Source organism: Flavobacterium sp. (genome assembly GCF_024642105.1).
In the GTDB taxonomy this organism is placed as follows: Bacteria; Bacteroidota; Bacteroidia; order Flavobacteriales; family Flavobacteriaceae; genus Flavobacterium.
On record NZ_JAHEBT010000053.1, the window covers coordinates 1 to 115343 of the forward strand.

Annotated in this window: 96 protein-coding genes and 1 tRNA gene (1 of these 97 running past the window's edge); 63 read left to right on the top strand and 34 right to left on the bottom strand. The window is 34.7% G+C overall.

Going from position 1 to position 115343, the window contains the following annotated elements:
• Window positions 1-193 precede the first annotated feature (193 nt).
• Genes miaA through Q0L65_RS08345 form a run of 3 tightly spaced genes read left to right on the top strand, consistent with a single transcriptional unit; the run spans window position 194 to window position 2638 of the window.
• Entirely contained in the window at window positions 194-1123 is a 930-nt protein-coding gene (gene miaA / locus Q0L65_RS08335; protein WP_296685221.1) for a tRNA (adenosine(37)-N6)-dimethylallyltransferase MiaA, read from the top strand.
• A gap of 8 nt (window positions 1124-1131) precedes the next feature.
• Entirely contained in the window at window positions 1132-1872 is a 741-nt protein-coding gene (locus tag Q0L65_RS08340) for an acyl-ACP thioesterase domain-containing protein (RefSeq protein WP_296685223.1), read from the top strand.
• Window positions 1873-1897: 25 nt separating this feature from the next.
• Entirely contained in the window at window positions 1898-2638 is a 741-nt protein-coding gene (locus tag Q0L65_RS08345) for a TIGR00730 family Rossman fold protein (RefSeq protein ID WP_296685225.1), read from the top strand.
• Here Q0L65_RS08345 and Q0L65_RS08350 read toward each other — a convergent pair.
• Window positions 2631-4700 carry a PAS domain-containing hybrid sensor histidine kinase/response regulator gene (locus Q0L65_RS08350; RefSeq protein ID WP_296685227.1) on the bottom strand — a complete coding sequence of 690 codons (2070 nt, stop codon included), beginning with the start codon at window positions 4698-4700 and terminating at the stop codon, window positions 2631-2633. The genes Q0L65_RS08345 and Q0L65_RS08350 overlap by 8 nt on opposite strands.
• Before the next feature lie 72 nt (window positions 4701-4772).
• Window positions 4773-7679 carry a chemotaxis protein CheB gene (locus Q0L65_RS08355; protein WP_296685229.1) on the bottom strand — a complete coding sequence of 969 codons (2907 nt, stop codon included), beginning with the start codon at window positions 7677-7679 and terminating at the stop codon, window positions 4773-4775.
• A gap of 336 nt (window positions 7680-8015) precedes the next feature.
• On the opposite strand from Q0L65_RS08355, the gene Q0L65_RS08360 reads away from it, so the two are divergent.
• From Q0L65_RS08360 to Q0L65_RS08380, 5 genes are all read left to right on the top strand, one after another.
• The gene (locus tag Q0L65_RS08360; RefSeq protein WP_296685230.1) at window positions 8016-8471 is read left to right on the top strand and encodes a MarR family transcriptional regulator; all 456 of its coding nucleotides are present in this window, start codon (window positions 8016-8018) and stop codon (window positions 8469-8471) included.
• 15 nt (window positions 8472-8486) lie between these two features.
• Complete coding sequence (locus Q0L65_RS08365) at window positions 8487-9119, top strand: NAD(P)H-dependent oxidoreductase (RefSeq protein ID WP_296685232.1); 633 nt, start codon at window positions 8487-8489, stop codon at window positions 9117-9119.
• A gap of 28 nt (window positions 9120-9147) precedes the next feature.
• Window positions 9148-9714, top strand: coding sequence for a YceI family protein (locus Q0L65_RS08370; protein ID WP_296685234.1), 567 nt, complete (start codon window positions 9148-9150; stop codon window positions 9712-9714).
• A 136-nt stretch (window positions 9715-9850) separates the two neighbouring features.
• Entirely contained in the window at window positions 9851-10669 is an 819-nt protein-coding gene (gene kdsA, locus Q0L65_RS08375; RefSeq protein WP_296685237.1) for a 3-deoxy-8-phosphooctulonate synthase, read from the top strand.
• A gap of 17 nt (window positions 10670-10686) precedes the next feature.
• Window positions 10687-11526, top strand: a complete 840-nt coding sequence (locus Q0L65_RS08380) for a hypothetical protein (RefSeq protein WP_296685238.1) — start codon at window positions 10687-10689, stop codon at window positions 11524-11526.
• 43 nt (window positions 11527-11569) lie between these two features.
• Here Q0L65_RS08380 and Q0L65_RS08385 read toward each other — a convergent pair whose 3' ends face one another.
• The 5 genes from Q0L65_RS08385 to corA form a co-directional block, all read right to left on the bottom strand.
• Window positions 11570-12946, bottom strand: a complete 1377-nt coding sequence (locus tag Q0L65_RS08385) for a M20/M25/M40 family metallo-hydrolase (RefSeq protein ID WP_296685240.1) — start codon at window positions 12944-12946, stop codon at window positions 11570-11572.
• Between the two features lie 102 nt (window positions 12947-13048).
• Entirely contained in the window at window positions 13049-15148 is a 2100-nt protein-coding gene (locus tag Q0L65_RS08390; protein ID WP_296685241.1) for a glycoside hydrolase family 97 protein, read from the bottom strand.
• A 55-nt stretch (window positions 15149-15203) separates the two neighbouring features.
• Window positions 15204-16397: an acetate kinase gene (locus tag Q0L65_RS08395; protein WP_296685243.1), complete on the bottom strand. Its 1194-nt coding sequence runs from the start codon at window positions 16395-16397 to the stop codon at window positions 15204-15206.
• 22 nt (window positions 16398-16419) lie between these two features.
• Window positions 16420-18513: a phosphate acetyltransferase gene (pta, locus tag Q0L65_RS08400; RefSeq protein WP_296685245.1), complete on the bottom strand. Its 2094-nt coding sequence runs from the start codon at window positions 18511-18513 to the stop codon at window positions 16420-16422.
• A gap of 27 nt (window positions 18514-18540) precedes the next feature.
• Complete coding sequence (corA, locus tag Q0L65_RS08405; RefSeq protein ID WP_296685247.1) at window positions 18541-19611, bottom strand: magnesium/cobalt transporter CorA; 1071 nt, start codon at window positions 19609-19611, stop codon at window positions 18541-18543.
• A 273-nt stretch (window positions 19612-19884) separates the two neighbouring features.
• On the opposite strand from corA, the gene Q0L65_RS08410 reads away from it, so the two are divergent.
• Window positions 19885-22446 carry a zinc-dependent metalloprotease gene (locus Q0L65_RS08410; RefSeq protein WP_296685249.1) on the top strand — a complete coding sequence of 854 codons (2562 nt, stop codon included), beginning with the start codon at window positions 19885-19887 and terminating at the stop codon, window positions 22444-22446.
• 90 nt (window positions 22447-22536) lie between these two features.
• On the opposite strand, the gene dnaK is transcribed toward Q0L65_RS08410, so the two are convergent.
• Window positions 22537-24423, bottom strand: a complete 1887-nt coding sequence (gene dnaK / locus Q0L65_RS08415; protein ID WP_296685253.1) for a molecular chaperone DnaK — start codon at window positions 24421-24423, stop codon at window positions 22537-22539.
• A 285-nt stretch (window positions 24424-24708) separates the two neighbouring features.
• Here dnaK and Q0L65_RS08420 point away from each other — a divergent pair, with 285 nt between their 5' ends.
• Window positions 24709-25422, top strand: coding sequence for a hypothetical protein (locus Q0L65_RS08420; RefSeq protein WP_296685255.1), 714 nt, complete (start codon window positions 24709-24711; stop codon window positions 25420-25422).
• A gap of 345 nt (window positions 25423-25767) precedes the next feature.
• Entirely contained in the window at window positions 25768-26544 is a 777-nt protein-coding gene (locus Q0L65_RS08425; protein ID WP_296685257.1) for an NIPSNAP family protein, read from the top strand.
• Window positions 26545-26604: 60 nt separating this feature from the next.
• On the opposite strand, the gene rocD is transcribed toward Q0L65_RS08425, so the two are convergent.
• Window positions 26605-27888 carry an ornithine--oxo-acid transaminase gene (gene rocD / locus Q0L65_RS08430; RefSeq protein WP_296685258.1) on the bottom strand — a complete coding sequence of 428 codons (1284 nt, stop codon included), beginning with the start codon at window positions 27886-27888 and terminating at the stop codon, window positions 26605-26607.
• Window positions 27889-28035: 147 nt separating this feature from the next.
• Between rocD and Q0L65_RS08435 the strand changes: the two genes are divergently transcribed.
• Both Q0L65_RS08435 and Q0L65_RS08440 read left to right on the top strand, forming a co-directional pair.
• Entirely contained in the window at window positions 28036-28809 is a 774-nt protein-coding gene (locus Q0L65_RS08435; RefSeq protein ID WP_296685260.1) for a dienelactone hydrolase family protein, read from the top strand.
• Window positions 28810-28840: 31 nt separating this feature from the next.
• Window positions 28841-29857, top strand: a complete 1017-nt coding sequence (locus Q0L65_RS08440; protein ID WP_296685262.1) for a M28 family metallopeptidase — start codon at window positions 28841-28843, stop codon at window positions 29855-29857.
• Window positions 29858-30010: 153 nt separating this feature from the next.
• On the opposite strand, the gene Q0L65_RS08445 is transcribed toward Q0L65_RS08440, so the two are convergent.
• The gene (locus tag Q0L65_RS08445; protein WP_296685263.1) at window positions 30011-30850 is read right to left on the bottom strand and encodes a sulfurtransferase; all 840 of its coding nucleotides are present in this window, start codon (window positions 30848-30850) and stop codon (window positions 30011-30013) included.
• A gap of 262 nt (window positions 30851-31112) precedes the next feature.
• Between Q0L65_RS08445 and Q0L65_RS08450 the strand changes: the two genes are divergently transcribed.
• Together Q0L65_RS08450 and Q0L65_RS08455 are read left to right on the top strand one after the other, a co-directional pair.
• Window positions 31113-31643: a hypothetical protein gene (locus Q0L65_RS08450; RefSeq protein WP_296685265.1), complete on the top strand. Its 531-nt coding sequence runs from the start codon at window positions 31113-31115 to the stop codon at window positions 31641-31643.
• 38 nt (window positions 31644-31681) lie between these two features.
• Window positions 31682-32227, top strand: coding sequence for a hypothetical protein (locus tag Q0L65_RS08455; protein WP_296685266.1), 546 nt, complete (start codon window positions 31682-31684; stop codon window positions 32225-32227).
• Window positions 32228-32308: 81 nt separating this feature from the next.
• On the opposite strand, the gene Q0L65_RS08460 is transcribed toward Q0L65_RS08455, so the two are convergent.
• The 5 genes from Q0L65_RS08460 to tnpA all read right to left on the bottom strand — a co-directional run bounded on the left by Q0L65_RS08460 (window position 32309) and on the right by tnpA (window position 35502).
• Window positions 32309-32382, bottom strand: a tRNA-His gene (locus Q0L65_RS08460).
• Window positions 32383-32457: 75 nt separating this feature from the next.
• Entirely contained in the window at window positions 32458-33174 is a 717-nt protein-coding gene (bshB1, locus tag Q0L65_RS08465) for a bacillithiol biosynthesis deacetylase BshB1 (RefSeq protein WP_296685268.1), read from the bottom strand.
• 57 nt (window positions 33175-33231) lie between these two features.
• Window positions 33232-34278 carry a chorismate-binding protein gene (locus tag Q0L65_RS08470; protein ID WP_296685271.1) on the bottom strand — a complete coding sequence of 349 codons (1047 nt, stop codon included), beginning with the start codon at window positions 34276-34278 and terminating at the stop codon, window positions 33232-33234.
• A gap of 12 nt (window positions 34279-34290) precedes the next feature.
• Window positions 34291-34725 (bottom strand): PaaI family thioesterase, encoded by a 435-nt coding sequence (locus Q0L65_RS08475; RefSeq protein ID WP_296685272.1) that lies wholly within the window; start codon window positions 34723-34725, stop codon window positions 34291-34293.
• A gap of 315 nt (window positions 34726-35040) precedes the next feature.
• On the bottom strand, window positions 35041-35502 hold the full coding sequence (gene tnpA, locus Q0L65_RS08480) for an IS200/IS605 family transposase (protein ID WP_296685276.1): 462 nt from the start codon (window positions 35500-35502) through the stop codon (window positions 35041-35043).
• 94 nt (window positions 35503-35596) lie between these two features.
• Here tnpA and Q0L65_RS08485 point away from each other — a divergent pair, with 94 nt between their 5' ends.
• Window positions 35597-37099, top strand: a complete 1503-nt coding sequence (locus Q0L65_RS08485) for a right-handed parallel beta-helix repeat-containing protein (RefSeq protein ID WP_296685279.1) — start codon at window positions 35597-35599, stop codon at window positions 37097-37099.
• Window positions 37100-37183: 84 nt separating this feature from the next.
• Window positions 37184-40873, top strand: coding sequence for a phosphoribosylformylglycinamidine synthase (gene purL, locus Q0L65_RS08490; RefSeq protein WP_296685280.1), 3690 nt, complete (start codon window positions 37184-37186; stop codon window positions 40871-40873).
• Between the two features lie 39 nt (window positions 40874-40912).
• Here purL and Q0L65_RS08495 read toward each other — a convergent pair whose 3' ends face one another.
• Window positions 40913-42841, bottom strand: coding sequence for an alkaline phosphatase family protein (locus tag Q0L65_RS08495; RefSeq protein WP_296685282.1), 1929 nt, complete (start codon window positions 42839-42841; stop codon window positions 40913-40915).
• A gap of 117 nt (window positions 42842-42958) precedes the next feature.
• Between Q0L65_RS08495 and Q0L65_RS08500 the strand changes: the two genes are divergently transcribed.
• The 8 genes from Q0L65_RS08500 to Q0L65_RS08535 all read left to right on the top strand — a co-directional run bounded on the left by Q0L65_RS08500 (window position 42959) and on the right by Q0L65_RS08535 (window position 53260).
• Entirely contained in the window at window positions 42959-44731 is a 1773-nt protein-coding gene (locus tag Q0L65_RS08500; RefSeq protein WP_296685283.1) for a long-chain fatty acid--CoA ligase, read from the top strand.
• Between the two features lie 148 nt (window positions 44732-44879).
• Window positions 44880-45347 carry a MarR family transcriptional regulator gene (locus Q0L65_RS08505; protein ID WP_296685285.1) on the top strand — a complete coding sequence of 156 codons (468 nt, stop codon included), beginning with the start codon at window positions 44880-44882 and terminating at the stop codon, window positions 45345-45347.
• Window positions 45331-47721 carry a 3-hydroxyacyl-CoA dehydrogenase/enoyl-CoA hydratase family protein gene (locus tag Q0L65_RS08510; RefSeq protein ID WP_296685286.1) on the top strand — a complete coding sequence of 797 codons (2391 nt, stop codon included), beginning with the start codon at window positions 45331-45333 and terminating at the stop codon, window positions 47719-47721. The genes Q0L65_RS08505 and Q0L65_RS08510 overlap by 17 nt, the downstream gene beginning before the upstream one ends.
• A gap of 32 nt (window positions 47722-47753) precedes the next feature.
• Window positions 47754-48116 carry a four helix bundle protein gene (locus Q0L65_RS08515; protein WP_296685288.1) on the top strand — a complete coding sequence of 121 codons (363 nt, stop codon included), beginning with the start codon at window positions 47754-47756 and terminating at the stop codon, window positions 48114-48116.
• A 46-nt stretch (window positions 48117-48162) separates the two neighbouring features.
• On the top strand, window positions 48163-49344 hold the full coding sequence (locus tag Q0L65_RS08520) for an acetyl-CoA C-acyltransferase (protein ID WP_296685289.1): 1182 nt from the start codon (window positions 48163-48165) through the stop codon (window positions 49342-49344).
• A 136-nt stretch (window positions 49345-49480) separates the two neighbouring features.
• A complete protein-coding gene (locus tag Q0L65_RS08525; RefSeq protein WP_296685291.1) occupies window positions 49481-51271 on the top strand; it encodes an acyl-CoA dehydrogenase family protein in 1791 nt (596 codons plus the stop codon).
• 144 nt (window positions 51272-51415) lie between these two features.
• Window positions 51416-51940, top strand: a complete 525-nt coding sequence (locus tag Q0L65_RS08530; protein WP_296685292.1) for a superoxide dismutase family protein — start codon at window positions 51416-51418, stop codon at window positions 51938-51940.
• A gap of 117 nt (window positions 51941-52057) precedes the next feature.
• Window positions 52058-53260, top strand: a complete 1203-nt coding sequence (locus tag Q0L65_RS08535) for an LETM1-related biofilm-associated protein (RefSeq protein WP_296685294.1) — start codon at window positions 52058-52060, stop codon at window positions 53258-53260.
• 31 nt (window positions 53261-53291) lie between these two features.
• On the opposite strand, the gene can is transcribed toward Q0L65_RS08535, so the two are convergent.
• A complete protein-coding gene (can, locus tag Q0L65_RS08540; RefSeq protein WP_296685295.1) occupies window positions 53292-53930 on the bottom strand; it encodes a carbonate dehydratase in 639 nt (212 codons plus the stop codon).
• 108 nt (window positions 53931-54038) lie between these two features.
• A complete protein-coding gene (locus Q0L65_RS08545) occupies window positions 54039-54518 on the bottom strand; it encodes a Dps family protein (RefSeq protein ID WP_296685299.1) in 480 nt (159 codons plus the stop codon).
• Between the two features lie 116 nt (window positions 54519-54634).
• Between Q0L65_RS08545 and Q0L65_RS08550 the strand changes: the two genes are divergently transcribed.
• Complete coding sequence (locus tag Q0L65_RS08550) at window positions 54635-55576, top strand: LysR substrate-binding domain-containing protein (protein WP_296685300.1); 942 nt, start codon at window positions 54635-54637, stop codon at window positions 55574-55576.
• Between the two features lie 22 nt (window positions 55577-55598).
• On the opposite strand, the gene Q0L65_RS08555 is transcribed toward Q0L65_RS08550, so the two are convergent.
• A complete protein-coding gene (locus Q0L65_RS08555) occupies window positions 55599-55796 on the bottom strand; it encodes a hypothetical protein (protein WP_296685302.1) in 198 nt (65 codons plus the stop codon).
• A gap of 127 nt (window positions 55797-55923) precedes the next feature.
• Entirely contained in the window at window positions 55924-56586 is a 663-nt protein-coding gene (gene mnmD, locus Q0L65_RS08560) for a tRNA (5-methylaminomethyl-2-thiouridine)(34)-methyltransferase MnmD (RefSeq protein ID WP_296685304.1), read from the bottom strand.
• A gap of 299 nt (window positions 56587-56885) precedes the next feature.
• Here mnmD and Q0L65_RS08565 point away from each other — a divergent pair, with 299 nt between their 5' ends.
• Complete coding sequence (locus tag Q0L65_RS08565; protein WP_296685305.1) at window positions 56886-57953, top strand: branched-chain amino acid aminotransferase; 1068 nt, start codon at window positions 56886-56888, stop codon at window positions 57951-57953.
• Window positions 57954-58021: 68 nt separating this feature from the next.
• Here Q0L65_RS08565 and Q0L65_RS08570 read toward each other — a convergent pair whose 3' ends face one another.
• Window positions 58022-58408, bottom strand: coding sequence for a nucleoside triphosphate pyrophosphohydrolase family protein (locus tag Q0L65_RS08570; protein WP_296685307.1), 387 nt, complete (start codon window positions 58406-58408; stop codon window positions 58022-58024).
• Between the two features lie 80 nt (window positions 58409-58488).
• Here Q0L65_RS08570 and Q0L65_RS08575 point away from each other — a divergent pair, with 80 nt between their 5' ends.
• From Q0L65_RS08575 to Q0L65_RS08595, 5 genes are all read left to right on the top strand, one after another.
• On the top strand, window positions 58489-58677 hold the full coding sequence (locus tag Q0L65_RS08575) for a hypothetical protein (protein WP_296685310.1): 189 nt from the start codon (window positions 58489-58491) through the stop codon (window positions 58675-58677).
• A 74-nt stretch (window positions 58678-58751) separates the two neighbouring features.
• On the top strand, window positions 58752-59846 hold the full coding sequence (locus tag Q0L65_RS08580; RefSeq protein ID WP_296685312.1) for a transcriptional regulator: 1095 nt from the start codon (window positions 58752-58754) through the stop codon (window positions 59844-59846).
• 54 nt (window positions 59847-59900) lie between these two features.
• Complete coding sequence (locus tag Q0L65_RS08585) at window positions 59901-60443, top strand: sigma-70 family RNA polymerase sigma factor (protein WP_296685314.1); 543 nt, start codon at window positions 59901-59903, stop codon at window positions 60441-60443.
• Window positions 60444-60476: 33 nt separating this feature from the next.
• Entirely contained in the window at window positions 60477-60890 is a 414-nt protein-coding gene (locus tag Q0L65_RS08590) for a hypothetical protein (protein ID WP_296685317.1), read from the top strand.
• Window positions 60891-60911: 21 nt separating this feature from the next.
• The gene (locus Q0L65_RS08595; RefSeq protein ID WP_296685320.1) at window positions 60912-61370 is read left to right on the top strand and encodes a sensor of ECF-type sigma factor; all 459 of its coding nucleotides are present in this window, start codon (window positions 60912-60914) and stop codon (window positions 61368-61370) included.
• Window positions 61371-61412: 42 nt separating this feature from the next.
• Here Q0L65_RS08595 and Q0L65_RS08600 read toward each other — a convergent pair whose 3' ends face one another.
• A complete protein-coding gene (locus Q0L65_RS08600; RefSeq protein ID WP_296685321.1) occupies window positions 61413-62462 on the bottom strand; it encodes an oxidoreductase in 1050 nt (349 codons plus the stop codon).
• 116 nt (window positions 62463-62578) lie between these two features.
• On the opposite strand from Q0L65_RS08600, the gene Q0L65_RS08605 reads away from it, so the two are divergent.
• The 3 genes from Q0L65_RS08605 to Q0L65_RS08615 all read left to right on the top strand — a co-directional run bounded on the left by Q0L65_RS08605 (window position 62579) and on the right by Q0L65_RS08615 (window position 66927).
• Window positions 62579-63520, top strand: coding sequence for a hypothetical protein (locus tag Q0L65_RS08605; protein ID WP_296685323.1), 942 nt, complete (start codon window positions 62579-62581; stop codon window positions 63518-63520).
• Between the two features lie 111 nt (window positions 63521-63631).
• Complete coding sequence (locus tag Q0L65_RS08610; RefSeq protein WP_296685325.1) at window positions 63632-65593, top strand: KUP/HAK/KT family potassium transporter; 1962 nt, start codon at window positions 63632-63634, stop codon at window positions 65591-65593.
• Window positions 65594-65709: 116 nt separating this feature from the next.
• Complete coding sequence (locus Q0L65_RS08615; RefSeq protein ID WP_296685327.1) at window positions 65710-66927, top strand: methyltransferase domain-containing protein; 1218 nt, start codon at window positions 65710-65712, stop codon at window positions 66925-66927.
• A 66-nt stretch (window positions 66928-66993) separates the two neighbouring features.
• Here Q0L65_RS08615 and rho read toward each other — a convergent pair whose 3' ends face one another.
• Entirely contained in the window at window positions 66994-68697 is a 1704-nt protein-coding gene (gene rho, locus Q0L65_RS08620; RefSeq protein ID WP_296685330.1) for a transcription termination factor Rho, read from the bottom strand.
• A gap of 187 nt (window positions 68698-68884) precedes the next feature.
• Here rho and Q0L65_RS08625 point away from each other — a divergent pair, with 187 nt between their 5' ends.
• From Q0L65_RS08625 to Q0L65_RS08635, 3 genes are all read left to right on the top strand, one after another.
• A complete protein-coding gene (locus Q0L65_RS08625; protein WP_296685332.1) occupies window positions 68885-69298 on the top strand; it encodes a DUF4293 domain-containing protein in 414 nt (137 codons plus the stop codon).
• A 137-nt stretch (window positions 69299-69435) separates the two neighbouring features.
• The gene (locus Q0L65_RS08630) at window positions 69436-70098 is read left to right on the top strand and encodes a response regulator transcription factor (RefSeq protein WP_296685333.1); all 663 of its coding nucleotides are present in this window, start codon (window positions 69436-69438) and stop codon (window positions 70096-70098) included.
• Window positions 70099-70120: 22 nt separating this feature from the next.
• On the top strand, window positions 70121-71815 hold the full coding sequence (locus tag Q0L65_RS08635; protein WP_296685335.1) for an ATP-binding protein: 1695 nt from the start codon (window positions 70121-70123) through the stop codon (window positions 71813-71815).
• Here Q0L65_RS08635 and Q0L65_RS08640 read toward each other — a convergent pair whose 3' ends face one another.
• On the bottom strand, window positions 71816-72313 hold the full coding sequence (locus tag Q0L65_RS08640) for a metallophosphoesterase family protein (RefSeq protein WP_296685336.1): 498 nt from the start codon (window positions 72311-72313) through the stop codon (window positions 71816-71818).
• Window positions 72314-72445: 132 nt separating this feature from the next.
• Here Q0L65_RS08640 and truA point away from each other — a divergent pair, with 132 nt between their 5' ends.
• The 7 genes from truA to pepT all read left to right on the top strand — a co-directional run bounded on the left by truA (window position 72446) and on the right by pepT (window position 80713).
• Window positions 72446-73201, top strand: a complete 756-nt coding sequence (truA, locus tag Q0L65_RS08645; protein WP_296685338.1) for a tRNA pseudouridine(38-40) synthase TruA — start codon at window positions 72446-72448, stop codon at window positions 73199-73201.
• A gap of 11 nt (window positions 73202-73212) precedes the next feature.
• Window positions 73213-74967 (top strand): ABC transporter ATP-binding protein, encoded by a 1755-nt coding sequence (locus Q0L65_RS08650; RefSeq protein ID WP_296685340.1) that lies wholly within the window; start codon window positions 73213-73215, stop codon window positions 74965-74967.
• 134 nt (window positions 74968-75101) lie between these two features.
• Window positions 75102-76490, top strand: coding sequence for a dihydrolipoyl dehydrogenase (gene lpdA / locus Q0L65_RS08655; RefSeq protein ID WP_296685342.1), 1389 nt, complete (start codon window positions 75102-75104; stop codon window positions 76488-76490).
• Between the two features lie 94 nt (window positions 76491-76584).
• Window positions 76585-77499 carry a cysteine synthase A gene (cysK, locus tag Q0L65_RS08660; protein WP_296685344.1) on the top strand — a complete coding sequence of 305 codons (915 nt, stop codon included), beginning with the start codon at window positions 76585-76587 and terminating at the stop codon, window positions 77497-77499.
• 150 nt (window positions 77500-77649) lie between these two features.
• Window positions 77650-78096, top strand: a complete 447-nt coding sequence (locus Q0L65_RS08665) for an endo-arabinase (RefSeq protein ID WP_296685346.1) — start codon at window positions 77650-77652, stop codon at window positions 78094-78096.
• A 63-nt stretch (window positions 78097-78159) separates the two neighbouring features.
• A complete protein-coding gene (gene glgA / locus Q0L65_RS08670; RefSeq protein ID WP_296685348.1) occupies window positions 78160-79386 on the top strand; it encodes a glycogen synthase in 1227 nt (408 codons plus the stop codon).
• A gap of 88 nt (window positions 79387-79474) precedes the next feature.
• Window positions 79475-80713 carry a peptidase T gene (gene pepT / locus Q0L65_RS08675; RefSeq protein ID WP_296685350.1) on the top strand — a complete coding sequence of 413 codons (1239 nt, stop codon included), beginning with the start codon at window positions 79475-79477 and terminating at the stop codon, window positions 80711-80713.
• A gap of 53 nt (window positions 80714-80766) precedes the next feature.
• Here the strand turns inward: pepT and yajC are convergent, their stop codons facing one another.
• The 3 genes from yajC to Q0L65_RS14020 all read right to left on the bottom strand — a co-directional run bounded on the left by yajC (window position 80767) and on the right by Q0L65_RS14020 (window position 82202).
• Window positions 80767-81039, bottom strand: a complete 273-nt coding sequence (gene yajC, locus Q0L65_RS08680; RefSeq protein WP_229316919.1) for a preprotein translocase subunit YajC — start codon at window positions 81037-81039, stop codon at window positions 80767-80769.
• A gap of 28 nt (window positions 81040-81067) precedes the next feature.
• On the bottom strand, window positions 81068-81979 hold the full coding sequence (gene nusB, locus Q0L65_RS08685; protein WP_296685908.1) for a transcription antitermination factor NusB: 912 nt from the start codon (window positions 81977-81979) through the stop codon (window positions 81068-81070).
• Between the two features lie 169 nt (window positions 81980-82148).
• Window positions 82149-82202: a hypothetical protein gene (locus Q0L65_RS14020; protein ID WP_366051620.1), complete on the bottom strand. Its 54-nt coding sequence runs from the start codon at window positions 82200-82202 to the stop codon at window positions 82149-82151.
• Between Q0L65_RS14020 and Q0L65_RS08690 the strand changes: the two genes are divergently transcribed.
• Together Q0L65_RS08690 and Q0L65_RS08695 are read left to right on the top strand one after the other, a co-directional pair.
• Window positions 82202-83980 carry an ABC transporter ATP-binding protein gene (locus Q0L65_RS08690; protein WP_296685357.1) on the top strand — a complete coding sequence of 593 codons (1779 nt, stop codon included), beginning with the start codon at window positions 82202-82204 and terminating at the stop codon, window positions 83978-83980. The two genes, Q0L65_RS14020 and Q0L65_RS08690, sit on opposite strands and share 1 nt — an antisense overlap.
• Window positions 83981-84049: 69 nt before the next feature.
• Window positions 84050-84430: a PUR family DNA/RNA-binding protein gene (locus tag Q0L65_RS08695; RefSeq protein ID WP_296685359.1), complete on the top strand. Its 381-nt coding sequence runs from the start codon at window positions 84050-84052 to the stop codon at window positions 84428-84430.
• 74 nt (window positions 84431-84504) lie between these two features.
• Here Q0L65_RS08695 and Q0L65_RS08700 read toward each other — a convergent pair whose 3' ends face one another.
• Entirely contained in the window at window positions 84505-85437 is a 933-nt protein-coding gene (locus tag Q0L65_RS08700) for a peptidylprolyl isomerase (protein ID WP_296685361.1), read from the bottom strand.
• Window positions 85438-85700: 263 nt separating this feature from the next.
• Here Q0L65_RS08700 and trmD point away from each other — a divergent pair, with 263 nt between their 5' ends.
• The 5 genes from trmD (at window position 85701) to Q0L65_RS08725 (ending at window position 92682) form a co-directional block, all read left to right on the top strand.
• Complete coding sequence (gene trmD, locus Q0L65_RS08705) at window positions 85701-86378, top strand: tRNA (guanosine(37)-N1)-methyltransferase TrmD (RefSeq protein ID WP_296685363.1); 678 nt, start codon at window positions 85701-85703, stop codon at window positions 86376-86378.
• Window positions 86379-86504: 126 nt separating this feature from the next.
• A complete protein-coding gene (rplS, locus tag Q0L65_RS08710; RefSeq protein WP_296685365.1) occupies window positions 86505-86855 on the top strand; it encodes a 50S ribosomal protein L19 in 351 nt (116 codons plus the stop codon).
• Window positions 86856-87121: 266 nt separating this feature from the next.
• Entirely contained in the window at window positions 87122-89344 is a 2223-nt protein-coding gene (locus Q0L65_RS08715) for an NADP-dependent isocitrate dehydrogenase (RefSeq protein WP_296685366.1), read from the top strand.
• A gap of 129 nt (window positions 89345-89473) precedes the next feature.
• On the top strand, window positions 89474-91855 hold the full coding sequence (locus Q0L65_RS08720) for a TonB-dependent receptor (protein WP_296685368.1): 2382 nt from the start codon (window positions 89474-89476) through the stop codon (window positions 91853-91855).
• Between the two features lie 5 nt (window positions 91856-91860).
• Window positions 91861-92682, top strand: coding sequence for a DUF4249 domain-containing protein (locus Q0L65_RS08725; RefSeq protein ID WP_296685369.1), 822 nt, complete (start codon window positions 91861-91863; stop codon window positions 92680-92682).
• Here Q0L65_RS08725 and Q0L65_RS08730 read toward each other — a convergent pair.
• Window positions 92667-92852, bottom strand: a complete 186-nt coding sequence (locus tag Q0L65_RS08730) for a hypothetical protein (RefSeq protein WP_296685371.1) — start codon at window positions 92850-92852, stop codon at window positions 92667-92669. The two genes, Q0L65_RS08725 and Q0L65_RS08730, sit on opposite strands and share 16 nt — an antisense overlap.
• Window positions 92853-92880: 28 nt before the next feature.
• Here Q0L65_RS08730 and Q0L65_RS08735 point away from each other — a divergent pair, with 28 nt between their 5' ends.
• The 7 genes from Q0L65_RS08735 (at window position 92881) to Q0L65_RS08765 (ending at window position 98804) form a co-directional block, all read left to right on the top strand.
• Entirely contained in the window at window positions 92881-93183 is a 303-nt protein-coding gene (locus Q0L65_RS08735) for an META domain-containing protein (RefSeq protein WP_296685372.1), read from the top strand.
• A 72-nt stretch (window positions 93184-93255) separates the two neighbouring features.
• Window positions 93256-93918 (top strand): thiamine diphosphokinase, encoded by a 663-nt coding sequence (locus Q0L65_RS08740; RefSeq protein WP_296685374.1) that lies wholly within the window; start codon window positions 93256-93258, stop codon window positions 93916-93918.
• Window positions 93919-93955: 37 nt separating this feature from the next.
• Complete coding sequence (gene rlmF / locus Q0L65_RS08745; RefSeq protein ID WP_296685375.1) at window positions 93956-94909, top strand: 23S rRNA (adenine(1618)-N(6))-methyltransferase RlmF; 954 nt, start codon at window positions 93956-93958, stop codon at window positions 94907-94909.
• A 127-nt stretch (window positions 94910-95036) separates the two neighbouring features.
• Window positions 95037-97028, top strand: coding sequence for an excinuclease ABC subunit UvrB (gene uvrB, locus Q0L65_RS08750; protein WP_296685377.1), 1992 nt, complete (start codon window positions 95037-95039; stop codon window positions 97026-97028).
• An 11-nt stretch (window positions 97029-97039) separates the two neighbouring features.
• Complete coding sequence (locus tag Q0L65_RS08755) at window positions 97040-98050, top strand: dipeptide epimerase (RefSeq protein WP_296685379.1); 1011 nt, start codon at window positions 97040-97042, stop codon at window positions 98048-98050.
• 41 nt (window positions 98051-98091) lie between these two features.
• Window positions 98092-98553, top strand: coding sequence for a DUF1456 family protein (locus Q0L65_RS08760; RefSeq protein WP_296685380.1), 462 nt, complete (start codon window positions 98092-98094; stop codon window positions 98551-98553).
• Window positions 98550-98804, top strand: coding sequence for a hypothetical protein (locus tag Q0L65_RS08765; protein ID WP_296685382.1), 255 nt, complete (start codon window positions 98550-98552; stop codon window positions 98802-98804). Before Q0L65_RS08760 ends, Q0L65_RS08765 begins: the two co-directional genes overlap by 4 nt.
• A gap of 70 nt (window positions 98805-98874) precedes the next feature.
• Here the strand turns inward: Q0L65_RS08765 and sucC are convergent, their stop codons facing one another.
• Complete coding sequence (gene sucC / locus Q0L65_RS08770; RefSeq protein ID WP_296685385.1) at window positions 98875-100068, bottom strand: ADP-forming succinate--CoA ligase subunit beta; 1194 nt, start codon at window positions 100066-100068, stop codon at window positions 98875-98877.
• A 407-nt stretch (window positions 100069-100475) separates the two neighbouring features.
• Here sucC and gltB point away from each other — a divergent pair, with 407 nt between their 5' ends.
• The 3 genes from gltB to lysA all read left to right on the top strand — a co-directional run bounded on the left by gltB (window position 100476) and on the right by lysA (window position 107849).
• Complete coding sequence (gltB, locus tag Q0L65_RS08775) at window positions 100476-104993, top strand: glutamate synthase large subunit (RefSeq protein WP_296685388.1); 4518 nt, start codon at window positions 100476-100478, stop codon at window positions 104991-104993.
• Window positions 104994-104995: 2 nt separating this feature from the next.
• Window positions 104996-106450, top strand: coding sequence for a glutamate synthase subunit beta (locus tag Q0L65_RS08780; RefSeq protein WP_296685392.1), 1455 nt, complete (start codon window positions 104996-104998; stop codon window positions 106448-106450).
• Window positions 106451-106631: 181 nt separating this feature from the next.
• The gene (gene lysA, locus Q0L65_RS08785) at window positions 106632-107849 is read left to right on the top strand and encodes a diaminopimelate decarboxylase (protein WP_296685395.1); all 1218 of its coding nucleotides are present in this window, start codon (window positions 106632-106634) and stop codon (window positions 107847-107849) included.
• A 282-nt stretch (window positions 107850-108131) separates the two neighbouring features.
• Here lysA and pafA read toward each other — a convergent pair whose 3' ends face one another.
• Both pafA and Q0L65_RS08795 read right to left on the bottom strand, forming a co-directional pair.
• Window positions 108132-109748, bottom strand: a complete 1617-nt coding sequence (gene pafA / locus Q0L65_RS08790; RefSeq protein ID WP_296685397.1) for an alkaline phosphatase PafA — start codon at window positions 109746-109748, stop codon at window positions 108132-108134.
• Window positions 109749-109868: 120 nt separating this feature from the next.
• Window positions 109869-110531: an RNA methyltransferase gene (locus tag Q0L65_RS08795; RefSeq protein WP_296685399.1), complete on the bottom strand. Its 663-nt coding sequence runs from the start codon at window positions 110529-110531 to the stop codon at window positions 109869-109871.
• Between the two features lie 68 nt (window positions 110532-110599).
• Between Q0L65_RS08795 and purB the strand changes: the two genes are divergently transcribed.
• A complete protein-coding gene (gene purB, locus Q0L65_RS08800; RefSeq protein ID WP_296685401.1) occupies window positions 110600-111946 on the top strand; it encodes an adenylosuccinate lyase in 1347 nt (448 codons plus the stop codon).
• Between the two features lie 101 nt (window positions 111947-112047).
• Here the strand turns inward: purB and Q0L65_RS08805 are convergent, their stop codons facing one another.
• Both Q0L65_RS08805 and Q0L65_RS08810 read right to left on the bottom strand, forming a co-directional pair.
• Entirely contained in the window at window positions 112048-115176 is a 3129-nt protein-coding gene (locus Q0L65_RS08805) for a type I restriction endonuclease subunit R (RefSeq protein ID WP_296685404.1), read from the bottom strand.
• Window positions 115177-115316: 140 nt separating this feature from the next.
• A protein-coding gene (locus tag Q0L65_RS08810) for a hypothetical protein (protein ID WP_296685407.1) crosses the window boundary here: on the bottom strand, window positions 115317-115343 show its end. The gene runs 465 nt beyond the window's last position; only the last 27 of its 492 coding nucleotides appear in the window; its start codon lies off the right edge, out of view; it ends in the stop codon at window positions 115317-115319.

A 115343-nucleotide genomic window follows, 5' to 3' on the forward strand; every position in this document is an offset into this window, starting at 1 on the left:
AAAACATTTTGATTCCGATGCAACACAACCGCGATGCCAAAACAATTATTCAAGGACAAATTAGGAAAAGTAAAACACTAAAAGTAATTTCGTTTTAACATTTAGGAGCTATTTCCCGCTAATTAAGGCTTCCAGCCTTTTGAAGGCTGGAAGCCTTACACCAAGTTCATGGCTAAAACACTTTGAGAAACAGATGAAATACCTCATTACAATCATTGGACCTACTGCCATAGGAAAAACTTCCTTGAGTATTGCTTTGGCACAACATTTCCAGTGCGAGATTATTTCGTGTGACAGTCGACAATTTTTCAAAGAAATGCGAATTGGCACTGCTGTTCCAAGTCCAGATGAATTAGCTGGTGCACCGCATCATTTCATTCAAAATAAATCCATTTTCGAAAACTATACCGTAGGCGATTTTGAAAAAGAAGCCATTGCAATACTCAATGAATTATACCAGACAAATGATTTTGTCATTTTAGTAGGTGGTTCCGGTTTGTATGTCGATGCCATCTTAAAAGGATTTGATCCCTTTCCGGATATTGACACCTCTGTTCGCGAAGGAGCAAACACAAGCTATGAAAAATTAGGTATAACCTACTTACAAGAACAATTAAAAGAATTAGACCCTGTCTATTTTGAAAAAATAAACCTTGAGAATCCGCAAACGCTACAAAACCCTCAACGCATGATGCGATTTGTAGAAGTCTGTATTGGAACAGGTCAACCTTACTCCTCTTTCCTGAATCAAACTAAAAACAATCGAGATTTTACACCTATTATTATTGGCTTAGAGGCCGAACGTAGCATTATGTACGACCGCATCAATCAACGAGTAGATATCATGCTCAACGAAGGCCTTTTGGCGGAAGCCGAACAATTGTTCCCACACAAGGAATTAAATGCCTTGCAAACCGTAGGCTATCGCGAGTTATTCCGCTATTTTGATGGACATGACAGTTTGGAATTTGCCATTGAAGAAATCAAAAAGAATACCCGCCGTTTCTCCAAACGCCAATTAACTTGGTTTAAAAGAACCGAAAATGCCAAATGGTTTGATTATCTTAGCGATAGAAAGGAAATTATAGACTACATAAAATCATTCGCAACACATCAATCCTAATTATTTATATGCCAATCGCTCCTAACTTCACTTCTGTTTTAAGCAAAGACTGGGAAATTAATTTTACCCAATGTGCGCCCAATGGCTATTTGAAATACACCGAATTGTGTAATTTATTGCAAATGACGGCTGCGGCACATTCTGAAATTGGCGGGATTAGTTTTACTGATATGCAGGAGTTTCACCAAGCTTGGGTTTTGAGTAGAATGCGTGTAGAAGTGACCGAATTGCCTCAATGGCGCGATGTGGTTACGGTCAAAACTTGGATTAATTCGTTAGAAAATTCCCGATCGGTTCGTGCTTTAGAAATGTACGTCAACGAAAAAAAAATTGTAGGTTCTGAAACCTTTTGGGCTGTTTTCAATACCCAACTTCGTCGTCCCGAAGCTTTGGCTTTGCCCTACGAACATTTTGAATTGTTCCCTGATGACAAAGCTACACAAGAAACTTTTTCAAAAATAAATCTCAATCACGACAAAGAAATGGTATTTGAAAAAACAGTTCGCTTATCTGATTTGGATATTGTCAATCATGCCAATAATGTAAAATATTTAGAATGGTGTTTGGATTTAGCTGATGAAACCAAAATTTTGAACCAAGAAATTGAAAGTTTTGAAATGAATTTCATGAAGGAGCTTTCACTAAAAGACCAAGTAATCATTCACGAAAATAACGAACAAGACACTTCTGTTTTTAGCATTACCAAAGAAGACAAAAACTGTTTTGCTTTGCAATTGAATTGGAAATAAAACACTAATTGCTTACATTAGAATCATGAAAAAAAATCAATATTTTAGACTTTCTAGTTCTGAATCTGTTTTTGTAAGAGAGCCACTTACTAGACTTAAAAATTTAATTTTTACGTTTAAAGTACAATATCATTTCATTAGAGCATTTAGAAAAATGCACTTTATAGGTCCATGCGTAACTATTTTTGGATCAGCCCGATTTGGCCCCGAAACTGATCATTATAAAAATGCAGAAAAAATTGGTTCAGAGATGGCAAAACTTGGTTTTACTGTAATGACTGGTGGTGGCCCTGGAATTATGGAAGCGGCTAATAAAGGGGCTTTTGAAGCTGGCGGCTATTCTGTGGGATGTAATATTGTCCTTCCAGTAGAACAAAATCCAAATCCATACCTCAATAAATGGATTTATATTCCTTACTTCTTTGTTCGAAAAGTCATTTTAGTTAAATACTCGTATGCATTTGTGGTAATGCCTGGAGGAATAGGGACATTAGACGAATTATTTGAGGCTTTGACTTTGATTCAAACCAAAATGATTAGTGGTTTTCCTGTAGTTATTTTTGACAAAGAATACCACAAAGAATTATGTCACCATATTGAAATTATGGTCGAAAATGAAAGTATTAGTCCCGAAGATATGAACCTCCTATTTGTGACTGATTCCGTAAAAGATTTGGTCAATCACATTAAAAAGAATAGCATCAACAAATTTGGCCTAGTAAAAGAGAAATACAGACCTAAATGGTGGTTTGGAGAAACTAGTTAACCCCTCTCTTATCGTTTAAACATTTGAGAATTGCCAGTTGTAAGTCGGCAGGATTAATTGGTTTTGAAATATATCCGTCCATACCTGATTCCAAACATTTTTTCTTCTCTTCATTTAATATACCTGCTGTTAAAGCTATTATTCCTGTTCTTTTAGATTGTTCTAATTGTCGTATTTCAGAAGTTACTTCATAACCATTTTTCTTTGGCATTTGGATATCCATTAGTATAATATCTAAAGGAATACTTTTATAAATCTCAACGGCTTGCTTTCCATTACGAGCTTCATAAATAAGTGCTTTAGGAAACATTTTTGCTAGATTTTTTTTTGCTAAAAGCAAATTAATTTCGTTGTCTTCTGCTACTAATATCTTAACGTTTTCTCCAACCAATGAATCAACTTCTGTGATTTTGGATGATTGAATTGTATTTAATTTTATTTTATCTTTTCTATTTACCGCTGTCCTGAACTGAATTGAAAAACAAAATTCACTTCCCTTTCCCGATTCACTTTTAAGAAATAACTTACTTTGCATCAATCCTAATAATTGATTTGAAATTGATAATCCCAAACCAGTTCCACCAAATTTCTTAGTCGTACTTGCTTCCGCCTGTATAAAAGAATCGAATATCTTTTCTCGATTCTGCTGTTTTATACCTATACCAGTATCCTTTACTAAAAAATGCAAGGTTGAAAAATTACCGCACGTTTTTACCTCATCAATATTTAATTCAATTGTTCCCTCTTTAGTAAACTTAATTGCATTTCCAATTAGATTCACCAAAATCTGTTTCAACCGAATAGAATCCGAAAAAATATATTGAGGCACCAGGTTTCCTATATTTAAAATCAATTCGATATTTTTGGCATTGGCTTGATGCTTGAATAAATTAATTACTTGATGAGATAATTCAAACAAATCTGTTTCTTCTATATTCAATTCTAAACGTCCCTCTTCTATTTTTGAGAAATCGAGTATATCATTGATAATTTCCATTAACAAAATAGCTGATTGATTGACAATTCCCATATACTCGGCTTGATCTTGGTCTAATTTGGTTTTTAATAATAAATCTGTAAAACCAATTATCCCATTCAAAGGAGTTCTAATTTCGTGACTCATATTAGCCAAGAAACTAGATTTCGCTTTATTCGCATTTTCTGCTTGTTCCTTTGCTTTAATTAAATCGGACTCCATTTGTTTCATATCAGAAATATCTATGAAACTAATCACTATTTCAGATAATTCACCTTTGTAATTATTTAATGGAAATCCATTTATTAATAGCAACCTATAATCATTCGTTTGACTTCGAAGTACTTTTCCAATAAAATTTTTAATAGGTTGACCCGTTCTTATAATAGTACTTACAGGATAATTTTCAACAGCTAAAGGCAAATCATTTTCATCATAAAACTGCCAATTAGAGTCATTAATGCTCCTAGATTTCATTTCTTCCGAATTAACACCTAATAGTTCCGAAGCTTTGGGATTGCTCATTACAACTGAAGTTTCTACATTATGAACTACAATACCCACATCTAAATTAAATAACAAATCCCGATGCCTTTCTTCACTATTTCGTAAAGCTTGTTCGATTAAATTTATCCCTGTGATATCTACCACAGTAACATGACAAAACTGTTCATCCTCGGTAATAATACCTGTTAGATAAGCATATTGGATTACACCTTCAGATTGTAAACTAATCTCGCAACATTCCCTTTCTTTATTGATAAAAACCTTGTCAAAAAAAAGATCAAAATCCATCTTAGTGTCAGGAGACACAAATGATCTAAATTTAGTATTAATCAAGTTTGACCGTTCTTTTCCTAACATAACAGATCCCGTAAGATTGGCATCTAGAATACTTCCATCTTGCGATAGCGTAAAATAACCCGAAGGCGAAAAATCATATAACTCTGTATATTTTTCAATAGCTGAATCAGCCTGTAGCTTCGCCAGTAAAAGCTCTTCATTCTGCATTTCTAATTCAATCTGATGCACTTCTAGCTCGTGAATCAGCTTAAGTTTTTCTGCTTCTGAAAAATTATCTTCCATTTTTTTAAATTTCAAGTTTCTAATAATTTATTCACTAACGGATGTTATATCTTAAATTCTAACAACTTTGTATTATTCTTCTCGAATAAAAAATTGAATAATTTCATTCTCTTCTGATTCATATGTATTTCCTATACAATCAACACTTCTCAACTTTCCGTCAACCGGTTTAATTTTGATTTTTTCTTTAGAGATAATTCCTTTTCCTTTTAACTTCATCCATTGAGCTTTGGTATCAAAAAAAGATTTAAAAAAATCCATTTCCCAAATAGGTCTTTCTGAGACTTGCTCTTTTGTAGTACCTAACCAATTTAATAACGAATAATTCAAATCAATGATTTTTCCTGTTTGCATGTCTAAGAAAAAAATACCTTCTTTTGCAGACTCAAAAAAATGGCGGTAGTTTTTCTCAGCTACTAATATTTCTTCAGCTTGTTTAGCAATTGTAATATCGGTAAATGTAATTACCAAACCATCGATTCGATCATCAATAGTTCGGTAAGGTAAGATTCGTACATAAAACCATCTTCCATCATTTGTAGCGATAGTATTTTGAATTGGGATCAAATCTTTAATTACTTGAACAGCATGTATTCCTATCTCTGGATATTGCAAATCTGTAGTCAAATCAGTAAATGGTCTGCCTATATCTGTCAAACGAAGTTTAAATATTTTGGTAATTGAATCAGTAAATCGTCTAATATTCAATTCTTTATCAATAAAAAGAGTCGCGATTTCAGTACTATTAAGTAAATTTTTCATGTCATTATTAGCTTGCTCAAAATCAACTAATTTACTTTGAAGTTCTGCATTTACCGTTTGTAACTCTTCATTCAAACTTTGCATCTCTTCTTTAGAAGTTGTTAATTCTTCATTCGTAGATTGTAATTCTTCATTTGTAGATTGCAACTCTTCATTAATTGACTTTAATTCTTCTTGAGAAGTTTGCATTTCTTCTCTGGTATTTTGTAAATCTTGATAACATAAAGCTAATTTGGTTTCTTCTTCTTTGCTATTACTCCCTATATCAGATTTCTGTAGAGTTGCAGTTTGTACTTCTTGCTCAATAATTACTGAAACATCTGTAAAAACAACTAGTACCATTCCCTTAATAGTTTCGGGAGCAGCAATTTGTTGAATTGTTAAGTTTACAAAATTAGAATTACCATTATTTTTAATTTTAATATTCTTAAGAATTATAGGATCATAACCTTGTAAGGCTTTACGAAAAGCATCTGGCAATTCATTTTTTATTCCATCTCGAGCCATAACATGAATATTCCAGTTGGCTTTACCTGCAACAGGTTCTAGGTACTTACCCGTTTTGCCTGTAATATAAATTATGTCTCCTTTATCATTTACTAAAACACTTGCTGGTGCAAATTGTTGCAATAAAATATGGTCTGTAACGGATTGAATATTTCCTGTAATTGGTGTCGTGTTTTTATCTTTTGAAATCATTTTTTTATTGTATGAAAAAGCATTTGGAAATTCATTAAGATCTGGTCTTGTTGAAGATTTCATGCGTTTAAAAAATTTTAATTTTGAATCAATTACCTCAAAGCCTTTATTGTTTCTACCTAATGTCTCAGCTGAACCTAATAGCATAATTCCACCTGGGGACAAACTATAATAAAACAATTCCATCAATTGCTTTTGTAAAATAGGTTCCATATAAATCAACATGTTGCGGCAAAAAAGCAAATTTAATCTTGTAAATGGAGGATCTTTAGTTACATTATGGGGAGCAAAAACAACCATCTCTCGAATGAATGGACTAATTCGGTACCCCTCTTCTTCTTGTATAAAGAATTTTTGAAGTCTTTCTACAGAAACATCTTCAATAATAGGTTCTCCAAAGAAACCTTTACGGGCTTTATCAATTGCATCCGTATCTAAATCTGTAGCGAATATTTGAAGTGTAATCTGTCTACTAGGATCAATTTGCTCTATTACTTCCTTGAAAACAATAGCTAAAGAATAAGCTTCTTCACCAGTAGAACAAGCTGGAATACAAGATCTTAATACATAGCCATCAGGCAATTGTCGGATTATATCGGGAAGTATTGTATTTTTAAGTTTCTCCCAAACTAAAAAATCTCTAAAAAAATTAGTTACTCCTATTAATAACTCTTTAAAAAGGAGTTCGACTTCTTTGGGATTTTCCTTTAAAAACCGAACATAATTTTGAATTTTTTCTATTTGATGAATCCCTTTCCGTCTTTCTACTCTTCTAATTAGAGTACTTTTTTTATATAAAGTAAAATCATGCCCTGTTTGATCACGCAACAAAGAAATAATAGTATCAAGACTTTGCTTGTCTTTTGAGCTCATTCTTTCTTCATCATTAGGAATTGTTTTAGATTGTAATAACGCCATTAATTTAGCTGGCAATTTCTCAGCGGGTGCAACAACATTTGGCTTGACCGCATTAATTGCACTTTGTGGCATTCCAGATGACTTGGAAGTTAATGGATCTTGAACCAGAATTAATCCATTTTTTGATTTAATTGCTTTTACTCCCTCACTCCCGTCAGCTCCCATACCTGAGAGTATAATTCCGACACTTTTATTCAATTTATCTAAGGCCAATGAATTGAGAAAAACATCAATCGGTAGCCGTAATCCCCTAGACTCTTTTGGTTCAGATAAATGAAAAAATCCGTTATGGATTGTTAATGCTCTATTAGGAGGTATAACATAAATATGATTAGGTATAACTTTAAGCAAATCTGTAATCTGACAAACAGGCATCAAAGTTGTTTTTTGAAGCAATTCTGGTAAAATATTTTTAAAAGTAGGATCTAAATGTTGAATAACTACAAATGCTAGTCCACTATCAACAGGCATGTTTTTAAAGAACTTTTCTAATGCCTCTAAGCCACCAGCAGAAGCTCCAATTCCTACAACAGAAAAATCAGAATGGTTCTTGACATCTAGCATATTGGACAAACTCATTTTACTTTCTTTTTTTACCATTATTAAAAGCTAACTAAAAAGACATTATTAATTCTACGCATTAAGGATAAATTAAGAATATTAATCAGAATTTAATTAGTTGCTAAATCAAATGTCTATTTTGAAAAACAAGAAACTAAAATTTGCTTCTTTAAAAGTACAAATATTATTTCTAAAACAAATCAATTATCTTTTTAAATAATCTAAGTTGTTTCAAATAGACCAACACTTATTTGACCTCGAATTCTTATTACTCTTAAGCTTTTAAATTTTATTTTAACAAAAAAATAACAAACACTTGTATATACAAATAAAAAATACACTACATTTGTACCTACAAATTACATATATACAAATATGAAAATTGAAGAAGTATTAAAATCAACTGTACCCATGGATAATTCTAAAAAAATTATCATGAACATTATATATACCCAAAATGTAATTACAGAAAATTTTAATGAAATATTGAAACCTTATGACATCTCTTCAGAGCAATTCAATGTATTGCGCATCCTGAGAGGTCAAAAAGGAAACCCAGCTAATATGTGCGTTATTCAAGAACGAATGTTAGCCAAGACAAGTAATACCACTCGATTAGTTGACAAGTTGCTCTTGAAAGAATTAGTTACTCGAGAAGTATGTCCTGAAAATAGAAGAAAAATTGAAGTGCTAATTACTTCAAAAGGATTACATTTATTAGACGAATTAGAGCCAAAAGTAAAAGCGCACGAGCAGTTTTTTTCAAAAAATTTAACTGAAGAAGAAATGGCACAATTAAATCAATTATTAGAAAAATTTAGAAATCAATAAACAACAATAAACACTATGAGTACATTTTTAGAAAATCAAAATTGGAGATATGCAACAAAGAAATTTGATGCTTCAAAAAAAATCTCAGCAACTGATTTGAATACATTAAAAGAAGCTATCCGTTTAAGTGCTTCTTCTTATGGATTACAACCTTACAAAGTTTTCATCATTGAAAATCCAGAATTAAGAGCTAAATTAGTTGGAGCATCTTACGGACAAACACAAGTAGCCGATGCTTCTCATTTACTAGTTTTCGCTAATGAATTGAATTTTGGAGCAGCTGGAATTGACCAATTGGCTAACAATATCAGTGCAACTAGAGGTCTTCCACTAGAAGCTATTCAAGGATATGTTGACTATATGAAAGGGAACATAACTGGTTTGCCAGAGGAGGTTAGAAACATTTGGACAGCAAAACAAACCTATTTAGCTTTAGGTAATTTATTAAACGCTGCAGCTGAACTTAAAATTGATGTTACCCCAATGGAAGGTTTTGTTCCTGCTCAAGTAAATGAAATCTTAGGATTAGACAAACTAGGCCTTAATGCTTCATTATTAGCTCCTATTGGTTACAGACATGTTGAAGATGACACACAACATTACAAAAAAGTAAGAAAATCAAACGACGAATTATTTATCACACTTTAATTACAAACAACAATCAAATTTAAAACAAATGAAAAATTTAAAATCAATTGCATTAGCATTAGTTGTAGCTTTAGCTACAGTATCGGTATCAGCTCAAACTAAAAAAATTGACGCTGCAAAAAGTTCTATTAACTGGTTAGGAAAAAAAGTAACTGGTCAACACAATGGAACAGTAAACTTCAAAGAAGGAAACTTAGTTTTTAGAGGGAAAAAAGTAACTGGTGGTAACTTTGTTGTCGATATGACTTCATTAACTGCTACTGATTTACAAGGTGAATACCAAGGTAAATTAAACGGTCACTTAAAAGCGGATGACTTTTTTGGTACAGATAAATTCCCAACTGCAACCTTAGTTTTCAAAAAAGTTGTTGCAAAATCTGCTACTACTTTCGCCGTAACTGGTAACTTAACGATTAAAGGAATTACTAAACCTGTAACTTTTGATTTGGCTACAACTGCTAATTCAGCTACTGCTAAATTTAATGTTGATAGAACTAAATACGATATTAAATACGGTTCAGGAAGTTTCTTTAGCAATATTGGAGATAAAGCAATTAATGATGAATTTGAATTAGATGTAACTTTGAAATTCTAATATTTCAAACTCAAAATACGAAAAGCTCTAACAAAAGTTAGGGCTTTTTTTATGTTCAAAAGCAAAAATAGTTACAAAATCGAATTCCTAATTCCTAATTCCTAACTACCTTTGCATTTTCAATAAATTTAGTATTATGAACCTACAACATATTCCACAAATCAAATATACTGAAAGTGGTAACTTCTTTTTACTTGCCGGACCTTGCGCTATTGAAGGCGAAGAAATGGCACTTCGTATTGCTGAAAAGTTAGTTGGCATTACCGACAAACTTGAGATCCCTTATGTATTCAAAGGATCGTTCAAGAAAGCTAATCGTTCACGAATCGACAGTTTCTCTGGAATTGGAGATGAAAAAGCATTACAAATTCTTCGTAAAGTATCTGAAACTTTTGGTGTACCAACCGTTACAGACATCCATACTAATGAAGATGCAGATAGGGCAGCACAATATGTTGATGTATTGCAAATTCCTGCGTTTTTAGTTCGCCAAACTGATTTAGTTGTGGCTGCGGCCAATACAGGAAGGACAGTCAACTTGAAAAAAGGACAATTCATGAGTCCAGAAAGTATGAAACATGCCGTTCAAAAAGTATTGGATTGCAATAATCAAAACGTAATGGTAACGGATAGAGGAACTATGTTTGGTTATCAAGACATGATTGTTGATTTTAGAGGAATCCCTACTATGCAACACTACGCTACCACAGTTCTTGATGTAACACATTCATTGCAACAACCTAATCAAACAGCAGGTGTAACAGGTGGAAGACCTGATATGATTGAAACCATTGCTAAAGCTGGAATTGCAGTAGGTGTTGATGGAATATTTATTGAAACTCATTTTGATCCTGCGAATGCTAAAAGTGATGGAGCTAATATGCTACATTTGGATTATTTTGAAGCCTTAATGACTAAATTAGTGGCTATTAGAAAAACTGTAAATCAATTTTAATTTAATACCCTAGATCGTTGAAAAAGTTAAGTTTATTTAGCGCTTTACTGTTAGTCACACTTTCTGTATTTTCACAGGAAACCATTAAAAATAAAGACAAATACACCGCTCATAACAAAGGTAAATTCTTTGTTTCTTGGGGTGGTAATCGTGAAGTCTATTCTAAATCTGATGTTACTTTCTCTGGTAGTAATTATAATTTTACCATACAAAATATGGTAGCCCATGACAAACCTAAAGGCTGGCATATTGATTACATCAATCCCGGACGCATGACTATACCTCAAACTAATTTTAGAATGGGGTATTTTGTCAATGATCATTATAGTATTGCTATCGGTGTAGACCACATGAAATATGTAATGACCCAAAATCAGACGGCAAATATTACAGGAACAATAGGTTCTGGATTACCATTTAGTGGCAATTATTCTAAATCTCCAACAGTAATGTCTGAAAGTTTTTTAATGTATGAACATACTGATGGTCTAAACTATGTAAACACTGAGATTTCAAGACATGATGATATTTCAGAATGGTTCAATATCAAAAATACTGATAAAATTCAAATAAGTCTAACTGAAGGAATGGGCATTGGTATGTTGTACCCAAAAACAAATACAACGCTTTTAGGAAAACAACGTCATGACGATTTTCATGTTTCTGGATATGGAACCTCAATAAAAGCAGGTTTAAACGTTACTTTCTTTAAACATTTTTATATCCAAACAGAATTAAAAGGCGGCTATATTAATATGCCTGATATCAAAACCACTTTCAGTAATACTGATTCTGCTTCTCAAGAATTCTTTTTCTTTCAAAAAATCATTGCTTTTGGAGGAATCTTCAAAATCTAATTCAATTGATACCACTAAAAAAGGCTTCTTTCGAAGCCTTTTTTTATTTTATAATTCCGTTTTGATCTATCAAGTACAATAGCGAAGCCATGGTTGCTGCGCCTAATTCTAATTCTCTTTTATTGATAGCGTCAAATTTGTCATTCAAGGCATGATGATAATCAAAATAGCGTTGTGAGTCGGGTTTTAGTCCTGCTTTAATCATTTTAAATGAGCTTAAAGGACCAATATCGGCACCTGCATGTCCTTTCACAAAACTATGAATCAAATACGGTTCAAATACGTTTTTCCAAGACAAAATTCGTTCAAAATTAGCATCATCAGCCTCAATAGAAAAACCTCTTGGGCTAAATCCACCCGAGTCGCTTTCTAAAGCGAATATGTGATTTTCTTTATTGATTTGTGCCAATTCCTCATATTTTTTTCCTCCTTTACCTCCATTCTCTTCATTCATAAACAATACTACTCGTATCGTATTCTTTGGCTTGTAACCAATCTGTTTAAAAATACGCACCGTTTCCATACTTTGCACCACTCCTGCTCCATCATCATGAGAACCATCCGCTAAATCCCAAGAATCTAAATGACCGCCAACAACCATAATATTTTCTGGATGCTCGCTTCCTTTGATTTCTCCAATTACGTTATACGAAAGTGCCTCTGGCATTTGGACACAAGATTGTTTAAAGTAGAACTGTAAACTAGGATTGGCTTTCAATTTTTTGCTCAATAATTCAGCACCATTGGTACTAATCGCTGCTGTCGGAATGTATTCAGCCGGAGATAAATCGCCATAACTTTGTGCACCCGTATGCGGAAAATCATCTAAACGTAAATTCATCGAACGGACAATGGTTCCTACCGCTCCAAATTTAGCCGCTTCTTTAGCTCCAGCATATCTTTGATCCACACATCCTCCATACGATTTAAATGTTTCAATATTAACAGGATCCATTGGTCGATTGAAAAACACAATTTTTCCTTTGATTTTTTCTCCTAATATTTTTAAATCCTCAATACCTTGTACTTCGATTACCTCAGCAGTTAAACCATTCTTTGAAGTAGCAATAGAACCACCCAAAGCAGCAATTGGCACAGCTATTTTCGTTTTATTGTCTAAAATATAAGCACTTTCTTTTTCGCCACGAACCCATTTTGGAACCATTACTTCTTGCAAATACACTTTGTCTAATCCTAAAGTTTCTAATTGTGCTTTGGTATATTGAACGGCTTTTTCGGCATTTTCAGAACCCGATAATCGAGCACCAATTTTATTCGATAAATGTTCTAACCAGGAATAACATTTTCCATTGGTTAAACCCGATTTATAAATATCTTTTAGCATTTGATTGTCTTTGGATTGGGCTACCATTGCTATTCCGTTAAGGAAAACTAATCCTGCTAGTATTGATTTTCTCATTTTTTTTGATTTATAGATTGGGCAATTTCGGAATTCTTTTTTAAATTAGGTTAACAAAAGGATATAAAAAAACCTGCAAATGAATCTTGCAGGTTTCTAATTTTAGTTTATCGGCTCAAAACTAATAGCGGTTCCACCTCCTGGAGCCAAGTTCAATTTAATTTTCGAATTGGCAGTAACTTCAACAGTTCGTATGCGATAGGCTATCGGATTTTTTTTCCAATCAGCATCTTTAGCATCTTCATAAATAGTGGCTTTGTATTTTTTTCCTTTGGTTAAGAAGTCCAATTTGATTTCGGTTTGTCTTGCATTTTCATCCGTAATGGCTCCTAAAAACCACGATTGTTTTCCTTTCGCTTTTCTTGCAATAGTCAAATAATCTCCTGGCTCGGCTTGTAAATAGGCACTTTCATCCCAATCTACCGCTACGTCTTTGATAAACTGAAAGGCATCCGGATACTTTTCGTAATTTTCTGGTAAGTCGGCAGCCATTTGAATTGGAGAATACATCGTCACATAGAGTGCCAATTGCTTTGCCAAAGTGGTATGCACTTGCTCCGTTTTATTCTTGTCGTAATGACTCATTTTAATTTCAAAAATTCCTGGCGTATAATCCATCGGCCCTCCCAACTGACGCGTAAACGGCAAAATCGTTTCGTGCATTGGCGGATTTCCAATGCTCCACGCATTGAATTCATTTCCGCGCGCTGCCTCAGCTGCGACATAATTGGGATAGGTTCTCCCATAACCTGTTGGGTGCGATGATTCGTGAGAATTGACCATCAATTTATAATCTGAAGCACGTCTTGCTACAAAATTAAAATGATTCACCATCGTTTGTCCGTCATGGAATTCGCCACGCGGAATAATCTTACCTACATATCCCGTTTTAACTGCAGGATAATTGTATTTCACCATGTTTTCCAAAGCGCGATCCAAACGTCTTTCGTAATTGGCCACCGAACCCGAAGTTTCATGATGCATAATCATTTTTACATTCTTCGCTTTGGCGTAAGCCGAAATAGCGGCAATATCAAAATCAGGATAAGGAGTCACAAAGTCAAACACTTCTTCTTTCCAGTTGCCCGACCAATCTTCCCATCCTTCGTTCCAACCTTCCACCAAAACGCCATCAAAGCCGTTTTTGGCAGCAAAATCAATATAGCGTTTGGTATTTTCAGTAGTCGCTCCGTGGCGCCCTGAGGATGCTAGTTTTGTCCCAAAATCAGTAGTAGCATTTTGCGAACCTGCATAATCCCAAGTCGAATTGCCGACGTGCATTTCCCACCAAATTCCAACATATTTCATTGGTTTGATCCAAGACGTATCTTCAATTTTAGAAGGTTCGTTCAGGTTCAAAATCATTTTAGACCCCACAATATCACGTGCATCATCGCTAATCATAATGGTTCTCCAAGGCGATACACAAGGCGTTTGCAAATAGGCTTTATCACCAATGGCATTGGGAACTAATTCAGATTTTAATTTGTAATTGGTTACATCAGCTTTCAAGTGCATCACTGGATAGTTGACAACCGCTGCTTCAAAAATATTCAGATACAATCCCGATGGCGATTTCATCATCAAAGGCGTTTGTACCGTATATTTCCCAGGAATGGATTTAACGCCAATTCCGTTATTCATATTGATTTTAGAATTGTCAATTTCAGAGAATTTGGTTTCGTTGTATTCGTATTCATTGCTATCAAAATCGCCCGGCAACCAGAATACTTTATTATTTTCGGTCAAATTGAATTGCGTTTCCTCATCAGCAATAATAAAATAATTCAATTCTTTTTGCTTTGGGAAGTCATAGCGAAAAGCCACTCCCTCATCAAAGGCTCTGAAAACTAAATTTACTTTTATATTTGTTCCTTTTTGAACTAACCCCACAACCAATTCGTTGTAATGATTTACTATCGAAGCTTGTTCTCCTAAAACGGGTTTCCACGATTCATTGAACGTGTTGTTTTTTGAAGTTTGAATCTCAAAATCAGCATTCAATGCGGTTTTATCTTTTAATTTAATTCCTAAATTGCTCTTCATCACCACTGTTTTTGCTTTGTAATTCACCGCATAACTAGGCTGTCCAGTAGCAGTTAAAGTAAAAGTTAATGCAATTTTACCTGATGGAGAACTCACCATTTGTGCTTGGGTGAATCCAAAAGAAAGCAAGACAAAAAGAGAAAATATATGTTTCATTTTTATAGTTTTTTAAGAGAACGAATATAGTTTATTTTAGTTTTTATTATTGGATTTAGTGTAAGGAATCATACACCTGATTTGCAATTTCCAACTCTTCATTGGTAGGAATTACCAATATTTTAGTTTTGGCATTTGCCAAATTAATTTCGCGAAGCTGCTTCGAACGAATTTCATTTTTTTCGGTATCCAATGCCAATCCGAAGTAATCCATATCGGTACAAACTAATTGTCGAATCAACGACGAATTCTCTCCGATTCCTGCTGTAAAGACAATCGCATCCAGTCCGTTCAAAACAGCAGCATAGGAACCAATGTATTTTTTGATTCGGTAGGCATTCATTGCTAAAGCCAAACGACAATTTTCATCTCCTTTTTCAGCCTGTGCTTCAATATCTCTTAAATCGCTATACCCCGTCAAACCGAACATTCCGCTTTCTTTTTGCAAAAGTGTATTCACTTTATCCAACGAAAATCCTAAAGTATTCACCAAATAAAAAATAACCGATTGATCAATATCGCCGCTACGGGTTCCCATAACGAGTCCGTTCATTGGCCCAAAACCTAAAGTATGGTCAATACTCTTCCCATCTTGAATCGCCGTCATGCTGCATCCATTACCCAAATGAATGGTGATGATTTTTGAAGCCGCACAATTGTTTTCTTGCAAATAAGCAATGGCTTTTTCGGAAACGTATTTGTGACTGGTACCATGAAATCCATACACCCGAATTTTATTTTCGGTCAACAGTGCATTCGGAATGGCATATTTATGCGCCACCACAGGAATAGTTTGGTGAAACGCGGTGTCAAAAACCGCTACTTGTTGTGCTTCAGAAAAAATGGTTTCAGCCACAGTAATTCCTTCTAAATTAGCAGGATTATGTAAAGGTGCTAAATCAAAAAGTTGTTTGATTTTATCTTTAACCGCTGCTGTAATTACAACTGTATCCGAAAAAGCACTTCCGCCATGAACCACTCGATGTCCTACGGCTTGAATCTCTGAAGTGCTTTTAATAACACCCACTTTTTCGTCTAACAATAAGGCAGCAATCTTTTCTAAACCTACGGTATGATTGGGAATTGCTACTATTTCTTCTATTTTATTATTTTCGGTAGTGTAAGACAAATTGGAGTTGTCCAAACCAATTCGGTCAATCATTCCGCTACAAACAACGGTTTGAGCAGGCATTTCAATCAATTGGTATTTAATAGATGAGCTACCTGAATTTAATATTACTATTTTCATTCTGTTGAATTATTATTTTTAATTACAAACCTTGTGCTTGAATTGCCGTGATGACTACTGTATTGATAATATCATCAATGGTACAACCACGACTTAAATCGTTCACTGGTTTATTTAAACCTTGCAGCATTGGGCCAATAGCCAAAGCGCCTGTTTCTCTTTGAACCGCTTTGTAGGTATTATTTCCTGTATTCAAATCCGGAAAAATCAATACGCTAGCACGACCAGCGACTTCGGAATTAGGCATTTTACTTTGTCCCACTTCCAAATCTACGGCCGCATCGTATTGAATTGGACCTTCGATTTTTAAATCGGGACGTTGTGCTTTCACTATTTCAGTTGCTTTGCGAACCTTATCCACCTCATCTCCTTTTCCAGAAGTTCCTGACGAATAAGAAAGCATCGCTACTTTAGGTTCGATACCAAAAGCCAAACTCGAGTCGGCAGAAGAAATTGCAATCTCAGCCAATTGCTCCGCTGTTGGATTCGGATTAATCGCACAATCTCCAAAAACCGAAACACGGTCCTCCAAACACATAAAAAACACCGACGAAACTACCGAACAATTGGGTTTTGTTTTAATAAACTGTAAAGCAGGTAAAATGGTATGTTGCGTCGTATGAGCCGCTCCCGAAACCATTCCGTCAGCATGTCCTTTGTACACCATCATCGTTCCAAAATACGACACATCCTCTAACAAATCTTTGGCCATAGCCATAGAAACGTTCTTTGCTTTTCTCAATTCATAGTAGGTATTGACATAATCGTCATAATGTTCCGATTCAATTGGATTGATGATTTGCACTTTGGAAAAATCAAAGTCCAAACCTAATTCGGCGACTTTATTTTCAATTTGTTTTTTGTTGCCAATAATCGAAATATCCACTACATCCATAGCTAAAAGTCGAGCGGCTGCAATGATAATTCGCTCATCACTACCTTCGGGCAACACAATATGTTTTCGGTGCATTTTGGCACGTTTAACTAAATTGTATTGGAACATTTTTGGTGTCATACCCTCGGCTTTAAAAGTGATTAACTTTTGAGCCAAATTCTCTACATCAACGTATTTTTCAAACGTAGTAATTGAGGTGGCTATTTTTTGTTTGTTATTGGCATAAATTTTAGATTTAATAGCGCCTATTCTATTGGTAATATAATACGTTCCTTCTTCTACAGAAATAATGGGAACTACTGGCGAAAGTCCTTCAATCAGCTTCAAAATACTAGGCTCAGGCAAAATGTTTCCTGTTAAAACAATACCTGCTATCGTAGGATAATTAACCGATTCATTGGCTTGTAAAACGCCTAAGATAATATCGGCTCGGTCTCCTGGAGTAATAACTAAACTATCTTCTTTAAGGTGCAACAAGTAATTGCACAATTGCATCGCTCCTACACTAAAATTACTAGTTTGATTATTCAAATAGCCTTCCCCAAATAAAACTTTGGCATCCAAATCAATCACAATTTCTTGAACAGTGGGATGATTTAAACTTGAAATCACCGGAATTGCATTAATTAAAATAGTTTCAGGAAGGTTCTTTTTAAGACTTGTGGCAACTAATTCAATATTTTCGGCTTGCACTTTATTGGCAAAAATGGCCAATACCTCAACCTCTTTTATTTTGAACGAATCGTAAACAAGGTGTAAACTGTCAATTAACTCCTCTAAAGTTTTACCTACTCCCGAGCCTACAATTACCGTTGGAATCCCTAAATTTTTAGCAATTAAAACATTTATATCCAACTCAATAGCCGTTCCTTCACCTGTAAAACTGGTTCCTTCTACCAATACAAAATCAAATCGTTCTTCAAGACGTTTGTATTTCTCAATAATTAAATCAATGACATCTCCTAATTTGCCTTTGTTTTTCTTCTTGATCAGTTTACTTTTTGTAATAGCATAAGCATCTTCAAATTCAATATCCAAACCAAAATGAGTAATCACCGTTTCAATGTGATTGTCAAATCCGCCTTCTTCAATATCTTCGATAATAGGTCTAAAATAACCTACTTTGGCTGTTTTACCAATTAGCATACTCATTAGTCCTAAAGTGACTATTGATTTTCCACTGCTGGGCTCACTAGTAGCAATATATATGGATTTACTCATTCTTTTTCTTTTTAATTGGTAAACAAATTAAAACCATCTCCTTTTTTTGAAATAAAACAACATCGCTATGCCTATAAAAATCATGATTCCTACTATTGTATAATAACCGTTTGGATATTTTAACTCAGGCATGTATTCAAAGTTCATTCCGTACACTCCTACAATAAATGTCAACGGAATAAAAATTGCAGACACAATAGTCAAGGTTTTCATGATTTCGTTCATCTTATGTGTTTGGAACGAAAAGAAAAAATTAGATGCACTTTCAAGAGATCCCATATCCAATTCAATTTGTTCCAAAAGTTCTAAGCTTTTTTGATGCAATCGGGCGAAAAAACTAAAGTTTTCATTTTCAATTACATTGAATACATTGTCGTCTTTTATGCTTTTGATATCATACAATGAATCCCGCAACGGAATAATAGAACGTTTTAAAAAATTCAAATTGTCGCGATGTTTTTCAATTCGTTCAAGAATCGTGGGGTTGTCACTATTTTTGGATAAATTAATTAATTCTTCTACTTTATCTTCTTCATGTTCCAAAGTGATGTAGAAATTTTCCATCACAGCATCTAATAAAATGTACAATAAATAATCGGCTTTTTTAGTTCGCACTATTCCCGAGTGGGTACGAATACGCTCCCTAATATGAGTAAAGAAATCACTTCGTTTTTCTTGAAACGACAGCAAAACACCATCTTTAATCAAAAAACTAATTTGCTCTACTTGAATATTATCTGAATGTTCTGTGGGTAATAGGGATTTGATGTTAAAAAACAATACCTCTTGTTGTTCTTCTAATTTAGTACGTTTGGTCGTGTTCAAAATATCGGCCAACATGAAATTATCAATTTCAAAATAATCTCCAATTGCTTTAACTAACTCAATATTATTAAGTCCGTGAAGGTTAAGCCAATTTGTTTTTTGAGGATCAATGCTTTTAGTAAAATCAGCTACTTTTATTTTTTCAAATTCTGTCAAGTTCAAATCATCGTATACAAACAATTGCATTTCTGATTCATTACTTTTATGAATCCCTGTATATTCCAAATGCAAAGGCTGTACTTTTCGTCCTTTTTTGTATCTAATTTTTCTCATAAACAAATTCCATTTTACAGTATCTAATAGTATAACTAATAGTATTAAAGCCATCACAAAAATAGGTAGAAATTAACTCTAACTACATGAGATTAATCATATTTATGAAAAAAATAATATTGGGTTCCTTTTGATAATATTGAAACAAAACCACCCATTTATACTATTATTTTAAAAATATATCAATAGATTTGAATATTCGTAGTAAGTTTACGAATAACTATTGCCTTATTCTACCAATAACTTAGTATTAATTTAAAAAAGAGGAATTAAATGGTAAAACTAAAATCAAGTTTAATTGTTGCGAGTTTTCTTGTCTGCTTTAGTCAAGGAGCATTGAGTCAAAACAAAAAAAAGAAAGATGCTGTAAAACCTGCTGTTGCAGCTACAGAAACCCCTAAAACTGACGCAAAAAAAGGACCAAAACCGTATAATAAAGTAATTGACACCACAGCGGTTACTCAAAAAGGGCTTATTGACATCCACAAAATGGATTCTAAATACCTTTTTGAAATCCCAGCGACTTTATTAGACACTGAAATCATGACCATTACTAGATTTTCAAAAACTCCTGCTGGAGGTGGAATTTTTGGTGGTGAAGAAGTCAACCGACAAGTAATTCAATTTGAAAAAGGATTAAATAATACTTTGTTATTACGTTCTATCAGTTATGTAATCATGTCGCCTGATGGAGACAAGCCATTAGCCCAAGCGGTGAAAAATTCATCTACGAATCCTATTATTGGAAACTACGATATTTTAGCCATAAAAAAAGGAGAGGATGGTAAAGAAGCGTCATACGTTATCGATATGACCCCTACTTTTGATGCTGATGTACAAACGTTTTCATTAGATCCTGTAAAAAAACAAACATTAAGTATTCAGGCATTCCAAAAAGAGAAATCATTTATTCAAAAAATCAGCAGTTTCCCTATCAATACGGAAATCAGAACGGTAAAAACTTTTTCTACAGTACCCAATTTATTATCTCTAAACCCAATGCCTAAAATTGGCACCAACTTACCTGCTGGTTTGGATTCAGGATTTTTGACTGTAGAACTAAATACATCCATGATTGCTTTACCAAAAAATCCAATGCGCAAAAGAACATTTGATGCGCGTGTAGGGTATTTTGCCAATCAATATGGTGTTTTTGAAGAAGAATCACACAAATCAGATACTGAAGTTTTTGCTGTCAGATGGCGTTTAGAACCTAAATCAAAAGAAGATGCTGCCAAGCAAAAAAGAGGTGAGTTAATCGAACCTGCTAAACCTATTGTGTATTACATTGACCCTGCTACACCTGACAAATGGAAAAAATACATCAAACAAGGTATCGATGATTGGCAAGTAGCCTTTGAAAATGCAGGTTGGAAAAATGCGATTCGTGGCGAATATTGGCCAGAAAATGATCCTACGATGAGTTTAGAAGATGCGCGTTTCTCTGTATTGCGCTATTTTGCTGCCGAAATTCAAAATGCATATGGTCCAAATGTTCATGATCCAAGAACAGGTGAGATTTTGGAAAGCCACATTGGTTGGTACCATAATATTATGAGTTTGTTACGCAATTGGTACTTAATTCAGACTGCTGCTGTAGATCCTGCTGCCAGAAAAAAACAATTTGACGACAACTTAATGGGCGAATTAATTCGTTTTGTATCTTCTCATGAAGTTGGTCATACCTTAGGATTACGTCACAACATGGGAGCTAGTTCAGCTACGCCAGTCGAAAAATTGAGAGATGCCGCCTTCCAAGAAAAGAACGGACATACTTCTTCTATCATGGACTACGCCCGTTTCAATTATGTAGCACAACCTGAAGACGGCGTAAAACATTTGTTCCCAAGAATTGGAGATTATGACAAATGGGCTATTAAATGGGGGTATTCTTATTTTGACGACGCCAAAACTGAAAAAGAGGAAAAAGCTACTTTGAACGAAATGACTAAAGAAGCGTATAAAAATCGTCGTCTTTGGTTTGGTACAGAAACTAGCCCATACGACCCACGATACCAAACAGAAGATATCGGAGACAATGCAATGAAAGCATCGACTTACGGAATTAAAAACCTAAAACGTATTCTTCCAAACCTATTGGAATGGAGTAAAGAAAAAGGAGAAAGTTATGCTGAATTAGATGAATTGTACACCGCACTTACAGGACAGTTCAGACGTTATTTAGGGCATGTTACTAAAAACGTAGGAGGAATTTATGATTCGCCTAAAACCTATGATATGGGTGGTAACCAATTTGAAGTAGTCCCAAGAAGTATTCAAAAAGAAGCAGTTAGTTTCTTAAATACACAATTATTTGCTACGCCAAAATGGTTAATGAACCAAAGTGTATTGGCAAAAATCAACCCAGACAATGGTGTGGAAGCCATCAAAGCAATGCAAGAATCTACCTTGAGTAATGTATTAGCTGGAGACCGAATGGTTCGTTTGTTCGAAGGTTCGTCTATTAATAAAAACAACTATTCTGTTGATGAATTAATGACCGACTTGCGTAATGGAATTTTTGCCGAATTAAAATCAAATGCACCAATTGATATCTACAGAAGAAATCTTCAAAAAGTTTTTATCGATAAAGTAACTGGATTATTAAACCCAGGAAATGCCACTGTACGTTCAGTACCTGTGGGAGTTACTTATGGTTTTAACACGAGAACAGTTAATTTGAACCAAACCGATTTGCCTTCTATTGCTAGAGGCCAATTAGTAAGTTTAAAATCAAATGTAAAAGCGGCAGCATCTCGATCTACTGACCGATTAAGTAAATTACACTTATTGGATTTAGTAGCGCGAATTGACAAAGCTTTAGACCCAAAATAAAAAATCCGACTCTCATAAGTCGGATGAAATACCATAAAAAAACCGAGCTATTGCTAGCTCGGTTTTTTGTTTATATAAATGAAATAGTTATTATTTCACTTCTTCGAAGTCAACGTCTTCCACATTGTCTCCTGATTGCGCATCCCCTTGAGGTTGTGCATCCGCTTGACCTTGTTCTCCTTGAGCATACATCGCTTCTGTAGCTTTTTTCCAAGCTGCATTGATGTTGTCCAAAGCCGTTTGAATCGCTGCGATATCTTGAGATTGGTGTGCCATTCTCAATTCAGTTAAAGCATACTCGATAGCCACTTTGTTGTCATCAGATAATTTATCACCTAATTCTTTCAATTGACTTTCCGTTTGGAAGATCATTCCGTCAGCTTCGTTCAATTTTTCAGCTTTTTCTCTCGCCGCTTTATCTGCATCCGCATTTGCTTCAGCATCTTTTTTCATTTTCTCGATTTCTTCAGCTGTTAATCCAGAAGAAGCTTCGATACGAATGTCGTGCGATTTTCCAGTTCCTTTATCAGTAGCCGAAACTTTGATGATACCATTAGCATCAATATCAAAAGTTACTTCAATTTGAGGAACTCCTCTTGGTGCTGGTGGAATACCATCTAAGTGGAAACGACCAATTGTTTTATTATCAGCAGCCATTGCTCTAGCTCCTTGCAATACGTGGATTTCAACAGATGGTTGAGAATCAGCAGCAGTAGAGAATACTTGTGATTTTTTAGTTGGGATTGTTGTGTTCGACTCAATCAATGTAGTCATTACACCACCCATAGTTTCGATACCTAAAGAAAGAGGTGTTACGTCAAGTAACAATACATCTTTTACATCTCCAGATAAAACTCCACCTTGGATTGCAGCTCCAATAGCTACTACCTCATCAGGGTTAACACCTTTAGACGCTTTTTTACCGAAGAATTTTTCTACTTCGTCAGCAATTCTTGGCATACGAGTAGAACCTCCTACAAAGATTACTTCGTCAATATCAGATGTAGATAAACCTGCATCTTTCAATGCTTTAGCAACTGGTTCCATAGAACGTTTTACTAAAGTATCAGACAATTGCTCAAATTTAGCTCTTGTTAATTTTTTTACTAAGTGTTTAGGTCCTGAAGCTGTAGCAGTTACATAAGGCAAGTTGATTTCAGTTTCTGCTGAAGATGACAACTCAATCTTCGCTTTCTCAGCTGCTTCTTTGATACGTTGCAATGACATTGGGTCCAAACGCAAGTCAATTCCTTCTTCTGCTTTGAATTCATCTGCCAACCAGTCAATGATGGTTTGGTCAAAGTCATCTCCACCTAAGTGTGTATCTCCATTAGTAGACAATACTTCAAATACACCGTCTCCTAATTCCAATACAGAGATATCGAATGTACCTCCACCTAAATCGTAAACTGCAATTTTTTGGTCTGTCCCTTTTTTATCTAAACCGTATGCTAATGCAGCAGCAGTTGGTTCGTTGATAATACGCATTACTTTTAAACCAGCAATTTCACCTGCTTCTTTAGTAGCTTGACGTTGCGCATCGTTAAAGTAAGCTGGAACAGTAATAACTGCTTCAGTAACGGTTTGACCTAAATAGTCTTCCGCTGTTTTTTTCATTTTTTGAAGTGTCATAGCTGACAATTCTTGTGCAGTGTATAGACGACCATCAATATCCACACGTGGTGTATTGTTGTCTCCTTTTACTACTGAATAAGGAACTCTTTTTGCTTCAGCCGAAACTTCAGAAAAAGAATGTCCCATAAAACGTTTGATAGAAGCAATCGTTTTGGTAGGATTTGTTACCGCTTGTCTTTTTGCAGGATCTCCTACTTTAATTTCTCCGCCTTCTACAAAAGCGATGATAGAAGGAGTTGTTCTTTTTCCTTCCGCATTAGGGATAACTACTGCCTCGTTACCTTCCATTACAGAAACACAAGAGTTGGTTGTACCTAAATCAATTCCGATGATTTTACCCATTTTGATTATATTTAATTTAGTTTGATATTCATTTTAATCACTCGAAGTCCCTATTTCAATCTTTGTGCCAAGTCCCTGACAGTATAGAAATTGTCAGTTTTCAGCCCAACTGACGTAAAAATGGCTGACAAGATGACATTTTTAAAGTGAATTAATATCTAATAAAAAAGCCCATTTGATGATTTGTACTATTTATTATTTATTTTTGAAAAAAGATAAACCTGATAATTTTCAGATATATAAGTTAACTGAAAGTTTATTGAAAAAAGCATTAATAATTAAAAAATGAATAAAATACTTACATTGTGCTTTGTTTTCGTTACAATCGAAATGTTTTCTCAGATTGAAGAAAAACCAATTAATTATAAAAAAATTAATTTTGTCTACGAAACAAAGTCAAATTATTTCATTGATGAAAATGGAATTTACGCTGATAGTTTATTGATAAAGTTAGACTTCCCAGAAATTAAATTCACCACTGTAAATGAGTTAATTGAGAATAAAAATTATAATTCTTTTATTCCGTTAAAACATTTAAAGGGATCAAATATCAAAAAACTTTGCGGCATCTTATATCATACAAATCAAAAGTTTATTGGCGAATATGATGCGGAAAAGAACGAAACAAATTATAGAATTGAAAGAAATGATGAATTGACCAAAAAAATCTTTAAAAATATTTTAAAAGAACGTTATTCAAACTTTTTTTATAAAAAAGTTATAAAATTCTCAAAAAACAAAATTCATTTGAACTATCCTAGTGTAAATTATACTTTCACAATTACTGAAAAAGCCAAAAATATTATCATGGAAAATCAGGTTATTGGAAGATACAAAGAAGTTGTAAATAATATAGAGTTTTCTAATGTAGTTTTGCTTAACATCAATTTAGATTCTAAAATAATGCCAGATGATTTTTTTACAAATAATAACTACGGAGTCGAGGTAATTAAGAAATTGAATGCCACAACAATCTTGAAATCAGTAAAATATTATTAATAGAACATTAATTAAGTAAAACCTGCAATTAACAGCCGTTGGGCAAGATTGCAAATTTTGGGTTTAATTTAGTAACAACCACCGCGTGCGCAAAATGAAATTCGACGAAGTCAATCCTTTCGCGTGGTTTTCATCAATTCTGTATAGTGCTTTGATTTTGATTCAAATAGAATAAAAATAAAATTCAAAGAAAATAAACAGACGTAGTGTGGTATTAGGATACGCGAAGGGATTCGCACGCTAGCAAGTGGAAAAACTTTTGAACTACTGAATTTGACTGGAACTAAATTCTTTAGTAGCAAACTCCAAAACAATTCCTTACTTTAGCAAGAAATACCAACCGCTATGAAAACCATAAAAACGCTACTTTTTTGTTTTGCTCTAATTGCCATCAGCGCTACGAGTACCGCACAAAAGAGAGAATACTACCAAATAAAAACCTACAACCTAAGATCAGAGGCGCAGTTAACTGTAACCGAGAATTTTTTAAAAGATGCCTATTTACCTGCTTTGAAAAAAATAGGAATAAAAGCAGTCGGTGTTTTTAAGCCTAAAACATTTGCCGCCGATTCTATTAAGAAAATTGTCGTAGTAATTCCGTTTGCCTCTAGCAAGCAGTTTTTACAATTAGAAGAAAAATTAGCCAAAGACCAATACTATCTGGAAGTAGGTGCGCCGTATTTGAATGCCACTTACAATCAGGCGCCGTATGTACGTATTGAATCAGTGCTTTTACAAGCCTTTACTGATCATCCGTTTTTGACACTGCCAGAATTAGACAGTCCGAGAGCAAATCGTGTGTATGAATTGCGCAGTTACGAATCAGCAACTGAGGCTATTTATCGTAGAAAAGTCGATATGTTTAACGCTGGAGGCGAAATCAAATTATTCAAGCGCTTGCAATTCAATGCCGTGTTTTATGGCGAAGTACTTTCAGGAGGCAAAATGCCGAATTTAATGTATTTGACTACGTTTGCTAATCAAGAAAGTAGAGACGCACATTGGAAATCTTTTGTCGATTCTCCTGAGTGGAAAGCCTTAATTGCTATGGACAAATACAAAAATACCATTTCCCATATCGATATTTTGTTCTTGTACCCAACAGACTATTCTGATTATTAAACTAAGTCAATTCATAAAAAAGAAACCCCAAGAACACATTGGTTTTTGGGGTTTATTGTTTTATCTAAACTCATTCAACGAACGCTCGATAATTCCTAAACATTCGTGAATTTGACTTTCGGTGATTACCAAAGGTGGCGCTAAACGAATTTTGTTGCCGTGAGTCGGCTTGGCTAACAAACCATTGTCTCTAAATTTCAAGCAAATATCCCAAGCTAAATCGGAATCCTCCTCGCTGTCAATTACAATCGCATTGAGCAATCCTTTTCCTCTAACTAATTGAATCAACGAATTTCGAGACGCGATTTCTTTCAATCCCTGACGGAATACTTCGCCTAAATACGCCGCGTTTTGTGCTAAATTTTCTTCTTTAATGACTTCCAAAGCAGCTACCGCCACCGCTGCAGCAATAGGATTTCCTCCAAAAGTTGAACCGTGTTGTCCTGGCTGAATAACATTCATAATAGCATCATTGGCCAATACCGCCGAAACAGGAAAAACGCCACCTGAAAGTGCTTTGCCCAAAATCAAAATATCGGGTTTTACTTCAGGTTTCTTTTCACAGCCTTTTTTACATTCGCAATTGCCGCAAGTCGCTAACAAACGGCCTGTACGGGCAATTCCAGTTTGTACCTCATCGGCAATAAACAAAACATTGTTCGACTCACACAATTCTTTGGCTTGTGCCAAATACCCTTCGCTAGGCACATACACACCTGCCTCGCCTTGAATCGGCTCTACCAAGAAACCAGCTATGGTTTTGGACGAAGCCAAGGCTTTCGCCAAAGCATCGATGTCATCGTACGGAATTTTGATAAATCCATTGGTGAACGGACCAAAATTCTTACGCGCCGATTCATCATTAGAAAACGAAATAATAGTAGTCGTTCTTCCATGAAAATTGTTCTCACAAACAATAATTTGAGCTTCATTTTCAGGAATACCTTTTACTTCATAAGCCCATTTTCTGCACAATTTCAAAGCCGTTTCTACCGCCTCTGCTCCTGTGTTCATGGGTAAGACTTTGTCAAAACCAAAATAATTGGTGACATATTCTTCATACGGCCCCAATTGGTCGTTAAAAAAAGCTCTAGAGGTCAAGGTCAATTTTTGCGCTTGTTGTACCATAGCATTGACAATCTTTGGATGACAATGCCCTTGATTCACGGCAGAATAGGCCGACAAAAAATCATAGTATTGTTTCCCATCTACGTCCCAAACATACACTCCTTCTCCTCTTTCTAAAACGACTGGCAGCGGATGATAATTATGCGCTCCGTATTGATTTTCTTTGGCAATTAATGCTTCTGATGTAGCAGATAAATTAGCAGTATCCTGACTCATAACAAGTTTTTTTTAGCGGTTCAATTGAAGAACAAACTTAGTCAATCCAACCCATAAAAGGAAGTTAAATCTACATTTTAGCTTAAAACTAAAATAGTAGTTTGTAATTCACTAAAATCTTTTACATTTATACCAAAACAAATTCACATGAGAAATATCAAATACGTGCTATTTGGAGCCGTCCTTTTTACAACTGGTTTATTTGCTCAATTACAACCCGTTCAATACAAAGACGGAAACCAAATTTTGAATGGTTTAGCCATCAAACCGAGTAAATCAAGCGCACAAAAACCAGGAATCTTAGTGCTTCCTGCTTGGAAAGGAATTGATGCACATGCCAAAACTACTGCTGAAAATTTATCCAAATTAGGCTATTATGCTTTCGTAGCTGATATTTATGGCGAAGGAAATTATCCGCAAACTACCGCTGATGCTGGTAAAATGGCAGGGTTTTATAAACAGAATACCGATTTGTACCAAAAACGTATCGAATTGGCATTGGAACAATTAATCCAATCGGGAGCTAATCCGGATAACATTGCTGTAATTGGTTTTTGCTTTGGTGGAACAGGTGCTTTAGAAGCGGCTAGAGATCATTTAAAGGTAAAAGGTGTGGTATCCTTTCACGGCGGTTTAGGCAAAGATGCTAACCGTGCTGTTACTCCAATTAACACTAAGGTTTTAGCCTGTCATGGAGCCGATGACCCTTTTGTTTCAAAGGAAGAAATTGCCGCTTTCCAACAAGAAATGCGTGATGCCAAAGCCGATTGGGAAATGATTTATTATGCCAATGCAGTGCATTCTTTCACTGATCCCGCTGCTGGAAACGACAATTCTAAAGGAGCTGCTTACAACGAAAAAGCCGCACAACGCTCTTTTGAACACATGAAATTATTCTTAAACGAAGTATTACAAAAATAAATTGATTCAATAACCTACAATATATTAAAAAATGAAAAAACTACTTTTTCTTTCCCTAATCGCATTAGGAACTTCTTGTAAAAACGGTGCTTTGGTCTCAACCAATAAAAATATAGACCCAACCAAATACATGAAAACCATCACGACAGAAGAGTTAAAAAAACACCTTTACATCATCGCTGCCGATTCCATGGAAGGACGTGAAACGGGTTCTGCTGGTCAGAAAAAAGCAGGTCGTTATTTGATTAGCCAATACCAAAATAATCAAGTTTCGTTTCCAAAAGGAACTAACAGCTATTACCAACCGATACCAGCTGCCTATTTGAATAAAAAATACGGTGGAAATCTAGGTGATTCTGAAAATATCTGGGCGTTCATCGAAGGCTCTGAAAAACCAAATGAAATTGTCGTGATTTCTGCCCATTACGACCACGTGGGAACCAAAGATGGCGAAGTGTATAATGGTGCTGATGACGATGGGTCTGGAACTTCTGCCTTGTTAGAATTGGCGCAAGCCTTCCAAATCGCTAAAAAAGAAGGACACGGACCCAAACGTTCGATTCTTTTTCTACATGTAACTGGAGAAGAACACGGTTTACATGGTTCTCGTTTCTACTCTGAAAATCCATTATTCCCATTAGAAAATACCGTAGCTGATGTGAATATTGATATGATTGGACGTCGTGACGAAATCCATCCCAACACAAACAATTATGTGTATGTTATTGGAGCCAATCGCTTGTCTTCTGAATTGGATTTTGTTAGTTCTATTATGAATCAAAAATATGTAGGACTGGATTTAGATTACCGTTTTAACGACCCTAAAGATCCAAATCATTTTTACGAACGTTCTGACCATTATAACTTTGCAAAACACGGAGTCCCTTCTATATTTTTCTTTAATGGTGTGCATGCGGATTACCACAAAAAAACAGACGAACCAGACAAAATTGAATACGATGCCTTAGCAAAAAGAGCGCAATTGGCCTTTGTAACGGCTTGGGAATTAGCCAATAGAAAAGACCGAATTGTCGTGGATAAAAAATAAAATAATCTTGTTGAAAACTGAGGGAGTCTAAAAACACAAAATTTGTCATTCCGAATTCATTTCGGAATCTATAAATAGTATCAAATTAATTATTTATAGAAACTGAAACAAGTTCAGTTTGACAAGAATAAGGCTTTTTAGACCCCCTCTTTTTTATTTCTCAATACCAATCTTTCTATTGTTTCTGGACCATTCGCTCCAAGAACCCACATACAATTTAGGTAGTGGTAAATCAGCGACAGCTAGTGCTAAAAGTGTATGACAAGCCGTAACTCCCGAACCACAATGCACTACTCTATTCTCTGCTGGAGTATTTTCAAACGCTTTTTGATACTTCGTTTTCAATTCGTCAGGGGACAAAAAGAAACCTTCGGCGTCTAAATTAGCCGTAAACGGAATATTCGTCGCACCTGGAATATGACCCGCAACCCAATCAATTGGTTCTGTTTCTCCTTTAAAGCGGGCTGATTCACGTACATCAATCACTACAAATTGTTCTTTTTGTATCATATCATCCATTCCTTGCAAGTCAATTGTAGACCATTGCCAATATTGAACAGGATACGATTCGACCTGATTGGCAACTTCAACTGCAGAACTTGTTGGAAACCCAGCCTGAATCGCCGCTTGAATGCCACCACTCAAGACTTGTACTTTGTCATGACCAATAGCGCGTAACATCCACCAAAAACGTGCTGCAGCATTGGCACCATTTTTATCATCATACACCACCACCCAAGTTTCGGGTGTGATGCCTAAGTCGGTTAGAGTTTTAGAAAACTGTTCCGCCGTTGGCAATGGATGACGACCGCCTAAGGAAACATCTTTTTTGATATCGGCCAATTGAGTATTCACATCCACAAACAAAGCGCCTTTTAAATGGGATTGTTGGTAATTCTGGTAAGCCGTAGGGCTATTGGTCGCATCTACCAACACGATTGCGTTGGACTGCACCGCATTGATTAATTGACTAGGAGTGAGTATTGGATTCATGTTAGTATAAAATTAACTAGTATAAACTTAGTTATTTTATATAACACCAAACAATTAAATCTTTTCATTTTAAAATATAATAAAAAATTTCTTATGTTTGTAATGCCCTGTAACTGCAATAGATTCCAAATAAAATTCCATTACAGAAATTAAAAACACTTTAAACTTTTATTAAAAACCTCTATATGTAGAGTTTTATTGAAATTTTAATAAATTACAATAAAATATTTTAATAGAAATAAATCATTAAAAAACTAAAATTATGAGACAAATCGGCATTTATTTTTTTATAGTATTCACAATATGTACAATTAGTAGCTGTGAAAATAAAAAACAAACAACAAATCAATATTCAACAATAACTATTAAGAAACCCGAAGAAATATATCAATCATTAAAACTTATTGATAGTTTTGTGAAAATTAATAAGAGTAATATAGAAAAAAACACAGTGCTAAAGGAAAAATATGAAGCTTCATGTACAAATCAAATGTTGCCTTTAATTGATAAAAAAGGACTATATAATGATTTACCATTTGAATTGATGGCAACCGCTATGAACAATGGAAAAGTTTATGGGAATTTTATATATGAAGACGAAAAATATTTTGTAAAAGTAACTTGTATTATTAAAAATTCACAACTTGAAAATCTTCAAGAAAACAATAAATATTTCATAAAATTTAATACTGCTAAATTTGAGAGCGGGGTATCTTTTGAAAATGAATTTTCAAAAATTGAACTACCTATAGTAAATGGATATTTAAAATCTTTTACTCCTCTAAAAAAATAAATTGAAAACGATTCTGATAAACTATTTTAAATACTAAAATGAAACATTTTATATATCTAATTTTAGGCGGAGTTATCGGACTTTTTTTTGGTGTAATTTTCGGATTCATATTTGATACTATGTATACTAAAAAATCAGAACTTGCAACAAAACAAACCATTCAAGTAATTATTTTTGGTGGATTAGGAACAATAGCTGGTGCTTCATTAGGTGCTAAAATTGCTTCTGAAGAGAAAGAAAAAAGGAAAAAAGAATTAGAATATCAAAAAAGTTTAATTGAAACAAGATGCAACTTCTGCAATGAAAGTTTTCAATACTCTACGCTTGAATTTACAAATAAAAAATATTGTGATTGTTGTATCTCCAAAATTAAGCAAGATTATATTTCAAAGTGCTTGGAAATTAATTCAATAGTAAAAGGAATTGAAGAATTAAAAAGACATTCTGCAATAAATAAAAGATTGGATAGAGTTGCTGAAATTGCAAAAAGTTTAGAGCCTTATGAAAATATTGATCTTGATTTTATTTCAAAAAAACCATCAGAAATATTAGAAAGCACAATTGAATATCGTTTAAACCTTTAATGATAAACTAAATACTTTATAGCATTTTTGAATTATAGCCACAAAAAAAGCCTCGAATTGCTTCGAGGCTTTTGCCTTTTGGGTGGATGATGGGGTTCGAACCCACGACCCTCGGCACCACAAACCGATGCTCTAACCAGCTGAGCTACAACCACCATTTGTATAACGGGTGCAAATATAGAACAAATGTTCACTTTCGCAAAGAAAATGATAAAAAAAATATGCCAATTTTAAATCAAATCCCCTAAGCTATTGACAGCCAAATACCTTTCTACCGTAAAACCTTCAGCATGCTCTACTCCAACCAAGCGGCCAAAATCTCTGGAACGGTAATTTAGGCTTTCCAAAAAGTTTTTACTCGTTATAGGCGATTCGGGTTCTGTAGAATTAGGGTCATAAAATTGAGACCGATAGGCTAAAATAGCGGCCACTTTTGTATCGGTAAAACCCGTAATATCCACCACAAAATCCGGTTTAATATCGTTCCATTGAATGTAATGGTACACTAGTTTAGGTCGCCACGCTTGTTGAGTCTGTCCATCTAATTGCGTTTCAATTTTCATCAATCCCGATAAAAAACAGGCATCCGAAACCAATTGACTTCCTTTGCCATGGTCAATATGTCGGTCTTCAATGGCGTTGCACAACACAATCTCTGGTTGGTATTTGCGAATCATTTTGATTACTTCCAATTGGTGTGCCTCATCATTCGCAAAAAAACCATCTCGAAAACGAAGATTTTCACGCACTGCAACACCCAAGATTTGAGCTGAAGCAGCTGCTTCTTGGTCACGCAAATCAGCTGAGCCTCGAGTCCCTAATTCGCCACGAGTCAAATCGACAATTCCCACTGTTTTGCCCAAAGCAATTTCTTTCAAAATAGTCCCTGCGCAACCCAATTCGACATCGTCTGGATGTGCTCCAAAAGCCAGTATATCTAATTTCATCTTAGTTTTATTTTGATATTTTTATTGATATTGATATTGCAATTGTTTTTTGTAATTCTATAGTATTCGTTTCATCGTCATGGACTTATTCACGCTTTCCTTCCATTCTTTTTCAGGAATGCTGTCTTTCGTAATCCCACACCCCATATACAAATGCGCCTCGTTGTTTTCAATTTGCATACAGCGCAAATTTACAAACAAATCCGATGCAAAATTCCGATTCAATTCGCCTAAAAAACCAGTATAAAAACTACGATTGTAATTTTCATTGGCTACAATAAAAGCTTTCGAAATTGCTTTGGGGACGCCACAAACCGCGGGAGTGGGATGCAATAACTGAATCGCTTTTTTCAAATCCAACTCTTGTCCAAACTCGCCCGAAATATCCGTTTTAATATGCCAAAGACTTCCTGCTTTGACGCTGTATGCCTCCGAAACTTGAATTTCGGCACTGACTGCCTTTAATTTGGAAACAATATAATCAGTCACAAATTGTTGTTCTTCTTGTTCTTTTTGTTGCCAAATAACCTCCGCTGCTCCTGTATCTTTTTGCGTTCCCGCCAAAGCCATCGTTTCGAATGAATCAGCATTTGCTTTAAGCAATTGTTCGGGACTGGCGCCTAACCAAGTACCAATTTTTGGATGATGAAAACAATACACAAAAGCAGAACGATACTGTTGCACCAATTTTTGGAAAGTAGCTACCAAATCAAAATGAGCTACAGATACCGTTTCCCTTCGGGACAAAACTACTTTTTGAAATTCATTATTCTGTATGGCTTGAATCCCCTTTTCAACTAATTGCTGAAAATTAATTTGTGCTGATACATCCTCTTTTGCATCAAAATCGTTTTGCGGAGTAATTTCATTGTTCGCTATCCAATCTTCACTCCATTGTTCCGATTCATTCTCTGGAATGATGTAGTGCTGACTTCCATCAAAAGAGGCAAAAACAAAGCCTTTTTCAGTAAAATCGTGTACTTCAAACAACGTATCATTTTGCTGGAACAACCCTAAAACGGTATCCGAGTTCGGTTTAGAATAAACCACAAAAGGTAAGTTTTGCTGATAATGAAGCGCCATTTTATCGACTAATGAAATCATAGGAATGTTTTCTTATTTTTCGATTTTTCGTTTGGGCAATACCATATTCGTCAATTTACAAAGCGAAATCAATTGGTCATTTTCATCTACAATTCGGATTTCCCAAAGGTGAATACTTTTCCCTTTGTGGATAATTTTGGCGGTAGCAGTCACTATTCCGTTGCGTTTTGACTTCAAATGATTGGCAGCAATCTCAATGCCTCGCACCTCACTCAACTCAGGATTTACAAACAACATCGATGCGGCACTACCCACACTTTCTGCCAAAGCGACTGTAGCACCTCCATGCAACAACCCCATAGGCTGATGCACCGAAGGATTCACGGGCATCGTGGCCACTAAGAAATCTTCCCCTGCATCTACATATTCAATATTCAAGGTTCCCATCAAGGTGGTTTTTGCAAATCCGTTACAATAATCTAATATCTTTTGTTTATCGAATGACATAATTAGGGTTTTGAAGATGTAAAAATAACCAAATTTATCGAAATCAAACTACACAAATATCGTCCCTACGGGGCTACTACCAAAATATAACTCCTACGGAGTTATCAATCATAAAATTGAATAGTTAATCCCGTTAGGGATTATATTTCGGTAACATAAGAAATATAAGCATGAAGAATCCCTCTAGGAATGAAATATAGCGAAATCTAAATCCTATCGAGTTATCAACCACAAAATTGAAAGCTAATCCCGTTAGGGATTGTATTTCGGTAACAATAAGTGGTGAGGAGAGAAAAATCCCGTTAGGGATGATATTTAAATTAAATCTTTAAAAACATATCTTTCATCATAATCAATTTCAAAAGCGTTCAAAAAATCTAAATATTCTTCGTTAAACGTTTTTACTTGGTGCCTCTTTTCTTGATTTTGGATATACTTAATCACATTTTGAACGTGTGATTTAGAATACGAGAAAGCACCATAGCCTTCTTGCCATTCAAACTTGACCTTTAAAAATTTTTTCTCATTGATCCATTTTGATGAATTCGCTTTAATATCCTGCATCAAATCAGAAACCGACTGAGATGGTCGCATTCCTACTAAAATATGAAGATGATCTGGCATTCCATTTATAGCCAACAATTTATGATTATGCGCTTTGATTATTCCCGAAATATATTGGTACAACTCCTCTTTAAAGGAAGAATGAATAAGTCCTTTTCTGTATTTTACTGCAAATACAAATTGGAGATGAATTTTGGTATAGGTATTCGGCATAGATTTGGGTTCAATTGGGATTGGATATAAAGTTAGAAAATATGTTGTTAAAGCATATCAAATTATTCGTTATTTTTACCAAAAAACTAAACCCATGCAACTGAATCGATTGTTCTTTCTTATCGGAATCCTAGTTACGGTGTGTGCCTGCCGTTCCGATTTTGAGACCATTGCCAGTAAAGGAGATTTAGTTTTTTCTCAAGACACTATTTATTTAGATACTGTTTTTAGTACCATTGGTTCGAGTACGTTTCAACTCAAAGTGTACAATAAAAGTAACGAAGACATTGCTATTCCTTCGATTCAATTAGGCAAAGGACTCAATTCCAAATACCGAATGACGGTGGACGGCATGTCGGGCAATCAAGGGAAACTATTTCAAGACGTAACGCTTTTAGCCAAGGACAGTCTCTATATTTTTATAGAAACTACCGTCAATGCGGCAGATGCCAATCCGACCGACTTTTTATATACTGACCAAATCCAATTTGGTAGTGGATCCAACCTTCAAAAAGTAGAATTGGTAACTCTAGTCAAGGATGCTATTTTCCTTTTTCCACAGCGATTGTCCAACGGAAGCAAAGAGACAATACCTGTTGGTAACAAAACCGTCGAAGGTTTTTATTTAGACGATACCAAATTGCATTTTACCAATCAAAAAGCCTACGTAATTTATGGTTATGCTGGTGTTCCCTCAGGAAAAACCGCTGTTTTTGATGCAGGTACAAGGGTTTATTTTCATGCCAATTCAGGATTGATTGTGGTCAATAATGCTTCGCTTCAAATTAACGGCAGCAGTTCTTCAACCAGCCAACTCGAAAATGAAGTCGTTTTTCAAGGCGACCGACTTCAATCGGATTATGCTGATGTGCCTGGACAATGGGAAACGGTTTGGCTCAACGAAGGAGCTATTAATAACAATATTAATCACCTAACAATTAAAAACGCATCCATCGGCTTGTTAATTCAAAATAACAATGGCAACAATGTGAGCATTAAAAACACACAAATTTACAATTCAACCCACTACGGAATTTTTGCCCAAAACGGAAAAATAACTGCTGAGAATTTGGTAATTAATAATGCAGGAGAAGCTGCTTTAGGGTGTGTTTATGGCGGAAATTACACGTTTAGCCATTGCACTTTCAACAACAATTGGAATAGTTCTAGTCAACAGGCTGTCACATTGAGCAATTTCAAATTGGGTGTCGTTCCCGAAACGAATGCACTTAGTAAAGCGACTTTCAATAATTGCATTATTTATGGTGCCTACTCTAACGAATTGGAATTGAATAAGAAAACAGGAGCCGCTTTTGAATACCAATTCAATAATTGCCTCATCAAAATGGATTCGAAATCAGCGGCAACCAATCCGTTATACCAATTCACTACTGATGCAGCCCATTACAAAGCCATTATCTTAAATCAAGATCCTAAATTCCAAAGTGTTTCTAAAAACAAACTCAATATTGACGGGACTTCGGCTGCTTTCGCAAAAGGAAATTCCACTTATTTAATTCCGCTAGATATTACGGGAACCACCCGAACTTTACCTCCGGATTTGGGTGCCTACCAAAGCAAACCTTTTGTTAACTAATTTTTCATAAGTCTTTGCTTTTGTTACTTGCTCGAACTATTTATTTAAACTAAATTTGCATCGCAATACAACAAACTCAATACAATGATTCATTTCTTTGAAAACCAAAGTAAAACTGTTTTTGCCGTTCAAACGCAAAACGAAATTTCGGCTGAAGACATTTCAAAACTAAACTGGCTTTTTGCCGACGCGCATAAAATTGAGAAATCCGTCATAGCGGATTTTTTTGTTGGTCCACGCGCCACTATGATTACGCCTTGGAGTACCAATGCCGTTGAAATTACTCAAAATATGGGGATTTCAGGAATCATTCGAATTGAAGAATTTTACCCAGCCTCGGAAGATTTTACCGATTTCGACCCGATGCTTTCCCAAAAATATACTGAACTACACCAAGATATTTTCACCATCAATGTTACACCAGAACCAATTTTAAATATTGAAGACATTGATGCCTACAACAAAAAAGAAGGTTTGGCTTTAAGCCCAGAAGAAGTAGAATATTTAGATAATTTATCGACTAAATTAGGTCGTAAATTAACCGACTCTGAAATCTTTGCTTTTTCGCAAGCCAATTCAGAACACTGTCGTCATAAAATTTTCAACGGAACTTTCGTAATTGATGGTGAAGAAAAAGAAACTTCTTTATTCAAATTAATCAAGAAAACATCTCAAGAAAATCCAAACGATATTGTTTCGGCTTACAAAGACAATGTGGCTTTTCTTAAAGGACCTAAAGTACAGCAATTTGCACCAAAAACGGCTGACAAACCTGATTTTTATGAAGTAAAAGAATTCGATTCGGTTATTTCATTAAAAGCCGAAACCCACAACTTCCCTACTACTGTGGAGCCTTTTAACGGTGCTGCTACAGGATCTGGAGGAGAAATTCGTGACCGTTTAGCAGGCGGACAAGGTTCGTTGCCTTTGGCAGGAACTGCAGTGTATATGACTTCGTATTCTCGATTGGAAGCCAATAGAAATTGGGAAAATGGTGTTGCCGAAAGAAAATGGTTGTACCAAACTCCGATGGATATTTTGATCAAAGCGTCAAATGGTGCTTCTGATTTTGGAAATAAATTTGGACAACCCCTAATTACGGGTTCTGTTTTAACTTTTGAACACCAAGAAAATGCTTCGACAGGCTCAGCACAGGCTAGAAAATTGGGTTACGATAAAGTAATTATGCAAGCGGGCGGAATTGGGTACGGAAAATTAGATCAAGCGATAAAACACAAACCGTCAGCGGGCGATAAAATCGTTATTTTAGGTGGCGAAAATTATAGAATTGGAATGGGGGGTGCTGCGGTTTCTTCAGCAGACACTGGTGCTTTTGGTTCAGGAATTGAATTAAATGCGATCCAACGTTCGAATCCAGAAATGCAGAAACGTGCTGCCAATGCCATCCGTGGATTAGTAGAAAGTGACACCAATCCTATTGTATCGATACACGATCACGGTGCGGGTGGACACTTGAATTGCCTTTCAGAATTAGTAGAAGATACTGGTGGTTTGATTGATTTAGACAAATTACCTGTGGGCGATCCTACGCTTTCTGCTAAAGAAATCATTGGTAACGAATCTCAAGAAAGAATGGGATTGGTTATTGGTCAAAAAGACATCGATACCTTACAACGCATTGCCGACAGAGAACGTTCTCCAATGTACCAGGTGGGTGATGTTACTAACGATCATCGTTTTACTTTTGAATCGAAATCTACTGGGTTGAAACCAATGGATTATGCTCTAGAAGATTTCTTTGGCAGTTCGCCAAAAACCATAATGACTGATACAACGGTAGCGTACAACTACAAAGACGTTCAATACGATGCGACTCAATTCACTTCGTATTTAAAAGAAGTATTGCAATTAGAAGCGGTAGCTTGTAAAGACTGGTTGACGAATAAAGTCGATCGTTGTGTGGGTGGAAAAGTAGCCAAACAACAATGTGTTGGACCTTTGCAATTACCTTTAAACAACTGCGGTGTAATGGCTTTGGACTATAACGGAAAAGAAGGAATTGCCACTTCTATTGGTCACGCCCCTATTGCGGCTTTAATTGACCCTGTAGCCGGAAGTAGAAATGCGATTGCCGAATCTTTATCGAATATTGTTTGGGCGCCAATCAAAGACGGATTGAAAGGAATTTCATTGTCAGCCAACTGGATGTGGGCCTGTAAAAATGAAGGAGAAGATGCCCGTTTGTATGCTGCTGTTGAAGGATGTTCGGATTTTGCTATCGAATTAGGAATCAATATTCCAACAGGAAAAGATTCGCTTTCTATGAAGCAAAAATACCCTAACGACGAAGTAATCGCGCCAGGAACTGTTATCATCTCGGCAGGTGGTAACTGTACTGATATTAAAAAAGTAGTAGAACCTGTATTCAGATTCCCTGGCGAGGGAATGACAGGTGGATCTATTTATTATATCAATTTGTCACAAGACGAATTCCAATTAGGAGGTTCTTCTTTTGCACAAATATTGAATACTATTGGTTCTGAAACTTCAACAATTAAGGATGCTGCTTTCTTCAAAAAAGCATTCAATACTGTTCAAGAATTAATTGGTGCCAACCAAATTGTTGCAGGACATGACATTGGAAGTGGTGGATTAATCACTACGCTATTAGAACTATGTTTTGCCGATGTGAATTTAGGAGCGCAATTGAATTTTAGTGCTTTTGCAGAAAAAGACCTAGTTAAAATTCTTTTTGCTGAAAATATTGGATTGGTGTTGCAAGCCAAATCAGATGCTGAAGTTGAAGCAAAATTGAATGCGAATCAAATTGAGTTCTTCAAAATAGGAAACGTAACGAATACCGCTACCTTAGAAATCGCTGATTGGAAATTAGACATTGCTGAATACCGCGATGTTTGGTTCAAAACTTCGTTTTTATTAGACCAAAAGCAAGCGAAAAACGGAACAGCAAAAGAGCGTTTCGACAATTATAAAAATCAAGCGCTACAATTTAGTTTTCCAACTCATTTTACAGGAAAAAAACCAGTTATTGACGCGAGTAAACCACGTCCTAAAGCAGCGATTATTCGTGAAAAAGGAAGTAATTCGGAACGCGAAATGGCCAATGCGATGTACTTGGCTGGATTTGATGTAAAAGACGTTCACATGACTGATTTGATTTCGGGTCGTGAAACTTTAGAAGACATTCAATTTATTGGAGCCGTAGGTGGTTTTTCTAACTCGGATGTATTAGGATCAGCCAAAGGTTGGGCCGGTGCCTTTTTATACAATGAAAAAGCAAAAACGGCTTTAACTAATTTCTACAAAAGAGAAGATACTTTGTCTGTAGGGATTTGTAACGGATGTCAGTTGTTGATGGAATTGGAATTAATCAATCCAGAACACGAAGTACATGGAAAAATGCACCACAACAACAGCCACAAACACGAAAGTATTTTTACTTCAGTAAAAGTACAAGAGAATAATTCGGTGATGTTGTCTAGTTTAGCAGGCAGTACTTTAGGTGTTTGGGTATCTCATGGTGAAGGAAAATTCAATTTACCAATGGGCGAAGAAAAATATAACATTGTAGCTAAATACGGTTACGAAGGGTATCCTGCCAATCCAAACGGTTCTGATTACAATACGGCTATGCTCTGTGATGCAACAGGTCGCCACTTGGTAATGATGCCACATATTGAGCGTTCCATTTTCCAATGGAATTGGGCTAATTATCCAAAAGACAGAAACGACGAAGTTACTCCTTGGGAAGAAGCCTTTGTCAATGCCAGAAAATGGATTGAGAATAAATAAAAAAAAGCGACCAAATTGGTCGCTTTTTTCATTTATTGTCTATCGAGAATGTTCTCCTAACTTTCTATCCATCACTCTTGCCATATAATCTTGCAGATAGGCTTTACATTTTAATTCAATTAAATCCATTTCGGCATTTCTTTTAGTAATTAAATTACGTTTTAAATCTTTATCGTTTTTGGCATAGAAACCAATCACTTTATTACCATCAAATGTACAGATATAATTGCCACTCATAAATTGGTACAAATTAGCCGAATAACGTATAACAAATGGCTGAACTACTTTATCACCAATAAGACTTCTACCCCAACTTCTAAATGGTTTATTATAGCCTATCAAATCCAAAATAGTGGGGTATAAATCTATTTGTTGTGCATACTCTTTATGTTCTCCAACTAAATTAGAATTGGGCTTATAAATCATCATAGCAACAGTATTCTTATTCATTTCTTTCTTATACTCATCATAGAAAATAGTATTTCCATGATCTCCTACAAAAACAAAAATGGTATTATTAAACCATGTTTCCTTTTTGGCAGAAGCGAAAAATTGTTTCAACGCAAAATCAGTATAGCCAATGCATTGATGAATATTAACATCCCCTTTGGGAAATTTGTTTTTATACTTTTCGGGAACTTGATAGGGTTCATGAGAAGTCACTGAAAACAATGTTGTCATAAATGGCTGTTTTTCTTTACTTATTGTAGTATTAAAATATTGAAAAAAAGGTTCGTCCCAAATTCCCCAAACACCATCAAAATCGGCATCATTATTATATTCGTTTTTTCCGTAATAATGATCAAATCCTAAAATATTAGCATATCCTAAAAATCCCATAGAACCATTTGGCGCACCATGAAAAAAAGATGTAGAATATCCCTCACTCTTCAAAGTTGAAACTAAGGATTCTGTTTTCTGTTTCGGATAAGGCGAAGATGTAAAGGCATCTTTGAATGAAGGGATTCCTGCCAAAACTGATGACATAGCATGAATGGATTTATAACCATTAGCATACGCATTAGTAAAAATCAAACTATGTTGTGCTAGTGAATCTACAAAAGGCGTATATCCTTTATAATTGGAAATCTTGGAATCTTTGTTAAACGAACCAAAATATTCTTTAGCATTACTTTCTAAAATAAAAATAACCACATTAAGTTTCGATTTCGGATTATTTTTATAATACTTTATTGGTTGTACAAAGTTGTCAATAGTAGCTTTGTCAACAAAATTCATTTTTTTGAAATTATTGCTGAACATTGTTCTTATCAAAGCAAAAGGAGTATTCAAAACCACATCGGCTTGAGAAACATTTTTAACATCACGACTAGCATCGATCAAATTAATTGGGCGGGTACTCTTTTTGAAATCACCACGAATACCTCCAATGATCAGTGTAGAAATAATTAAAAAGCTAAAAAAAGAAGTGCCAAAATAAGCAACACCTGGATGGTGTTTAACATACTGAATAGATACTTTTCTATAAAGATAAATCCATAAATAAGAAACGCTGAAAAACAACACAAAAACGTGCCAATAATTAACTACAAAATTAATCAACAACAAGAACTTATTACTCTCGTGCTTCAAGGAGTCTAATGCCGCAATAGTCGATCTTCCAAAATTAAAACGATAGTAAATAAAATCTACAAAATTTGTAGCGTATCCTAATAAATTAGGCACAAAATACAAATACAGCAAAATTTTTTGATAGCGGCTGCTATGATTAATACGTAGTGGTATAATTGAAAAAACAATAAATAAAATATTCAAGTATAGAATAGAAGCAGTATCAAAAGCTAAACCGTGGTAACACATTGCTCCAATATCAGCTATACCATCAATTTGAATTAAATTTCTGTTGTAAACAAAGAATAAAATTCGGGCAATAAAATAAAATAGATAAGCAAGTAAAATTCTGTAAAATAACACTTTATACTCATCAAATCTCGGAAAACGGTTCATCTACTATATTAAAAAATTATATCGACAAAATTAGACATTTGCCTGCAACAATTTTAAATTTTAAATAAATATTGTGAATCCGCATAAATTAATTAATTTGCATAAAATTTATACTAAATGGTTTCAATTACAAGACTTTTTGACTTCCCTTACTACCAGCAAGAAAACTTCAATATTTCGGATGCTTTGGTTACCAAACAAGATGGAAAATGGATCAAAACATCTACTGAAGAATATATTGCCAAAGCCAATGCGATATCCAGAGCTTTGGTACAAATGGGAGTTCAAAAAAACGATAAAATTGCGATCATTTCGACTAATAATAGAACCGAATGGAATATTGTTGACATTGGTATATTACAAACCGGTGCCCAAACCATTCCTATCTATCCAACCATTTCAGAAGAAGATTACGAATACATCTTAAATCACTCTGAATCTATGTATTGCTTTGTTTCTGACGAAGAAGTGTTACGCAAAGTAAATGCCATCAAATCAAAAGTCCCTACTTTAAAACAAGTCTATTCATTCAACCCAATTGAAGGTTGCAAGCATTGGAGTGAATTATTGGAATTAGGTCAGGACAAAAACAATCAAAATGAAGTCGAAGCCAGAAAAAATCAAGTTACTTCAGATGATTTAGCGACTATTATTTATACTTCTGGAACCACAGGAAGACCCAAAGGCGTAATGCTATCGCACAGAAATATTGTTTCCAATGTAATTAATAGCGCGCCCCGAATTCCTTTTGAAAAAGGAAAAAGTCGCGCCTTAAGCTTCCTTCCTGTTTGTCATATCTTCGAGCGAATGATTTTGTATTTGTACCAATATTATGGCGTTTCCATTTACTTTGGTGAATCCATTGACAAAATCAGCGACAATATCAAAGAGGTAAAACCCAATGTGATGTCGGCAGTTCCAAGATTACTTGAAAAAGTATACGACAGCATCTATGCAAAAGGAACTCAATTAACCGGAATTAAAAAGAAACTCTTCTTTTGGGCCATTGATTTAGGATTACGCTATGAACCTTACGGCGCCAATGGAGCTTGGTACAAATTCCAGCTTAAAATAGCTCGTAAATTAATTTTCAGCAAATGGAAAGAAGGTTTAGGAGGTAACTTAGACTTAATGGTTTCTGGAAGTGCCGCTTTACAAACCCGATTAGCACGCGTATTTGCTGCGGCAGAAATCCCTGTAATGGAAGGCTATGGATTGACCGAAACCTCGCCTGTGATTTCAGTAAACGATATGAGAAATTACGGATTCAGAGTGGGAACTGTAGGTAAAGTTATAGACGGAGTAACCGTGAAAATTGCCGAAGATGGCGAAATCTTATGCAAAGGTCCTAATGTAATGATGGGCTATTACAAAGATGAAAAACTTACTGAAGAAGTACTAATTGATAATTATTTCCACACAGGAGACATTGGCGAATTTGATTCAGATGGATTTCTGAGAATTACAGACCGTAAAAAAGAAATGTTCAAAACCTCTGGCGGAAAATACATTGCACCTCAATTAATTGAAAACACAATGAAACAATCCCGTTTTATTGAACAAATTATGGTCATTGGTGATGGACAAAAAATGCCTGCAGCTTTCATACAACCTAATTTTGATTTTATAAAAGAATGGGCTAAGCTTCATAAAATTGCTATTGGAACTACTAACGAAGAAATCGTTGCTAATCTAAAGGTAATTGAACGCATTCAAGAAGAAGTAGATAAATTAAATGAGAAATTTGGAAATTGGGAAAAAATCAAACGATTTGAATTAACTCCTGATGTTTGGTCTATCGAAGCAGGGCACCTTACTCCTACACTTAAATTAAAGCGAAAAATTGTAATGGAAAAATACCTTGATCTTTTCCATAAAATTTACAGTTAAATAACTTATTTGCTCAATACGCACGACTCCTTTTTTCTAAATTCAGTAAAAAGGAGTTGTTTTTTTCTTAAAAACTTTAAAAAAATATTTTTTATTATGCGTGCATAGTATTTATTTCTTATATTTGAAATCGATATAGTGATGCATTATGAAAGATAAAACAATAGATTACATTCTCCGCGCTACTTGGCAGGCGGTATCCAGAATGTACAATGAAGAAGCGGCCAAATACGGAGCTACCATGGCAACAGGTTTTGTATTGCTAAGCATTGACAAAGAAAAAGGTACTCCTTCAACTACTTTAGGTCCTAAAATGGGAATGGAAGCCACAAGCCTTACTCGAACATTAAAATCAATGGAAGAAAAAGGATTAATTATCCGCAAAAAAAATCCATTTGATGGCCGTGGTGTTTTGATTTATCTTACCGAGTTAGGCAAAGAAAAACGAGAACTTTCTAAGAATACTGTTTTAAAATTTAATGACACGGTCAAACAACATGTTTCAGACGAAAAGCTTCAACACTTTATGGAAGTGGCAGAAACCATCAACGAATTAATTCAAGATAAAAATATATTTAATCAAACGGATACAATAAGCGATGAAACGAATCATTAAAAAAGTAGCGGTTGTAGGTTCTGGTATTATGGGCTCCGGAATTGCGTGCCATTTGGCTAACATTGGTTTAGAAGTGTTACTTTTAGACATTGTTCCTAACACCTTGACCGAAGCAGAAGAAAAAAAGGGATTGACTTTAGAAAGCAAAGTAGTTCGCAACCGAATGGTGAACGATCATTTGGCGAATGCCTTAAAATCAAAACCCTCTCCTATTTATCATCCCAAATTCGCCAACCGAATTACAACGGGAAATACCACTGATGACCTATCTAAAATTGCTTCTTGCGATTGGATTATTGAAGTAGTTGTAGAACGTTTAGATATCAAAAAATTAGTTTTTGAGCAAATTGACAAGTTCAGAAAACCAGGAACTTTGGTTACTTCCAACACCTCTGGGATTCCAATTCAGTTTATGAGTGAAGGACGTTCAGAGGACTTTCAAGCTCATTTTTGTGGAACACACTTTTTTAACCCAGCACGTTATCTAAAATTATTCGAAATCATTCCTGGACCTAAAACTAATTCAGAAGTGTTGGATTTTTTAACCGAATATGGTTCGAAATTTCTAGGTAAAACTTCGGTTGTTGCCAAAGATACGCCAGCGTTCATTGGGAATCGAATTGGAATTTTTGGTATCCAAAGTTTGTTCCATTTGGTGAAAGAAATGGGATTAACCATTGAAGAAGTAGATAAATTAACGGGACCTGTTATTGGTCGACCAAAATCGGCTACGTTTAGAACGGTAGATGTGGTAGGATTAGATACTTTGGTACATGTTGCCAACGGATTATATGAAAATTGTCCCAACGACGAAGCACACGAATTGTTTCAACTTCCTGATTTTATTTCCAAAATGATGGAAAATAATTGGTTAGGGAGCAAAACCGGACAAGGTTTTTATAAAAAAGAAGGAAAAGAGATTCTATCTTTAGATTTGAACACACTTGAATACAGAGCGGCTAAAAAAGCGTCTTTTGCAACTTTGGAATTAACCAAAACGATCGACAAACCGATTGACCGTTTCAAAGTTTTAGTCAAAGGAAAAGACAAAGCAGGTGAATTTTACAGAAAAAATTTCGCTGCCATGTTCGCCTATTGCTCTAATCGAATTCCTGAAATTTCAGATGATTTCTACAAAATTGACGATGCCATGAAAGCTGGTTTTGGATGGGAAAATGGTCCATTCGAAATTTGGGATGCCATTGGTGTAGCAAACGGAATCGAATTAATGAAAGCCGAAGGGTATGAACCAGCAACTTGGGTAAACGAAATGCTTGCTTCAGGAAGTACTAGTTTTTATTCTGTAAAAGAAGGAGCTACTTATTATTACAATATTCCATCAAAATCACAAACTAAAGTTCCTGGACAAGACGCCTTTATCATTCTAAATAACATTCGCGAAAGCAAAAAAGTGTGGAGTAATAGCGGTGCTGTGATTCAAGATTTGGGTGACGGAATTTTAAATCTAGAATTTCAGTCCAAAATGAATACGATTGGTGGCGATGTTTTGCAAGCTATTAATAAAGCGATTGACTTGTCTGAAAAAGAATACAACGGTTTGGTTATTGGAAATCAAGGCGCTAATTTCTCTGTGGGTGCCAATATCGGAATGATTTTTATGATGGCAGTGGAGCAAGAATATGATGAATTGAACATGGCGATTAAACTATTCCAAGACACTATGATGCGAGTGCGTTATTCAGCAACTCCTGTAATTGTGGCTCCTCACGGAATGACTTTGGGAGGTGGTTGCGAGATGACCATGCACGCCGACCGAGTGGTTGCTGCGGCAGAAACCTATATTGGGTTAGTGGAATTTGGAGTTGGTGTCATTCCAGGTGGTGGTGGTTCTAAAGAAATGACATTGCGCGCTTCAGATTTATTCCACAAAAACGATGTTGAATTGAATGTTTTACAAGAATATTTCCTAACCATTGGAATGGCAAAAGTAGCTACATCAGCCTACGAAGCGTTTGATTTAGGTGTTTTACAAAAAGGTAAAGATATCGTTGTTGTCAATAAAGACCGTCAAATTGCAACAGCAAAACAAATCGCCTTACAAATGGCAGAACAAGGTTATACGCAACCAATGCAACGAAAAGACGTTAAAGTGCTTGGAAAACAAGCGTTGGGAATGTTCTTAGTGGGAACAGACCAAATGCAAGCTGGAAAATACATCTCAGAACACGATCAAAAAATTGCCAACAAATTAGCGTATGTAATGGCGGGTGGTGATTTATCTGAACCCACTTTGGTAAGCGAACAATACTTATTAGATATTGAGCGTGAGGCTTTCCTAAGTTTATGTACAGAACGAAAAACCTTGGAAAGAATACAGTTCATGTTAACCAAAGGAAAACCGTTGAGAAATTAGTATAAAATAATAAGAATTAAGTATTAAGACCTATGCATAATTTTGAAAAATTAAAAATTTGGCAAAAAGCAATGGATGTAGCTGTTGAAGTATATAAAGTTTCTCTTTTACTTCCAAATGATGAGAGATTCAATCTAATTCATCAAATTAAGAAATGTGCCGTTTCTATTCCTTCAAATATAGCAGAAGGTTCAGGCAGAAATTCGAATAAAGAATTTATTCAATTTTTAGGAATTGCCAATGGTTCGACTTTTGAACTTATTACACAACTAATATTAGCAAAACGATTGAATTTGGTCAGTGAAGAAATAATTCAGCCAATTATAAATCAATTAGTTGAAATTAGTAACATGAGTTTTTCATTCCAAAAATCTCTAAAAGAAAATTTAAAATAACGTTTGGAATCTTAATACTTAATACTCCAATCTTAATACAAATAATATGAAAACAGCATATATAGTAAAAGCGTACAGAACTGCCGTTGGTAAAGCTCCAAAAGGCGTATTCCGATTCAAAAGACCTGATGAATTAGCGGCAGAAACAATTCAATTTATGATGAATGAGTTGCCTGATTTCGATAAAACACGAATTGATGATGTGATGGTAGGTAATGCTATGCCAGAAGCCGAACAAGGATTGAACGTAGGTCGATTAATTTCGTTAATGGGATTAAAAGTGACCGATGTTCCTGGTGTAACTGTCAATAGATATTGTGCCTCAGGATTGGAAACTATTGGAATGGCTACAGCCAAAATTCAAAGTGGCATGGCCGATTGTATTATTGCGGGTGGTGCTGAAAGTATGTCATTTATTCCGATGGGAGGTTACAAACCAACTCCTGATTATGCCGTAGCAGCTGCAGGAAATGAAGACTACTATTGGGGTATGGGATTGACGGCTGAAGCCGTTGCTAAACAATACGCTATTTCTCGTGAAGACCAAGATGAATTTGCTTTCAACTCACACCAAAAAGCATTAAAAGCTCAAGCTGAAGGAAAATTTGACAAACAAATAGTTCCTATCAATGTTGAACAAACATTTATAAACGAGAACGGTAAAAAAGAAACTAAAACCTATACCGTATCGAAAGATGAAGGGCCTAGAGCCGATACAAACTTAGCTGCTTTAGGTAATTTAAAACCTGTTTTTTCAGCTGATGGAAGTGTCACGGCTGGAAACTCCTCTCAAATGAGTGATGGAGCCGCTTTTGTTCTAATCATGAGTGAAGAAATGGTAAAAGAATTAGGCGTTACGCCAATTGCTCGATTAGTCAACTATGCCTCTGCTGGTGTAGAGCCAAGAATTATGGGAATTGGCCCTGTAAAAGCCATTCCGAAAGCCCTAAAACAAGCGGGATTAACTTTAAACGATATTGATTTAATTGAGCTAAACGAAGCCTTTGCTTCACAATCCTTAGCCGTAGTTCGAGAATTGGGTTTAAATCCTGAAATCGTAAACGTGAATGGTGGCGCTATTGCTTTGGGACACCCACTGGGTTGTACAGGAGCTAAATTGTCTGTGCAATTGTTTGATGAAATGAAAAGACGAGGTAGCAAATACGGAATCGTAAGTATGTGTGTAGGAACAGGTCAAGGTTCTGCAGGTATTTATGAATTGATGTAAGCCCCCTAACCCCCAAAGGGGGAATTTAAATTGTGAATCCACTTTGTATAGTAAAATTATAAATTAAATATTTTGTAAAATTAAAAACCTACTTACCCCTAGTAGGTATTCCCCCTTCGGGGGTTAGGGGGCTAATATGGAAGATATCACTAGAGGAGGACAATTCCTTGTAAAAGAAACGAAATGTGAAGATATATTCACACCCGAAGATTTTTCTGAAGAACAATTGATGATGCGTGATTCGGTAAAAGAATTCGTAGACAAAGAAATTTGGCCAAACAAAGACCGTTTTGAAAAGAAAGATTATGCCTTGACCGAAGAAACTATGCGCAAAGCGGGCGAAATGGGCTTCTTGAGCATTGCTGTTCCTGAAGCTTACGGCGGAATGGGAATGGGATTTGTGGATACGTGTTTGGTTTGCGATTATATCTCAGGAGCAACAGGTTCGTTTTCAACAGCTTTTGGCGCACATACAGGAATTGGAACCATGCCAATAACCTTATACGGAACCGAAGAACAAAAACAAAAATACGTTCCTAAATTAGCCTCTGGAGAATGGTTTGGAGCGTATTGCTTAACCGAACCAGGTGCTGGAAGTGACGCCAACTCAGGGAAAACAAAAGCAGTTTTATCAGAAGATGGAACGCATTATAAAATTACGGGACAAAAAATGTGGATTTCTAATGCCGGATTTTGTTCCCTTTTTATTGTTTTTGCCCGAATTGAAGACGATAAAAACATCACAGGATTCATTTTGGAAAACACAAAAGACAACGGAATCTCTTTTGGAGAAGAAGAACACAAATTAGGAATTCGTGCTTCGTCTACTCGTCAAGTGTTTTTTAACGAAACTAAAGTGCCAGTTGAAAACATGTTGTCTGAAAGAGGAAATGGATTCAAAATAGCTATGAATGCTTTGAATGTGGGACGTATTAAATTAGCAGCCGCTTGTTTAGACGCACAACGTCGTGTTACTTCTAATGCCATTCATTATGCAAATGACCGAATCCAATTCAACACACCAATTGCTAGTTTTGGTGCTATTCGTGCCAAATTAGCTGAAATGGCCACTTCTACTTATGCGGGAGAAAGCGCCACATATCGTGCAGCTAAATCTATTGAAGATAGAATCAATGTTCGCGTTGCCGAAGGAACTTCACATCAAGAGGCCGAATTAAAAGGGGTTGAAGAATTTGCTATTGAATGTTCTATTCTTAAAGTGGCCGTTTCTGAAGACGTTCAACATTGCGCAGACGAAGGTATTCAAGTGTATGGTGGAATGGGATTCTCTGAAGATACTCCAATGGAATCGGCTTGGAGAGATGCTCGAATTGCCAGAATTTATGAAGGTACTAACGAAATTAACCGAATGCTTTCTGTTGGGATGTTAATCAAAAAAGCCATGAAAGGTCAGGTAGATTTATTAGGCCCTGCTATGAAAGTACAAGAAGAATTAATGGGAATACCTTCTTTTGATACCCCTGATTATTCTGAATTATTTTCTGAAGAAAAAGAAATGATTGGCAAATTGAAAAAAGCCTTTTTAATGGTTGCAGGGGGAGCAGTTCAAAAGTTTGGAGCTGACCTAGAAGCGCACCAACAATTATTAATGGCTGCTGCCGATATGCTAATTGAAATTTATATGGCTGAAAGTACGGTTCTACGAACTGAAAAATTAGCCAAAAAACAAGGTGAAACAAATGTTCAAGAACAAATTGCTATGGCTAGATTGTATTTATATCAAGCTGTTGATATTGTAACACAAAAAGGAAAAGAAGGCATTGTTTCTTTTGCTGAAGGTGATGAGCAGCGCATGATGTTAATGGGATTACGTCGTTTTACCAAATATGCTAATATACCTAATGTAGTAGCACTTAGAGAAACTATTACAGCAAAATTGGTTGCCGAAAATAAATATTGCTTTTAAGTAGAAAGATAGTTTTTAGTTAGATTTAATTTGTTTTAAAAACCGTTTCTGGATTGTATTCAGAGCGGTTTTTATATTTTAAGAAAACTTTAATCTTTACTTCTGCTAATATGTGTAACTTTATGCAAATTAAAATAGAAAAAAATGAAAAAAATAGTCTTATCAATTATAGTTATTATCGGTGTAATTATCGGTTGCAAAACCGCCAACTCCAACGACACTAAAAAATTACTTTTAAATTTTGAACCTAAAAGTAATAGTACAGTATCTGGAACAGCGACTTTTGTAGAAAAAAATGGCAAAGTTACCTTTGAAGCTAAAATATCGGGGTTAAAACCAGGTATTCATGCCATTCACATCCACGAAAAATCAGATTGTTCAGCCGCAGATGGGAGTTCAGCAGGCGGACATTGGAACCCAACCTTTAAAAAACACGGTAAATGGGGAGAAGGAGAATACCACAAGGGAGATATTGGAAATTTCACCGCCGATGAAAATGGAAATGGTACTATCACTTTAACTACAGACGAATGGTGCATTGGTTGTGGAGATCAAACCAAAGACATTTTAGGCAAAGGATTGATTGTACACCAAGGCGCTGATGACTTTACAACACAACCAACAGGAAATTCAGGAGCTCGAGTGGCTTGTTCTTCTATCATAAAATAACAACCATTTAATTCTTATTTAAAACCGTTTTGTATCATTTTACGAAACGGTTTTTTAATTTTAATTTCATCTTTGGAATAAGAAAAAAACATAGCTTTGTATTTTTAAATTAAGTTAATGATAAACCCTTCGGTACCCGGTTGGATAGATAAATTTTTCAGTGAACAAAAAATTTCAGAAATGGAATTGGTCACCGAAAGTGACTCTTTCTATGATACTTTAAGAAAGACTGGTTTCATCTATGGACATATAATTTCGCTTGACACAAAATCAGCGATTCCAATTAAAGGTTGGTTCAAAGAGGAAGTATCAAAAGTCGCTTTATTCAACAGCCTATTAGGAGTTTATGTCTTAACGAAACAACAACTGAATTGGAATGAATTCATTGTAGAGACAGTGTCTTTTTATAATGAAATGCATCCCAAAGAATTCAATTTATTTAAAAAACTACTCCCGAAAAATAGTCCTTCGCTTACCCTGGAGAAATTTATTGATGAACGCGTTCAAACCAACGAAAACATTATCAGTAAAAACTTTTCTCATCTGGTAACTAATGCACTTTTGTTCATTGATGTTTTGGCCTTTCGCCAATATTTAATTCACGGAACAATTCCAGAAAAATACCTCAAAAAAATAGAAGAAACTATTGTCAACATTGTCACACTAGCTTTAAAGATAAAAACCAATAAATCGCAATATGACGATTTGTTAATCAAACTTTTTGAAGCTTCAATTCGTTATAGTAAGTTTTCTAAAAATGCTGATTTAAGTTTAGAAACGTTGCAATTGGATTATTTTACCAATGAATTAGAAAAAAAATACCTTATTGATATTGCTGGAATGGCGTTGTGGAATGATGGAATTCTGGAAAACAACGAAGCCTATTTTTTATATCAATTAGCCGAAACACTTTCTGTATCAGACGAATTTGTAAAACAGAGCATCAACGATACGAATAATTTTATATTCAAACATAAAAAAGAGATTCCGTACTTTAATTATTCCAATCCTGTCAAACATTTTTACGATCAAACTACCCAAAGTGTCGTAACTCTAATTGCACGAAACAGAACTCGTTTAGTTAAGGAAATAGTCCAAAGCAAAGAGCTAATGGTATTATTAGCTTATTCTACTAGCAGAGACTTGGATGAAAAAGAAAAGAAAAAAATTAAAAAACAATTATTAGATATTTGTAAAACAATCCCATCTTTAACTATTTTTCTCTTACCTGGAGGGAGTTTATTGTTGCCAATATTAATTAAGTTTATTCCTACCTTACTTCCATCTGCATTCAATGAGAATTTAGACATTGAGGAGTAAGTATAAAAAAACTGCCCGAAAGCAGTTTATATTAAAATTTTAATTGGTACACTTCATCCAAATCGACATCCGAACTAAAGTTAACATCTAAGTCGGTTACAAATCCTGAATTAAGTCCGTAAGCCCAGCCGTGAAGCGTTAATTCCTGTCCCGCTTTCCAAGCCGATTGCACTATTGATGTTTTAGCCAAATCAAAAACCTGCTCTTTTACATTTACTTCTACAAAAGCATTAAATCGTTCGGTCTCATTTTCGATACCATCAAGATACGTTTTATGCAAACGATATATATCTTTTATATGCCTAATCCAGTTATCAATAATTCCAATTGATTGATTGTTCATTGCCGCTTGAACACCTCCACAACCATAATGCCCACAAACTATAATGTGTTTTACTTTCAAAACATTGACAGCATAATCCAATACACTCAACATATTCATATCAGAGTGGATTACCATATTAGCAATATTTCTATGCACAAATACTTCTCCAGGTTTAGCTCCTACAATTTCATTAGCAGGAACTCTACTATCCGAACATCCAATCCATAATAATGGAGGAGTTTGTCTTTCAGCTAAATTCTGGAAATAATCAGGATCAAGAGCCAAAGAAGTCTCTACCCATTTTTTATTATTATCTAATATCTTTTTGTAAAAATCGTTACTCATAAATAAAAGTCTTAGTGAAGTCAAAAGTAATCTAAAATTAATTTCTTTTAGTCACTAAAAAAAATCATTTACTATTTTATTTTTCATATCACAACTTTACTAATTATGTTACAATTCTTCTTCCAGCCAAGCTTGTAACATCCAAATCGTTTTTTCTTGTTCTGCAATAAAGGCACTCATCATTGAATTAGTCCCTTCATCATTAATTTCGGATGAATTAGCCGCAATTTTACGTTCAATCTTTAGTAGCTGAGCTAACGAATTAACAATCAAATGAATCGCTTTTTCATCATTGGATATATCCTTCCCAATCTCTAATTGATTAAATTGCAAATAATCATCAAAAGTATGTAGCGGCCTTCCTCCTAAAGTTAAAACACGTTCTGCAATTACATCTACTTTTAACTGTGAATCATTGTATAACTCTTCAAATTTTAGGTGTAAATCAAAAAATCGTCTCCCTCTTATATTCCAATGTAACCCTCTTAAATTCTGGTAATACACTTGAAAATTAGCTAACAATACATTCAATTCTAAAACAATCAACTCTGATTCTTTTACGGGTAATCCTATTTTATTTGTTTTCATATTTAAAAAGTTATTTGTTAGTATTATATTTTTTTATGCTATTGATGAGAAAAGTATTTTTAAAACAATAAATTAAATTGATTGTTTTTATATTTACATCAAAATTGACTATACTTATGACTATTACCCAACTAAAATATGTTTTGGCTGTTGCTGAACACAAAAATTTCACATTAGCTGCTGATAAATGTTTTGTTACACAACCTACATTAAGTATGCAAATTCAAAAAATTGAAGAAGAACTTAACATTCAAATATTTGATCGAACCAAAAAACCAATTCAACTTACTGATATTGGTCAAAAAATAGTCAATCAGGCAAAAAACATCGTTAATGAAGCCGACAGAATCCAAGATATTGTAGAACAACAAAAAGGATTTGTTGGTGGCGAATTTAGATTGGGAATCATTCCAACGATTATGCCTACTTTACTACCAATGTTCTTAAATAATTTTATAAAAAAATATCCAAAAGTAAAACTCATCATTGAGGAGCTAAATACCGATGAAATTATTACCAAATTAAATAACGGTCATTTGGATGCAGCCATTGCTGCTACTCCTTTAGAGGAAGAAAAAATAAAAGAAATCGTATTGTATTTTGAACCGTTTGTAGCTTACATTCCTGAAAGTCATCAAGATTATCAAAAGCAAGAAATTGAAGTGGCAGATTTAAATTTAGATGAAATTCTTTTGTTACAAGACGGACATTGTTTTAGAGACGGTATTTTAAACCTCTGTAAAAACAATAGTCGTAATGAAATCAATCATTTTCAAATCGAAAGCGGTAGTTTTGAAACGCTTATCAAGTTAGCTGATGAAGGTTTAGGTACTACCCTACTTCCTTATTTGCACACTTTAGATCTTAAGGATTCTGACAAAAGTAAATTACGTCATTTCAAAGAACCAAAACCCGCGCGTGAAGTAAGTTTGATTTTCCCAAAAAGCGAGCTAAAAATTCATATTATTGATGCCTTGCGAAGCAGTATTGCTGGGGTAATAAAAGGAGCTATTGTTTTTCAAAATGTTGAGATTATTAGCCCTATCCAAAAGAAATAATATAGAAAACACGAAATTTTACTTACGGACTAATTACCAATAAACACGGTTTTAATTCTGGTTTTTCGTGGGTGAAATTAAATAGCCATTCTCTCAATTGTTCCATTTCGTAGGGCAACAAAGTTTTAATTGCTTTTTGTAATTCTTTGTAAAAAAGTGCGGGATCAAAACTGACTCTTTCTAGAATAGATTTGGTGTAGTCAAGCATTACTTTTGTCATAATGAATTCAATTTTGGGTTAAACTTCTAATTTTATATATTATAAATTTACATCAATATAAAATGTGAATTATACTATTTAACGAAGTTTTAAGTAAATTTATTTTATCCAAAATCAAATTAGTCATCTAACCTTTACTGGCTCTAAACATTTCTCTTTTACCTGGTGGTCCAGGTAATTTCTCAACTGTAAATCCTACTTCTATCATACTTCTTTTCACCACGCCGCGCGCAGCATAGGTCACTAATTTACCTCCAGGTCGAAGTGCAGTATACATTTTTTGAAAAATGGCAGTACTCCATAATTCAGGCTGTACTCTGTAGCCAAAAGCATCAAAATAAATCAAATCAAATTGTTCAGAGTCTTCAATTTCATCAAAAAACTGCTTCCGCTTAGTTAACTCAAAATCAGTATTTAATACTACTTTCTCATTCCATTTACTTTCGTGCATTCTTTCAAAAATAGCTTTTTGTGGAACGGCATTCAATTCATCTACATAATTCATTGCAAAAACTTCGGAAGCGTTTACAGGATACGCTTCTACTCCGACATAATTGATCGATTGATTTAATTTTTGAGATTCTAAAAAAGTGATAAAAGCATTCAAGCCTGTTCCAAACCCGATTTCTAAAATGGAAACAGATTGATTTGGAAATAGAGAAAGTCCATTCTGAATAAAAACATGTTGCGCTTCTTGAATTGCCCCGTGTTTTGAATGGTAACACTCATCCCATTCTTTGAGATGAATTGTCGTTGAACCATCAAGAGTTTGAATAATTTCTCTTTCCAATGAATATTTTTTGAAGTGAATACTGCCTAAGCCGTTTTATTTTATGCCCAAAATTAGTTAAAACAAAAACGTTTCGTTCGAAAAAAATTGATATTTTTTATATAATTCCCATAAATCGCCCTTAATTGTATGATTATTTTTAAATATGCATAAATCGCAGTTAATTGCCATAATTAATACTTTTTTCATAAGTTTATTAGCGATTTTTATTTAATTTTGTAATCATTAAATATTAGTATCCTAATCTTATGTGATAAGCTATTACTTATTACGATATATCATAAACATAATTCTTTATTATGAGTGCAACTCAAAACAAAAAAATTGAAATTATAAAAGCAGCTACTTCTAAAATTAATGAAGTAGATTTTGAAAACTTAAGTTTTGGAGCTGTTTTTACAGACCATTTATTTGAATGTGATTTTAAAAATGGCGAATGGCAAACACCTACTGTTAAGCCTTACGCTCCTTTTTTAGTTGATCCATCTACACGTGTTTTCCACTATGGACAAGCCATTTTTGAAGGAATGAAAGCCTACAAAGATGAACAAGATGCCATTTGGTTATTCAGACCTGATGAAAACTACAAACGTTTCAATAAATCAGCTGTCAGAATGGCTATGCCTGAAGTTCCTGAAGATATCTTTATGAACGGATTGAAAGAATTACTTAAAATTGATCAAGCTTGGATTAAAAAAGGGAATGAAAATTCTATGTACATTAGACCTTTCATGATTGGAACTGGTACAGGAGTAATTGCCAATCCTTCTGATAACTACAAATTCATGATAATCTTATCTCCTGTTAAATCGTATTATGCAGGCGAAGTTAAAGTAATTGTTGCGGAACATTATAGTAGAGCGGCTAATGGAGGAATCGGAGCTGCAAAAGCGGCTGGTAATTATGCTGGACAATTCTATCCAACTAATTTGGCGAACAAAGAAGGGTTCCAACAAGTAATTTGGACAGATGATGCAACGCATACCAAACTAGAAGAAGCCGGAACAATGAACGTATTCTTTAGAATTAATGATACTTTATTTACAGCTCCAACAAGCGAAAGAATTCTTGATGGAGTTACTAGAAAAACACTTATTGATCTAGCTAAGAGAGAAGGCATCAATGTTGAAGTACGTTCTGTATTAGTAGATGAATTAGTAGAGGCTGCTAAAAGCGGAAGCTTAAAAGAAATTTTTGGCGCAGGAACTGCTGCAGTTATCAGCCCGATTGCTGGATTCTCTTATAAAGACCATTACTACGAATTACCTAAATTAGAAAATTCAGTTGCAGCTGATTTGAAATTGAAATTAACTAATATTCAAAATAAATTAGCCGAAGATACTTTTGGTTGGACTGTTAAAGTTTAATTAAAACAAAATAAAAAAAGCGATTTTCAAATGAAAATCGCTTTTTTTATATGCTAAATTGACAGGTGTTATTCTCCTAAAATTTTAGAAAAATCAGGTTTAAAATAGTTGGGACCTTTCATTACTTTTCCATCTTCACGATAAATAGGATTTCCATCCTCCCCTAGTTTACTCATGTTGGAACGTTGAATTTCGTCAAACACTTCTTCGATTTTATGTTGTAAACCATGTTCTATAATAGTACCACAAAGAATATACATCATATCCCCTAAAGCATCCGCAATTTCAACTAGATCATTATTCAAAACAGCCTCCAAATACTCTTCATTTTCTTCTTTCATTAAATTGTATCGAAGTTGCTTTTTGGTTTCACCCAAATCGGCAATCGGAGATTCACTATGTCCTATTCGGAATGCGGTATGAAATTCCTTCACCGCTTTAATTTGTTTTTGCATAATTTAATTCATTAAATGAATCGGAAAATTAATAACTATTCTTGAACAATTGACTAAATTTGCTGTAAAATTTTCAATACATGTTTAGTACAGGACAATTAATCTTCGGACTCCTTTTCTTTATAGCCTTTGTAATCGCAATGGTTTTTGCCTACAGAAAAGACGCTAAGTTGCACCAACTCTTTTACAAAGGAAACTATAAGATATTGTTAGGTTTCTTACTATTTATAGGATTACTGTTTGTAATCAAGATTTTCTTTAAACGTTAGTTTCTTTTTTATCCTTGCTGTTATTTTGAGATAAAAAAACTAACTTTACCTAAGAAACCCAATTTATACCCAACATGAAAATCTTAAAATACATCTTCCTTTTACTTTTACTCAGTTTTGTTTCTTTTTCTGTTTTTATAGCAACGCAAAAAGGACATTTTGCTATTGAAAAAAGTAAAATAATCCACACGTCAAAATCAAACCTTTACAATTATGTGAATGATTACCAAAACTGGGGCGATTTTATGGCTTTTATGGTGGAAGATACTACAATAAAAATACGTTTTTCTAAAACTACCATTGGTAAAGGTGCTAAATCTACATGGGAAGGTACAGAGGGAAATGGAATTGTTCAAACTTTCTCAGTAAAAGAAAATGATAGTATCACACAAAAAATGGATTTGGATGGTTCCGAATTTAACACTACTTGGATATTCAAAGATACTTTAGGTGGTACAAAAGTGACCTTAAAATCTAAAGGAGAAATGAGTTTCTCTTATAAAATTTACACAGCTTTACATGGTGGAGCAAATAGAATAATAGGTAGTTTATTTGAAAAAAGTTTAGCAAACTTAGACCGAAGTTTGGATTACGAAATCAATACTTTCAAAATAAAAGTAAATGGATTAGTCCAAAAATTAGGGACCCCTTATTTAAAACAAAGTTTTACAAGTAAAATTAGTTCTATTGTAAAGAACACTCGAATTGTATTTCCTAAAATTATTGCTTTTTGTGAACAAAACAGTATTGAACTCAACGGTAAACCATTCATTATCTACCATACGTATGATGAAAAAAGTGGATTAGCTAAAATTTCGCTTTGTATTCCTATTAAGGAAGCAATTATGACTAGTGATGGTAGCGATATATTAGCAGATGAATTGGAATCTTTTAACGCCATAAAAACTTCACTTTATGGAGATTATTCACATATGGAAGAGGCTTTGAAAAAATCAAAATCGTATATTAATCAAAAAGTAATTACTCCCGATTCTAAATTTTCTCATTTAGAGGTGTATACAATAAGTAAATCAGACATCAAAAATCCTTCCAAATGGAAAACCGAAATTTACTTTCCTGTAAAACAAAAAAAAGCAACTCCTAAAATAGTTCCCGCAACTGAAGAAATCTCAAATCCAGAAGCAGATACAAATTCATCTGAAATTTAATCTTTGGATTAAACCTTTTGGACAAATTGTATTCTAATCAGTTAAACAAAAATCTTGCAAGAAGAAAAGGAATTTATTCAAGAATTATTACATCCTAAGACGCAAAATGAGGCGTTTCAAAAACTCTTGCTTACGTATCAAAAACCGCTCTATCATCATATTCGAAACATTGTATTAAACCATGATGACACGGACGATGTATTACAAAATACATTTATAAAAGTATTTCAAAATCTAAAAAACTTCAAAGGAGATAGCAAACTCTTTTCTTGGATGTACCGAATAGCCACTAATGAATCGTTAACTTTTATCAAACAAAAAGCACAAAAAAATAAAACTTCAACCGAAGAATTACAAAACAAAACGATTGACAATTTAAAAGCAGATGTCTATTTTGATGGAAATGAAATTCAAATCAAATTACAAAAAGCAATTGCATTATTGCCTACCAAACAACAATTAGTCTTCAAAATGAAATATTTTGAAGAATTAAAATATGAAGAAATCGCTGATATTTTAGACACCTCGGTTGGAGCGCTAAAGGCTTCTTATCATCATGCTGTAAAAAAAATAGAAGCTTACGTTACCTCAAATTAAACCTTTTAAACTCTCTTTAGTCAAACCATTGTTATGAAAACATTTAAATTAGAAAACGAACCAAAAATTGAAACTGGATTTATAGTTCCAGAACAATACTTTGATGATTTTTCTAAAAAAGTACTTTCTCAATTACCCGAAGAAAAAAGCACCGTTATTCCTCTTTTTCAAAGAAGAAAAAACCTGTTATTTGCAGTAGCTGCTGTTTTGGTTATTGGATTGTTGATTCCTATTTATAATCAATTATCGAGAAATTCAGAAGAATTAGATACTACTACTTTAGAAAATCATTTAGCGTATCAAACTGATATCAATCAATATGAACTAATTAGCGAATTAGATGAGGAAGACCTTACTAAAATGGAGTCTGCAATTCAATTAAAAGACGAGACTATTGAAGACATTTTAACAACTAATTCAGATTTGGAAAGACTTATTACGGAATAATATATTTATAAAAACAAAACTATGAAGCCTCTTAAAATAATAATTGTACTACTATTGCTTACTTCATTCAACTTCTATGCGCAAGGAGATAATATGAAAGAAAAAAGAGAGCAAATCAAAACTATGAAAATAGCTTTTTTGACTACAGAATTAGATTTAAACAGTACCGAAGCAGAGAAATTTTGGCCTATCTATAATACTTTTGAAGAAAAAGAATTTGAATTGAAGCATTTAAAAATGAGATCTTTTATTAAAAAATACAAAGAAGGTAAAGATAAAATGTCAGAAAAAGAAGCTAGTACTCTGCTGAACCAAATTGAAAACAATGAAGAAGAAATATTCGTGCTTCGCAAAAAATTTATCGGGAATTTAAAAGGAATTTTACCCGCTTCTAAAATTATTCGGCTTAAAAAATCAGAAGAAGACTTTAATAGAAAACTATTAATGCAATACCGAAACAAAGGACAGAGAAAAGAATAATTTTATAAAAGTATCTCCAAGGCCATTCCAATAGGAATGGCCTTATTTTTTAAATCGAATACGAATCAATTTATTTTTACCTGCTGCAATTGCAGTTGAAGCATTTAAAAAACGAATGGTATATAAACTTCCGTCAGTACTGAATTGTTTCCAACTATTACCTCCATCATTAGAATAAAATAAACCTGAAGCACCAACACTGACTAATTCTTTGCCTTTACTTTTCGGAATATATTGCACACAAGAAGCGTACCCAAAACCTTGATTTTGCGCAACCAATTGCCATCTTTTTCCTCCATCTCGAGTTACAGCTTTATTATCAAAATTTTGAGTCAAAACCTCATAATTTCCTCCAGAGATAAATCCTACTTTTGAATCATAAAAATCAGCTGTAAAAATTCCGGTCATCTGTTTTCCTTGTACCATTGGTGTTTCATTCACTGACCAACTTTTTCCTTTATCATCAGAGAAGAATACTCGGGCACTTTTTCCTCCAGACACAAGCCAAGTACTATTCTCCTTGATTACAATGTTAGTATTGCTAGCGGCAAAAGCAGCTTCTCCTTCTGCTAATTGAGGTAATTGATCCGAAGGTGTTTTTTGCCAAGTAGTACCACCATCCCGAGTTGTTATTACAGAAAAACATCCTTCTATTGGATCTCCAACGGCAATCCCTTCTAAATCATTCCAAAATTGCATACTATCATAAAATACTTTTTCATGCTTTTCTTGGTATACCAATTCATAACTCAAATCTTCTTTTGAAATTCGGTATAACAAGGCTGGATTAGCGACACTTAAAATAAATACATACGTATTAGTTTGAGCGATACTTCTAAACTCACTATTTTTCTCATTGGGAATTTGAATTTCTTTCTTTTGATTTAGCTTCAAATCAATATAACCAAATCTAGATTTATCAGCAGCGTACCACACCTTTTCATTGTCCAAAACTAAAGCGCGAATACTGATTTTATCCTCTAACAAAGTATCTATTACAACAGATGTAAAATAATTTTTAGTAATTCTATCTTTTGATTTACAAGAACATAAAAGAATACTAACTACAATAAAAAGGATTATTTTCTTCATAAAAAACAGGATTTAAAATGCTAAAATACAATTAATTAAAATGTAGGCATAGTGTTCTTTTATTTATTGGCACAGTAATTGGAAAGTTATCAAATGTAATCTTAAATCGACTTATTATGAAAACTAAACTATTCTTTTGGACCGTAATTGGAACTTTTATTGTGACTCAAATACAAGCACAAAATAGATACCAAATAAATACAATGAACACCGAAATTAGCGCTAATTTAGATTTAAGAGCAGTTTCGTCACTATTTGGAGAAGCTCGAAATTTGGAAGATTTTGAAATGCATTTGAATGATCCTAAACTTCAACTATCTAATTTAGACTTGAATAATGATAATCAAGTTGATTATTTAAGAGTTGTAGAATCTGTTGAAAACAGAAACCACCTCATTTTAATTCAGGCCGTTATTGACCGTGATGTATATCAAGATGTAGCTACAATAAATGTAGAAAAAAACAACTATAATTCTGTTAACATACAAATTATTGGAAATAGAAATTTATATGGAGCTAATTACATTTACAACCCCGTTTACTATAGAACCCCTATACTATTAAGTTTGTTTTGGAATTCAAATTATCGTCCCTATTACTCTAATTGGAGATGGAATTACTATCCTAAACACTATTATTCTTGGAATTCACGCCCATATTATAAATACCATTCAAGCCATAGTTATAGTTTGAACAACTATCATAATAATTCCCAAAATTATAGAAGAAATCATTATACAGAAGATACTTATAAAACAAAGTACAACAATCAACGATACAATTATAATAATTCAAATCAACCAGTGTACGAATCGAATCATCGTGAATCAACGTATAATGGAAACCTAAGAGATTCAAATGAATACAGTCACGAAGAAAGAAATAATGGAAGTAATAGAAATAGAATCAAAAACGAAAATTATAGACGAGATAATATCGAAAATAAACCTTTCGAAATGAAAGAAGTGGAAATTAACCGAAATAACACACAATATGTTTCCACTCCATCAATGAGAGAAAACAACAGAAACTCCAGAGAAAATTTTCGAAGAAATTAACCTTAAACTTAGAATCATTAAAAACACGGAATCGGCTTCCGTGTTTTTTTATTATTTTTTATCCTAATATATTTAAAAAGAGTAAATTTGCCCACTTTTTAATTAAATATCATGAGCGTAGCGCACAAAGATCTTCATAGTAAATTAACACTTGGCGGTCTATTAGTTTCTTTAGGAATTATTTATGGTGACATTGGAACCTCTCCCTTGTACGTAATGAAAGCCATTCTTGGTGACCATATTATAAATGCCGACATTGTTTTAGGAGGAATCTCTTGTGTTTTTTGGACACTAACTCTACAAACTACAATTAAATACGTCCTCATCACTTTAAGTGCTGATAACCATGGAGAAGGGGGGATTTTTGCTTTATATGCATTAGTTAAAAAAACCAAAATACGATGGCTCATCGTACCTGCTATCATTGGAGGAAGTGCATTACTCGCTGACGGAATTATTACCCCTCCTATCTCTGTTTCATCTGCCGTTGAAGGAGTTAGAACCTTTTATCCTGAAATTAATACCATACCAATAGTAATTGGAATCTTATTTGTTCTCTTCACAATCCAACAATTTGGAACTAAACTTGTAGGGAAATTTTTTGCACCAATGATGCTCATTTGGTTTACTATGTTAGCTGTTTTAGGAGGTATCCAAATATTCAAACATATAGAAGTATTAAATGCTTTAAATCCATATTACGCTTACCGATTATTATCAATACATCCTGATGGTTTTTTTGTACTTGGTTTTGTATTTCTATGTACTACTGGTGCCGAGGCATTGTATTCAGACATGGGACATTGTGGACGAAAAAACATTAGAATCAGTTGGATTTTTGTAAAAACGGCTTTAGTATTGAACTACTTTGGACAAGGTGCTTATTTAATTCACCACGAAGGGCAAACATTAGCAAGTCTTGGCGGAAAAAATGGAAATCCATTTTATTTAATTATGGCTGATTGGTTTCAACCTATAGGAATTGTAGTCGCCACCCTGGCTGCCGTAATTGCTTCTCAAGCTTTAATTAGTGGCTCGTTTACTTTAATCAACGAAGCAATGCGTTTGAATTTTTGGCCAAAAGTCAAAATTAAATACCCAACCGAATTAAAAGGGCAATTGTACATTCCTTCAATCAACTGGTTATTATTCTTTGGATGTGTGGGCATTGTTTTACACTTCGAAGAATCTAGTAATATGGAACACGCTTACGGTTTAGCCATCATTCTTTGTATGATTATGACCACGCTGTTATTGAATTACTACTTAATTATGAAAAGAGTAAAATGGTTCTTCTTCGTACCATTAATCAGTATTTATTTAGTAATTGAATTTAGTTTCCTTGCAGCCAATATTACTAAATTTGCTGAGGGCGGCTATGTGACACTTTTTATAGCTATGCTACTGATTTCTATTATGACAATTTGGTATTTAGCGAAGAAAATTAACAAAGCATATACTAAAATTGTTAAGATTGAAGATTACAAAAAAGTATTGGGTGAATTAAGTGCCGATTTGTCCATCCCAAAATATGCTACCCATTTAGTATACATGACCAATGCTGGTAGAGTGGATGAAATTGAAGAAAAAGTAATGTATTCTATTCTTCAAAAAAGACCCAAAAGAGCTGATATCTATTGGTTTGTTCACGTAAATATCTTAACCGAACCTTACAAAACAGAATACAAAGTAACGGAGATATTAAAAGACGACTTGTATCGTGTTGATTTCAACTTAGGATTTAGAGAACCAACTAAAATCAATTTGATGTTCCGCGAAGTATTGAAAGATATGGTAAAAAAAGGCGAGGTAGATATCACCAGCCGTTACGAATCATTGAACAAAAACAATATTCTTGGAGACTTCAAATTTGTACTATCTGAAAAATTCTTATCTAACGATAGCGATTTATTGTGGCATGAAAAATTAGTTATGAATTCGTATTTCTTCATTAAAAAACTAAGTTTGTCTGAAGAAAGAGCCTTTGGATTAGACAGTAGCTCTGTGAAGATCGAAAAATTCCCAATGGTACTCCATGCACCAGAAAACATAGGATTAACAAGAGTAAAATAAAATACTCTTATCTCAAATACTAAAGGCACTGTTTCTCGACAGTGTCTTTTTATTTAGAACATTAAAATTTAGCTTTCCAATCAATAAATAGTACCTTTGCAATTCAATTATTTACAATGAGATTACACAGAAATTTAGTTTATACTACCATTGACGCTTTAAACGCTATTTTCAACGAAGGAGAATATGCAGACAAGGTGGTAGCACGTTCCTTAAAAAAAGACAAACGTTGGGGAAGTTCCGACAGAAAGTTTGTAGCCGAAACGATATATGAAATAGTACGTTGGAAACGTTTATACTCTGAAATTTCCGAAGTTAAAGAACCTTTTGACAGAGATAATTTATGGAGAATTTTTGCGGTTTGGGCTGTTTTGAGAGGGTATCCAATTCCAGATTGGCGTCAATTAGACGGTACTCCTGAACGAAAAATTAAAGGTCGTTTTGATGAATTGTCTAAAATCAGAACCTTCAAAGAATCTATCCCAGATTGGATGGACGAATTAGGAGTAAAAGAGTTAGGTGAAAAAGTTTGGTCAAAAGAAATTACGGCTCAAAACCAACCTGCTAAAGTAATTCTTCGTGTCAATACGCTAAAAACAACTAAAGAAAAACTCAAAGCTATCTTGATGGATTTGAATATCGAAACCGAATATTTGAAAGACCAACCTGATGCTTTAGTTTTAAAAGAAAGAGCCAATGTGTTTTTAACTGATGCTTTCAAACAAGGTTTCTTTGAAGTTCAGGATGCTAATTCACAATTAGTCGCTGCTTTCCTTGATGTAAAACCAGGAATGCGTGTGGTTGATACTTGTGCTGGTGCGGGCGGAAAAACGTTACACATTGCCTCTTTAATGGAGAATAAAGGACAATTGATTGCCATGGATTTATACGAAAGTAAATTAAAGCAATTGAAATTGAGAGCCAAAAGAAACAGTGCTTTTAACATTGAATACCGAATTATTGACTCTACCAAGGTTATTAAAAAATTACATGAAAAAGCCGATCGTGTTTTGATTGATGCACCTTGTAGTGGTTTAGGAGTTCTAAAAAGAAACCCTGACGCTAAATGGAAATTACAACCTGAATTCATCGATAATATCCGTAAAGTTCAAGCTGAAGTATTGGAAAATTATTCCAAAATTGTAAAACCTGGCGGTAAATTAGTATATGCTACTTGCTCAATTTTGCCTTCGGAAAACCAAGAACAAGTACAACGTTTTCTTACCACCGAAATTGGAAAACAATTTCAGTTTGTTGAAGACCGAAAAATATTGGCTTCAGAGTCAGGATTTGACGGTTTTTACATGGCTTTATTGGAACGTAAAAACGCTTAAGTATAAAACACTAAACATAAAAAAAGTCCCAATTTGGGACTTTTTTTATACAATTATATTTCAGAATTAATCATTCATTGAAATCAAAAACTCTTCGTTATTTCTAGTCTTTTTGAATCGGTCATTGATAAAATCCATTGCTTCCACAGGATTCATATCTGAAAGGTATTTACGCATAATCCACATACGTTGTAAAGTTTGTGGGTCTAACAATAAATCATCTCTACGCGTACTTGAAGACGTTAAATCAATGGCTGGGAAAATACGTTTGTTCGCAATTTTTCTATCCAACTGCAATTCCATATTACCGGTTCCTTTGAATTCTTCAAAAATCACCTCATCCATTTTAGAACCTGTTTCGGTCAAAGCAGTAGCGATGATACTTAACGAACCACCGTTTTCTACATTACGAGCCGCTCCAAAGAAACGTTTTGGTTTTTGCAATGCATTGGCATCTACCCCACCACTCAATACTTTTCCAGAAGCGGGTTGCACGGTATTGTAAGCACGTGCTAAACGAGTAATCGAATCCAAAAGAATAACTACATCATGCCCGCACTCCACTAAACGTTTGGCTTTTTCTAAAACAATATTAGCAATTTTAACGTGTTCTTGTGGTTCTCTATCAAAAGTAGAAGCAATCACCTCACCACGAACACTACGTTGCATATCGGTCACCTCTTCTGGACGCTCGTCAATCAAAAGAACAATCAAATATACTTCCGGATGATTGGCTGCAATAGCATTGGCAATGTCTTTTAACAACATTGTTTTACCTGTTTTGGGTTGCGCTACAATCATACCACGTTGTCCTTTCCCTATTGGAGAAAATAAATCAATAATTCGGGTAGAAATAGTACTTTGCTTTTCAGCCAATTTGAATTTTTCTTTTGGAAAAACAGGTGTTAAATGCTCAAATGAAACTCGGTCGCGAACCACTTGCGGATCATGTCCGTTAATTTTTAATACGCGAACCAATGGAAAGAATTTTTCTCCTTCTTTTGGAGGACGCACTACTCCTTTTACAGTATCTCCTGTTTTTAAACCAAACAATCGAATCTGAGAAGTAGACAAATAAATATCATCTGGCGAAGCCAAATAATTATAATCAGAAGAACGTAAGAAACCATATCCATCAGGCATCATTTCTAAGACTCCTTCACTTTCTATGATTCCGTCAAATTCATAATCAGAGTGTCCAAAATTATTTTTCTTATTCTTTTGGTTGGGATTCTGATTTTGATTGCCGTTTTGATTTGGGTTTTGGTTTTGTTTATTTAACTGATTCGGATTTGATTTTTTAGTAGCCACTGGTGCAGCTGTAACTTCGCTTGTAGATGGTTCCAAAGGCAATTCAAGCTCTCCTTCATTTCCTTTAGGAGCCTCCCCTTTTTTAGCTATTTTTTGTTCGTAAGCCGACTTGCTAAATTTAACTACTTTAGGCCTTGTATTATCTGATCCCTCATTCGGAATTTCAGCTTTCTCTTCTTTTGGTTTTGAATTTGAAATCACTTCCGTATCAACAATACTTTCTGAAGAAGGATTTGAAGCTGTTCCTTTTTTGGCAGGAATGATTCGGGTTCTTTTAGGTTTTTCAGTGCTTACTTCTTCTGAAGAATTGTCAGCAACTGAAGTTTTAGCTTGTTGCTCTACAATTTGAGCAATCAAGTCATCTTTTTTAACACCGTTATACTTTATGGTTTTAGCCAATTTAGCTATTTCTTGAAGCTCAGAAAGCTTCATTTCTTTTAATGCAGAAATATCAAACATGAATGTTCTATGGGTTTAATTTATTTTCTTTAGGAAACTTAAATGTGAAAGATAAGTAGTAAATTTTTATGGATTGTCCGTAGGATGAAGTGCTTACGGATTTGTCTTGCAATAATACGAATATTTTTTTATCATACAATAGTATTTATAAAAAAGAAACTATATTTTTGTGGGAGAATTAAAAACAATGATACAAAGAATTCAAACTTTATATTTACTTCTTGTTTTTGTAATTACGGGAGTTTTACCATTTGTTTTTCCTTTGTGGACAACAGCTGATGGTAAAGATTTTCTATTTATGCAAAATCAATTGTACGTAATTCTTTTTGGACTGAGTACTACACTCACTCTTTTAAGTATCATTTCATACAAGAAGAGACAAAATCAATTTGTTATTGGCAGATTGAACATCATATTAAATTTAATTTTATTAGGATTATTTGTTTATCATTCACTAAACTTATCCGGAGAAACTCCTGCAGTTTCTGAGAAGGGTATTGGGATGTTTCTACCTATCTTGGCTATCGTATTATTAGGTTTTGCTAATAAGGCCATCAAGAAGGATGAAGATCTTGTAAAATCTGTGGATCGATTGAGGTAAACCTATAAACTTAGTTTATTAGTGCGACGAAAACCCGAATGTAACCATTCGGGTTTTTCATTTTCAAACAATTTTGAATTAAAAAAGAAGAACGCCGCGTGAAATTTTCTTACATTTGAAAACAGATACCCAACCCCATGAGCAACAAAATAAAAATCTACCTAGCCGATGATCATCAAGTACTTCTTGATGGTATTCAATTTTTATTAAACACTATTACTGATTTTGAAGTAGTAGGATTTTCTTTAAACGGAAAAAACTTATACGAAGAAGTAATTGCTACAAAAGCAGCTGTTCTTATTTTAGATTTGAATATGCCTGAGAAAGACGGAGTCGAAGTGATTAAAGAATTCGCACAAAAAGGAATTCCGTGTAAAGTGATTATCTTATCGAGTTATGATGATTTAAAATTAATTAAAGAAATAATGCGCTTAGGTGCCAATGGTTATCTCACCAAAAAATGCGCAGGAGAGAATATTGTAGAAGCAATCTACGCGGTTAATAATGGTGAAGATTATTTCTGCAAATCAGTTAGAGAGAAAATCTTTAATTTGGTGACCAAAGACAACCAAAAAGTAAATCCCAATTTTTCTTTAGCGAACACCATTTTAACTGAAAGAGAATTAGAAATCATCACTTTAATTTCTTTAGAGTTAAGCGGAAAAGAAATTAGCGACAAATTATTTATTAGCACCAATACTGTAGAAACACACCGTAAAAATATTATGAAAAAAATTGGTGCTAAAAATACGATTGGTTTAGTAAAATATGCTATTAACAATAACCTAATTAAGTCTTAATTTTTGTTACAATCCTTACTTTATGTTATCAAAACGACTTTCACTTTTTATTGCTATATTTTCATTCCTAAACGGATGGATGGCTTTTTCACAAGAAAAAACACCTTCTAAAGAGGAGATAGCCAAAGAGCTGAAAAGTGCAATTCATTTAATGCGTGAGGGAAGTTATGATAAATCTCTAATTAAATGCAGAAGAATTTTACGGAACGCTATTCTTATCAAAGACAATAATTTAATCGCTTCCACTTACAACACCATAGGCGGTAACTTTGATTTATTCTCTAATCCAGAAAAATCTTTCTTCTACTATAAAAAAGGTTTGATCTATGCTGATAAAACTAACAACTCAAAATTAAAGAACCTACTCCATAATAATTTAGGTAACATCTATTGTTTTGATAAAAAAGATTACCTAAAAGGAATTGCACATTATAAAAAATCATTAGTATATAGTACTAAAGCACAAGATACTTCTCAATTAGTACTTACCAATCTCAATATTGCTTGGGCTTTTTTTGATGTCAAAAAATTTGAGCAAGGCTTTCCTTATCTAAAATTTGTTAATACCTATCATCAAAAATATGGTGGTGAATTAACTGAAGTGGCTTTAAATATGCTCAATGCTGTCTACTTCGGAAATAAAAAAGACCATTTAAAAGCCAAATATTATTTTGAAAAAGCCATTGCTTTAGGAAATTCTGGAAATGAAAAGTTTGATCTTGCACTTACTCATCAAGAATATGCTAACTATTTGAAATCAATTGGGCAATATAAAGAAGCGTATAAAAATCTATCATTATACACTACTATTACTGACCAAATTAATAATGAAGAAAAACTAAACAACGCAAAAACTGAAGGTCTAAACCTTGAAATAGAAGAATACAAAAGGGAAGTACAAAAAATAGAAGCCGAATATAAAACACAACAAAAAGTGTTAGCACAAGAAAAAACTACGGCTCAACGAAAATTAATTGCCGTGATTTCCATTTTCCTGATCAGTATGGTACTTTTATATTTTTACGTCCAGAATTCTAGATTAATTCAGAAGAATCGATTAAACGGGCTTCGAAATAAAATCCAACAAAACATTATTAATGCCTCATTATCTGGTCAAGAAATGGAACGAAAAAAAATAGCTTCTTTTTTACATGACAACATCAGTGCCTTACTTTCCTCTGCAGGTTTACATTTAAGTGTTTATAAGTCAAAAAGTAAAAACTCCAGCAACGAAATTGAAAAAACATTAGCCCTTTTAGGAGAGGCTCACGATAAAGTTCGTGATTTATCACACGAATTAATCCCTGCACTTTTAGTGCGATTTGGATTACTCTATGCTCTAGCCGATTTGTGTGAGAAAAATTCCAATTCTATTATTATTTTCGAATATGAAACTGATATTGACAATCAAAGAAGGTTCCCAGAAGACTTTGAAATCAAAATATACTTCATTATTTCAGAGCTATTAAATAATGTAATGAAACATAGTAATGCCACTATTGGGAAAGTTGTTCTTCAAGAAAATGGAACTATCTTAAAAATTCAGGTTTTTGATAATGGGAAGGGATTTGATACGAATCAATTTCAAATTTTAGAAGGTTTTGGAATCAATCAAATTAGAGCGAGAATCAACGCTATGAAAGGAAACCTAATTATTGACTCCAAAATAGATATGGGCACAATTATCACCATTGATGTTCCGATCAGTAAAGACTAATTACACCATTTTCTCGATTTCAATTATTTCTAAATCTTTGATTGCTTCTCCGTCAATTACGAATCGTAACATCGTTCGTACCTGATGAAAACCGCTTTTACCAGCTGCGCCTGGATTCATGTGTAACAAATTATGCTTTTTATCAAATTGTACTTTTAAAATATGGGAGTGTCCACAAATCAATAATTTAGGAGGATTTTGTGCCAATTCGGCGCGAATAGCCGGGTTGTATTTTCCTGGATAACCGCCAATATGAGTAATCCAAACCGAAACTCCTTCGCACAGAAACCGATTGTGTAACGGAAATTCTAAGCGGGCTTGAGCATCATCAATATTACCATAGACTGCTCGTAATGGTTTCATTTTTTTGATTGTATCAGTCACTACTAGGTCGCCAATATCTCCTGCATGCCAAACTTCATCTGCTTGAGCGACATATTTTAAAATCATGTCGTCAATATGGCTGTGCGTATCGGAAAGTAAGAGAATTTTTTTCATGCAACCCAACTAATTCCGCCAAAGTTAACACTTAAAACGCGATAAAAAAAGCCTTGAAGAACTTCCTATTTTAGGCTTTGCCCAACCTAAAAACTTTGTACCTTTGGAACTTCAACTTTGTGACGATTCAACTTGAGATATTTTATACATTTAGCTTATAACGGGACACCTTACCATGGCTGGCAAATACAGCCTAACGCTGCTTCTGTTCAAGAAACCTTGAACAAAGCATTTTCTGTCTTGTTACAGTCTGAAATCAATTTAATGGGAGCCGGACGCACAGACACGGGGGTTCATGCCAAAGAAATGTATGCTCATTTTGATTTCGAGCCTTCTTTTGATATTCCGAACTTAGTCCATAAACTCAATTCCTTTTTACCAAAAGACATTGTGATTTACGATATTATTCCCGTTCACGATGAAGCACATACTCGATTTGATGCCACCAAAAGAACCTACGAATACCACATTCATCAATTCAAAAATCCGTTTTTACACGAATTAAGTTGGTATTTTCATCAACCTTTAGATGTTGACTTGATGAACCAAGCAGCACAATTATTATTTAACTATACTGATTTTGAGTGTTTTTCTAAAGTCAATACCGATGTAAATACGTTTGATTGTACTATTTTTGAAGCGTATTGGACTCGAGGTGTAGCCAATCAAGAAAACAATCAACTTGTATTTACAATTTCAGCCAATCGTTTCTTAAGAAACATGGTACGTTCTATTGTAGGAACCTTAGTCAATGTAGGTTTACATAAAATCACACTAGACGATTTTACAAAAATTATAGAAAGCAAAAGCAGGGAAAAAGCAGGATTCTCGGTTCCGGCACACGGACTGTATTTAACTAAAATAGAATACGATTACATTAGTCAATAGCTTAAACAAATATGAAAGCAAAAGCATTCGATACTCGATTATTCAAACGAATTTTAAAATACACTAAACCGTACCAATTGCGTTTTAGAGGAGTTATTGTATATGCTATTTCACTATCCATTTTTGCGGCTTTACGTCCGTATTTATTGAAGCAAACGGTAGATGGCTACATCAAAACACACGATCAACAAGGACTTTTATTGTACATCGCCTTTATGGGAATTGTGCTTTTAGCCGAGGTTTTTTCGCAATACTATTTTGTGTATTGGGCGAATTGGTTAGGACAAGATATTGTGAAAGACATTAGAACCAAACTCTTCAAACACTTGCTAAGTTTCAGGATGAAGTATTTTGACCATGTACCTGTGGGGCAACTAGTGACTCGTTCTGTATCCGATATCGAAGCTATTGCCCGCATCTTTAGTCAAGGACTTTTTATGATTATTAGTGATTTGATGAAGATGGTGGTCGTATTAGTTTTCATGTTCTATATGAACTGGAAATTAACATGGATTGTGATAGTCGCTATGCCAATTTTGGTTTTCTTTACCCGAATATTCCAACGCAAAATGCAGGTAGCTTTTGAAGAAGTACGAACCGAAATTGCCAACATGAATTCCTTTGTGCAAGAACGTGTTACGGGAATGAAAATTGTACAATTATTCAACCGAGAAGATATTGAATTTGACAAGTTCAAAAACATCAACGACAAGCACCGAAAAGCGTGGATTAAAACAATTCTATATAACTCCATCTTCTTCCCTATTGCCGACATTATTTCGTCATTAACCTTAGGTTTTATTGTCTTATATGGCGGTTTCAAAATTTTAAATGGTGATGCTTTTACCACTTTTGGAGATCTATTTTCATACACAATGTTCATCGGAATGTTATTCAATCCGTTGCGTCAAATTGCAGATAAATTCAACGAAATGCAATTGGGAATGATTGCTGCCAATCGTGTTTTTGACATTTTGGACACCCAAGACCAAATTCAGGATACAGGAACTATTGAAGCACCTATTTTTGATGGAACGATTGAATTTAAAGACGTTCGTTTTGGCTACATTCCAAACGAAGAGGTAATTAAAGGAATTGATTTAGAAGTCAAAGCAGGTCAAACTATCGCCATTGTAGGCTCTACGGGAGCCGGAAAATCAACCATTATCAATTTATTGAATCGTTTTTACGAAATCAACAGTGGAACAATTTGTATAGACCACCATAACATCGAAAATTATACTTTGGATTCCCTGCGCAAGCAAATTGCAGTAGTTTTACAAGACGTTTTCTTGTTTGCAGATACCATTTACAATAACATTACGCTCAACAATCCAGCGATTTCTCGCGAAGAAGTTTTGGCTGCAGCCAAAAAAATTGGGGTACATGATTTCATCATGAGTTTGCCTGACAATTATGATTTTGATGTAAAAGAACGAGGTGTAATGCTGTCTTCCGGACAACGCCAATTGATTGCTTTTTTACGCGCTTTTGTGAGTAATCCAAGTATTTTGATTTTGGACGAAGCCACCTCTTCTATCGACACCTATTCAGAAGAATTGATACAGCGCGCTACCGAAACTATTACCGAAGGCCGAACTTCTATTGTAATTGCTCACCGATTAGCCACCATTGTCAATGCCGACAAAATTGTGGTGATGGACAAAGGATTAATTGTAGAAGAAGGTACGCATCAAGAACTAATTAACAGAGAAACTGGTTACTACAAAAACTTGTACGACTCGCAATTTTCAGTAGCTAATTAAGACCAAATAGGGTTTACATTCTGTTGCTTTTTTTTAAATTTTGTTAGTTTTTGACTTTCTGGGTTTGAAAATTTCACAAAACAGAATAATTCCTTAAATTCGCAGCATCAATTAATATAGATAAACTTATACACATGAAATACGATATTATAGTTTTAGGAAGTGGACCTGGGGGATATGTTACTGCCATCAGAGCCTCACAATTAGGCTTTAAAGTAGCTGTAATCGAAAAAGAAAATCTAGGTGGAGTTTGCTTGAACTGGGGATGTATCCCAACGAAAGCGTTACTTAAATCAGCTCAAGTTTTTGATTATTTAAAACACGCTTCTGACTACGGATTGACTGTTTCATCTTTTGATAAAGATTTCTCTGCGGTAGTAAACCGTTCTAGAGGAGTGGCTGAAGGAATGAGCAAAGGAGTACAATTCTTGATGAAAAAAAATAAAATCGACGTTATTGATGGTTTTGGTAAAATCAAACCAGGCAAAAAAGTGGATGTAACAGATAAAGACGGTAAAGTAACTGAATACAGCGCAGACCACATCATTTTGGCTACTGGAGCACGTTCTCGCGAATTACCAAACTTACCTCAAGATGGTGTAAAAGTAATTGGATACCGTCAAGCAATGACCTTACCAAAACAACCAAAATCCATGATTATCGTAGGTTCTGGAGCGATTGGAATTGAATTTGCGCATTTTTACAACTCTATGGGAACGGAAGTGACTATTGTAGAATTCATGCCCAACATTGTTCCTGTTGAAGACGAAGACATTTCAAAACAAATGGAACGTTCGATGAAAAAAGCGGGAGTTAATATTATGACTAACGCTTCTGTAGAAAAAATTGATACTTCTGGAAAAGGAGTAAAAGCATTTGTTAAAACAGCTAAAGGAGAAGAAGTTCTAGAGGCTGATATTTTACTTTCTGCTGTAGGTATTAAAACTAATATTGAAAATATCGGTCTAGAAGAAGTAGGTATTGCTACTGATAGAGATAAAATCTTAGTTAACGCTTACAATCAAACGAATATTCCTGGTTATTATGCCATTGGAGATATTACTCCTGGGCAAGCTTTGGCTCACGTAGCTTCTGCTGAAGGTATTAATTGTGTGGAAAAAATTGCGGGATTGCACGTAGAACCAATTGATTACGGAAACGTTCCAGGTTGTACCTATGCTACTCCAGAAATTGCTTCTGTTGGTTTGACTGAAAAAGCGGCTAAAGAAAAAGGATACGAATTGAAAATTGGTAAATTTCCATTTTCAGCTTCAGGAAAAGCAAAAGCAGCAGGAGCCGCAGATGGTTTTGTAAAAGTAATTTTCGACGCCAAATACGGAGAATGGTTAGGATGTCACATGATTGGAGCTGGTGTTACAGATATGATTGCTGAGGCAGTTGTAGCTCGTAAATTGGAAACAACAGGACACGAAATCTTAAAAGCAATTCACCCACACCCTACAATGAGTGAGGCGGTAATGGAAGCTGTAGCAGATGCATACGGGGAAGTGATTCACTTGTAATCAATACTTTTGTTTATTATAAACCCCGATGGAATTATTTCTTTCGGGGTTATTTTTTTACTTATCTTTATATACAACGAATAAAAAAACTACCATGCAATACAACAACATATTAGAAACTATTGGCAACACGCCACACATCAAAGTAAATCGCCTTTTTGGTGAGAACAAAAACGTTTGGATTAAACTCGAACGTGCTAATCCAGGAGCAAGTATCAAAGACAGAATTGCATTGGCTATGATTGAAGATGCTGAAGCAAAAGGATTATTGCAAAAAGACAGCACCATTATTGAAGCCACTTCTGGCAATACTGGAATTGGTTTAGCCATGGTAGCAGCCGTAAAAGGGTATCGATTGATTTTGGTAATGCCCGAATCGATGTCGGTAGAACGAAGACGATTAATGAGCATTTACGGCGCTGAATTTGTGCTTACACCTCGTGAAAAAGGCATGAAAGGGGCTATTGAAAAAGCACAAGAATTGACTGCTGAAATTCCTCACGCTTGGTCTCCACTTCAATTTGAAAATCCTGCTAATATTGAGGTACATAAAAAAACTACCGCGCAAGAAATCATCAAGGCTTTTCCTAACGGTCTAGACTATTTGATTACAGGAGTTGGAACAGGCGGACACATAACAGGTTGTGCTGAAATTTTAAAAGCACATTATCCTAACTTACACGTTTTTGCTGTAGAACCTGAAGCCTCACCTGTAATTAGTGGCGGCTCACCAGCTCCCCACCCTATTCAAGGTATTGGCGCTGGATTTATTCCAACTAATTTACATACCGAAGTATTGGACGGAACCATTCAAGTGAGCAAAGACGAGGCTTTTAACTTTGCTCAAAGAGCAGCCAAAGAAGAAGGAATTTTATTAGGTATTTCATCGGGAGCCTCTTTAGCAGCTGTAGCCAAAAAAATAAGTGAGATTCCAGCAGATGCAACCGTGCTTACTTTTTGCTATGACACGGGAGAGCGTTACTTAAGTATTGAAGGATTATTTGAATAAATCTATCCATTCTATAAAACATAAAAACCGATTGTTTAAAAACAGTCGGTTTTTTTATGCAACAAGTTTAACATTATCCTAGAATTTGCAAAACGTTATAAAAGTTCCGTATCTTTCGTAGATACGAATTAACCACTAATCTATCTTATTATGAAATGGAAAGCCGCATTGAGTTTAATCATTAGCATCACCTCTTTTGCTTATTCTCAAAAAATAGACGAAGAAGCTGCTATCAAAAAATTATTAGAAAAAGAATCATCAACTTGGCGTGCCAAAGACGTAAAAGGACATACTGATTGTTGGCACGTTCAACCTTATAGCCGAATCTTAGTTTCTTTGCCTAATGGACAAACTATAGACGTTCCTCCTACGGCCATGCAAAATGAAAAACCAGAAAGTATGGGAAATGGCGGATTTGCAGTAAACTCTAATTACAAAATGAGCATCCACAAAAATAATGCTTGGGTAAGCCATGACGAATTATCCACCGATGCAGAAGGAAAACGCACTTGGTCTTATGAAATTCGACTATTAGAAAAAATCAAAGGACAATGGAAACTAGTAGGACAATCACTTCATATTTATAAAAAAGAATAAAATAGTATCCAATTTATTCCTATTTTTATACCAATTAGTACCAATTAACTCCAAAATATAGTCATGAAAATAGCTCTTTTTTCAAACGAATTTCCACCTCATATTTATGGTGGAGCCGGTGTACACATTGATTTTTTAAGTCAAGAATTGTCCAAATTAGGCGAAGTAGAAGTGCGTTGTTTTGGAGAACAATCGGAGAATAATGCGAATATGCACGTACAAGGCATTAGCGCTTGTTTGAACAAAATGGAAGAACCTTCCAATTCGCATATCAAAATGTTTCATAATTTGAGTCGAAATGTGGAAATGTCACAAGCTACTCCTCAGGCTGATATTATTCATTGCCACACTTGGTACACGCATTTGGCAGGCGTTTTCACTCGCGAATTAGTACAAGTTCCATTGATTTTGACTACACACAGTTTGGAAACACATCGTCCTTGGAAAGTGGAGCAATTAGGCAACGGTTATTTTCTGTCCCGTTGGATTGAAGATACTGCTTACAAAACTGCCGACGGTGTCATAGCGGTGAGCGAACAAATGAAACAGGATGTTATCGAAGCCTATAATGTAGCTCCCGAAAAAGTGACCGTAATTCATAACGGCATTGATCCTGAGTTTTACCAACCTACATTTGACCAAAGCCTTTTGTTAGAATACGGCATCAATCCCGATATTCCTTTTGTTTTATTTGTGGGACGAATAACTCGTCAAAAAGGAATTTCTCAACTCATCAATGCTGCAAAGTATTTCACTCCAAATTGCCAAGTCGTACTTTGTGCTGGAGCGCCAGACACCCCCGAAATTGCAGCTGAAACAGAAGCTTTAATAAGTGAATTACAATCGCAACGAGAAGGTGTTATCTTAATTTCAGAAATGCTACCTCGCGAAAAAATAAAAGTACTTTACAGTCATGCTCGAGTGTTTGCATGCCCTTCTTTATACGAACCTTTTGGTATCATCAATTTAGAAGCAATGTCTTGCGAAACTCCCGTTGTTGGAAGTGCTGTTGGTGGTATTCCTGAAATCATTGTGGAAGGCGAAACAGGTCATTTAATTCCGCTAGAAAGTGTTTCGAGAACCGATTTCAATCCGGCGCGCCCTGAAGAATTCCAAAAACAATTCGCGGCAAAAATTAATATTTTACTAGAAGATGAGACTTTGGCTATCCAAATGGGAAAAGCAGGTCGCAAAAGAGTTTTAGAAAAATTCAGCTGGGAATCTATTGCTAAAACTACTTTTGATTACTATCAAGAAGTGATCAATCGTTTTGAAAAAGAAAAAGCATAATATTCTTCTTTGAGATTGTCTCAATCTATCCAACTACATTAAAAAAATCTGCGGCAAAATAGTACCTTTGCCTCAAAATAATATTGCCATGCAACACATCATAGATCGATTCATCAGTTATGTTACTATTGACACCGAATCTGACCCTAATTCAACAACTACTCCTAGTTCCCAAAAACAATGGGATTTGGCCAATAAACTAGTAGAAGAATTAAAAACAATTGGACTTCAAGACGTAAGTATTGATGACAAAGCCTATATCATGGCAACACTTCCTAGCAATGTAGAACATGAAGTACCTACTATTGGATTTATTTCCCATTTTGATACTTCTCCTGATTTTTCGGGCGCCAATGTTAAACCTCAAGTGATATCGAATTACGATGGTGGAGATATTGTGTTAAATGCAGATAAAAACATTGTTTTATCGCCAAAATATTTCAAAGATTTATTGCAATACAAAGGACAAACCTTAATCACTACAGACGGGACAACATTACTAGGTGCGGATGACAAAGCGGGAATTACTGAAATCGTATCGGCTATGGAATACCTTATTCAGCACCCAGAAATCAAACACGGAAAGATCCGAATTGGTTTCACCCCGGATGAAGAAATTGGACGTGGAGCGCATCATTTTGATGTAGAAAAGTTTGGCGCTGATTGGGCCTACACTATGGACGGAAGTCAAGTGGGCGAATTAGAATATGAAAATTTTAATGCAGCTGGAGCCAAAATTACGTTCAAAGGAAAGAGTGTACATCCGGGCTACGCCAAAGGAAAAATGATTAACTCCATGTTGATTGCTAATGAATTTATCAATGCGTTACCTAAAGGTGAAACTCCCGAAGAAACGAGAGGTTATGAAGGTTTTTTTCACGTACATCATCTCAACGGAAGTATTGAAGAAACCGTAGTAGAATTAATTATTCGTGATCATAACAAAAAGAAGTTTGAAAAACGCAAAGCTTTAATTACGAAAATCACACAGAAAATCAATAAGAAGTTTGCCAAACAATATGGAGAAGATATCGCCATTGCTGAAGTAAATGACCAATACTACAATATGAAAGAAAAAGTGTTACCCGTAAAACACATTGTAGATATTGCAGAGAAAGCAATGAAAGAATTAGGAATTAAACCCCTTATCAAACCCATCCGTGGCGGAACTGATGGTTCTCAACTGTCCTACAAAGGATTGCCATGCCCTAATATTTTTGCTGGCGGACATAACTTTCATGGAAAATATGAATATGTTCCTGTAGAAAGCATTCAAAAAGCAATTGATGTCATTGTCAAAATTGCTGAACTAACTGCAATTCAATAATAACCCATAAAAAAAGCTCCCAATTGGGAGCTTTTTTTATTTTCTCTTTGAGATTATTTCTTATTCAAAGCAGCACTCATTTCCATTGAAATAGCTGAACGCTCCATTTTCAATTTTCCTGACATTGTTTCTACAACAACAGTAGTTTCTGCCAATTCAGCAATTTTACCGTGAAGACCACTTTTAGTAATGATTTTATCGCCTACTTTCAAGCTACTTTCAAATTCTTTCTCCGCTTTTGCTCTTTTTTGTTGTGGTCTAATCATGAAAAAATAGATTACTACAAACATTAATAAGAACGGCGCAAATTGACTTAATTGTCCCATAATTTTATTTTATTTTTTGTTACACGTATTACATCAAGCCTCTTCCGGCTTTGATCATTTTTTTATTCGTTTGAAATTCTTTTACTAAATTATCTAAAATTCCATTGATAAAAATACTACTTTTTGGAGTAGAATATTCTTTTGCCAATTCCAAATATTCATTCAAAGTTACTTTCACCGGAATTGATGGAAATTTCAACAATTCGCAAATCGCCATTTTAAGAATAATCGTATCAATTTCAGCAATACGATCCATATCCCAATTAGGTGTTTTAGAATCAAATTCTTTAGCCAATTCTTTTTCGTTCAAAACCGTTTTTCTAAACAAGTCTTTAGCAAAATCTTTGTCATCAGCGTCTTTAAACAATTTTGGCACTCTAAAACTATCATCTTCTGCTGATTTTATCGCTTTTAATTGTTTAACAATGTGCGTATTTACCACCGGAATATCATCAATCCAAGTTAATTTATCATCCTCTAAATACTCGTATAACTTTTCGTTTGGCACAATAATTTCTGAAAAAAGATCCACAACAAACTGCTTGTCCTCTTCAAATGTATTGACAGTATTGCTCATGTATTTCACATACAATTTACTTTCTTTCAACGAAGTTAAAAGTAAATTAATATAATCATCATGAATATTCCAATTGGTAATTTTTCTGTTTTCCAAAGCAATACTCAACGAATTATTTTCTTCCAATAATTGAAAAATAGTATTGTTAATGAATTTATTGTTTGGATTGCGTTCTTCTGGAGTAGCCAAATGTTTTTGACTAGATAAGTGTAAAAAGACTTTTTCCTTTTTTGCCATTTCAATTAAAGAAGAAAGCATAATCAGGTATAAATCTTGAATAGCATCGATGCTGTAAAATAGAAATTTTTCTTGACCTTCTAAATTATCCGAACCGTTTTGGTGCATGGCATAAATGGATTGCATAACCTTAACGCGAATGTGTCTTCTATTTACCACTTTGTAAGAACTTTTAATGAATTAGACTGCAAAAGTAGGCATTTCATCCCTTAAAATAAAATTTAAATCCCTTTTTTAAACTAAAAAAAAGTGCACTGTGAATCAATAATTTAATTCAACTCTCCCATTTTAACATTCAATTATTCTTTTTATTCCTGTATATTTGCGGAGCAAAAGAGCAGCAATACAATGAAAGAATTAGGTTATTTAAATAAGTACTTCGTCAAATACAAGTTCAGTTTTTTACTAGGTATTGCAATTACCATCATTGCGCAATTCTTTTCGCTATACACTCCAAAACTTATAAGCAAGTCACTTGGTGCAATTGAGGAATTCGACAAACTTTCAGATGCCCAAAAAACTTCTGCGACAATACTATCGCATTTCAAAGGCGAATTGGTTACCAATATTGTATTGATAATAGGCACCACTATTATTGCGGGTTTTTTGACCTTTTTAATGCGTCAAACTTTAATTGTAATGTCGCGACATATTGAATTTGATTTAAAAAATGAAGTCTTCAGACAATACGAAAATCTCTCTCAACAGTTCTACAAACAAAACAGAACCGGAGATTTAATGAACCGAATTAGTGAGGATGTTTCCAAAGTGAGAATGTATGTGGGACCCGCCGTGATGTATACCATCAATACTTTTATCCGCTTTGCCATTGTAATTGCGTACATGTATAATGTGTCGCCACGATTGACTTTATACACCCTATTACCCTTACCTATTTTATCGTACACGATTTTCAAACTCAGCTCTGAAATCAACAAACGAAGTACTATTTTTCAACAATACCTATCGAAAGTGTCTAGTTTTTCGCAAGAAATTTTCTCCGGAATCCGAGTAATAAAAGCATATTCATTAGAGAATCAACACCAAAACAATATGATTGATTTGGCTAATGAAAGTAAAAGCAAGAGTTTGGATTTAGCTCGAGTACAATCCCTATTTGGCCCATTAATGATGGCGTTGATTGGAATTAGCAACTTAGTGGTAATCTATTTTGGAGGGCTGATGTACATGGAAGGTACTATCAAAAGCATTGGTACCATTGCCGAATTCATCTTGTATGTTAACATGTTGACTTGGCCGGTAGCCTCATTAGGATGGGTTTCGTCTATGGTACAAGAGGCCGAAGCTTCGCAAAAACGTTTAAATGAGTTCCTGAAAATTGAACCTGAAATCAAAAACGCTAACCCAAATCATTCAACTATCGAAGGAAGTATTACTTTCAACAACGTAAGTTACACCTACGAAGACACTAATATCAAGGCTATTCAAAATATTTCGTTTTCAGTAAAGAAAGGACAAACCTTGGCTATTTTGGGCAAAACAGGTGCTGGAAAATCGACTATTCTTTCTTTAATTTCTAGATTGCACGATGTAACTGAAGGTCAAATCAAGATTGATGAAACCGAAATTAGTCAGCTTAATTTATACGATTTAAGAAACAGTATCGGAATTGTTCCTCAAGATGCCTTTTTATTTTCAGACAGTATTAAGAACAACATCAAGTTTGGTAAAGAAGATGCTACAGCTATTGAAATCGAATCCGCAGCAAAAAGCGCGGTAGTCCATGATAACATAATAGGTTTCAATAACCAATACGATACTATTCTAGGCGAAAGAGGAATAACGCTTTCTGGTGGTCAAAAACAACGCGTATCGATTGCAAGAGCTATTATTAAAAATCCTCCTATTCTACTTTTTGACGATTGCTTGTCTGCTGTCGATACCGAAACCGAAGAAGCAATTTTAAACAACTTGTACGAAATTTGTAAGGACAAAACGACAATTATTGTCAGCCATAGAGTTTCTTCTGCTAAAAATGCCGACCAAATTATCATTATTGACGAGGGCAAAATCATCCAACAAGGTTCTCATAATCAATTAATAAATGAAGAAGGTTACTACGCCGACTTGTATTTGAAACAACTTTCAGAAAAAGAATTACTATAATTTTTTGTTTTATCAATTTATTTTTATCATTTTTGGGTACCATTAAACCACTAAAATGACGAAAGGATTATGAGAGAAAATGACTTATTAGAAAAAGAAGAAATATTTTCTAAAGTTTTAAGAGCAGGGAGAAGAACTTATTTCTTTGATGTAAGAGCAACTAAAGCGGATGATTACTACATAACGATTACCGAAAGTAAAAAATTCACGGAAGAAGATGGATCATTCCATTTCAAAAAACATAAAATCTATTTGTACAAAGAAGATTTTGCTGCCTTTACAGAAATTTTAGGCGATATGACTTCGTATGTATTGAACCACAAAGGAGAAGAAGTAATTTCGGAAAGACACCAAAAAGATTTCAAAAAAGAATATGCTTCTGAAAATTCAGATGACGAAATAACACCTCAAGTATCTAATTTTACGGATATTGACTTTGATGATATTTAATCGAAATTAACAAAAACAAAAAAGCCCAAATTCAAATGATTTTGGGCTTTTTATTTATAACCTATTTTTTTTTCTTACTTCACATCAATCAACTCCACATCGAAGATTAAAGTAGCATTGGGTGGAATTACACCTCCAGCACCACGAGAACCATATCCTAAATGAGATGGAATTACAAAACGTGCTTTATCACCTACTTGCAACAAGGCAATTCCTTCATCCCAACCTTCAATCACATTGCCTCTTCCTAATGGAAATTCGATTGGTTTTTTACGTGCATACGAACTATCAAAAACTTTTCCGTCTGGCAATTGCCCTGAATAGTGAACAGAAACCGTTTTACCATCTTCTGCTTTTTTTCCAGAACCTCTTTGAATAAATTGGTAACGCAAACCACTTTCAGTTTTTTCAAAACCAGCCGCTAATTTTTCCATTTCAGCTTCGGCAGCAGCGCGTTCAGCTTCAATACGCTTTGCGCGAGAACCCTCAAAAGTTCTAAAAGCTTCCACAGCATTCCATTGCTCTGCTTCTGCCCCAACTCTAATAATTTCCAAAGTTTCCAAAACATCGCCTTGCGCCACAGCATCTACTACTTCCTGTCCTTCTACTACATGACCAAAAACAGTATGTTTCCCGTCTAACCAAGATGTTGGAACGTGAGTGATATAAAACTGAGAACCATTGGTACCAGGACCTGCATTGGCCATAGCCAAAACTCCCGGACGATCGTGTTTCAAATTTGGATGAAATTCATCATCAAATTTATACCCTGCATCTCCAGTTCCTGTTCCTTGAGGACAACCTCCTTGAATCATAAAATCAGGAATTACACGGTGAAATGTTAATCCGTCATAATATTTTGTCCCTTGTGGTTTCACTTTGTTTTCCAAGTTACCTTCAGCCAAAGCCACAAAGTTCCCCACCGTTCCCGGCGTTAAATCGTGTGTTAATTTTACTAAAACCGAACCTTTAGCGGTGTTGAATTTAGCGTATATTCCGTTTTCCATTTTTGTTATTTTTTATTGAAGTGCAAAATTACAATAATAATATAGAAAAGGCAAAACTGAATTTATTTTATGGGCGTGACCTCCGCAAAAGCTCCGGTCGGGCTGTACGCTCTATCTTTTTAAGCAGCTCCGAAAATATTCGCTGCTTAAAAAGGATGCCGCTGCCATCCCTCACGCAAACTAACGCTTCGCAAAACAAATTCGTTATTAAAAATACTTTAAACTTTGTACCTTTGCCTCTTTCCAACTTTGTATCCATTAAAATGCGCATAGACATTATCACCGTTCTTCCCGAATTATTACGAAGTCCTTTTGAAGCTTCTATTATGAAACGTGCTATCGACAAAGGTTTGGTCGAAGTACACATTCATAATTTACGCGATTATACGACTAACAAGCAAAAAAGTGTCGATGATTACCCTTTTGGAGGCGGAGCGGGAATGGTAATGACGGTACAACCCATTGATTCTTGTATTACGCATTTGAAAAGTCAGCGAGAATATGACGAAATCATTTATATGTCGCCCGATGGAGAAACACTCAACCAAAAAATGGCCAATACTATGTCGATGTATGATAATGTCATCATTTTATGTGGACACTATAAAGGAGTCGATCAACGCGTTCGTGATCATTTTATCACCAAAGAAATTTCTATAGGCGATTATGTTTTAAGTGGCGGTGAATTAGGAGCCTTGGTACTTTCAGATGCTTTAATCCGATTAATTCCAGGTGTTTTGAGTGACGAAACTTCGGCCCTAACCGACAGTTTCCAAGATGGCTTATTGTCGGGACCTATTTATACTCGACCAGCAGATTACAAAGGATGGAAAGTCCCTGAAGTCCTAACCAGTGGTAATTTTGCCAAAATTGACAAATGGCGAGAAGACATGGCGTACGAACACACTAAAAATCGTCGTCCCGACTTGCTAGAAGAGTAATATTTTATTTTTTTTCAATTTTTAATTCAAAATTCAAAATTTATAATTAATTTCGCACCCGCATTAGACCAACCTCTGGCGAGAACCGTGAATGTTGCTCTATATTAAACCATAATTAAAAATATCATGGCAGATTTAATGAAATTCGTTAAAGACGAATTTGTAACAAGAAAAGATTTCCCTGAATTTGGAGCTGGAGATACTATCACAGTTTACTACGAAATTAAAGAGGGTGAAAAAACAAGAACTCAGTTCTTTAAAGGAGTGGTAATTCAAAGAAGAGGTTCTGGTAACACAGAAACTTTTACCATCCGTAAAATGTCTGGAGCTATTGGAGTAGAGCGAATCTTCCCAGTAAACTTACCAGCTTTGCAAAAAATTGAAATCAATAAGAAAGGTGCTGTACGTAGAGCTAGAATCTTCTACTTCAGAGAACTTACTGGTAAAAAAGCAAAAATTAAAGATAAAAGAAGATAATTTACTATCTCTTAATCCTATAAGTCCCAACAATGTTGGGACTTTTTTTTGTTATATATTGCCCTTAAAATTCTCAAATTATGAATTTTACCCCTATAAAAATAACAATTTACAAATAAGGTGTTTAATCCCTGGAAATATTCGTTTTTATCCAATAGTACGAAGCGTTTTTACATCTGATTTTCATATATTTGCCCCGCTCAAAAAACGAACTCAAACGTTTGAGTAGCAAAACCATAAATAGATTCGATTTTAAAAATAAAACAATGGCACAGAAATCCAAAATTTTTTACACGCTTACAGACGAAGCCCCTTTGTTAGCAACTTATTCTTTTTTACCTATCGTTCAGGCTTTTACTGGAACATCTGATATTGAAATTGAAACAAGAGACATTTCCTTAGCAGGACGAATTTTAGCTAATTTCCCAGAGTATTTGGCAGACAATCAAAAAACGGGAGATGCTTTAGCTGAATTAGGTCAATTGGCTACAACGCCTGAAGCGAATATCATTAAATTACCTAACGTTTCTGCTTCAGTTCCTCAATTGAAAGCAGCCATTGCTGAATTACAATCTCATGGTTATGCATTACCAAATTTCCCTGAAGACCCACAAAATGACGAAGAGAAAAATGTAAAGGCAAAATACGCTAAAATATTAGGTTCAGCTGTAAATCCAGTGTTACGTGAAGGAAATTCAGATCGTAGAGCACCAAAAGCAGTAAAAAATTACGCCAAAGCAAATCCACATTCCATGGGAGCTTGGTCGGCAACATCAAAAACACATGTAGCCTCAATGGAAACTGGTGATTTTTACGGAAGTGAAAAATCAGTAACTGTTGCCGATGCTACAGATGTAAAAATAGAATTCGTTGGAAAAGACGGAAGTACTTCAGTTTTAAAAGCAAGTACCCCATTAAAAGCAGGAGAAATCATTGACAGTTCAGTAATGAACTTGAACGCTTTAAAATCTTTTGTAGCTAAAACAATCAAAGAAGCTAAAGAACAAGGTATTTTACTTTCTGTTCACTTGAAAGCTACTATGATGAAAGTATCAGATCCAATTATCTTTGGTGCCATCGTCGAAGTATATTTCAAAGACATTTTTGAAAAATATGCTGCTTTATTTGCTGAATTAAACATTGATACTCGAAATGGTTTAGGTGATGTGTATGCAAAAATTGCAGGACATGCACAACAAGCTGAAGTAGAAGCTGCCATCAATCAAGCTATTGAAAATGGTCCAGCTTTGGCAATGGTAAATTCTGAAAAAGGAATTACCAACCTTCATGTTCCTTCTGATGTAATTGTAGATGCTTCTATGCCGGCTATGATTCGTACTTCGGGACAAATGTGGAACAAAGAAGGAAAACAACAAGATACAGTAGCCATTATTCCAGACCGTTGTTATGCGGGTGTTTATACTGCAACTATCGATTTTTGTAAACAAAATGGTGCTTTTGACCCAACTACAATGGGAAGTGTTCCTAACGTAGGTTTGATGGCTCAAAAAGCAGAAGAATATGGTTCTCATGATAAAACGTTTCAAATCCAAGCAGATGGAGTGGTTCGTGTGGTAGATACAAACGGAAACGTACTAATGGAGCAAGTAGTTGAAGCTAAAGACATTTTTAGAATGTGTCAAGCTAAAGACGCTCCAATCCAAGACTGGGTTAAACTAGCCGTAAACAGAGCCCGTTTATCAAACACACCAGCTATTTTTTGGTTAGACGAAAACAGAGCACACGATAGAGAATTAATCGTAAAAGTTCAAAAATACTTGAAAGACCATGATACAACTGGTTTAGATATTCAAATTTTATCTCCTGTCGCTGCTACTAAAGCAACTTTGGAGCGAATTGTAAAAGGATTAGACACTATCTCAGTTACAGGAAACGTATTACGTGATTATTTAACCGATTTATTTCCAATTTTAGAAGTGGGTACTTCAGCTAAAATGTTATCTATCGTTCCTTTGATGAATGGTGGAGGTTTGTTTGAAACAGGTGCAGGTGGATCAGCTCCAAAACACGTAGAGCAATTCGTTGAAGAAGGCTATTTACGTTGGGATTCTCTAGGAGAATTTTTAGCTTTAGGTGCTTCTTTAGAACACTTAAGCCAAACACTTAATAATCCAAAAGCATTAGTATTAGCTGAAACTTTGGACGTAGCTACTGAAAAATTCTTGGCTAATGATAAATCACCGGCACGTAAAGTAGGGCAAATTGATAACCGTGGTTCTCATTTCTACCTTACTATGTACTGGGCAGAAGCTTTAGCAGCACAAGATAAAGATGCTTCTTTGAAAGCTACTTTCTCTCCTATTGCAAAAGCTTTCATCGAAAATGAAGCTACAATCAATTCAGAATTAATTGGCGCACAAGGAAAACCTCAAACTATTGGTGGTTATTACCAACCAAATCCTGAATTAACGAGTAAAGCAATGAGACCAAGCGAAACATTCAACGCTATCTTAGCAAAAATCGCTTAATACAATCTCATTCCTAATAATTTAAAAAGGCAACTATTTCAGTTGCCTTTTTTATTTTAACGTTTGTTTGAAAAATTTCTCACAACTTTTACTGAAATTTGCATCGCCTTTATAAGTAATAATCAAACTATGATTTCAAAAAAAATTAGCCTATTCTGTTTGCTGTTGTTGAGTTGCTTATTGGCAACAGCTCAAGAAAAATTCACCCTAAGCGGAACTATTAGTGATAGTAATAGCAACGAAACATTAATTGGAGTCAACCTCTTTATTCCTGAATTAAAAACAGGAGTAACCACAAACGAATATGGTTTTTATTCGATAACTATTCCTAAAGGCAACTATAACATTCGAATTAGCTATATGGGTTATCAAACCCTTGAAGAATCCATACAATTAAACCAAAACACCAAAACTAATTTCAAATTGTTGACTAATGAAAATACGTTAAAAGAAGTCATCATAACGGATACTAAAACAAAAACGGATATTCGGAAACCTGAAATGAGTGTCAATAAACTTTCAATTTCAGCTATCAAAAGAATGCCTGTAGTTTTAGGAGAGGTTGATGTTTTAAAATCCATTTTGTTACTTCCTGGTGTAACGAACGCTGGCGAAGGAGCCTCTGGATTCAATGTTCGTGGTGGTGGAGCCGACCAAAACCTAATTCTGTTAGATGAGGCCACTATATTTAATTCATCTCACGTATTTGGTTTTTTCTCTGTTTTTAATCCAGATGCCATCAAAGATTTAAAATTGTACAAAGGAGGTATTCCAGCTCGTTTTGGAGGCAGAGCATCTTCTGTTTTAGATATTTATCAAAAAGACGGAAGTAGTAAAGAATTTCATGCTAATGGAGGTATCGGTTTAATCTCAAGTCGCCTTTTAATTGAAGGTCCTTTGGTAAAAGATCGAGGTTCTTTCCTAATTGGAGGCCGAAGTTCGTATGCGCATCTATTCATGAAATTATCAAAAGACCAAAAAAATAATGCCGCTTATTTTTATGATTTGAATACTAAAATGAGCTACAAACTTAACCCGAACAACAACTTGTATTTATCTGGTTATTTTGGCCGCGATGTGTTTAGTTTAGCCAATAGTTTCACTAATATTTACGGAAATTCTACGCTTAACTTGCGTTGGAATCATTTATTTTCTGACAAACTATTCTCCAATTTGTCTTTAATCTATTCGGATTACTATTATGGTTTAGATTTGGATTTTGTAGGATTTCAATGGGATTCTGGAATCAAAAATTACAACATCAAATACGATTTCAAAAACTATATTTCGGACCGATTCAAATTGAATTACGGACTCAATGCAATCTATTATGATTTCAATCCTGGCATCATCAAACCGTCAAGTACTACTTCAGGAATTAACTATTCGCAATTGGATAAAAAATATGCTTTCGAACCTGCATTGTATATCAATGCTGACCAAGAACTGTCTACGAAATTCTCAGTTTCTTATGGATTGCGATACAGTTTGTTTTACCGTTTAGGACAATCCAATTTGAATGTATATGCTAATAACAATCCGGTAACTTTTAATACCAATATGCAGATTTATGAAAAAGCAACTCCTATTGGTACACAAACCTTTCAAAAAAATGATGTATTAAAAAGCTACAGTTATGTAGAACCTCGTTTTTCTTTGGCTTACCAATTCAATGAAAAGCAATCGGTAAAAACCAGTTACAATCGTATGGTACAGTACCTTCAATTAATTTCTAACACTTCTTCTCCTACACCATTGGATGTTTGGACACCAAGTGATACTTTTATCAAGCCTCAAATTGCCGACCAAGTAGCTTTGGGTTATTTCAAAAACTTTACCAATGAAAGTTACTCTTTGGAAGTTGAAGCTTATTTCAAAAAAGTACAAAACCGAATTGACTATATCGACGGAGCTGATTTGATTGCCAATAATGCTTTGGAACAGGTTATTCTTAATGGACAAATGCGATCGTACGGACTAGAAGTAATGCTAAAGAAAAGCGAAGGTCGTTTGAATGGTTGGGTTTCTTATACTTTATCTAAATCGCAACAACAAACTCCTGGCAGAACTACTTTAGAATCAGGGATAAACAACGGACAATGGTACAATTCAGCTTATGATAAAACACACAATTTAGCCATAACAAGTTCGTACCTTTTAAATGAAAAATGGTCTTTTGGAGCTAATTTCGCTTTACAATCTGGACAACCTATTACCTACCCTAACGGTCAGTACCAATACTTAGGTATCACGATTCCTAGTTACGGACTTCGAAATGAGAATCGCCTACCTGCCTACCATCATTTAGACATTTCGGCTACATTAACCCCTCGTAAGAACAACAATCGCAATTGGAAGGGCGAATGGGTTTTTAGCATTTATAATTTGTACAATAGAAAGAATGCTGCGGCGATTAATTTCAGACAAAATAGACAAACCGGAACTAATGAGGCGGTCAAAACTTCTATTTTCGGGATGGTTCCAGCTGTAAGTTATAATTTCAAATTTTAAGCATCATGAAAAAAATATATTTCTTTTCGGTTTTTATATTGAGCTTGTTGATTAGTAGTTGCGAAGAAGTTATCCCTTTAGACCTAGATACTGCTCCACCAAAATTAGTAGTTGAGGCTGCAATTGTATGGAAAAAAGGAACAACAGGAAGCACTCAAAAAATCAAATTAAGCACTACTACTAGTTACTATAGTGGGACTACAAGCAAGGTTTCAGGAGCGACTGTGTTCATAAAAAATAGTTCTAATACTACCTTTACTTTTACTGAAGTACCCAATACAGGAGAATACAAATGCTTAAATTTTGTACCCGTAATTGGCGAAAATTACACCTTAACAATAATCAGCAACGGAAATACCTATACTGCTAATGAAACATTGCAATCGGTAGCGCCCATAACTAATGTAGAACAAAACAATCAAGGTGGATTTTCAGGAAAGAATATTGAACTAAAAGCATATTACATTGATCCTATTAACATTACTAATTATTATTTATATAAATACACCTATTCAAGTCAGGTAACTTCAAATTTTTATGCCGATGAAGATGTGTTTTTTAATGGAAATCCATTTTTTAGCATTTCTCAAAACGACAAATTGAAAGCAGGAGACAAAGTGGAAATCAATCATTATGGTATTTCTAAGACCTATTTTAATTACATGTCGGTTTTAGTTAGCATTGCAGGTAACAGCGGTGGCGGGCCTTTCCAATCACCACCAGCTACCGTAAGAGGAAACATAATCAACACGACACAGCCAGATAATTTCCCTTTAGGTTACTTCTCTCTGAGTGAATATGACACTGTGAATTACGTGGTACAATAAATACAAAAATATCCAATAATGTAACCCCCAAATTTTATCCCCATGATACCCTCTAAATCTTTATTAATTGTTCTTTTTATTTTGGTAATTTCCACATCTTGTAAATCCAGTTTCATTAATACAACTGAAACAAAAAAAACTATTGTTCCAACTACAATACCTTTTGACATTACTAACAAAACTTGGAAAATAACTATAATGAATTTTGAAACTATCCAAGGAGAATCATCTGATTACTATTTAACATTGAACAAATCAACAGAAAGATTTCAGTCAAAGGCAGGTTGCAATCAAATTACAGGAGAATTCAAAATAAGTAATCAATTGATTTCATTTTCAAAAATAGCTTCGACAAAAATGTATTGTATGGAAACGATGAAAACTGAAGAAGCTTTTCTGTCAATTTTGTCGAATCCAAGTAAGTTTGCAGTTATTGATTCTTCAAGATTTGTGTTATTTAGCGATGATATGGTTATTGCTCAATTTGATTTAGTACAATAATCTCATCAGATTAATTTTCCGATATAAATAAAACTAATAATTTAAATATCTTTACAGCACAAAAAAATCAAAATGTCTTCACACCATATCGTCAGAGATGACCAAGAACCTGCTTTAATTATTGCCAATGGTGCGGCTTGCCAACCCGAGTTATTAGGACAATTATTAGAATGGTCTCCACTTGTCGTTGTACTCGACTCTGCTATGGAACGCGTGATGGAACTGGATATCAAAGTAGATGTTTTATTGGGAGATTTTGACCGTGATTTCAACCCTAAAAAATACCAAACAGAACAATTTCCAATTGAAATTATTCATACTCCCGATCAAAACAAAACGGATTTAGAAAAGGCTTTTGATTATTTAATCAAGAGAAATATTCCTGCTGTAAATGTGGTTTGGGCAACGGGACGAAGAGCTGATCATACCATAACTAATATTACTAATATCAGTCGGTATCGTGATGCATTGAAAATTGTAATCTTAGACGACCATTCTAAAGTATTTTTATTACCTAAAAAATTCGAAAAATGGTACCCTGCCAATACCCCAATTTCTTTAATTCCAATAGGACATGTAACCGGAATTCATTCTTCCAATTTATTTTACCCACTTCAAGATGATACGCTTACTATAGGTTATCGCACTGGAAGTAGCAATCATGTAGCTCAAGATGGTATTGTCACAATTGAACACGAAGAAGGCGATTTGCTAATGATGGAATGTTTTGATTAATCCATTCCAAAATTAGATTGATTATCTTTGTCTCGAAATGGAAAAACAACAAGAAAAAACAAGCACTCAAAAACCGAATTTACACCCTCGAAACCTTGATAATTCGGGCTATCATTTTGGCCAATTAATTGATTGTTGTTCTGAACTTAGGCCTTTTGTTTTTACTAATGTGCATGGCATTCAAACTATTGATTTCGCCAATCCCGAAGCAGTAAAAACGCTAAACAAGGCATTATTAACTTTTCATTTCGGAATTCAAAATTGGGATATCCCTAAAAATTACCTCTGCCCTCCTATTCCGGGTCGTGCTGATTATATTCACTATCTAGCTGACTTGTTAGCTTCAAGCAACAACGGAATTATTCCAAAAGGTGAAACTGTACAAGGTTTAGACATCGGAATTGGAGCCAATTGCATCTATCCGATAATAGGAAATGGTGCCTACGGCTGGAGTTTTGTGGGAACTGATATCGATGAAAATGCGATTCAAAATTGCAAAAAAATCATTCAAAATAATCCCCAACTAATCGACGTAATTAGTTTACAACTACAAACCGAATCGCGTTTTATTTTTAAAAATATCATTACTCCTGAAGACAAATTTGCTTTTACTATTTGTAATCCTCCCTTCCATAAATCACAAGAAGAGGCCAACAAAGGGACGCTCCGAAAAATATCCAATTTAAAACAGCAAAAAAGCAAAGAAGCGGTACTTAACTTTGGGGGTCAAAATGGCGAATTATGGTGCGATGGTGGCGAACTGCGTTTTATTACTCAAATGATTTACGAAAGTGTAAAGTACCCTTTAAATTGCATGTGGTTCACCACTTTGGTTTCAAAAAAAGAAAACCTTTCTACGATTTACAAAACTTTAAACAAAGTAAATGCTGTCGAAATAAAAACGGTTGATATGGCTCAAGGCCAAAAAATAAGTCGTTTTGTAGCTTGGACTTTTATGACTTTGGAACAACGAAAAAACTGGCAATTCTAGATTAAAACAAACTCTAATTTCACAAATTACACTAGTAATCTGCGATAGAAAATGGAATGAATTGTAATTACAAATTGGGTGCTTAGACCTCTTTTGTGTCTTGATTTGAATTAAGTATCTTTACCAAATGAATTTCCAAGTAGTATCTGATTACCAACCCAAAGGCGACCAACCACAAGCGATTGAAAAATTAGCGCGTGGAATTAATGACGGTGAACAATTCCAAACTTTATTAGGAGTAACGGGATCTGGAAAAACATTTACGGTGGCGAATGTCATTCAGGAGGTACAACGACCTACTTTGGTTTTGGCACACAATAAAACCTTGGCCGCTCAATTGTATTCGGAATTCAAACAATTTTTTCCAAACAATGCGGTAGAGTATTTTGTTTCCTACTACGATTACTACCAACCCGAAGCCTTTATGCCGGTTACAGGAGTCTTTATTGAGAAGGATTTATCCATTAATGAAGAGTTGGAAAAGATGCGTTTAAGCACGACTTCTTCTCTCCTTTCAGGCCGAAGAGATATTCTTGTGGTCGCTTCTGTTTCCTGTTTGTATGGTATCGGAAATCCCGTAGAATTTCAAAAAAATGTGATTACTTTAGAACGCGATCAAGTCATCTCAAGAACCAAATTACTACATAGTTTAGTACAAAGTTTATACGCTCGTACCGAGGCGGATTTTACTCCAGGAACTTTCCGAATTAAAGGTGATACAGTCGAAGTTTTTCCAAGTTATGCCGATGAAGCATTTCGCATTCACTTCTTTGGTGACGAAATCGAAGAAATTGAAAGTTTTGATGTCAAAAACGCACAGGTGTTAGAGAAGTTTGAAAAACTAACAATCTACCCTGCCAATATGTTTGTGACTTCGCCCGATGTTTTGCAAAATGCCATTTGGGAAATCCAACAAGATTTAGTCAAACAAGTCGATTATTTTAAAGAAATTGGAAAGCATTTGGAAGCCAAGCGTCTCGAAGAACGTACTAATTTCGATTTAGAAATGATTCGGGAATTAGGATACTGTTCAGGTATCGAGAATTATTCCCGTTACCTTGACGGACGAGAAGCTGGAACACGACCGTTTTGTTTATTGGATTATTTTCCAAAAGATTACCTTATGGTGGTAGACGAAAGTCACGTAACCTTATCGCAAGTTCATGCTATGTATGGCGGTGACCGAAGTCGAAAAGAAAACTTAGTCGAATACGGATTTCGATTGCCTGCCGCTATGGACAACCGTCCGTTGAAATTTGAGGAGTTTGAAGCGATGCAAAATCAAGTCATTTATGTCTCTGCAACGCCTGCCGATTATGAATTACAAAAAACAGATGGCGTTGTGGTAGAACAAGTCATTCGTCCAACAGGTCTTTTGGATCCTATCATTGAAGTACGACCAAGTTTGAATCAAATTGACGATTTGATTGAAGAAATCCAGCAACGCTGCGAATTAGACGAACGTGTTTTGGTGACCACTTTAACCAAAAGAATGGCGGAGGAATTAGCTAAATATTTGACCAAAGTAGCTATTCGTTGCCGCTATATTCATTCTGATGTCGATACTTTGGAGCGTATTGAAATCATGCAAGATTTGCGAAAAGGTCTATTTGATGTGTTGATTGGTGTCAACTTATTACGTGAAGGTTTGGACTTGCCTGAAGTGTCTTTAGTTGCTATTTTGGATGCCGACAAAGAAGGCTTTCTGAGAAGCCATCGTTCATTAACACAAACCATTGGACGTGCTGCCCGAAACTTGAATGGAAAAGCCATTATGTATGCTGACAAAATTACCGACAGCATGCAAAAAACGATTGATGAAACCAATTACCGAAGAACAAAACAGATTAATTTCAACGTGGAAAACAATCAAGTTCCTCAAGCCTTAAATAAAAAAATAGATTCTGCTTTTACCAAAAATCCTTTGGTCGAATACGAATTGGAACATACTTTAAACGTAGCCGCGGAACCCGAAACAGCTTATTTATCTAAATCAGAAATTGATAAATTAATTCGAGAAAAACGCAAATTAATGGAAAAAGCGGCCAAAGAATTGGACTTTATGCAAGCCGCAAAATTGCGTGACGAAATCAAAAAATTACAAGAACAAGCCGACTAATTACATTGCCGATGGAACTGATTTTAAAAGCTTACGACCTCAAATTAAAACACACTTTTACCATTTCCAGAAAATCAATTGATGTGCAGCCTTGCGTAATTGTAATTTTAAAAGATGGTGAATTAACCGGTTTTGGCGAAGCTTCTTCCAATCCTTATTACAATATTACGGTACCTATGATGATGGCTGATTTAGAAAAAATTAGATCCATCATCGAATCCTCAGGAACTGAAACACCCGAGGCTTTTTGGTCTAAAATGCATCCCTATTTGAAAGACAACTTATTTGCTTTGTGCGCTTTAGACAATGCATACAATGATTTGTACGCGCGTAAAAAAGGAAAGAAGTTATATGAATTATGGGGCTATACCATTGAAAAAAATCCATTGACTGATTACACCATCGGAATAGCTCCTATCGAAAAAATGGTAGCCAAAATGGAAGAATTACCTTGGCCTATTTATAAAATTAAATTAGGAACACAAGAAGACATTGCCATTGTGAAAGCGCTTCGACAACACAGCAACGCTATTTTTAGAATTGATGCCAATTGCGGTTGGGAAGTCGATGAAACGATTCGAAATTCAATTGAGTTGAAAAAACTTGGCGTAGAATTTTTAGAACAACCTTTACCAGCAGACGATTGGGAAGGACATAAAGAAGTGTACAACCATTCTGCCTTGCCCGTAATCGCAGACGAAAGTTGTATCAAAGAAGAAGACGTAGCGAAATGTTTTCATCATTTTCACGGAGTCAATATCAAATTAGCCAAATGTGGCGGACTTACTCCTGGAAGACGAATGATTCAAGAAGCCAAACACTTGGGTTTACGAACCATGGCAGGTTGTATGACCGAATCTACCGTGGGTATTTCTGCCATTGCCCACCTATTACCTGAATTGGATTATGTCGATATGGATGGTCCTTTATTACTAAGTGAAGATATTGCTAGTGGTGTTACCATGGAGTTCGGAAAAATTAGTTATGCTGAAGGCAACGGAACCGGAGTGCATTTATTCTAAATTAAATACTTTTTAAATGTACCTTTGTAAAAAATAAAACCATGACCAATAACGATATCTTTAAAAAATTACGTGTAGCATTGATGTTACGTGATGACCAAATAGTTGAAATTTTAGAATTAGTGGATTTTAGAATTTCAAAATCAGAATTAGGTGCGTTCTTCCGTGATGAAAAGCACGAAAACTATATGGAATGTGGCGACCAAGTGTTACGCAATTTCTTGAATGGTTTGGTGATTCATTTGAGAGGCACTAAAGAAAATCCTAAAAATCCCAATGAGGTTTTAGCCAAACACAAAGCTGAAATTCCGAAAAAAGAAAACACAAAAGATAGACCTGAATTTAAATCTAGTCCAAAAGATCCAGAAAAATCAAGAGGAGATCAGAAACCTAAATCATTTACTGGAGCAAAAAAACCGTTTAAGAAAAACAACGCTAAAGCGACTCCAAAAGTACAAGTAGTAGAAAAAGTACAATTCAAAAACGGTAAGAATAAAAAATGAGAAAACTAATTTTAAGTATAGCTGTTGTATTTTCTTTAAGTTCTTACGGTCAGACTAATTCAGCTGAAAAAACAAAAGAAATACTCCCGGAAGATATTGCAGTATTTATTGATTCTAATTTGGCAAAATCTGAAGTAGTAAAATCACTAAATCCTAATGATATTGAATCGATGAATGTGATTAAACGAGACACTATTATAGATTCTAAAAAATACAAAGGTCAAATTTTCATCAAACTGAAAAAGAAATAATCCTTCTATAAAAAAACAAAAAAATCCTGAGCTTTCACTCAGGATTTTTTATATCAATATGTTTTTCTAATTAAGAAAGTGCCGCTTGAACTTGGTCAGCTGCTTCTTGGAATTCAACAGCAGATAAGATTGGCATTCCTGAATTATCAATTAATTCTTTTGCAATGGCAGCATTAGTACCTTGTAAACGAACAATGATTGGCACTTTAATAGCGTCACCCATATTTTTGTACGCATCAACTACCCCTTGTGCCACACGGTCACAACGAACAATTCCACCAAAAATATTAATTAAGATAGCTTTTACGTTAGGATCTTTTAAGATAATACGGAAAGCAGTCTCAACACGTTTAGCATCAGCAGTACCACCTACGTCAAGGAAGTTGGCTGGTTCAAAACCTGCATATTTAATTAAATCCATAGTAGCCATCGCTAATCCAGCTCCGTTTACCATACATCCTACAGTTCCATCAAGATCCACATAATTTAAGCCTACTTCTTTAGCTTCTACTTCAATTGGATTTTCCTCACGAATATCACGCATATCAGCATATACTTTTTGTCTGTATAAAGCGTTATCATCGATATTTACTTTAGCATCAACTGCTAAAATTTTATCGTCAGATGTTTTTAATACTGGGTTAATTTCAAACATAGAGGCATCAGATCCAATATATGCATTGTATAAAGCAGTAATGAATTGTACCATTTCTTTGAAAGCGTTTCCAGAAACACCTAAATTAAAAGCAACTCTTCTTGCTTGGAATCCTTGTAATCCAACAGCAGGATCAATTTCCTCTGTAAAAATTAAGTGTGGAGTATGTTCAGCCACTTCTTCGATATCCATTCCACCTTCAGTAGAATACATAATCATGTTGCGACCTGTAGCTCTGTTCAACAAAACAGATACATAAAATTCAGACGTTTCACTTTCACCTGGATAATACACATCCTCAGCGATTAAAACTTTGTGTACTTTTTTTCCTTCTGCAGAAGTTTGAGGTGTTACCAATTGCATTCCGATGATTTGCTCAGAAATCTCTTCTACTTGTTGCAAGTTTTTAGCCAACTTAACACCACCACCTTTTCCTCGTCCACCTGCGTGAACTTGTGCTTTAACTACGTACCAACCTGTTCCGGTTTCTGCAGTTAATTGTTTCGCTGCAGCAACAGCTTCTACTGGACTATTAGCTACAATTCCGCGTTGAATGCGAACTCCATAACTAGCTAGAATTTCTTTTCCTTGATATTCGTGTATGTTCATAATTAAGAATTTGTCTGCTTCTCTGAAATTATTTCAGAATAAAAGTGCCACAAAAATAACAAAATAATATACATACAATATATTTTTTTCATTAAAAACGAATAGGACTCAAATTATATTCGAAGCTTTCTCGAAAACAATACTTTTTTAATAAAATTTAAATAAAACAAACTAATTTGTTACAAAAAATAACATTCTGTTATATTTCTGTTTTTAGCCTAAAAATCGGCATTTTTAAGGCGATTTTAGCTTGCCATATTGTCAATACCTCAATTCATTCACATTTTAATAACAATATCTTCATTTATACAAGCGTTTTCTATTATTTTGGTAAAAATCAGCAGAAAAGAGGTTTTGAATTCGGTAAATAGTACGAAATATTTAATTTTGTAAAAAAATTATCAAGCATGAAAGTTAAAGAACAAGGCCTTTATTTACCAGAATTTGAGCACGACAATTGTGGTGCAGGATTTATCTGTAATTTGAATGGAATCAAGTCGAATGATATTATTCACAAAGCACTTGACATCCTAATAAAGTTAGAGCATCGTGGTGCAGTAAGTGCCGATGGAAGAACGGGAGATGGAGCTGGAATTTTATTTGATATTCCGGACGCTTTCTTCAAAAAAGTATGTAATTTCGAGTTGCCTGAAGTTCGTGAATATGCTGTAGGTATGCTTTTTTTACCAAAAAGTCAAAATCAAGTTGATTTTTGTATCACTACTTTTGAAAAGTGTGTTCAAGATCAAAATTTACAAATATTAGGTTGGAGAGACGTACCAGTTGATGTGTCTAATTTAGGACAAGTAGCTGCGGAAAAAGAACCAACTATTAAACAAGTATTCGTTGGTAAAAACGGATTCAATCTTACAGAACAAGAATTCAATGCTAAATTATTTGCTGCAAGAAAGATTTCGGAGCATGCTATCCGTAATTCTAAAACTTCAGAAAGTCACAAATACTACTTCACTAGTTTATCAACCACTACTATTATATATAAAGGTTTATTGATGCCAGAAGACATCAGTAGATATTATACTGATTTAACAGATACGGATTTGGTAACTCGATTGGCTTTAGTTCACCAACGTTTCTCTACCAATACCTTCCCTTCTTGGGATTTGGCTCAACCATTTAGATACATGTGTCATAATGGAGAGATCAATACCTTGAGAGGAAATGTGAGCCGTATGCGTTCTCGTGAAGAATTGATGGAAAGTCCAATTTTTGGAGAAGACATCAAAAAATTATTCCCAATTATATTAGAAGGAAAATCCGATTCAGCTTCTATGGATATGGTAGTTGAGTTATTATTGATGACTGGACGTTCTTTACCAGAAGCAATGATGATGGTTGTTCCTGAAGCTTGGGAAAAACACCAAACCATGTCGAAAGAGAAAAAAGCGTTCTACGAATACAACTCTTGTATCATGGAGCCTTGGGATGGCCCTGCTTCTATTCCGTTTACTGATGGAAATGTAATTGGAGCTTTATTGGATAGAAATGGACTACGTCCTTCTCGTTATACTTTGACAAAAAGTGGATTCGTAATCATGTCTTCTGAAATTGGTGTATTGGATATCGATCCTGAAGATGTAATTCAGCACGGCCGTTTAGAACCAGGAAAAATGTTCTTGGTAGACATGAACGAAGGTAGAATTATTGAAGATGAAGAAGTTAAAAATGCTGTTGTTACCAAACGTCCTTACCAAAAATGGTTGGATGGAAATTTAGTTCAATTGGCTCAAATTCCTTACACAAACAACCCTATCCCAACAGAAAGTGTTGATTTCCACACAAGACAACGTTTATTTGGTTATACTATTGAGGATTTAAAAACTATCATTAACCCAATGGGAGCAAAAGGTGCTGAAGCCATAAGTTCTATGGGTAATGATACTCCACTGGCTGTTTTGTCTGAACAACCGCAACTATTATACAACTATTTCAAACAATTATTTGCTCAGGTAACGAATCCACCTTTGGATGGTATCCGTGAGGAAATCATTACTGATATTAGTTTAGCTGTGGGTGGGGATTTCAATATTTTTGATATTGATGAAAAACACAGTAAAAAAATCAAAATTCAAAATCCAGTTATCTCTAACGAGGATTTAGATAAAATAAGAAACATTGATCACGCCGATTTCAAATCAGTTACTATTTCTACTTTATACAAAATAGAAAAAGGAGTTAACGGTTTAGAGCGTTCATTAGAAAAATGTATTCAAGCTACTTACAAAGCGGTTTCTGAAGGATGTAACATTGTTATCCTTTCAGATAGAGGGGTTACTGAGAAATTAGCTCCAATCCCAATGTTATTAGCCTGTTCTTACATTCACCATACCTTAAATAAATTAGGAGTTCGTTCTAAATTCGGTATTATCATCGAATCGGCTGAGCCACGTGAACCACACCACTTTGCTTTATTATTTGGATATGGTGCAAGTGCTATCAACCCATATATGGTAAATGAAATTATTCATGACCAAGTAAATGAAGGACACATCACTGGAGTAAAAGCAGATTACGCTATTACTAACTACAATAAAGCGATTGCAAAAGGTATCGTTAAGATTATGAATAAAATTGGTATCTCTACCTTACATTCATATAAAGCGGCTCAAATTTTTGAAATTCTAGGTCTGAACAAATCGTTTAGCACTAAATATTTCCCTTTCACTCCTTCTCGAATTGAAGGTATTGGATTAATGGAAGTAGAAAAAGAAATTAAGAAAAGACACCAAAAAGCGTTCCCTAATTCTAAAATAGCTAATTTATTGCCTTTAGAAATTGGTGGTATCTACAGATGGAGAAGATCAGGTGAGAAACACATGTTCAACCCTACTACTATTGCTAAATTGCAACAAGCAGTTCGTTTAAACAGCCCAGAAGCCTACCAACAATACTCTGATATGGTCAACAATCAAAGTAAAAACTTGATGACGATTAGAGGTTTATTTGAATTCAACAATTTAGATCCGATTTCTATTGACGAAGTAGAACCTTGGACAGAAATCGTTAAAAAATTCAAAACTGGAGCTATGTCTTATGGATCTATCAGTGCTGAAGCTCACGAGAATTTAGCGATTGCCATGAACAGAATTGGTGGTAAGAGTAACTCTGGAGAAGGTGGTGAAAATCCAAAACGTTTCCAAAAAGAATTAAACGGTGACTCAAAAAATAGTGCTATCAAACAAGTAGCATCAGGACGTTTTGGTGTGTCAATTAACTATTTGACTAACGCTAAAGAAATCCAAATTAAAATGGCTCAAGGAGCAAAACCTGGTGAAGGTGGTCAGCTTCCTGGAGAGAAAGTAGTGCCTTGGATTGCAGAAACAAGAAATTCAACACCTTATGTTGGATTAATTTCTCCTCCTCCACACCACGACATTTATTCTATTGAAGATTTATCACAATTAATCTTTGACTTGAAAAATGCCAACCGTGAAGCACGTGTAAACGTAAAATTAGTTTCTGAAGTGGGTGTTGGAACTATTGCTGCGGGTGTTGCCAAAGCAAAAGCCGACGTAATCTTAATTTCTGGATACGATGGAGGTACTGGTGCTGCACCATTAACTTCCTTACAACATACAGGTATTCCATGGGAATTGGGATTAGCCGAAGCACAACAAACTTTGATTCTAAATGACTTAAGAAGTCGTGTGGTTTTAGAGTGTGATGGACAATTAAAAACAGGTCGTGACGTAGCTATTGCTGCTTTATTAGGAGCAGAAGAATTCGGATTTGCAACCGCTCCATTAGTAGCTTCAGGTTGTATTATGATGAGAGCTTGTCACTTGAATACTTGTCCAGTAGGTATCGCTACACAAGACCCTGAATTGAGAAAGAATTTCAAAGGAACTCCTGAGCATGTAATTAACTTCATGTATTTTATTGCTGAAGAGTTACGACAAATCATGGCTCAATTAGGATTCAGAACGTTGAAAGAAATGGTAGGTCAATCACAAAAATTAAATGTGAACAAAGCGATCGATCATTACAAAGCAAATGGCTTGGATTTATCAACTATCCTTTACAAACCAGAAAAAGCAAACGTAGTTCCAAATCACAATACTACAACTCAAGATCACGCTTTAGAAAACGTATTGGATTTTGATATTATCAAAGCAGCTATTCCTTCTATTTATAGAAAAGAGAAAACAAGAGTTACTTTCAATATCAAAAACACAGACCGTTCAGTTGGTGCAATTTTAAGTAACGAGATTTCTAAAATATACGGAGCACAAGGACTTCCAGACGACACCATCTTAGTAGACTTTACAGGTTCTGCTGGACAAAGTTTTGGAGCTTTTGCTACGAATGGATTGTCATTCAAAATCCACGGTAACTGTAACGATTACTTAGGAAAAGGGCTTTCTGGTGGTAAATTAATCATCAAAGTACCACCTACGGCAACTTTCAAACCAGAAGAGAACATCATCATTGGTAACGTTGCTCTTTACGGAGCGATTACTGGTGAAGCCTATATCAATGGTATGGCTGGAGAGCGTTTTGCAGTACGAAATTCTGGTGCAACAGCAGTTGTAGAAGGAATTGGAGATCACGGTTGTGAATACATGACGGGTGGTAACGTAGTGATTTTAGGTAAAACAGGTAGAAACTTTGCTGCTGGTATGAGTGGTGGTATTGCTTATGTATATGACCCTGAGAAAAAATTCGATGCCACTGTTTGTAATATGGAAATGGTCGCTTTCGAAGAAAACGAAGCAGAAGACATTACTAAATTGAGACGTTTGATTAAAAATCATTCTATGTATACTAATAGCCCATTAGCAAAACGAATTTTAGCGGATTGGGAGAATCAACAAAAACACTTTATCAAAGTGATGCCAACAGATTACAAAAAAGCATTACAAAGATTGGCAGAAGAAAATAAAGTTGAAGAATTAATAGCACAATAGTCATGGGAAAGATAGGTGGATTTAAAGAATATAGTAGAGCGGATGAAAGTAATATCGCTGTAGCAGAACGTGTTTCTAATTACAATGAATTTACAGTTTCGTTATCGAAAGAAAAAATAAAAGAACAAGGTTCAAGATGTATGGATTGCGGTATTCCGTTCTGTCATAGTTCCTGTCCGTTAGGAAATTTAATTCCTGATTTTAACGACATGGTACACCAAGAAGAATGGGAAAGCGCTTTAGCTATCTTGCAATCAACCAACAACTTCCCTGAATTTACTGGAAGATTATGCCCTGCTCCATGCGAAAAATCATGTGTATTAGGTATCATCAAGGAACCAGTTGCTATTGAAAATATTGAAAAAAATATTATCGAAAGAGGTTTTGCTGAAGGTTGGATCAAACCACAAGTTCCTGCACAAAGAACAGGTAAAACGGTAGCTGTTGTAGGTTCTGGACCTGCTGGATTAGCTGCCGCACAACAATTGAACCGTGCCGGTCATACCGTAACCGTTTTTGAAAGAGACAATGCTATTGGAGGTTTATTGCGTTACGGAATTCCAAACTTCAAATTAGAAAAAGGAATCATCGACAGACGTGTTGCTATCTTAGAAGCAGAAGGAATCACTTTTAAAACCAACGTTCACGTTGGTGTCAACTTCAGTGTAGATGAATTAAATGCTTTTGATTCTGTTGTGCTTTGTGGTGGTGCTACCGAAAGAAGAGGCTTACCTACTAAAGGTGCTGATGCTAAAGGTGTAGTGCAAGCGATGACATTCTTAACACAGCAAACTAAAGTAGTTTGGGGAGAATCTGTTCCTGACCAAATTTTAGCTACTGGTAAAGATGTAATCGTTATTGGTGGTGGAGATACTGGTTCTGACTGTGTGGGTACTTCTAACAGACAAGGAGCAAAATCAGTAACTAACTTTGAGATTATGCCAAAACCACCAGTTGGAAGAAGCGAATCGACTCCTTGGCCTTACTGGCCGTTACAATTGAAAACTTCGTCTTCGCACGAAGAAGGTTGTAATAGAAACTGGTTGATTAACACCAAAGAGTTCATCACTAATGATAAAGGCGAATTAACGGCTTTAAAAACAGTGGAGGTAGAATGGAAAATCGTTCCAGGACAACGCCCTGAATTAATTGAAAAGGAGGGTTCAGAAAAAATATGGCCTTGTGACTTAGCGTTATTAGCACTTGGATTTACAGGTCCTGAGAAAACGTTAAGTGAGCAATTAGGCATTGAGACTGATTTCAGAACTAATTATAAAGCAACTAACTACCAAACCAATGTACCTCACATTTTCACTGCTGGTGATATGAGAAGAGGACAATCATTAATTGTTTGGGCTATCTCTGAAGGTCGTGAAGCGGCTAGAGAAGTAGATTTGTTCTTAATGGGATCAACTAACTTACCTACAAAAGGTAACGGAGACTTACCTAGTTTGTAAAAACAACACAACACACTTAACATCCCTTGGTATTGTATATCAAGGGATGTTTATTTTTATAAAATACACAAAATCACATTTAATGTTTAAAAACAAACATTTTGTTATATTTTGTTAAAGAATTCCATTTTATTTGTTTGTGAGAAGAAAGAATAATAAATTTGCTCAAAATTAGAATCCAATGCAAGGAAAAGACTTATTACAATTAGCAGAACAATTTGGTAGCCCCTTATATGTTTATGATGCCGAAAAAATACAATCTCAATACAACCGATTAACCAAAGCGTTTTCTAAAGTAGATACCCTTCGCATTAATTATGCTATGAAAGCATTATCTAATGTAGCCATTCTTCAATTATTGAGAGATATGGGTTCTGGTTTAGATACAGTTTCTATTCAAGAGGTTTTACTAGGATTACACGCAGGCTATGCTCCTGAAAAAATATTCTTTACTCCTAACGGTGTTTCTTTAGAAGAAATCGAAGAAGTTGCTGCTATGGGAGTGCAGATCAATATTGACAACTTGTCTATTTTAGAGCAATTTGGAACTAAATATCCAGAGACACCAGTTTGTATTCGTATCAATCCACACGTAATGGCGGGAGGAAATACCAATATTTCTGTAGGTCATATTGATAGTAAATTTGGTATTTCAATTCATCAATTGCCACACTTAATTCGTATTGTAGAAAATACAAAAATGAATATTGTGGGGATTCACATGCACACAGGATCGGATATTTTAGATATTGAAGTATTCTTGTATGCTGCTGAAATCTTATTTGATGTGGCTAAAAACTTCAAAAACTTAGAATTCTTAGATTTTGGAAGCGGTTTCAAAGTACCGTACAAAAAAGACGATATTGAAACGGATATTGAAGAGTTGGGTAAAAAATTATCAAAACGTTTCAATGATTTCTGTACGGAGTATGGTAAAGATTTGACATTAATCTTTGAACCTGGAAAATTCTTAGTGAGTGAGGCAGGATTCTTCTTGGCAAAAGTAAATGTGGTAAAACAAACTACTTCTACTGTTTTTGCAGGAGTGGATAGTGGTTTCAACCATTTGATTCGTCCAATGTTGTACGGATCACAACACCATATCGAAAACATTTCTAATCCTGAAGGAAAAGAGCGTTTCTATTCTGTTGTGGGTTATATCTGCGAAACGGATACTTTTGCAAACAACAGACGAATAGCTGAAATTAATGAAGGTGATATCCTTTGTTTCAGAAATGCAGGAGCTTATTGTTTCTCTATGTCATCGAATTACAATTCAAGATACAAACCAGCCGAAGTATTATGGCTGAATGGTCAAGGTCATTTAATTCGTGCCAAAGAATCGTTTGAAGATTTATTACGCAATCAAATTCCGTTGCCAGTTGCAGCAACTGTTTAATACACAAAAAAATCCCGCTCTAATGAACGGGATTTTTTTATAAAAACATTTCGTCCCTACGGGACTTTTTATTTGAACACAGGTTTTTTTTACCAATATACTGTCCCGATGGGACAATATGAACAAGTAAATTGAAGTAAAAACTTTTTTATTTACTCATTATCTACACAAAAATCCCATAGGGATTAAATTTAGGTAATTAACAGTAAACACCTCACTGCAAAGTCCCGTAGGGACTACATTTATTCTGGTAAAATCTTAATTAAATAATCCTTTTTAAATTTATTTTTTCTCTAACAACTCCTCCAAAACTTCTGCTTCTGTTCCATTGGTAAAAGGAATTTTCAACAATTGTGAAAGCGTAGGCGCAATTTGAGTAATGTGTTTTTTAGTATGAGAGTTGCCTTTTGGCACATGCCAACCATAAAATAACATCGGTACGTGCGTGTCATAACTATTTGGAGAACCGTGAGTAGTTCCCGTCTCAATGTATTCCATATAACCTGCTTTGTCCAAAATAAAAATATCTCCATTTTGCTTTGGGTCATATCCTTTAGCAATAAAACTTAAAAAATAATCGTCTCCTGTCGAAGTTAGAATTTCTTCTTCGGTATAGACACGTTTCACTTGGTCTTGCGTCATTAAAAAGTCTTTGAAACTTTGTTTCACTTTGGCCAATTCCAAACCTTTTTCTTTCAATACTGATTTATTAAAGAACAAATTGAAATTTGAATAATTCAATACTACATCAACTCCAAAAGTGTCTACAGAAAATTTTCTCAAAGCAGCATCAACATTTTTAACCGGTACATTTTTCACATTGTATTTGTTGTCTTTCAAATAATTTGGATTCTCAGCTCCAGCGTGATCTGCAGTTAAAAACAATACATAATTGTCTTTTCCAACCGTTTGGTCTAAATACGTCAAGAACTTAGCTAATGTCAAATCCAAACGCAAATACGTATCTTGTAATTCCATAGAACGAGGCCCAAAAGTATGTCCCACATAATCTGTTGAAGAGAAACTTACTGTCAAGAAATCAGTAATCGCGTCTTTACCTAATTGTTCTTTATCAATAGCTCTTATGGCTAAATCAGCCAAAATATCATTCCCAAAAGGAGTAGTTCGCAATACATCAGCTCCTTTTTCGTCGTATATTTTTTTCAAATTATACGGAAAAACGGGTCCTGTGGTTTTATCTATTTTACCTTCATACGGGTTATCATCTACTAAACTTTCATCATAAGTAGCAACTGGTTTTAACAAATCCCAACCACCGTTGATGTAATTCATATAACGCTTTTCGTTATTAAATTCCGTTACCCATTCCGGCAAACTAGCCCCATAAAATGTACTCGAAATAAACGCTCCGGTTTTACTGTACCAATACGCACCATTAGCAAAATGCCCTGCCGGTAAAATAGCGCCACGGTCTTTAATACTCATGCCTATGACTTTTCCTCTAAAGTTAGTAGCCATTCGCAATTCGTCAGTAATAGTAGTGCTTAACAAGTTCTTAGGCGACATAGCGCCTTCTTTATCTGTTCCGTCGCCAAGCGTTTTCACACTAGCATCATCCGTACAATACATCTCTTTTCCAGTAGCACGATTGAACCATTCGTTACCTACAATTCCGTGTGTAGCAGGTGTTGTTCCGGTGTAAATAGAAGCATGTCCTGGAGCCGTATAAGTAGGTACATAATTGTAATGCATGTTATGAAAAGTATATCCTCCGTTCATAATACGCTTAAAACCGTTAGCAGAAAAATCATCTGAAAAACGATACAAATATTCCATTTTCATTTGGTCCACCACAATTCCAACTACCAATTTTGGACGTTGTTGCGCTTGAACAGTCAAAACAAGACTAAAAGTCAAAAACAATACTAATTTCTTCATATTAGGTAAATTTTATTATACTACTTTATACTATCCAAAAATACTGATTAAATTGGATAATTATTTTCAAAAAAGGCTTTTTGAATAAATTTAATTTAAAAATAACATAGAAGGAGGATTCTATTTTGGATTTTCTTCAAAATAGCGTTTTTCAATGCGTTTGATGTCTTTGATGGAATTTTTGGCCCAGGCCAATCTCTTCTCCAAAATTTCTTCTTCAGATAATTGCCAATTGATATCCGAATTACGAAGTCTGTTGGTCAAATTCTGAATGATAATCGCTGCCGATACCGAAATATTCAAACTCTCTGTAAATCCTACCATTGGAATTTTCAAAAATCCATCGGCTTCTTTCATAATTTCTTCTGACAAACCGTCTATTTCTGTTCCAAAAAACAAAGCGCTGGGTTTAGAAATATCGAAATTTTCCAATAAGCAGTCATTCTCGTGTGGCGTAGTGGCAATAATTTGATAGCCTTTATTTCGTAACGTTTGCACGCAAGCAGAAGGCGTTTCGTAGGTAGTAATATCCACCCATTTTTGAGCACCCATCGCAATTTGTTTGTCGATACTTTTCCCGTAACGTTGTTCAATTACATTCAATTCTTGGATTCCAAAAACTTCGCAACTGCGCATTACTGCACTCGTATTGTGCATTTGAAAAACATCTTCTACTGCTATTGTAAAATGATTGGTTCTATTTTTCAGGACATTCAAAAAGCGTTCTTTTCGATTGTCTGTCAAAATATTTTCAAGAAAATTAAGGTAATCAATATCAATCATTGTCTCTTTTTTGGAGGCAAAAATAGTAAAAAGGTTTATATTTGCACTTTCGAAAAAACAACACAAAAATGACTACTCTAAACGAATTGAATGCCATCTCTCCTATCGACGGAAGATACAGAAATAAAACCCTTTCTTTAGCTCCTTTTTTCTCGGAAGAAGCTTTAATCAAATACCGCGTTTTAATTGAGATTGAATACTTCATTGCTTTGTGTGAAGTGCCTTTACCTCAACTTAAAAATGTAAATTCCAATTTATTCGATAGTTTGCGTGCTATCTACAAAAATTTTTCTACCGAAGATGCGCTTTGGATTAAAGAAACCGAGAAAGTAACCAATCACGATGTGAAAGCGGTAGAATATTTCATCAAGGATGCTTTCGAAAAATTAGGTTTATCAGAATACAAAGAATTCATTCACTTCGGATTAACTTCTCAAGATATTAATAATACAGCGATTCCGCTTTCGACAAAAGAAGCGTTTGAAAAAGTATACATGCCCTCTTTAATTGGTTTGATTTCAAAACTAAAAGAATTAAGCACCGAATGGCGTGACATCCCAATGCTAGCACGTACTCACGGACAACCCGCTTCTCCTACTCGTTTAGGAAAAGAAATTGGTGTTTTTGTAGAGCGTTTAGAAGAGCAAATGCGTTTGTTGTTCAATATTCCGTTTGCAGCTAAATTCGGTGGTGCCACTGGAAATTACAATGCCCACCACGTGGCGTATCCACAAATTGATTGGAAACAATTTGGCGATACCTTTGTAGAGAACAATTTAGGTTTACACCACTCCTTCCCTACTACACAAATTGAACATTACGATCACTTTGCTGCTTTTTTTGATGCCTTAAAAAGGATCAACACCATTATCATTGACTTGGATCGAGACATTTGGACGTATGTGTCAATGGAGTATTTCAAACAAAAAATCAAAGCAGGAGAAATTGGTTCTTCGGCTATGCCCCATAAAGTAAACCCTATTGACTTTGAAAATTCAGAAGGTAACTTAGGAATTGCCAATGCTATTTTTGAACATTTATCGGCTAAATTGCCTATTTCAAGATTGCAACGTGATTTAACTGACAGTACTGTTCTACGAAATATTGGTGTACCCATGGGACACACTATTATTGCTTTTGAGGCGACCTTAAAAGGATTGAACAAATTGTTGTTAAACGAACCAAAATTCCACGAGGATTTAGAAAGAAACTGGGCGGTAGTCGCCGAAGCTATCCAAACCATTCTACGTCGTGAGGCGTATCCAAATCCTTATGAAGCATTAAAAGGTTTAACCAGAACGAACGAAGCGATTACCAAAGAATCGATTCATAGTTTCATTGCAACTTTAGAGGTTAGCGATGCTATTAAAACGGAATTAATGCAAATTACACCAAGTAATTTCGTGGGGATTTAAATTAAGTAATCAGTTCTCAGCATATCAGTAAACAGATGATCCTACTAATTTATTTTAGTAGGATTTTTTTATTTAGTATAATTGATTACAAGTTATACAACTTAATAAATTGATTCTCTACTAAAAACATCCGCCAAACTTTGACTTTGAGCAATAACTCTGTCGGCTTCCATTTTAGCAACATCTGGAGGATAACCGTAACGCATTAATATTTTCTTTACTGTTAATCTTAATTGAGCTCTGACATCATCACGTTTACTCCAATCTACTGTTGCATTTTTCCGGATTACATCAACTATCGTATGAATCAAATCTTTCATTTTATCATCATCTAAAAATGATGTAGAATCATTCTCTTTTAGTACACTATAAAAAGCAAACTCTTCTGGTGTTAATCCTAAATCTTTTGATTTTTTATCTTCTAATTGCAATTCTTTTGCAATCTCGGATAGCTCTGCTAACACCTGTGCAGAATCGATTTGATTGTTATGATAACGCTTCACAACTGACTCTAACATTTCGGAGAATTTCTTGCCTTGAACTAGATTTTTTGTTTTACGAACTTTCACTTCGTCACTCAATAATTTTTTTAGTAATTCAAATGCAAGGTTTTTTTGTTGCATATTTTTTACTTCCAACAAAAACTCGTCTGACAAAATACCAACCGATGGTGCTTTTATTCCTGCTGCTTCAAATATGTCAATTACACCATCGCTTGATAATGCTTCATCCACAATTTGTTTTATAGCAGTTTCTACCTCGTAATCTGATTTAACACCATTACTATTGAATTTATTTATTCTTGATTTTACAGCTTGAAAAAATGCCACGCCATCTTTTATTCTATCAGCATCTGCACTTGGAATTGACATTGCAAATAATCTAGAGAGCAAAGTAACTTCTTTTAAAAAACGGTCTTTTAAAGTGTCACTCGATAAAATAAAGTTTTGTGCACCCAATAAAACTTGTAATTTTTGTGACGTTTCTGAACTAAAATAGGCTTTGAAATTATAGCCATTAAACATTTGCTCTATTACTTCAAACTTCTCTTTCATTCCTGCAATAGCTTCTTTTATATCAAATATTGGTGTTCCTTCACCGCCACTTTGCAAATAGATTGTCATTGCGTTTCTTAAATCTTGTCCAATTCCAATGTAGTCAACAATTAATCCTCCTGGTTTGTCTTTATAAACTCGATTTACTCTTGCAATGGCTTGCATCAAATTAGCTCCCTGCATTTTTTTATCAATGTACATCGTATTCAAACTTGGAGCATCAAATCCAGTAAGCCACATATCCCTAACAATAACTAATTTTAGTTCATCATTAGGATCTTTCATTCTTGTTGCTAAATCTTTACGCTGTTTTTTGGTAGTATGATGTGGTTGTAACAAAGCAATATCATCTGACGAGCTCGTCATGATAACCTTTATTTTTCCTTTATCTATATCAGTATTATGCCATTCGGGTTTTAAAGCAATTATTTCTTGATATAATTTAGCACATATCGTTCTAGTCATACACACAATCATTGCCTTACCTTCGAACACTTCTTGACGATTTACGAAATGGCTTACAATGTCTTTAGCAATATCTTTCAATCGGTCAGGATGTCCTACAACCGCATCAATAGTGGCTACTTTCTGTTTGGCTTTTTCTAATTGTTCTTCGGTAGCATCAGATATGGCGTTGATTTCAGCATCGATTGTGGCTGTTGTGACATCGTCTAATTTAATTTTTATTAACCGTGATTCATAACTAATAGGCACAGTTGCACCATCGTCAACTGATTGTTTGATGTCGTAAACATCTATATAATCGCCAAAAACGGCTGGTGTAGATTTGTCTTCTTTTTCTATCGGTGTCCCTGTAAATCCTATGTAAGAAGCATTAGGCAAAGCATCACGCAAATATTTGGCATTACCATAGCGTGTTTCCATACCATCTTTAGTTTCGAACTCTTTACCTGCAAAACCATATTGACTTCGGTGTGCTTCATCGGCAACCACAACTATATTGGTACGTTCGGATAACGTGTCGTAAACATTGCCTGTTTCAGGTGAAAACTTTTGAATGGTAGTAAAGATTACACCACCACCTGAAACTTTTAATAGTTCTTTAATGTGTTCTCGGTTTTCGGCTTGAATGGGTTTTTGACGTAATAAACCAACACAGTTTCCAAAAGTTCCAAATAATTGGTCGTCTAGATCATTACGGTCGGTTAACATTACAATGGTTGGGTTTTCCATTAGCGGATGCGTTATGATTTCACCACAATAAAAAACCATTGTCAACGATTTACCACTTCCTTGCGTGTGCCAAACTACTCCAGCTTTTCTGTCGCCATCAGTATTGTTTGTGGCTCTTATGGTTTGCGCCACTGCCTTTTGTACGGCATAATATTGATGATAAGCTGCTACTTTTTTAACCTTTGTTTGAAAAATTAATCCTGTTTTTTGGTCTTTCTTTTCTTCTGATTCAAAAACAGTACAATAGCGAATTAATTCTACCAATGTTTTTCTATCTAACATATATTCTGTTAGAATTTGTAATTCGGTTTTAATTTCTGCCTTTTCTTGTTTTGGGGCTTTCCAAGGTAAATATCTCGAAAAAGGTGCAGAGACACTCGATGCCTTGGCATCAATACCATCAGAAATAACACAAAGTGCATTGTAATAAAAAATACTTGGAACTGTACATTTATAGGTTTGTATTTGTTGAAAGGCTTTTAGTACTGTTGCTTTTTCATCGGCAGCATTTTTTAATTCGATAAAAACTAATGGTAAACCATTAATGTAAATTACTACATCAAAACGTTTTTCATTGTTATTTTCTTTGACTACTAATTGATTGACAACCCAAAAACTATTATTCTCAAAGTTTTCTGTATCAAGCAAAGTAACCGGAATACCAATAGTGTTTTCGCCTTTGGTGTATTCAACTGTTACACCATTGGTAAGATGGTTATGGAAACGCTCGTTGTTTTCCATTATATCTTCTGTACCCAAATTGATTATTTTTTGAAATGCTTCAACTCGTGCTGATTCAGGAAGCGTAGGATTCAATTTTTTTAAACACTCTTTAAAATGATTTTCTAAAATAACCGAAGCAAAGTTTTCTCTTTGGGCATTATCACTATATGGCGCAATATCTGGACCATAAAAATAAATATAGCCTTGCTCTTGTAATTGAGCAATTAGTGATTGTTCTATGTGGTTTTCATTAATCATTTTAAACTATTTAAAAATGTATTTAATTGTATTTTACATTGTTATTATTAAAAATGTTGCAGTTTGTTTGTTTATATTAAAACATAATGTATCTTTGCACCATCTCAATGACCAAGTGTTAAAGGAGAAAAGAAGCCGCCTTAATCAGCGGTTTCGGCATTTATATA

Coding starts and splice junctions, on each gene's coding strand:
- Q0L65_RS08435 (WP_296685260.1), top strand. CDS start 28,036: ATGAGAAATATCAAATACGTGCTATTTGGAGCCGTCCTTTTTACAACT.
- Q0L65_RS08725 (WP_296685369.1), top strand. CDS start 91,861: ATGAAAAAAATATATTTCTTTTCGGTTTTTATATTGAGCTTGTTGATT.
- Q0L65_RS08665 (WP_296685346.1), top strand. CDS start 77,650: ATGAAATGGAAAGCCGCATTGAGTTTAATCATTAGCATCACCTCTTTT.
- Q0L65_RS08735 (WP_296685372.1), top strand. CDS start 92,881: ATGAATTTTGAAACTATCCAAGGAGAATCATCTGATTACTATTTAACA.
- Q0L65_RS08720 (WP_296685368.1), top strand. CDS start 89,474: ATGATTTCAAAAAAAATTAGCCTATTCTGTTTGCTGTTGTTGAGTTGC.
- Q0L65_RS08440 (WP_296685262.1), top strand. CDS start 28,841: ATGAAAAAACTACTTTTTCTTTCCCTAATCGCATTAGGAACTTCTTGT.
- pafA (WP_296685397.1), bottom strand. CDS start 109,748: ATGAAGAAATTAGTATTGTTTTTGACTTTTAGTCTTGTTTTGACTGTT.
- trmD (WP_296685363.1), top strand. CDS start 85,701: ATGCGCATAGACATTATCACCGTTCTTCCCGAATTATTACGAAGTCCT.
- purB (WP_296685401.1), top strand. CDS start 110,600: ATGACTACTCTAAACGAATTGAATGCCATCTCTCCTATCGACGGAAGA.
- Q0L65_RS08590 (WP_296685317.1), top strand. CDS start 60,477: ATGAAAACATTTAAATTAGAAAACGAACCAAAAATTGAAACTGGATTT.
- Q0L65_RS08755 (WP_296685379.1), top strand. CDS start 97,040: ATGGAACTGATTTTAAAAGCTTACGACCTCAAATTAAAACACACTTTT.
- Q0L65_RS08535 (WP_296685294.1), top strand. CDS start 52,058: ATGATAAACCCTTCGGTACCCGGTTGGATAGATAAATTTTTCAGTGAA.
- bshB1 (WP_296685268.1), bottom strand. CDS start 33,174: ATGAAATTAGATATACTGGCTTTTGGAGCACATCCAGACGATGTCGAA.
- Q0L65_RS08500 (WP_296685283.1), top strand. CDS start 42,959: ATGGTTTCAATTACAAGACTTTTTGACTTCCCTTACTACCAGCAAGAA.
- Q0L65_RS08390 (WP_296685241.1), bottom strand. CDS start 15,148: ATGAAACATATATTTTCTCTTTTTGTCTTGCTTTCTTTTGGATTCACC.
- Q0L65_RS08780 (WP_296685392.1), top strand. CDS start 104,996: ATGGGAAAGATAGGTGGATTTAAAGAATATAGTAGAGCGGATGAAAGT.
- Q0L65_RS08730 (WP_296685371.1), bottom strand. CDS start 92,852: ATGTCAAAAGGTATTGTAGTTGGAACAATAGTTTTTTTTGTTTCAGTT.
- gltB (WP_296685388.1), top strand. CDS start 100,476: ATGAAAGTTAAAGAACAAGGCCTTTATTTACCAGAATTTGAGCACGAC.
- Q0L65_RS08805 (WP_296685404.1), bottom strand. CDS start 115,176: ATGATTAATGAAAACCACATAGAACAATCACTAATTGCTCAATTACAA.
- Q0L65_RS08650 (WP_296685340.1), top strand. CDS start 73,213: ATGAAAGCAAAAGCATTCGATACTCGATTATTCAAACGAATTTTAAAA.
- pepT (WP_296685350.1), top strand. CDS start 79,475: ATGCAACACATCATAGATCGATTCATCAGTTATGTTACTATTGACACC.
- pta (WP_296685245.1), bottom strand. CDS start 18,513: ATGAGTAAATCCATATATATTGCTACTAGTGAGCCCAGCAGTGGAAAA.
- Q0L65_RS08340 (WP_296685223.1), top strand. CDS start 1,132: ATGCCAATCGCTCCTAACTTCACTTCTGTTTTAAGCAAAGACTGGGAA.
- Q0L65_RS08700 (WP_296685361.1), bottom strand. CDS start 85,437: ATGGAAAACGGAATATACGCTAAATTCAACACCGCTAAAGGTTCGGTT.
- Q0L65_RS08715 (WP_296685366.1), top strand. CDS start 87,122: ATGGCACAGAAATCCAAAATTTTTTACACGCTTACAGACGAAGCCCCT.
- Q0L65_RS08630 (WP_296685333.1), top strand. CDS start 69,436: ATGAGCAACAAAATAAAAATCTACCTAGCCGATGATCATCAAGTACTT.
- Q0L65_RS08640 (WP_296685336.1), bottom strand. CDS start 72,313: ATGAAAAAAATTCTCTTACTTTCCGATACGCACAGCCATATTGACGAC.
- rho (WP_296685330.1), bottom strand. CDS start 68,697: ATGTTTGATATTTCTGCATTAAAAGAAATGAAGCTTTCTGAGCTTCAA.
- Q0L65_RS08355 (WP_296685229.1), bottom strand. CDS start 7,679: ATGGTAAAAAAAGAAAGTAAAATGAGTTTGTCCAATATGCTAGATGTC.
- Q0L65_RS08485 (WP_296685279.1), top strand. CDS start 35,597: ATGCAACTGAATCGATTGTTCTTTCTTATCGGAATCCTAGTTACGGTG.
- Q0L65_RS08385 (WP_296685240.1), bottom strand. CDS start 12,946: ATGAGAAAATCAATACTAGCAGGATTAGTTTTCCTTAACGGAATAGCA.
- tnpA (WP_296685276.1), bottom strand. CDS start 35,502: ATGCCGAATACCTATACCAAAATTCATCTCCAATTTGTATTTGCAGTA.
- Q0L65_RS08580 (WP_296685312.1), top strand. CDS start 58,752: ATGAAAATCTTAAAATACATCTTCCTTTTACTTTTACTCAGTTTTGTT.
- rlmF (WP_296685375.1), top strand. CDS start 93,956: ATGGAAAAACAACAAGAAAAAACAAGCACTCAAAAACCGAATTTACAC.
- uvrB (WP_296685377.1), top strand. CDS start 95,037: ATGAATTTCCAAGTAGTATCTGATTACCAACCCAAAGGCGACCAACCA.
- Q0L65_RS08365 (WP_296685232.1), top strand. CDS start 8,487: ATGAGTACATTTTTAGAAAATCAAAATTGGAGATATGCAACAAAGAAA.
- Q0L65_RS08450 (WP_296685265.1), top strand. CDS start 31,113: ATGAGACAAATCGGCATTTATTTTTTTATAGTATTCACAATATGTACA.
- dnaK (WP_296685253.1), bottom strand. CDS start 24,423: ATGGGTAAAATCATCGGAATTGATTTAGGTACAACCAACTCTTGTGTT.
- Q0L65_RS08545 (WP_296685299.1), bottom strand. CDS start 54,518: ATGAAAACAAATAAAATAGGATTACCCGTAAAAGAATCAGAGTTGATT.
- Q0L65_RS08505 (WP_296685285.1), top strand. CDS start 44,880: ATGAAAGATAAAACAATAGATTACATTCTCCGCGCTACTTGGCAGGCG.
- Q0L65_RS08350 (WP_296685227.1), bottom strand. CDS start 4,700: ATGGAAGATAATTTTTCAGAAGCAGAAAAACTTAAGCTGATTCACGAG.
- purL (WP_296685280.1), top strand. CDS start 37,184: ATGATTCATTTCTTTGAAAACCAAAGTAAAACTGTTTTTGCCGTTCAA.
- Q0L65_RS08555 (WP_296685302.1), bottom strand. CDS start 55,796: ATGACAAAAGTAATGCTTGACTACACCAAATCTATTCTAGAAAGAGTC.
- Q0L65_RS08550 (WP_296685300.1), top strand. CDS start 54,635: ATGACTATTACCCAACTAAAATATGTTTTGGCTGTTGCTGAACACAAA.
- Q0L65_RS08345 (WP_296685225.1), top strand. CDS start 1,898: ATGAAAAAAAATCAATATTTTAGACTTTCTAGTTCTGAATCTGTTTTT.
- rplS (WP_296685365.1), top strand. CDS start 86,505: ATGGCAGATTTAATGAAATTCGTTAAAGACGAATTTGTAACAAGAAAA.
- glgA (WP_296685348.1), top strand. CDS start 78,160: ATGAAAATAGCTCTTTTTTCAAACGAATTTCCACCTCATATTTATGGT.
- Q0L65_RS08615 (WP_296685327.1), top strand. CDS start 65,710: ATGAGATTACACAGAAATTTAGTTTATACTACCATTGACGCTTTAAAC.
- Q0L65_RS08470 (WP_296685271.1), bottom strand. CDS start 34,278: ATGATTTCATTAGTCGATAAAATGGCGCTTCATTATCAGCAAAACTTA.
- Q0L65_RS08530 (WP_296685292.1), top strand. CDS start 51,416: ATGAAAAAAATAGTCTTATCAATTATAGTTATTATCGGTGTAATTATC.
- Q0L65_RS08575 (WP_296685310.1), top strand. CDS start 58,489: ATGTTTAGTACAGGACAATTAATCTTCGGACTCCTTTTCTTTATAGCC.
- Q0L65_RS08395 (WP_296685243.1), bottom strand. CDS start 16,397: ATGAAAATAGTAATATTAAATTCAGGTAGCTCATCTATTAAATACCAA.
- Q0L65_RS08765 (WP_296685382.1), top strand. CDS start 98,550: ATGAGAAAACTAATTTTAAGTATAGCTGTTGTATTTTCTTTAAGTTCT.
- Q0L65_RS08695 (WP_296685359.1), top strand. CDS start 84,050: ATGAGAGAAAATGACTTATTAGAAAAAGAAGAAATATTTTCTAAAGTT.
- Q0L65_RS08565 (WP_296685305.1), top strand. CDS start 56,886: ATGAGTGCAACTCAAAACAAAAAAATTGAAATTATAAAAGCAGCTACT.
- Q0L65_RS08515 (WP_296685288.1), top strand. CDS start 47,754: ATGCATAATTTTGAAAAATTAAAAATTTGGCAAAAAGCAATGGATGTA.
- Q0L65_RS08635 (WP_296685335.1), top strand. CDS start 70,121: ATGTTATCAAAACGACTTTCACTTTTTATTGCTATATTTTCATTCCTA.
- Q0L65_RS08425 (WP_296685257.1), top strand. CDS start 25,768: ATGAAAACCATAAAAACGCTACTTTTTTGTTTTGCTCTAATTGCCATC.
- Q0L65_RS08370 (WP_296685234.1), top strand. CDS start 9,148: ATGAAAAATTTAAAATCAATTGCATTAGCATTAGTTGTAGCTTTAGCT.
- Q0L65_RS08610 (WP_296685325.1), top strand. CDS start 63,632: ATGAGCGTAGCGCACAAAGATCTTCATAGTAAATTAACACTTGGCGGT.
- yajC (WP_229316919.1), bottom strand. CDS start 81,039: ATGGGACAATTAAGTCAATTTGCGCCGTTCTTATTAATGTTTGTAGTA.
- sucC (WP_296685385.1), bottom strand. CDS start 100,068: ATGAACATACACGAATATCAAGGAAAAGAAATTCTAGCTAGTTATGGA.
- Q0L65_RS08410 (WP_296685249.1), top strand. CDS start 19,885: ATGGTAAAACTAAAATCAAGTTTAATTGTTGCGAGTTTTCTTGTCTGC.
- lpdA (WP_296685342.1), top strand. CDS start 75,102: ATGAAATACGATATTATAGTTTTAGGAAGTGGACCTGGGGGATATGTT.
- Q0L65_RS08420 (WP_296685255.1), top strand. CDS start 24,709: ATGAATAAAATACTTACATTGTGCTTTGTTTTCGTTACAATCGAAATG.
- can (WP_296685295.1), bottom strand. CDS start 53,930: ATGAGTAACGATTTTTACAAAAAGATATTAGATAATAATAAAAAATGG.
- nusB (WP_296685908.1), bottom strand. CDS start 81,979: ATGCAATCCATTTATGCCATGCACCAAAACGGTTCGGATAATTTAGAA.
- Q0L65_RS08795 (WP_296685399.1), bottom strand. CDS start 110,531: ATGATTGATATTGATTACCTTAATTTTCTTGAAAATATTTTGACAGAC.
- Q0L65_RS08595 (WP_296685320.1), top strand. CDS start 60,912: ATGAAGCCTCTTAAAATAATAATTGTACTACTATTGCTTACTTCATTC.
- miaA (WP_296685221.1), top strand. CDS start 194: ATGAAATACCTCATTACAATCATTGGACCTACTGCCATAGGAAAAACT.
- Q0L65_RS08600 (WP_296685321.1), bottom strand. CDS start 62,462: ATGAAGAAAATAATCCTTTTTATTGTAGTTAGTATTCTTTTATGTTCT.
- Q0L65_RS08455 (WP_296685266.1), top strand. CDS start 31,682: ATGAAACATTTTATATATCTAATTTTAGGCGGAGTTATCGGACTTTTT.
- Q0L65_RS08475 (WP_296685272.1), bottom strand. CDS start 34,725: ATGTCATTCGATAAACAAAAGATATTAGATTATTGTAACGGATTTGCA.
- rocD (WP_296685258.1), bottom strand. CDS start 27,888: ATGAGTCAGGATACTGCTAATTTATCTGCTACATCAGAAGCATTAATT.
- Q0L65_RS08495 (WP_296685282.1), bottom strand. CDS start 42,841: ATGAACCGTTTTCCGAGATTTGATGAGTATAAAGTGTTATTTTACAGA.
- Q0L65_RS08520 (WP_296685289.1), top strand. CDS start 48,163: ATGAAAACAGCATATATAGTAAAAGCGTACAGAACTGCCGTTGGTAAA.
- cysK (WP_296685344.1), top strand. CDS start 76,585: ATGCAATACAACAACATATTAGAAACTATTGGCAACACGCCACACATC.
- Q0L65_RS08605 (WP_296685323.1), top strand. CDS start 62,579: ATGAAAACTAAACTATTCTTTTGGACCGTAATTGGAACTTTTATTGTG.
- kdsA (WP_296685237.1), top strand. CDS start 9,851: ATGAACCTACAACATATTCCACAAATCAAATATACTGAAAGTGGTAAC.
- corA (WP_296685247.1), bottom strand. CDS start 19,611: ATGAGAAAAATTAGATACAAAAAAGGACGAAAAGTACAGCCTTTGCAT.
- Q0L65_RS08510 (WP_296685286.1), top strand. CDS start 45,331: ATGAAACGAATCATTAAAAAAGTAGCGGTTGTAGGTTCTGGTATTATG.
- Q0L65_RS08445 (WP_296685263.1), bottom strand. CDS start 30,850: ATGAATCCAATACTCACTCCTAGTCAATTAATCAATGCGGTGCAGTCC.
- Q0L65_RS08570 (WP_296685307.1), bottom strand. CDS start 58,408: ATGCAAAAACAAATTAAAGCGGTGAAGGAATTTCATACCGCATTCCGA.
- Q0L65_RS08690 (WP_296685357.1), top strand. CDS start 82,202: ATGAAAGAATTAGGTTATTTAAATAAGTACTTCGTCAAATACAAGTTC.
- Q0L65_RS08360 (WP_296685230.1), top strand. CDS start 8,016: ATGAAAATTGAAGAAGTATTAAAATCAACTGTACCCATGGATAATTCT.
- Q0L65_RS08760 (WP_296685380.1), top strand. CDS start 98,092: ATGACCAATAACGATATCTTTAAAAAATTACGTGTAGCATTGATGTTA.
- Q0L65_RS08525 (WP_296685291.1), top strand. CDS start 49,481: ATGGAAGATATCACTAGAGGAGGACAATTCCTTGTAAAAGAAACGAAA.
- lysA (WP_296685395.1), top strand. CDS start 106,632: ATGCAAGGAAAAGACTTATTACAATTAGCAGAACAATTTGGTAGCCCC.
- Q0L65_RS08625 (WP_296685332.1), top strand. CDS start 68,885: ATGATACAAAGAATTCAAACTTTATATTTACTTCTTGTTTTTGTAATT.
- Q0L65_RS08740 (WP_296685374.1), top strand. CDS start 93,256: ATGTCTTCACACCATATCGTCAGAGATGACCAAGAACCTGCTTTAATT.